This is a genomic window from Brevundimonas aurifodinae, assembly GCF_040195595.1.
GTDB lineage: Bacteria > Pseudomonadota > Alphaproteobacteria > Caulobacterales > Caulobacteraceae > Brevundimonas > Brevundimonas aurifodinae.
In genome coordinates, this window is the sequence record NZ_JBEGDD010000004.1 from 53,811 (window position 1) to 165,353 (window position 111,543).

Below are 111,543 nucleotides of genomic sequence, written 5' to 3' on the forward strand. Positions count from 1 at the left end.
GGGCAGGCTCGACCTATCGGCGCGGCGGCTACGGCGTGCGGATGGCCGCCGAGGACACCGACCAGCTGCGCCAGATCGTCTGGGACCAGTGGGGCAAGCCCGAACGAACACTGCTGCACGGCCAGTCCTGGGGCGGCAACGTCGCGGCCAAGGCGGCAGAGCTTCACGCCGTCGCGACCGACGGGACGCGCAGCTACGACGGCGTCCTGCTGACCAGCGGCGTGCTCGGAGGCGGTACCCGGGCCTATGGTTTTCGCGCCGACCTAAGGGCGGTCTATCAGGTCTATTGCGCCAATCACCCGCGGCCCGACGAGGTCCAGTATCCCCTGTGGCAGGGCCTGCCCGAAGGCGCTTCCATGTCCCGCGCCGAGCTGTCGGCTCGGCTGCAAGCCTGCACGGGCGTCGGGCTGCCCGACGCCGAGCGGACGCCTGAGCAACGCGCGCGCCTACGAAACATTCGCTCGGTGACCGGGCTGGAGGAAGAGCATCTGCTGGGCCACCTCGCCTGGGCGACCAACCTGTTCCAGGACCTGGTTTGGGAGCGCCTGAACGGGGGCAATCCCTTCGACAACACCGGTCGCACCTATCGGGGATCAGACGAGGACGCCGCGCTGAACCAGAGCATCCAGAGGTTCGCCGCCGATCCGGCAGCCGTGGCCACCCTGGCCTATGACGCCGACCTGACGGGACAGATCGTCGTACCGACCGTGACCCTGCACGCCCGCTATGACCCGACGGTCTTCGTTGAGCACTCGGGCAGCTATGCCCAGACGGTTGCGCAGGCGGGCCGCAGCCATCTGCTAGCGCAGTTCTACACCACCGAGACGGTGCACAGCCGGCTGAACGCGCCCCAGTATGTCGCCCTGCTGAGAGCGCTGGACCGGTGGCTGGACGACGGTGAGCGACCGACGCCGCAGGCCGTGGTGGCCCTGTGCGAGGACGCCCGGGCGCGGCACGGCGAAACGTGCCTGATCGACCCGGACTTCCGTCCAGAACCCCTGCCCTAGACCTTGCCCGCCAGCTGCTTCTCCAGCGCGCCGAGCACCCGGTAGCAGGGCAGGACCTGGGCGACGCTGGCGCGAGGCTCGCGGCCCTCGCGAATAGCCGAGACGAACTCGCGGTCCTGCAGCTCGATGCCGTTCGACGACACCGCCACGCCGGTCAGGTCGACGGCTTCCTCGCGCCCGGTGACCAGGTCGTCATAGCGGGCGATCCAGGTGCCGTTGTCGCAGATGTAGCGGAAGAAGGTGCCGAGCGGCCCGTCGTTGTTGAAGCTGAGCGACAGGGTGCAAATGGCGCCGCTCTCGGCCTTCAGCTGGATCGATATGTCCATGGCGATGCCCAGGTCCGGATGGATCGGGCCCTGCATGGCGTGGGCCTCGACGATCGGCCCGGCCTGCCAGGCGAACAGATCGACCGTGTGCGCCGCGTGGTGCCACAAGAGGTGATCGGTCCAGGAGCGCGGCTCGCCCTTGGCGTTGATGTTGGTCCGCCGGAAGAAATAGGTCTGGACGTCCATCTGCTGGACCGACAGCTCGCCGGCCTGGATGCGGTTGTGGATGTACTGGTGGCTGGGATTGAAGCGCCGGGTGTGGCCGACCATGGCCACCAGACCGGTCTCTGCGGCGCGGGCCGCGACCGCCTCGGCATCGGCCAGGCTGTCGGCCAGCGGGATCTCGACCTGGACATGCTTGCCCGCGTTCAGACAGGCGAGAGCCTGGGAGGCGTGCAGCTGGGTCGGGGTGGCCAGGATGACGGCGTCGAGGCCGGGCTGGGCCAGGGCCTCGTCCAGCTCGGTGGTGGCCAGGCCGATGCCGTATTTCTCGGCGACCTTCTGGGTGGACTCCAACGTGCGGCCGACCAGGCCGACGACCTCGACCCCGTCGATGCGAGCGAGCGCGTCCAGATGTTTTTCACCGAAGGCTCCGGCGCCGGCGAGCGCGACCTTCATGCGGCGGCCCCCACGTCGTTGGCGGCACCGGCCTCGTCCACCGGGCGCAGCACGATGTGGCCCACGGCGGTGTTGGAGGCCGGGACGTGATAGTGGCGGTGAAGCTGCTCGGTCGTCTTGCCCATGGCCCCGCGCATGATCAGCCACATGACCATCTCGATGCCCTCCGAGCCGGTCTCGCGCAGGTATTCGATGTGCGGGATGTGACGCAGGGCGTCGGTCGATCCCGACAGCTGATCCAGGAAGCGGTTGTCCCATTCCTTGTTGATCAGGCCGGCGCGTGGGCCCTGAAGCTGGTGGCTCATGCCGCCCGTGCCCCAGACCTGGACGTTCAGGTCCTCGGGATAGCTCTCGACGGCGCGGCGGATGGCCTCGCCGAGCGCCCAGCAGCGGTTGCCCGAGGGCGGCGGATAGGTGACGACATTCACGGCCACTGGAATGACCTTGCACGGCCATGTGTCGACCTTGCCGAACATCATCGACAGCGGGACGGTCAGGCCGTGATCGACCTCCATCTCGTTGATGATGGTCAGGTCGAACTCGTCCAGGATGCAGCTCTGGGCGATGTGCCAGGCCAGGTCCGGATGACCCTCCACGACCGGCACCTGGCGCGGACCCCAGCCCTCGTCGGCGGGGGTGAAGCTCTCGGCGCAACCGATGGCGAAGGTCGGGATGAACTTCATGTCGAAGGCCGTCGCGTGGTCGTTGAAGACCAGGATAACGACGTCGGGCTTCTCGGCCTTTTCCCAGTCGCGGGTCCAGTCGAAGCCGGCGAAGGCGGGCTTCCAGTAGGCCTCCTCGGTCTTGTCGAAATCGACCGCGACGCCCAGGGCCGGGATGTGGCTGCAGGCCACGCCTGCGGTGATGCGGGCCATCAGTATCTCTCCTTGATCGAGCGGACGCCCACGGGCGAGCGGCCCCCGGCGATCATCATGGCGGTGTAGTCCTCGAAGCTCATGTCGGTCATGGTCGAGACGGCCTGGGCGAAGCTCTTGCCGTCGGTCGAGAACAGCTTGGCCAGGAAATAGATGTTGCCGCCCAGCTCCAGGCAGCGGTTGAAGTCGCGGGCCAGCACCGCCTGCTTCTGATCTTCCGTCATGGGCCAGCGGTCCAGATAGGCCCGCTCGTCGGCCTTGAAGGCCTCGCGGTTGTCGGCCTTCATCAGGCTCATGGCGAACTGGTTCAGGTGGTAGCCCTGGCGGGCGCGCTGGGCGGTGAACACCCGGGTGCCGGGGATGTCGTCCATCTCGGCCAGATAGGCGTGGATGTCGCGGGGCGTGGTCATAGCCCTCTCTCCTTCAGCTTGGCGTCGAGGCGGGGGAAGACGCGCCGGGCGTTGCCCTCGAAGATGGCATGGCGCTGGGCGTCGGTGATGGGGGCGTTGTCGATGTAGCGTTTGGTGTCGTCGAAGTAGTGGCCGGTGCGGGGGTCGATGCCGCGCACGGCCCCGACCATCTCGGACCCGAACAGGATGTTCGGCGTCTCGATCACCGTCGTCAGAAGATCCACGCCCGGCTGGTGATAGACGCAGGTGTCGAAGAAGACGTTGTCCATCAGATGCTCTTCCAGCGGCGGCTGTTTCAGCATGTCGGCCAACCCGCGATAGCGACCCCAGTGATACGGCACTGCGCCTCCACCGTGCGGGATGATCAGCCTCAGCGTCGGGAAGTCCTTGAACAGATCGCCCTGGATCAGTTGCATGAAGGCGATGGTGTCGGCGGCGATGTAGAAGGCGCCCGTCGCGTGCAGGCCCGGATTGCACGACCCCGAGACGTGGATCATGGCCGGAACGTCCAGCTCCACCATCGCCTCATAGAACGGATACCAGAACCGGTCGGTCAGGGGCGGAGCCGTGAAGTGGCCGCCGCCTGGATCGGGGTTCAGATTGCAGCCGATGAAGCCCAGCTCGGTTACGCAGCGGCGCAGCTCGGCGATCGAGCCGGTCAGGTCCGCCTTGGGGCTCTGGGGCAGCATGCAGACCCCGGCGAAGGTCTCGGGATAGAGATCGCAGACCCGCGCGATCAGGTCGTTGGACACCCGCGACCAGGCCAGGGACACGGCCTCGTCGCCGACGTGATGGGCCATGGTCGAGGCGCGCGGGCTGAAGATCGTCATGTCCGCGCCGCGTTCCTTCAGAAGGCGCAGCTGGTTCTGTTCGATGGTCTCGCGGATATCGTCGTCGGTGATCTCGGGATAGGGCGGCGCGGCCTCGCCGGACTTGAAGGCGGCCTTCTGGGCGTCGCGCCAGGCGTCGTGCTGGGGCGGGGCGGTGGTGTAGTGGCCGTGGCAGTCGATGATCAGACTCATGCGGCGGCCTCGTCTGAGCGTGGGGTCAGGGCGTCGAGCTTGGCGGCCAGCCCTTCGGGCGGCGGGGACAGGCCGAGCGCGCCGATGCTCCGCTGAAGCTCGACTGTCGCGCGGGTCATGGCCGAGCCGACGCCCAGCGCCTCGAGCGTGGCGCGCGACTCCTCCATTTCGGCGGCGCGGCGCAGGCCGTGGACCATCATCCGGTCGAGGTTGTAGTCGAACCGCGCGGCCCAGTCGGCACCCGGATCGCTGGCGTTCAGAGACGCTACGACGGCATCGACGACGCCCGCCTGGTCCGCCGCGATGGCGCATTCGGCCGACAGGGCCTCGATGCCCTTGACGATGACGGAGCGGATCATCTTCACGGCCGCGGCCGCGCCGACGGCACCCCCGATCGGGGTGACATTGGAAAAGCCCAGATCAAGGAGTCGGACCGCACCCTCCTCCGCATGCGGGCCGCTGACCAGCAAGGGGACGGCGCGTTGTTTGGGATGCACGGGCGACAGGACGGCCACATCGACATACCGGCCGCCGACCGCTTCGATCACACGGGCGGCCGCGCGCTTCGTGTCCGGGGCCACGCTGTTCATGTCGAACCACATCGCTCCGGGCGACAGACTCAGGGCGGCCTCGCGCGCGGCGGCCATGGCCTGGTCGGCGGTGACGAGACAGAGAACGAGCTCGGCTTCGGCGACCGCGTCGGCCATCGTCGATCGTCCGTCGACGCCGAGGCGATGGAAATCCGCCTGCTTTGCCTCCCGGGTCGCCGGGACGCCCGTCTTGCGGTCAAAGGCGCGAACAGCGCGGCCGGACACCGTCCAGCCGTCGACGAAGGCCGAGGCGGCCTCTCCGAAGCCGACGAAGGTCACAGGCGTGCTCATGAGCCGCGACCTATCGCGACGACCCACTCACAGCGCAAATCATTATGGCTCGAACCCTATTCAATTTTCCGAAACGATGCGCTCCGTCACCTGATCGATCAGCGACAGGAAACGCATCTGCGACGGCGTCGGTCGCCAGTCCATCCGGGTGGTGAGGCCGATGGTCCGCATCGTCTGCGTCAGCGGCGGGCCGATCGGAGTCAGCACCCCGGCCTCGATCTCCAGCCCGACCTGATCGCGGGACAGCAGGGTCAAGAGGTCGCTCTGGCGCAGTATGCCCCGGATGGCGGTGACCGAGCCGCATTCGACGGGTGCCAGCGGGGTCGGCCCCCCGGCGAACAGGGACTGCCACAATAGCCGCAGCGGCGAGCCCGGCCGCCCGATCACCCAGGGATAGGCCGCCAGGGCGGCGACGCTGGGCGCGCGCTCCGACGACAGCGGGTGCCCCCTGCGTCCCACGACCATCAGACGGTCCTCCAGCAGGGGCCGCTGGACCAGGTCGGGCAGATCCTCGTCGCGCAGGGCGCCCACCATCACGTCCAGGACGCCGTCCCTCAGCGGATCGACCAGCTCGCGCCAGGCCCCGTCCACGATGTCGACGACGAAGCCCGGCTCGGCCGCCACCATGGCCGCGATGGCGCGCGGCAGCAGCACGGCGCGCGAAAGAGGCATGGCCCCGACCGTGATCCGGTTGGCGTCGCCGCCCGCGCCGGGGCCGATCTCGACCAGGCCCGCAGCGATCTCTGACCGCGCCAGACGCGCGCCGCGTGCGAGACGCCGCCCGGCGCGGGTCAGGACGACGCCCCGGCCCTGACGCTCGACGATGGGGACCGCGCAGATCTGTTCCAGGTCACGAACAGCGGCGTGCAGGCCCGGCTGGGACAGGCCCGTCGCGCGGGCCGCGGACACGAAACTGCCCGCGTCGGCAAGTGCGAGGAAGGCGCGTAGTTGGGTCGCCGTCACCATCCGCTCGGGTCGCGCGAAGCCGCTGCGACCGGCCTGGCGCGCCGCCTCGGCCAGATGAGCGAAGGCGCGATCCGCCCGCTCGGCCAGACCCTGGCCCGCCTCGGTCGCCAGCACGCCATCAGGCTGGCGCACCAGCAGCCGCGTGCCGATGGTGCGCTCCAGCTTGGCCAGGCCCTGCGTCAAAGCCGGCTGGGACAGGCCGACGGTCTCAGCCGCGCGGCTCATACTGCCCCGAGCGATCACGACGGAGAGCGCCCGCAGGTGGCGCAGATTCAGATCGAAGGGTGACAAGGCCATGAGCATCTATCGTAAAAACTTATGCCCGTGGGGCAAATGCGAATTGCTCATGGACGGTCCGGACGCCATCAGCCTCGCTCGCATCGAAGGAGGCAGGCATGGCCGGTCGAGTGGTAACGAACATCGCGCGCGCGGACGTCGCCGTGATCGACGGACTGGCGCGCCTCGGCGTCGCCACGGTGCATGAGGCGCAAGGACGGATCGGCCTTCTGGGATCGCGCCTGCGGCCCATCTATTCCGGCGCGCGGATCGCGGGCTCGGCGGTGACCATCGCGTCTCCCCCGGGCGACAACTGGATGCTGCACGTCGCCGTCGAGCAGCTGCAGCCCGGCGACATCCTGGTGCTGGCTCCCACCTCTCCGTGCGAGGACGGCTATTTCGGCGACCTGCTGGCCACCTCGGCCCAGGCGCGGGGATGTCGGGGGCTGGTGATCGACGCCGGCGTGCGCGACGTGCGCGATCTGACCGAGATGGGCTTTCCCGTCTGGTCACGAGCTGTCTTCGCGCAGGGCACCATCAAGGCGACGCTGGGCGATGTGAACGTGCCGATCGTCTGCGCCGGAGCGTCGATCGAGCCGGGCGACGTGATCGTGGCCGACGACGACGGTGTCTGCGTCGTGCGCCGCGCCGAAGCGGCCTCCGTTCTGGAGAAGGGCCTGGCGCGCGAGGCCAACGAGGGGTCCAAGCGCGACCGGCTGGCGGCGGGGGAACTGGGCCTCGACATCTACGACATGCGCGCGAAGCTGGAGGCCATGGGCCTGCGCTATGAGTGAGGGCGTCCGCTGCCTGTGGATGCGGGGCGGCACCTCCAAGGGGGCCTTCTTTCTCGCCGACGATCTTCCTGCGGACACGGCCGATCGCGACGCCTTTCTGCTGCGGGTCATGGGCTCGCCCGATCCGCGCCAGATCGACGGCATGGGCGGGGCCGATCCCCTGACGTCCAAGGTCGCCGTGGTGTCCTCGTCGGCTCGAGAGAGCGTCGATGTCGACTATCTGTTCCTGCAGGTGTTCGTCGATCAGGCCATCGTAACCGACGCCCAGAACTGCGGAAACATGCTGGCGGGCGTCGGGCCCTTCGCCATCGAGCGCGGGCTGGTCGAGGCCAGGGACGGCGAGACGCCGGTCTCCATCTTCATGGTCAACACCGGCCAGGCTGCCGTAGCCACGGTGGCGACGCCCGGCGGGATCGTGGCCTATGCGGGCGATGCGCGGATCGACGGCGTGCCAGGCACCGCCGCCCCGGTGCCGCTGGAGTTTCGAGACACGGCAGGGTCGTCGTGCGGCGCCCTTCTGCCGACCGGGAATGAGAGCGACGTCATCGAAGGCGTCGCCTGCACCCTGATCGACAACGGCATGCCCTGCGTCGTGATGCGCGCCGACGCCGTCGGAGCCACCGGCTATGAGGATCGCGAGACCCTGGACGCCGCGGGCGCGATCAAGGCGAGGATCGAGGCCATCCGCCTGAAGGCCGGACCGATGATGAACCTGGGCGATGTGGCCGACCTGTCGGTGCCCAAGATGATGCTGGTCGCCCCACCCCGGAACGGCGGCGCGGTGACGGTGCGCAGCTTCATCCCCAAACGCGCCCACGCCAGCGTCGGCGTGCTGGGGGCGGTCAGCGTGGCGACGGCCTGTCTGCTGAAGGGGTCGCCCGCCGCCGGGGTGGCCGAGCCACCCGGGGGACGGCGCAAGACCCTGTCGGTCGAGCACCCGACCGGCGAGATGACTTGCGTGCTGGAGACCGACAACCGCGGCGCGGTCATCTCGGCCGCCCTCCTGCGTACAGCCCGCAAACTCATGGACGGGGTGGTTTTCGCATGAGCACGGACGCCCAGGGCCGTATGCGCAGCTGGACGCTGGAGCCCTCCACCCCGACGTTCCACCCGCCACCGGGCGCGGTGGACGCCCACTGCCACGTCTTCGGACCCGCCGACCGTTTTCCTTTCAGCGCCAAGGCGAAATACATTCCGCAGGACGCGGGCCCGGACGCCCTGTTCGCCTTGCGCGACCGCCTGGGCTTTTCGCGCAACGTCGTCGTCCAGGCCAGCTGCCACGGCACGGACAACGCCGCGACCCTGAACGCCATCGCCGCGTCCGGCGGCATGGCGCGCGGCGTGGCCGTGGTCGATCCAGCCATCTCGGAGCGAGAGCTTCAGGCCCTGCACGACGGCGGCATCCGGGGCGTTCGCTTTAACTTCCTGAAGCGGCTGGTGGACGACGCGCCCAAGGACAGGTTCCTGGACCTTGCGGGGCGGCTGCCCGGCGGCTGGCATGTCGTGGTCTATTTCGAAGCGGACATTCTGGAGGAACTGCGGCCCTTCCTCGACGCCCTGCCCGTCCCGATCGTCGTCGACCACATGGGTCGGCCAGATGTGACCCAGGGGCCGGACGGCACCGATATAAGGGCCTTCCGCGCCCTGCTGGACAGCCGGGGCGACATCCATTTCAAGGCCAGTTGCCCTGACCGCCTGTCCGAGGCACCGCCCTGGGACGACTTCGCCCGCGCCGTGCGGCCTCTGGTAGAGACCTATCCCGATCGCTGTCTGTGGGGGACGGACTGGCCGCATCCGAACATGGAAAGCCGCATCCCCGACGACGGGGCCCTGGTCGACATGATCCCCCGCATCGCGCCGACGGCGGAGCTTCGGAGGAAGCTGCTGATCGACAACCCCCTGCGTCTTTACTGGAGCGAAGAATGGCCGTGAGCATCGCCACCACCCACGTCGGCAGCCTGCCGCGTGGACCCGAGCTGACGCCCCTGCTCTTGGCCCGCGACCACGGCGAGCCCTATGACGCCGAAGCGTTCGATGCCGCCGTGCAGACGGCCGTGGACGAGGCGGTCAGGAAGCAGGTCGAGGCGGGCGTCTCGATCATCAGCGACGGCGAGCTCGGGAAAGTCGGCTATTCGACCTACATCATCGAGCGGCTGTCGGGCTTCGGCGGCGACAGCCCCAGAAAGCCCGCGCTGGACCTGGCTCCCCTGCCCGAGTTTCGCGAGAAGCTGGCCGGGATCATGGGCGCCCAGGAGTTCACCCGCGCCTCATGCATCGGCGAGGTCAAGCTGGTGAACCTGGAGCCGCTGCGCGACGACATCCGCCGGTTCAGATCGTCCCTCGACCGTCATGGAGGGGGCACCAAGGCCTTCATGAACTCGGCCTCGCCGGGGCTGATCACCGCGTTTCAGTCCAACGCCTTCTATCCGACGCACGAGGCCTATCTCGGCGATCTCGCCGACGCCATGCGGCCGGAGTACGAAGCCATCGTGGCGGCCGGCTTCGACCTTCAGCTGGACTGCCCCGACCTCGCGATGTCGCGCCACACGGGCTATCAGGACATGGACGAGGCGGGGTTCCTGAAGACCATCGAAGCCAATGTCGAGGCGCTGAACGCCGCCACGGCAAACATCGCGCCGGAGCGGATGCGGATGCACATCTGCTGGGGCAACTACGAGGGGCCCCACGACCACGACATCCCGCTGGCGCGGATCATGTCGATCATCCTCAAGGCTCGGCCCGCGACCATCCTGTTCGAGGCGGCCAATCCCAGGCACGAGCATGAGTGGATCGTCTGGCGCGACGCCGACCTGCCCGACGACAAGATCCTGGCCCCCGGCCTGATCGACACCTGCTCCAACTATCTGGAGCACCCCGAACTGATCGCCCAGCGCATCGAGCGGTTCGCCGCGATCGTGGGCCCGGAACGCGTCATCGCCAGCACCGACTGCGGTTTCGGCACCTTCGCGGGCTACGGAAAGATCGACCCCGCTGTGACATGGATGAAACTGCGCGCGCTTCGTGAGGGCGCGGACCGGGCTGCGGCGCGGCTGTAACTTGCCAGCGGCCTCACGCTGGTATATTTCACGAACCTGAACTTTTCACATATAAGAAAAGGCAGACGACTGTGTCCGGGCGGAGGCTCCGGCAGGGTTCGGAGTAGCAGCCGTCCGCGGCTGGGCGACTACCAACAAAAACAAAGACTATCGGGAGGATACCATGAGAGTTGTGACCGGCGCCCTTGCGGCGCTGCTGGCTTCGACCAGCGCCTATGCCCAGACCGGGGCCCCTGCCCCCAGCCAGGAAGCGTCCAGCGTGGACGACATCATCGTCACCGCGTCGCGTCGCGAGCAGTCGCTGCAGGACGTCTCGATCGCCGTGACCGCGCTCGGAACCGAGCGGCTGGACAACGCCCAGGTCAACAACCTGGCGGACCTGCAGACCATCGTGCCGTCGGTGAACTTCGGCAACGACTTCAACCAGGCGAAGATCTTCATCCGCGGCGTCGGGGCCAACACCTCCACCACCGGATCGTCGACGGGCGTCGCCCTGCACGTCGACGGGGCCTATGTCGCCCGGGCCGAGGCCCAGCTGACCTCGCTGTTCGACGTCGAGCGCGTCGAGGTCCTGCGCGGTCCGCAAGGCACCCTGTATGGGCGGAACGCCGTCGGCGGATCGGTCAACGTCATCACCGCCAAACCCTCGGACGTGTTCGAAGGCTACGGCCGACTGACCGTGGGCAACTACAACGCCCTGATCACCGAGGTCGCCGTCGGCGGCCCGATCACGGACGGCATCCAGTTCCGCATCGCCGGCAAGACCGAGGGCCGCGACGGCTTCGGCGAGAACCCGTTCACGGGCGCCGACGTCGATGACCTGAACCGCCGCATGATCCGGGGCCAGCTCAACTTCGACTTCACCCCCGACGTCAGCCTGCTGCTGTCGGGCGAATACTTCCGTCAGGACGACAGCTCCGGCGCCATTCACTATCTGCGGGCCAGCTTCCCCGGCGTAGCGCGCCTGCCGGCCTTCGGCCAGGGCGGCTACGCGACCGACCCGCGCGACCTGGCCAGCGAGATCCAGCCTGGCACGAGCACAGAGTCCTACGCCTTCACCTCGACGTTCCGGGCCAACATCAACGAGAACCTGTCGATCACCAACATCACCAACTTCCGCAGCTTCGAGACCTCCCTGTTCCAGGACCTCGACCTGTCGGCGGTGCAGAGCGCCTTCACCCTGAACGGTTTCAACTCCACGGTTCAGGAGCGCCGGATCGACAGCGAGCAGTTCTCGACCGAACTGCAGGCCAACTACGACACCGACTTCCTGAACCTGGTCGTCGGCGGCTATTATTTCGAAGAGCAGCAGAACCCGATCGACAACGTCGGCTTCGGCCGCGCCACGGGCCTGCCAGGCACGCCTGCCATCCTGGCCCGCGACAATGTCCCGCTGGCGACCGCGTATGAGTTCTGCGGCTACGGCCCTGGCAACACCACCGGCGGCTCGGCGATCCAGACGCCCAAGCGGGTCTGCGTCAGCTCTGATCTGCAGACCGAGGCGACGGCCCTGTTCGGCCAGGCGACCTTCGACCTGGGCATGCTGTCCGAGCAACTGACCGGCTTCAGCGTCAAGCTGGGCGGTCGCTACAGCCGAGAGACGGTGACGACGGACAATGCGGGCTACATCATCCGCTATGCGCCGGTCGGTCCGCTGCAGTCACTCCCGACGCTCTACACGCCGCGTGGAGTGACCCTGACCGAGCGCACCTTCGAGGACTTCACCCCCGAGGTCGGAGTCCAGTGGGAAGTGAACCCTGACCTGCTGCTGTACTATACCTACTCGGAAGGCTTCAAAGCCGGGTCGGGCGAGAACGCCTATGCCTCGCGCACGATCGTCGATCCCGAGGAAATTTCGAACCACGAGATCGGGGTCAAGGCGACGCTGCTGGACAACCGCCTGACGCTGAACATGGCGGCGTACAGCTATGAGCTGGAGGGGCTGCAGCTCAACAAGACCATCACGGGCGGTCCGGCCGGCTTCACCACCATCTTCCAGAACGCGGCGCGGACCTCGGCCAACGGCTTCGAGGCCGACTTCTTCGCCCGGCCAACGGACACGATCCGCTTCTCCGGCGGCCTGTCCTGGACGGATGCTTCGTTCGACGACTACATCACCGTCGATCCACTGGACCCCCGGAACGTCGCCGGCGGAACGCCCTACAACGCCGTGACCAACCCCGATCCGACCGCCTTCGGCGCGCCGGGCGGTGGAAACCTGCAACTGGCCGGCAACCGCGTTCGCAACACGCCCGAGCTGGCCTGGAGCCTGCACGGCGAGGCCGACCTGCCGTTCGTCATGCCGATGGACGGAATGCTGACCCTGATGGGCGACGTCTCCTACAAGAGCCAGATCTTCTTCTCGGAGTTCGAGCGGGATATCGAAAGCTCGGAGGCCTACACCATGGTCGACGCCTCTCTGGTCTATGAGAGCGGCGACGGGGCCATCACGGCGCAGCTGTGGGCCAAGAACATCGGCGACGAAGACGTGCGGGCCTCGACCTTCGCGGTCTCGACCGGCCGTCTGATCGGCGTGACCTACCTGCCGCCGCGGACCTACGGGTTCACGCTCGGCTATCGCTTCTGAGACCGGCACGGCCCGGAACGGTTCGCCGTTCCGGGCCAAGCCACGGAGACCTTCGTGGACCAGGCGGAACGGCGCGACATCGAGCTGGACTGCGCCAGGCTGATCAACCTCTATGCGACCCTGAACGATCAGGCGCGCTGGGACGACGTCGTCACCCTCTATGCGCCGGACGGCCTGATGACTCGACCAACGGCCCCTGAACAGCCCATCGTCGGACACGAGGCGCTGCTGGCGGCTTTCCAATCGAGGCCACCGCGCACCACCCAGCACGTCTGCGCCAACATCGTCGTCACCGCCGAGACCTCGGACACGGCGTCGGCGACCAGCGCCATGCTATTGTTCACCGGCCCGGACACGCCGCCGCTGGTCGGCACCTACCGCGACCGCTTCGTGCGGCTGGACGGCGTCTGGCTGTTTTCGGAACGGAGAGGCGCGCTGAGTTTTCAGCCGTCGAGGTGAACGCGATGCCGGGCGCGCTCTTGCCAGTCGGCCACCGACGCAGCATGGAGCCGCAGCATCATGAGTGACACAGGCCCCACCTCCACCGTCAAATCGGCGATGCGGACGCTCGACATCCTCGAGCTGCTGGTCGCCCAGGGCCGCCCGCTGGCCGCCCACGAGATCGCGACCGCCCTGGTGATCCCGGTCAGCAGCCTGTCCTATCTGCTGACGACCCTGGCCGATCGCGGCTACATCGAGCGCCTCGGACGGAAGTACGGACCGGGCCAGGGGCTGGCGCGGCTCCAGCCCGGCCGGGTCGCGGACAGCCTCATCCAGCGGGCAGTGCCGGTGGTCCGCTCGCTCCGCGTCCGGTTGAACGAGACCGCCGGCTTCTTCGTGCCGCGCGGACACGAGGTCGAGGCCGCCGTGAGCGAGATCGGCACCCATGCCCTGCGCTACACCCTGGACGTCGGACAGCGCGCACCGATGCACGCCTTCGCGGCCGGCAAGGCGATCCTCGCGACCTATGACGAGGCCGGGTTGGCCGAGTATTTCGCGGGGTCGGAACGCCAGGCCTTCACCGCCCAGACACTGACCGAGGAAGCGGATCTGCGTGTCGAGCTGGACTCCGTCCGGCGCTCAGGCGTGGCCCGCACGCGCGAGGAGCACACGCCGGGTATTCAGGGCATGGCCCGGGTCGTCATGGCGGACGGGCGGGCGGCCGGGGCCATCAGCATCGCCATACCCCTGCCCCGCGTCACGCCCGAGCTAGAGGCGGAAACGATTGACCTGCTGAAACGCTCGGTCGATCTGCTGGAGCATCCCGAACAGGCCCAGGCGGAGCGAGAGCCAGCGGCCTGAACCGCCGGCTCCGTTCATCGCATCAGGCCGACTGGCGGGTCCGCCAGCTGTCGGCATAGGCGTCGCGCGCGACCTCTGAATACGGGGCCGGGCTGACCGTGGCGCGGATCTCGACCTGAACGTGGCGTTCGACCGTCGGCTTGGACGATCCGCCGTTCTCCTCGCCCCACAGCAGGGTGACCTGGGTGCCGGGCTTGGCGTGCTCCTCATCCAGCATGGCCAGGGTCAGGCCGCGACCTTCGTTGGCGCTGTAGCCGACCCAGGTCGACAGGCCGACGTCCTTGCCGCCCGCGCCCAGCACCCGATCGAACTGGTGCATGGTGTAGACCGCCGAGGGGAACTCGAAGAACTTGGCCCGGTCGCCCTTCTGGAAATAGGAGCTCATGATCCGCACCAGGTCCTCGCTGTCCAGCGCCAGGGTGACCTTCTTCTTGTGCGGCCCGGCCTGCTTCTTCTCCAGGGCTTCCTTGCCGATGAAGTCGTGGTCGAACTTGACGAAGGGGCCGTAGCCCAGATCCCACGGCGTCAGATAGTAGTCCTCGATGTTGTCCGAGTAGAAGCTGCCGCCCAGCGAGGCCTTTCCCTCGTAGCTGTTGGCCGGCAGCCACTCGCGATAGGGGCGCATGGCCTCGCCGGTATAGACCGCCGGCAGGGGCGACGGGATCCAGCCCGACTCCAGCGTGTTGGACGAATAGGTCCGCCCGCCGACCAGCTTCAGGCCGAAGTCGGCACCGGCGGCGACCAGGGCGGCGTGGACCTCGTCGCGCTCTTCCCACGGACCGAACAGCTCGAAGCCCGGCTGGCCCGCCATGCCGTGGCGCAGCGCCCGGACCTGACGACCGCCGATGGTCAGGGTCGTCATGTGGAAGAACTTCAGGTCCGGCGGGGTCTGGCCCAGCGCCTTCTCCATCAGCTTCATCGCGTTGGGGCCCTGGATCTGGTAGCGATAACCGCGACGGTTCTGGGGGTCCGGGCGGACGGCGGTGCGCTCGTCGCGCGTGACCTGCACGTCCCAACCGCCGGTGGCGGCGTGGAACTCCACCCATTCGATGGTCGGAGCGCGACCCACCAGGTTGAAGGTGTTCTCGGCCAGATAGAACAGGATCACGTCGCCGATGACGTGGCCGTCATGGCTGACCGGCACGAACTGTTTGGCGCGGTCGGGCACGAAGCCCTTGAAGCTGTTGATGCCCAGGCTGTTCAGCATGACGAAGGCATCGGGCCCTTCGACCCGCAGATCGACCATGTGGTAGCTCTGGTTGAACAGGACGCAGGTCTGCTGCCAGGCGATCTGCTCGTCGCGCCAGTTGCTGTATTCGCCGGGAACGCCCGGATAGGCGTTGGGACCCGCCTGCTGGTTGCGCAGGAAATGCGGGATGTTGTCGACGCCGTTCAAGACGTCTTGCAGGCTCTTGGCGGTCATGGGGTCTCCTCCTGGGTGTTTTCTTGTCATGCGACTTGTTGAACGTCTGACCGCGACGGGGCGTCCATCGCCAGCCAGTCGGCGATGGCGGCGACGAAGGCTTCGGGCGCTTCGGCGGGCAGCATGTGGCCGCTACCCTCGATGATCTTCAGGAACGCCTCGGGAATGGCGGCGGCGATGGCACGATGCTGCACCGGCGGGCTCCACTGGTCCTCGGAGCCGACGAGAACGAGCGTCGGACAGGGGATGCGAGGCAACAGGCTCTCGACCTCGGGCCGATGCAGAAGGGCCGCGATCTGGGTCGCATAGGTCTCTACGCCCGCCTGGACGCACATGGCCCGGAGCGGTGTCAAAAGGGCCTCGTCGGGCCGGCGCGACGGCGCGACCATGGGTGGGAGCCAGCGATCGACCAGGGCCTCCGGGCCCTCGGCGAGGCCGATGTCCAGCAGAGCATGACGACTGTTGGCCTCGCCCGGGCGGAGCATGTGGACGCCGGTGCTGACCAGGGCCAGCCGCTCGACCCGTTCAGGTGCCCGGCGGACGATTTCCAGCGCGACACGCGCGCCCATGGAGTGGCCGAGGAGAGAGAAACGGGCCGGCGCGGTCTCCAGGACCCGGTCAGCCATGTCGGACAAGGTGGAGGCGTCGCCATAGCCCATCGGCGCGACGATCGGGCGATCCAGCGAGAGCAGCGCGCGCGGCCAGACGCGGGCGTCACAGAGCAAACCCGGCAAGAGAAGCAGTGGCGCGGCACGCGATTCCGACATGTCCCCTCTCGACTTCACATATCCGAAGCCTTCATCTATACGAATAGAAACAGGCCCGCTAGAGGCTGTCGATCGATCGCCGACCGGGCGGTCGCTGGGAGACGGACATGCTGGACGTCACACGATCAGATTCACAGCCCGGCCGCGACGCGCGCATCGGCTCGCTGCTGCAGGGCCATTCGCTGGAAATGACGGCCAAGGACGTGGTGGCCCTGGAAGAGGCCGCCGGCGTCATTCCGCAGGGGACCCGGATCGCCATCGCCTTTCTGCCGGGCGAAACCTTCGAGGCCCGATTGCACGCCGCCGTCCGCGTCCGTTCCCTCGGCTTCGATCCCGCCCCGCATATCTCGGCGCGTCGCATCGCCTCGGAAAGCGAGCTGCGGGGCTTTCTGGAAAACCTCTCGACCCAGGCGTCGATCCAGCGACTGTTCGTCGTCGCCGGCGATCCGCCGGTGCCCGAGGGACCTTATGAAGATGCCCTGTCGCTGATCCGTTCGGGCATGCTCAATGATCTGGGCCTGGAAAGCGTCGGCGTCTCCGGCTACCCCGAGGGGCACCCCGACATCGGCGAGCCCGCCCTGTGGGGCGCGATGTTCGACAAGCGCGACGCCCTGGCCGAGCTGGGCATATCCATGACCATCCTGACGCAGTTCGGCTTCGACGCCGAACCGATCGTCCACTGGGTGGAGCGGGTCCGGAGCCACGGCATCGACGCCCTGATCCGCATCGGCGTTCCCGGACCCGCGGGCATCAAGACGCTGCTGCGGTTCGCGGCGCGCTGCGGCGTGGGGGCCTCGGCAAAGGTGATGAGCAAATACGGGCTATCCCTGACCCAGCTGATGGGCACGGCGGGTCCAGATCGCCTGATCGAGGACCTGGCGGACCGGATCGATCCTGCCCGTCACGGCCCCCTCAGCCTGCACTTCTATCCCTTCGGGGGCATCGCCAGGACCGCCGAATGGGTCAGCGACTTCGCCGCCAAGAAGGCCGCCTGAGCCCAGAGGAAAGCCAGACCGAATGTCCGAAATCTGCGTTCTGACCCTGTCGTGCGACGACCGGCCCGGCCTGGTGGCGGGTGTCGCCGGCTTCCTGTTCGAGCATGGGGCCAACATCCTGGAGGCGGGTCAGTTCAACGACCGCGATTCCGGCCTGTTCTTCATGCGCGTGCTGTTCGAGCTGGACGGCGGCCCGGCCGGCGTCGATACGCTGCGTGACGCCTTCATCCCCATGGCCAACGAGAGCAGCATGCGGTGGAGCCTGAGAAACACCGCCGAGCGTCGCCGCGTCCTCATGCTGGTGTCCAAGTTCGACCACTGCCTGGGCGACCTGCTCTATCGCAACCGCACCGGTGAGCTACCGATGGAGGTGGTCGGCATCGTCTCGAACCATCCGCGCGATGTGCTGAAGATCTCGCTGATCGGGGACGTGCCGTTCCACCATCTGCCCGTCACCAAGGAGACAAAGTCGGAGCAGGAGGCGGCCATCAAGCGAATCGTCGAGGAGACGGGCGCCGAACTGGTCGTCCTCGCCCGGTATATGCAGGTGCTGTCCGACGACCTGGCGAGTTATCTGTCCGGCCGCTGCATCAACATCCACCACAGCTTCCTGCCCGGGTTCAAGGGCGCGAAACCCTATCATCAGGCCCATGCGCGCGGCGTGAAGTCGATCGGGGCCACGGCCCACTACGTCACCGCCGACCTGGATGAGGGACCGATCATCGCCCAGGACGTGGAGGCCGTCACCCATGCCGACCGACCGGACGATCTGGTGAGGAAGGGCCGCGATATCGAGCGGCGCGTGCTGGCCAGGGCGGTGGCCTTTCACCTGCAGGACCGGGTGCTGCTGAACGGGTCCAAGACCGTGGTCTTCAGCGACTGATGGTCGGTGCCGCGCCCATCCTGGACGGGCGCGCTGTGGCGGCCGACCTGACCGCCCGGGTCGCGGCCGATGTCGCCGATCTGTCAGCCCACGGCGTCACTCCGGGACTGGCGGTGGTGCTGGTGGGCGAGGATCCGGCCAGCCAGGTCTATGTCCGTCGAAAGGTGACCGAGACCCGCCGCGTCGGCATGCGCTCGATCGAGCATCGCCTGCCACGGGAGACCACGCAGGAGGCCCTGCTGACCCTGGTCGCCGCGCTGAACGCGGATCCGCAGGTCCACGGCATTCTGGTTCAACTGCCCCTGCCCGCGCACATCGACGCGGCGGCCGTTCTGGATGCCATCGACCCGACCAAGGACGTCGACGGCTTTCATCCGGTCAATGTCGGACGACTGTCGATCGGCGGCGGCCTGATTCCCTGTACGCCGCTGGGATGCATGATGCTGCTTGACCAGGTCATCGACGACTTCCGGGGCCTGAACGCCGTGGTGATCGGCAAGTCCAACATCGTCGGCAAGCCGGTCGCCCTGCTGCTGCTGGACCGCGAATGCACCGTCACGGTGACCCATATCCTGACCAGGGGCCTGCCGGAGATCGCGGCGCGCGCCGACATTCTGGTGGTCGCGGCGGGCCGTCCGGGCTTGGTGCGCGGCAGCTGGATCAAGCCCGGTGCCGTGGTTATCGACGTCGGCATCAACCGCGTCACGGCGGCGGACGGACGGTCTCGCCTGGTCGGAGACGTCGCGGCCGAGGAGGCGGGCCACGCCGCCTGGCTGACCCCTGTGCCGGGCGGCGTCGGGCCCATGACCATCGCCTGCCTGCTGTCCAACACCGCCGCCGCCGCGCGTGCAGGTCTGCGAGGCGAGGCGGCATGACGCGGACATTCGTTCTGCTATGGATCAGTCAAGCGACCCGTCAGTGGTCGCCAAGGGAGTATTCTCGATGGTGACGGACCCCCGCGCCCTGGTCGACCAGGCGCGCATGTCGCGGTTCCAGTGGACCGTGGTTCTGCTGATGGTCGGGCTGAACGCCCTCGACGGCTTCGACGTGCTGTCGATCAGCTATGCCTCGCCCGGCATCGTTGCGGACTGGGGCATCGACCGCGCGGCGCTGGGCATCGTCCTGTCGATGGAACTGGTCGGCATGGCGTTCGGATCGCTGCTGCTGGGCAATGTCGCCGACGCCATCGGGCGCAGGAAGACCATCCTGGGGTGCCTGCTGGTCATGTCCGGAGGCATGTTCGCCGCCTCGACCGCCACCGACATCACCACCCTGTGCGTCTACCGGGTCATCACCGGCCTGGGGATCGGCGGCATGCTGGCCTCGATCAACGCCGCCGTCGCCGAGGCCGCCAACGCCAAGCGTCGTGCGCTGTGCGTCGTGCTGATGTCCGCCGGCCTCCCGATCGGATCGGTGATCGGCGGCCTGATCTCGGGCGAACTGCTCAAGATCTACGATTGGCCAGCCGTCTTCATCCTGGGCGGCGTGGCCACCGCGGCCTTCATTCCTTTGGTGCTGTGGCTGGCCCCCGAATCGATCGCCTTCGAGATGCACAAGCGCGGACCGGGGGCGCTGGAGCGGATCAACAAGACCCTGAAGCGGATGGGCCACGCCGCCATCGAGGCCCTGCCCGACGTGCCCGCGATCAAGCCCAAGGCCGGACTGCCGCTGCTGTTCTCGAAGCAGTTCGCCGCGCTCGCCGTGCTGCTGGCGCTGTCCTACTTCATGCACATCATCACCTTCTACTACATCATCAAATGGATCCCGAAGATCGTGGTGGACATGGGCTTCGCGCCCCCGCTCGCGGCCGGGGTGCTGGTGTGGGCCAGCATTGGCGGCGCGATCGGCGCCCTGACGCTGGGGCTCTTGACGCTGAAGGCGCGGGTCACCGCCCTGACCATCGTGGCCATGCTGGCCTCGACCGTCGCCGTCATCGGCTTTGGCCAGGGCTGGGAGACGCTGAACCAGATCTCGATCGCGGCGGCGGTGGCGGGCTTCTTCACCAACGCGCCGATCGTCGGCCTGTATGCCATCGTGGCCCAGTCCTTCCCGACCCAGCTGCGCGCCACGGCGACGGGCTTCATCATCGGCCTGGGGCGCGGCGGGGCGGCGCTGGCTCCGATGATCGCCGGCTTCCTGTTCCAGGCCGGTTGGACCCTGCCGACGGTTTCGGTGATCCTGGGCATGGGAGCGACGATCGCGGCCCTGACCCTGTTCCTGGCACGCGGACAGATCGCCCGGAACGCCCCGGCCTGACCGCTCGTAGGCGTCGAAACGGAGCCTTCAGACGGCCTTGTTCGGTGCCGGGTCGGCGGCGTGGGCGCGCAGGAACTCGTCCGCCGCCGCCTCGATGTGCGCCTTCAGTTGGGCGGGCGGGATGGGCGGCAGTCCGAACGATGCCCTCAGATGGGCCTCGCCCTTGACCCCGCCCAGGTAGCGCCAGGCCGCCCCGTCGGCGTCGCGGACGTGCAGTCGGCCTCTGGCGGTCTCGACCCGCAGCCACTCGGCGAAGCGGTTCTTCAGCGTCAGCACCGCGGTCTCGTAGAACAGCTCCGCCATGCGCGGCGCGCGCGCGGTCTCGGCCACCAGGACGCGGTTCATCTGCATGGCCTTCTCTCCGGTGACCAGGTCGAGGAAGCGCGTGGCCAATAGGATCAGGGTCTCGCGGACCGGCTGATCTTCTGCCGGAAAGAAGCTGTCGGGTGACACGGCCCGCTCGCACTCCTGACGCAACACGGCGGCAAACAGCGCATCCTTGTCGGCGTAGCGGGCATAGATCGTCGCCTTGGACACCCCCGCCTTTTGGGCCACGGCGTCCACGCTGACGGCCTCGTAGCCGTGCTCCATGAACAGGTCGCCCGCCGCCAGCAGGATGGCCTCGTCCTTGGCCGTGTCGCGCGGGCGGCCTCGGCGGATCGCGGGTTCGGCGAGCGTCATCGCACCGTCACTTGACATACTGAACCGATCAGTATTGTTATTCACACAGTATCCCAGCTTACCCCGACGCGCCAGTCCCGGCGCAACCCCCAACCACGGATCACAGGATTCCGAGGATGAGATCTGTCGCGCTGAAGATGCTGCTGGGTGACAGCGCCAAATATCTGGCGCTGGTGTTCGGCGTGGCCTTCGCCACCCTGCTGATGAGCCAGCAGGTCTCGATCTTCATCGGGTTGATGACCCGCACCGCCAATCAGGTGCTGGACATCCGCGAGGCCGACATCTGGGTCATGGACACCCGGGTCCGCTATGTCGACGAGGTCGAGCCGATGCCGGACGCCGCGCTGGGTCGGGTCCGCTCGGTCGAGGGCGTGGAATGGGCCGCGCCCCTCTACAAGGGCCTGGCGATCTTTCGGACCCAGGACGGGCTGATCAACCAGGTCAGCCTGGTGGGCATCGATGACGAGACCCTGGTCGGGGCGCCGCGCGAGTGGCTGGCGGGCGACCTGGAGGCCTTGCGCCGTCCCGGCGGCATCGTGTTTGACAAGGAAGGGGCCAGCCTGATCTGGCCCGACGCCGATCCCCTGACCAAGGTCGGGACCGAAGCCGAGATCAACGACCGGCGCGTGGTCGTGACCGGCATCGCCGATGCGTCGCCGCCCTTCATCACCTTCCCGATCGCCTATGTCCGCTACTCCGAGGCCATGGCGCTGACCCCGCCCCAGCGGAACAAGCTGTCCTTCGTCCTGGTGCGCGCCAAAGACGGCCAGGACGCCAAGGCGCTGGCTGAACGCATCTCGGCCCAGACCGGATTGCAGGCCCTGACCTGGGACAGCTTCGCCTGGCGCAGCGTCCAGTACTATTTGACCCGCACGGGCATCCCGGTGAACTTCGGCATCACGGTGATGCTGGGCTTCGTGGTCGGGGCGGCGGTGACGGCCCAGACCTTCTACCTGTTCGTGATCGAGAACCTGCGCCAGTTCGGGGCGCTGAAGGCCATCGGCGCGACCAATGGCCAGATCACCGGCATGGTGCTGCTGCAGGCCGCCGTGGTCGGACTGATGGGCTATGGGCTCGGCATGGGCGGGGCGGCCCTGTTCTTCACCCTGGTGCGCGGCGGGGCGGCGCTGGAGGACTTTTACCTGCCCTGGCAGGTGCTGGTCGGGACCGGCGTGGTGGTCTTCCTGATCATCCTGATCTCGGTGCTGGGCAGCCTGACCAAGGTGTTCCGCGTCGATCCCGCCATCGTCTTCAGGGGCTGATCGCCATGAGCGCCGTGATCGCCCGCGAGATCGACATGGCCTTCGGCTCGAACGGCCTGAAGACCCAGGTCCTGTTCGACGTGGACCTGGAGGTCGCGTCCGGAGAGCTGACCATGCTGGTCGGGCCCTCCGGCTGCGGCAAGACCACCCTACTGTCGATCCTGTCGGGCACGCTGAAGCCCACCGGCGGCGAGGTCGAGGTGATGGGCAATGTCATCACCCGCATGAAGGATTCCGAAAAGGTCATCCTGCGTCGCCGCCGGATCGGCTTCATCTTCCAGCAGTACAACCTGCTGCCCGCCCTGACGGCCGCCGAGAACGCGGCCATGGCTCTGGTCGCCGACGGCATGCCGCTGAAGGTCGCCGCCGAGAAGGCCCGTGTGGTGCTCGAGACACTGGGCATGGGACCGCACGCCGACAAGCTGCCGCGCCAGTTGTCGGGCGGCCAGCAGCAGCGCGTCGCCATCGCCCGCGCCATCGTCCACGAGCCGGACCTGGTCGTTTGCGACGAGCCCACGGCGGCGCTGGACGCCGAGACCGGCCGGCAGGTCATGGAACTGCTGAAGGACGCCGCCGGGGGACCCGGCCGGGCCGTCCTGGTCGTGACCCACGACAACCGCATCTACCGCTACGCCGACCGGATCGTCGCCATGGAAGACGGACGGATCGTCGGAGACAGCCGCCTAGGAACACTCCCGGAGGGACTTCATGCCCACTAGCCGCCGCCAGCAGATTCAGCGCCTGATCCTGCCCGCCGTCGCCGGCGGATGCCTGATCTTCGCCATCAGCGCCGTGATCCGGCCCGAGCGCACCCGCGCCGATCCGCCCGCCACGCCGCCGACCGCCGCCTATGCCTCGACCGTCGCGGGCATCGGGACGATCGAGCCCCAGTCCGAACTGATCGCCGTCGCCGCCGAGGTGCCGGGCGTGATCCGCAGCGTCCTGGTCCAGCCCGGCGACCGGGTCGCGCAGGGCCAGCCCCTGTTCCGCCTCGACTCCCGCGCCGCCCAGGCCGCCGTCGCCACGGCTCAGGCGGACGCCGCCTCCGCCCAGGCCGCCGCGCGTCAGGCCGAGGTGGCCCTGGCCGACGAGCGTCAGCGGCTCTCGCTGTTCGAGGCGGTCGATGATCCGAGGGCCCTGTCCGGCGACGAACTCGAGCGCCGCCGCTTCGCCGTCCGTCGTGCCGAGGCCGCCCTGGCTCAGGCCCGGGCCAGCGCTGCCGCCGCCCGCGCTCAGGCCCAGGCCCGACGCGTCGATCTGGACCGGTTGACGGTCGCCGCGCCCATTGCCGGGCGCATCTTCCGCGTCGATGTCCGGCCCGGCGAATACGCCCCGGCCGGTCCGGCCTCCCAGCCCCTGATCGCCATGGGCGAGGACGCCCGGCTGCATGTCCGGGCCGAGTTCGACGAGGCCGATGCGGGTCGCCTGACCCGCTCGGGCCGAGCCTACGGGACCCTGCGCGGTCAGGCCGAGCGGCGCATCCCGTTGACGCTGGTCCGCATCGAGCCACAGGTGGTCGAGAAGCGCGCCCTGTCCGGCGGGTCCGAGCGCGTGGACACGCGCGTCGTGGAAGTGATCTTTGCCTTCGACCCAGCCGCCGCCCCTGCCTATCTGGGCCAGCGCATGGATGTCTTCGTCGAGGCCGCGCCCTCGGCGACGCAGGCGGGGACCCGTCCGGCGGAGCCCGCGCGATGATCCGCCAGGCCCTGCTCATTACGACGGCGAGCGTCCTCCTGTCGGCCTGCGCGAGCGACGCCGTGCCGACCCCATCCTCCTTCGCTGCCCCGGCCGCGTGGGACGTCGCCGCCCTGCCCGCCGCCGTTCCCGCTACCGATCGCTGGTGGACCGCCATCGGTGACCCGGTGCTCGACGACATCGTGGAACAGGCCGGCGAGGCCTCCGACGTCCGCATCGCCGAGGGCCGTCTGTTCGAGGCGCGGGCGCGTCTTGGTTCCGCCCGCGCGGCGCTTCGGCCCGAGATCGGCGGACAGGGCACCGCCGAGCGCCAATCGACCGACGATCTGGACCAGGAGACGTTCCAGGCCCTGGTCGCCTTCAGCCTGAACCCCGACCTGAACGGCGCGATCCGCACCCGCGTCGAGGCCGAACGCCTGCGCGTCGAGGCCGCGGCCGCCCGCGCCGAGGCCGCCCGCCTGGTCGCCCGGTCGACCGCCGTCCAGCTCTACGCCGCCTATCGCGAGGCCGAGGCGACCGCCGTCGCCGGCGATGAGGCCGTCGCGGCCCTGGAAGGGTCGCTATCTCTCGCCGGTACGCGGGAACGGGCGGGCCTGACCTCGGGGCTGGACGCGGCGTCGGCTCGCGCCGCCCTCGCCTCAGCCCGTGCTCGGCCCATCGCGGCGCGCCAGGCGGCCGACGAGGCCCGGCTGGGTCTGGAGGCCCTGCTCGGCCTCAACCCTGGCAACCTGACTCCGGCCCTGACCCACTCCACCGCCATCGCGCTGGAGACCCCACCCGTGCGGGCCTTGTCCGCCCCCGCCGCCGTCCTGGCCCGCCGTCCGGACCTCCGAGCCGCCGAACTGGAGCTCTGGGCCGCCGGGGCCGACGCGAGGGCTGCCCGACGCGACTTCTGGCCGACGCTTTCGCTTGGCGCCGCTCTGGGCGGTCAGGAGATCGATCCGGAGACGCCCTTCACCGCCTCGGGTTTCCTCAGCCAGATCGCAGGTGGCCTGACCGCGCCGCTGTTCAGTTTCGGCCGCCTGGAGAGCGCTCGCGACGCCGCTGACGCCCGCCGGACCCAGGCCGAGCTCGCCTTTCGCCAGGCCGCTGTCGATGCCCTGTCTGAAGTCGAGACTGCGCTCGTCGCCCTCGCCGCCGCCGAAGCCCGCGCCGTGACTCTGGCCGAGGCTGTGGCCGCCGCCGAGGATCAGGCGCGGCTGGCGAACCAGCGCTACCGGGGCGGCGTCTCGCCCTTTCTCGACGTGCTGACCGCCCAACGCGCCGCCGCCGACGCCCGCGCCGAGGAGGCCGCCGCGCGCGGTCAGGCTCTGACCGCTTACGCCCGTCTTAACGCGGCGGTCGGACTGGGCGGCATGCCGGGCTGACAGCGGAACCGTTCATGGCTAGAAGCGCGCCTCATGAGCGCGCCCCAAAAGACCTCCGCCGAACTCGCCGTCGAATGGGGACTGGCCCCCAATGAGTATCAGGTGATCCTGGACCGGCTGGGACGCGAGCCAAATGCCGTCGAACTGGGTGTCTTCTCGGTGATGTGGTCCGAGCACTGCTCGTACAAGTCCTCGAAAATCCACCTCGGCAAGTTCCCGACCAAGGGCCCGCGCGTCATCTGCGGGCCGGGCGAGAACGCCGGCGTCATCGACATCGACGACGGCGACGCCTGCATCTTCAAGATGGAGTCGCACAACCATCCCTCCTTCATCGAGCCCTATCAGGGCGCGGCGACCGGCGTGGGCGGCATCATGCGCGATGTCTTCACCATGGGCGCGCGACCCGTGGCCCTGCTGAACGCCCTGCGGTTCGGCGACATCGGGCACGAGAAGACCAAGCGCCTGGTCAAGGGCGTGGTCAGCGGCATCGGCGGCTACGGCAACTGCGTCGGCGTGCCGACCGTGGCGGGCGAGACCAATTTCCACCGGGGCTACAATGGCAACATCCTGGTCAACGCCATGTGCGTGGGCCTGGCCCGGGCCGACAGCATCTTCTATTCGGCCGCGCCCGGCGCGGGCATGTCGGTGGTCTATTTCGGCTCCAAGACCGGACGCGACGGCATCCACGGCGCGACGATGTCCTCGGCCGAGTTCGACGACGAATCGGACGCCAAACGCCCCACCGTCCAGGTCGGCGACCCCTTCGCCGAGAAGCTGCTGATCGAGGCGACGCTGGAGTTGATGGCGTCCGGTGCCGTGGCCGCGATTCAGGACATGGGCGCGGCGGGGCTGACCAGTTCCTCCGTCGAGATGGCGGGGAAGGGCGGCGTGGGCATCGAGCTGAACATGGACGCCGTGCCCCAGCGCGAAGAGGGCATGACCGCCTATGAAATGATGCTGTCGGAAAGCCAGGAGCGGATGCTGGCGGTGCTGAAGCCCGGGCGCGAGGACGACGGCCACCGCATCTTCAAGAAGTGGGGCCTGGACGCCGCCGTCATCGGCATGACCACCGACACGGGCCGGCTGGTGCTGAACCATCATGGCGAGGTCGTATGCGATGTCCCGCTGGCCCCCCTGTTCGACGATGCGCCCCTCTATGACCGGCCCTGGCTCCAGCCCGACCTGCACGCGCGGATCGCGCCCGCCGACGTGCCAGCGCCCGAGGTCTGGGAGGACGCGGTGCTGAAGGTGCTGACCTGCCCCGACATGGCGTCCAAGCGCTGGATCTGGGAGCAGTACGACCGCCACGTCATGGCCGACACGTTGCAGGACTCGGCCACCGGAGCCGACGCGGGCGTGGTGCGCGTGCATGGAACCGACAAGGGTCTGGCCGTCACCTCGGACTGCACACCCCGCTATGTCCAGAACGACCCCTATGAAGGCGGCAAACAGGCGGTGGCCGAGGCCTGGCGCAACCTGACGGCCGTCGGCGCTCGCCCCATCGCCATCACCGACAACCTGAACTTCGGCAACCCCCAGCGGCCCGAGATCATGGGCCAGATCGTCCGCGCCATCGACGGCATGGCCGAGGCCTGTCGCGCGCTGGACTTCCCGGTCGTGAGCGGGAATGTATCGCTCTACAACGAGACCAACGGCGTCGCCATTCCGCCGACCCCGACCGTCGGCGGCGTCGGCCTGCTGCCCAATTACGACGTGGTCGCGGGCTTTTCGACCATGGCCGAGGGCGACACCCTGGTGCTGATCGGCGAGACGGTCGGAGAGCTCGGCGCCTCGATCTATCTGCGCGAGGTGCTGGGCCGCGAGGACGGCGCGCCGCCGCCGGTCGATTTGGCGCTGGAGCGCCGGACGGGCGATTTCGTGCGCGGCGAGATCGAGGCCGGTCGGCTGACCTGTGTCCACGACCTGTCCGACGGCGGTCTTGTCGGAGCGGCTGCCGACATGGCGCTGGCATCCGATACCGGCGTCGTGCTGGAGGCGACCAGCGCCGCCCACGCCCACATCCTGCTGTTCGGAGAGGATCAGGCCCGCTATCTGGTCGCCGTCTCCAACCCGCAAGAGGTCCTCGCCGGTGCCCGCGAGGCCGGCCTGCACGCCTCGGTCGTGGGTCACGCGCGGGGTGACGCCTTCGCCTCGACCGACCTGTTCAGCATTCCGCTGAAGCATCTGCGCGAGATGCACGAGGCCTGGATGCCCCGATGGATCGAGGCATGAGGACGACCGCAAGCGCGGCGCTGCTCCTGTCGGTCCTCGCGCTCGCAGGCTGCGAGGGCGGGGGCGATCCCGTCGACCAGGCCCGGCAAGAGGCCCTGACAGCCAACCGGGCGGCGGCCCATCCGATCGATCCGGCCATGCTCGCCGATGCCGAAGCGCCGCCGGCGGCATCGGCGCGGTCGGTGGGCGATCAGGCGTTCGTCGTCGCGATGATCGACCAGCATCGCGAAACGATCGTCGCCGCAGAGGCAGCGCTCTCTCAATCCTCGGACCCCGAGATCCAGCGCCTGGCGCGCTCCATCATCGACGCCCGGTCGCGCGAGATCACCGAGCTCCAGACATGGAAACCGGCCGCCCGCTGACGCGGACGGCCGGCGGTCCGAACCGACAAGACGATCAGTTCTGCTCGGTGATGTAGAGGGTCGAAGGACCCGCCTGGCCGACGGCGCCCACCCAGATGTCGTAGGAGCCGCTTTGCGGCGTTCCCCAACGCAGGACGGGATTGAGACCTTCGGAATCATCGACGCAGTACCAGCGCCCATCCGGAGCGTTGATCACCAGGCTGGTGTCGGTATCCGCATCGACCGCGAAGGTCAGCGGCCACGAACCGGCGCGATAGGTGAACTCATAGTCCGGTGCCTCGGCGATCATGCCGACGCAGGACCCGCCGATCGACCGGGAAGCGTCGACGCCACCGCCCGAGTAGATGCTGACGGTGATCGGGTCAGGCGAGAAGCCCGCGTTGTGGCGCGAGCCGCCCGAACTGGCGTTCAGACTCGGGTCCTGAGCCGCGGCGGTTGACGCCGCCGCGACCAGGGCCAAAGCGCAGACGAGTGATAGAGCGCGCATGCGGCGTCTCCTGTCTGTGGTGGTAGGACGCCCTAGAGCGGGCTCTCGGAGATCAGCAGGGTGCCGCCCGTGGGCTCGCCCACAGCGCCGACCCAGACGTCGTACTGGCCGCTGGGGGCCGAGCCCCAGGTCAGGACAGGGTTCAGGCCGTTGGAGTCATCGTTGCAGTAATACCGGCCATCGGGACCGTTGATGATCAGGCTGGTGTCGCCGCCCGAGACATGGCTGAACGACAGCGCGCCGCCCTGGCTGCGGAAGTTGACGACCACGTCCGGGCTGCCGGCGATGGAGCCGACGCACGAACCGCCCAGATCGGACGCGTCGTTCGGACCTCCCGAGTAGATGTCGACCTCGACGGGGTCCGGCAGGAAGCCCGCCGACAGGTTGATGGTCTGCTGGGCCGAGGCCGAGGACGCGCACAGGGCGAGGGCGACAGCCCCGGCCGTAAGAAACAGAGATTTCATGGTTTTTTCTCCAAAGCGCAGCCCCCGCTGCGTGATCGCACAATGCTCTCCGAAAGCTTTGCCTTACAACCCTCTTGTTTCTGACGACGCCAATCCGGGCAAAAAAGGGGGCGTCGCGCGACGCCCTGCATCCCAGACGTCGCGACCCGGCTCGGTCGCCGAAGACAAGGGGAACAGGAACTGTCACATGCACCCGCTAAGCGAAGGCGGAGCAGTCCCAGGAGCGTTCATGTCCCCGATTCTGTCGCGTCGTTCCCTGCTGGTGGGGGTCGGTCTCGGCTCGATGTTGAGCGGCGTCTCCAGCCGCGCCTCGCTGGCCCAGGCCGTGTTCGAGGACAATCCCTTCCAGCTGGGCGTGGCGGCGGGCGACCCCCTGCCCGACGGCTTCGTCATCTGGACGCGGCTGGCGCCTCGCCCGCTGGAGCCCGATCACGGCATGCCGTCGCAGCCGATGGCGGTGACCTGGGAGGTCGCGGCCGATCCGAGCTTCGGCACCGTGATCCAGACCGGAGAGGTCATCGCCCGCCCCGAGCTGGGCCATGCCGTCCACGTCGAGGTCGGCGGGCTGGAACCGGGACGGCCCTACTTCTACCGCTTTATAGCCGGGCGCGAGCGTTCGGGCGTCGGACGGGCCAAGACCATGCCGGTCACGGGTGCCGCGCTCGACCGGGTCCGTTTCGGCGTCCTGGGCTGCCAGGCCTATGAGAGCGGCTACTACACCGCCCACAGGAAGATCGCGGCCGAGGAGCTCGACTTCATCTACTGCTATGGCGACTATATCTACGAGGGGCGTGGCAACCGAATTTACGGCTCAACGACGCCGAATGAAAACCTGCGCGTCCATGTCGGCGGCGAGGTCTACACCGTCACTGACTACCGGCAACGCTATGCCCAGTACAAGATGGACACCGACCTGCAGGCGTCGCACGCCTCGGCGGCCTGGTTCACCACCTGGGACGACCACGAGATCGACAACAACTGGGTCTCGGACATCGATCAGGACGGCACCGATCCGGCCGTCTTCGCCCTGCGCCAGGCGGCGGCGATGCAGGCCTACTATGAGCACATGCCGCTGCGACGCTCTTCGTTCCCGCGTGGGGCCTCGATGCAGCTGTATCGCCGGGCGGTCTATGGCGACCTTTTGGACCTCAACCTGCTGGACACCCGCCAGTTTCGGACGGACCAGCCCTGCGGCGACCGGTTCAACGCGGGCTGCGACGGCATCAACGACCGCATGGCCCAGGTTCTGGGCGAGGCGCAGGAAGCCTGGCTGCTGACCAATCTGGATCGGTCCGAGGCGACCTGGAAGGCTCTGGCCCAGCAGATCATGGTCATGGATCTGGATCGAAACCTCGGCGAGGATTACGGCGTCAATCCCGACAGCTGGGCGGGTTACCGCGTTCCGCGCGAACGCCTGTTGCGCCACATCCGCGACCGCCGGATCGCGAACACCGTCGTCCTGACCGGCGACGAGCATCAGAACTATGCCGGCGAGCTCTACCTCGACGGCCGCAATCCCGAAGGGTCGCCGATCGCCACCGAGTTCGTGTCCACCTCGATCAGCTCGGGCGGCGACGGACAGGACCAGCGCGCGGATCAGGAAGCTTTCCTGGCCGCCAACCCCCAGCTGAAGTTCCGCAACAGCCAGCGCGGCTATGTGCTCTGCGACGTCACGCCCGAGCGGTGGCAGACCGAGTTCAAGGTGCTGGACCAGGTCCAGAACCGGAACGGCGTGCTGACGACACGCCAGACAATGGTGGTAGAAGCGGGGAGTGCGCGGCTGGTCGCCGCCTGAGGCCGAAATAGGCGCAAGCCGCGTATCGATGTATCCTCCGCGCCGAAGGAGTCCGGCATGCAGTTGGAAGTCGAACGCGAGGATGATGGTCGCTGGATCGCCGAGGCACCGACCCTGCCCGGCGTCATGGCCTATGGCCAGAGCCGGGAAGAAGCCGTCGCGAAGGTCGAAGCCCTGGTCTTGCGAGTGCTTGCCGATCGCCTCGACAACGGCGAACGCGCTCCGGAGGTCGATCGGCTCTTCGCCGCGTGAGCGTCTGGCCTTCGGTCAAGGCCCGAAGACTGCTCGCAGCCCTCGAACGCATCGGCTGGACTGAGAAGCGGCGAGCAGGATCGCACCGCGTGCTTGAGCGCGCGGGTTGGGACGATGTCGTGTTCGCCTTTCACGACGCCGATGAAGTCGGACCTCGGATGCTGGCACGCATATGCCAAACATACGGGGCTGACCCCAGACGACCTTTAGGCCGCGACCGGAATACTCTGACTCAGCCGCCCACCCACCCGGATCGGCTCGATGCGCGTCGCCAGCCCCGTCTTGTCGTCGGTCTCGACGTAAACGCCGCACACGGTCGCCGGGCCCGATGCGGGAGAATAGCGCCCGCCGCTGATCCGCGTCGTGAACCGCCTCAGCGGCTCCTCCTTTTCGTTGCCGATCACGCTGTCATAGTCGCAGCAGCCGCCCGCGTCGGTCTGATAGGCGGTGCCACCGGGCAGGATCTGGGCGTCGGCGGTCGGAACGTGGGTGTGGGTGCCGATCACCAGCGACGCGCGGGCGTCGCAGAAATGACCCATGGCCATCTTCTCCGAGGTCGCCTCGGCGTGCATGTCGACGATCACGGCGTCGGCCACCACACCCAGCGGCGCGGCGTTCAGCTCGCGGTCCACCGCGCTGAAGGGATCGTCGTTCGGGTCCATATGAATGCGGCCCAGGACGTTCATGACCAGCACGGTCTTGCCGGAAGGCGTCTCGAACAGGTTCGCTCCGGCACCCGGCGCATCCATCAGGCGCGGATAGTTCGCGGGGCGGATCAGTCGCGGTTCACGCACGATATAGGTCAGGGCCTCGCGCTGGTCCCAGGAGTGGTTGCCCAGCGTCAGACAGTCGGCCCCGGCCATGAACAGTTCCTTGGCCGTGTTCTCGGTGATGCCGAAGCCGCCGGCGGCGTTCTCGGCATTGACCACGACGAAATCCAGCTTCAGGTCGCGCTTCAGACCCGGCAGGTGGTCGGTCAAGCCGTCGCGGCCGGACTTGCCGATCACGTCGCCGAAGAATGCCAGTCTCATGCGGGGTCCGCCTTTCGGGCGGGGGTATAGCCGACCTCGGTCAGAACGCCATGCAGCGGAATGTCATGGGGCTCTGTCGTCAGGCGATCGACCCTCTGGTCGGAGAAGGCGAAGCCGATGCGGGTCGCCCGCGGCCGGGCGGCGAAGGTCCGGTCATAATAGCCGCCCCCCTGCCCCAGCCGCGCGCCGAAGTCGTCGAACGCCAGCAGCGGCGTGATGATCAGATCCGGATCGATGTCCTCGGCCAGCGGCAGGGGCGCGGGACAGCCCGCCGCGTCCATCTCCAGCGGATCGTCCGGCGACCAGAGACGGAAGATCATCGGCGCGTCCCGCTGCAGCACCACCGGCAGGCACAGGACGGCCCCCGACGCGGCCAGGGCCCGGGCGAGCGGTTCGGGATCGAGCTCGGAGCCCATGGCGCGATAAACGGCGACGACATCCCCGTGGGGGAGATCATCGGCATGGAGGGAAGCGCGCTCGCCGGCCTCGGGCTCGATCTCGGCAAGACGCCGGCGCAACGCGCGAGCTTCCGCACGCAGGGCAGCCTTGTTCGGGAAAACCATGCAGCCACCGCGCTCAAGCAGCGAGCCGCCGCGCGGCGAGCGGTAGCGCACCAGGAGGAAAGGGTGGCGGCGCCATGAGAGCCGTGAAGGACGGTTTAAATCCTCTCGAGCCTGGGTAGCCAGGTGGGCTCCGCATACCCGACCCCACGAGGCCGGACAGGGGCAGATCCCTTCGAGTGAATTAAGGCCGCGAGGATATGTTGCCTTCGACGTGAGCCACAGCAGGACCCGCCGTCGGACAAGATAGGCGTCGCCGGACCCGGCGGCAATGGCGAGCTACAGACCTTGCGCGATCTTCTCGATCCGGGCCGCGACGGCGTTCAGCGCCTCGGCCACCCCGGCATCCGACGGCGGAGCGGCCTGCCCCGGTGGCGTCACGCCGGCGGCCAGACGCGCCTCGTGCAGTTCGTCAGCAAGGACGAGAGCCCCCATCAGGAACAGCCGCAAATCACCGACATGACCCACGTCGGCCGCGACCTGGCGCACATTGGCGTCGAACTGCTTGGCCAGGATGCGAACGCGTTCCTCCTGACCGTCGGCGCAACCCACCGCATAGGGGCGACCGTTGATCTCGACCGTGACGGTGGCCATCACGCGGCCTCGTCGGCTTCGGCTTCGGACAGGACCTCGCGCACCGCCTCGGCGGCGCGGGCCAGGGCCTCGGAGGCGTCGCGACCGGCGGCTTCCAGCTCGGCGATGCGGCGCTCGTCCTCGATTCGCGCGGACGGCGGCGGGGGCAGGGCGAACAGGTCGTCGTCCGCCACCACAGGCGCCAGCTTCAGCTCGTGGATCTTGCGTTCGAGCGTGCTGAGCGCCCGGTCGAGCCGGTCGCGGGCGGCGGTTGTGGCGTCGGCCATCGGTCGCTTCCTCCAGATTTCGTATAGAACCCGCCACGGCCGCGCGGTAAAGCGGCGCCGCCCCCCTTTTTCCGCCTCCCGACGAAAGTTTCGCCCGTGGCCGACGCCAAGACCGCTCCCGACAAAGCCTCCCTCAAGCAGATGGCCGACGCCATCCGGGTCCTGTCGATGGACGGCGTGGAGAAGGCCAACAGCGGTCACCCCGGCATGCCGATGGGCATGGCGGACGTGGCGACGGTGCTGTTCTCCCGGTTCCTGAAGTTCGACGCGTCCCGCCCCGACTGGGCCGACCGCGACCGCTTCATCCTGTCGGCGGGCCACGGCTCGATGCTGGTCTACGCCCTGCTGCACCTGACCGGCTACAAGGCCGCGACGAAGGAGCAGCTGTCCAGCTTCCGCCAGTGGGGCTCCAAGACCGCAGGCCACCCCGAGTACGGCCACATGCCGGGGGTGGAGACGACCACCGGGCCCTTGGGCCAGGGCCTGGCCAATGCCGTGGGGTTCGCGATGGCCGAGCGGCATCTGGCGGCGCGGTTCGGCGAGGATCTGGTCGATCACCGCACCTGGGTCATCGCCGGCGACGGCTGCCTGATGGAGGGCGTCAGCCAGGAGGCCATCGCTCTGGCCGGTCGCTATCGGCTGAACAAGCTCACGGTGCTGTGGGATGACAATGCCATCACCATCGACGGGGCGGTCAGCCTGTCGGACGCCACGGATCAGAAGGCCCGCTTCAAGGCCGCCGGCTGGGCGGTCAAGGCTGTCGATGGCCACGATGTGAAGGCCGTCAAATCCGCGCTGCAGTGGGCGACCCGTCAGGACAGGCCGACCCTGATCGCCTGCAAGACCAGGATCGGTCGCGGCGCAGCAACCATGGAAGGCAGCCACAAGACCCACGGCGCAGCCTTGGGCGCCGCCGAGATCGCAGCCACCCGCCTGGGCCTGTCCTGGACCCACGAGCCGTTTGAACTGCCCGAGGCCGTCGAGAAGGCGTGGAAGAAGGTCGGCAAGCGCGGCGGCAAGGACCGCAAAGCCTGGGAGGCGCGGCTGGCGGCCTCGTCCCAGGCAACCGATTTCACCCGCGCCATGGCCGGCGACCTGCCCGAGCGTGCCTTCGACGGCCTGAACGCGGGCATCGCACAGCTGCTGGTCGACAAGCCCGCTCAGGCAACCCGCCAGGCCTCTGGCGCGGCGCTGGAGGCTGTGTTCGGTGCCGTGCCCGAGATGATCGGCGGCTCGGCCGATCTGACGGGATCGAACAACACCCTGGTCAAGGGCACGCCGATCTTCGACGCCCCGACCTACGAAGGACGCTACGTCAACTGGGGCATCCGCGAGCACGGCATGGCGGCGGCCATGAACGGCATGGCGCTGCACGGCGGGGTCATCCCCTACGGCGGCACCTTCATGGTGTTCTCGGACTACAGCCGCCCGTCGATCCGTCTGGCGGCCCTGATGGGCATCCGTGTCATCCACGTCCTGACGCATGACTCCATCGGCCTGGGCGAAGACGGCCCGACGCACCAGCCGGTCGAGCATCTGGCGGCGCTCCGCGCCATCCCGAACCTGATGGTCTTCCGCCCCGCCGACACGGTCGAGGCCTTCGAGTGCTGGCAGCTGGCGCTGGAAGCCAAGACCACGCCCTCGGCGCTCGCCCTGTCGCGCCAGAAGACGGCGGCGGTCCGTACCACCGCCTCGGATGAGAACCTGTCCGCGCGCGGTGCCTATGAGCTGAAGGCCGCGTCTGGCGAGGCCAAGGCCAGCCTGTTCGCCACCGGCACCGAAGTGCCGATCGCGCTCAAGGCCGCCGAGGCGCTGGAGGCCGAGGGCACGCCCACCCGCGTCGTCTCGGTCCCCTGCTTCGAGCTGTTCGAGACACAAGACGCTGCCTATCAGGCCTCGGTTCTGGGTCGCGGCACGGTTCGCGTCGCCGTCGAGGCCGCGATCCAGCAGGGCTGGGAGCGCTTCATCGGCGAGGACGGGGCCTTTGTCGGCATGACCGGCTTCGGCGCCTCGGCCCCCGCGGACGTCCTCTATCGCGAGTTCGGCATCACCGCCGAGGCCGTGGTCGCGGCGGTCAAGGCGCGGCTCTGAGGATGCGGTTCGCGGCCCTTCTGCTGTCCGTCGCCGCCCTGTTTGGGGCCGTCCCGGCCTTGGCTCAGACACCAACGCCGACGCCTATTGTCATCGGCCAGTCCTACGTCCTGCCGTCTGAGGTCATGGGCCAACCGCGCGAGATCAACGTGTGGCTACCGCCCGGCCACAGCGAGGACGGCCGCCGCTATCCGGTGCTCTATGTGCTGGACGGCGGTCAGGCCCAGGACTTCCACCACATCAGCGGCCTGGGCCAGCTGGGCACAGTCAACGGATCGACGCGCGACGTGATCGTGGTGGGTGTCGCCTCGGTGGATCGCCGGAACGAGCTGGCTCTGCGCTCATCCAATCCGGAGATCGTCGCCACCTATCCGACGCAGGGAGACTCGGCCCGCTTCCGCCGCTTCCTGGCCGACGAGGTCATCCCCTTCGTGGAGGCGACCTTTCCGACCGACGACACCACCGTGCTGATGGGTGAATCGCTGGCGGGCCTGTTCGTGGTCGAGACCGCGCTCAAGACCCCTGCCCTGTTCGACACCTATGTGGCGATCAGCCCCAGCCTGTGGTGGGATGACGGGGCGCTGGCCGGCGAGGCGTCGGCTCTGCTGGCGGCGCATCCGCCGGGCCCACGCACCCTGTTTCTGAGCATCGCCGACGAGGGCGGAGAGATGCAGACGGCCATGGACGCCTTGGTCGACGCGCTTCGGTCCTCCGCGCCGGCGGACCTGACCTGGGCCTACGACCCGCGCCCGACCGAGAGCCACGCGACCATCTATCACGGCGCGGCGCTGGATGCCTTCCGCCGGGTCTTCCCCGCGCCGACGCAACCCTGATCCGAGGGCCGTCGTCACGTCTCGTCTCTGGCGCCCTCTCGTTCCAAGAGGCATGGTCCAGACCTCATCGGGAGATCGAGATGACCAATTCACCTAGGCTTTTCGCGGGTGCGGCGGCCGCACTTCTGCTCGGTGCCTGTTCCCAGGCGGATGGTGGGACTGGAGCCGCCGAACCGGCCAGTGCCGTGTCCACTCGCGCCGTGATCCTCGAGGCACGGCCGGGTCTCGGCACCGACGTCGAGGCCCTGCCTCGCCTCGCGGGGGACACGCCGGAAATCGCGCGGATCAATGCCGAGTTGGACCGCCTGGACGCCGCGGCCGTCCAGAGCGCGGCCGACTGCGTCGAGATGGCTGGCGAGGGCCCCGGCGGCGGGTGGAGCCGCTCGATCACCCAGCCGATGACCGGCCCAGGCTTCGTCACGCTGCGCGAGCATCTGGATGTCTATTGCGGCGGGGCCTACCCCTCAACCTCGCAGACCGCCGTGACCTATGACCTGGCCAAGGGGCAGAGGATAGACTGGCCCGCCGCCCTGCCGGGCCTGAACCTGGTCCTGGGCATGTTCGAGGACATGCCGGCCGACTATGTGCCCCTTGTGCGTTCGGCCGCTCTGGGTGCTTGGTTCAGCCGCAGAATGCTGGCCAATCCCGACGCGGAATGGGTCGAGCAGTGCCGCTCCTTCTTCGATGCGGAAGCGATGGCCGAACAGGGGTTCAACATCTGGGCCGACGCCGAGAACGGCGGCGTCAGCGTCCAGCCGGAGCTGCCCCATGTGGCCCAGGCCTGCGCCGAGCGCGCGACGCTGACACCCGTCGAGTTGCAAAGCTTCAGCGCCGATGCGGGCCTGATCGCCGCGATTGAAGCCGCCAAGACGGCAGGCAACTGGGCACCCAAGGAAGACGCCGCTGAGCAGGGGCCCTCGGCATGAGGCTCGGCACGCCCCTGTCGCCAACCGCTATCCGTGTCATGCTTCTGGGCGGCGGGGAGCTGGGCAAGGAAGTCGTCATCGAGCTCCAGCGGCTCGGCGTCGAGACCATCGTCGTAGACCGCTACGCCGACGCCCCGGCCATGCAGGTCGCGCACCGCAGCCATGTCGTGACGATGACCGACGCCGCCGCGCTCCGCGCCGTCATCGCTGATGAACGCCCGCATCTGATTGTGCCTGAAATCGAGGCCATAGCCACCGAAGTGCTGGCCGAAGTCGAGGCCGCCGGCACGACCGTCATCCCTACGGCGCGGGCGACGCAGTTGACGATGAACCGCGAGGGCATCCGTCGCCTGGCGGCCGAGGACCTGGGCCTGACGACGAGCCCCTATGCCTTTGCGGGGTCCGCCGCCGAACTGATGGAAGCAGCGCACCGGATCGGCCTGCCGGTGTTCATCAAGCCGGTGATGTCGTCCTCGGGCAAGGGGCAGTCGATGATCGACGCGCTCGAGGACGCCGGGAACGCCTGGGCCTACGCCCAGTCCGCCGGCCGGGTCGAGACGGCGCGGGTCATCGTCGAGGGCCGCATCGACTTCGATTTCGAGATCACCCTGCTGACCGTCCGATCCCTGTGCGACGGTCAGGTCGTCACGGATTTCTGCGCCCCCATCGGCCACCGCCAGGTGAAGGGCGACTATGTCGAGAGCTGGCAGCCCCAGGCCATGAGCCCCGCCGCCCTGGCCTCGGCTCAGGATATCGGGCGCAAGGTCACGGACGCCTTGGGCGGCCTCGGCGTCTTCGGGGTGGAGCTGTTCGTGAAAGGCGACCAGGTCTGGTTCTCAGAGGTCTCGCCCCGGCCCCACGATACCGGCCTCGTCACCCTGACCACCCAGACGATGAGCGAGTTCGCGCTACATGCCCGCGCCATCCTGGGCCTGCCGATCGACGTGAGCCAGCGCGACGTGGGAGCCAGCGCGGTGATCTATGGCGGCATGGATGCGGTGGGCATCGGCTACGAGGGCGTGGCAGAGGCGCTCCTGGTTCCGACCGCCGACCTGCGCCTGTTCGGCAAGCCCGAGTCCTTCGAGCGTCGTCGCATGGGCGTGGCCCTGGCCCTCGGCGACACCGTCAACCAAGCCCGCGAGCGCGCGCGCGATGCCGCAGGGCGCGTCCGTCCCGTCTCGGCCTAGAGGCCCTCCGCCAAGGTAGACGTCGGCGTCGCCGACGCCGAGACCCGTTCCAGCTCCTGGCGGGCCAGGGCTTCGATCGCGGCGTCCAACATCGGATCTCGGCCGGAGCGGCGATCCTCGACGGTACGGGTGACGATGATGTCGGGCTGGACGCCCCGCTTCTCCAGCCGGACCCCGCCCGAAGTGATGTAGTCCGCGCGGCTGAGCGTCAGTCGCCCCCCATCGGGCAGCGCTGTGTCCTGAGAGATCAGCACCGATCCCGCGGTATGCTCGCCCACGACCAGAGCGCGCCCGGCCTCCTGGAGCGCGGCGGGCGTCAGTTCGGCGGCGCTGCGGCTGGACCCGTCGACCAGCAGGGCCACGTCGTGGGGAATAGGCCCTTCCAGTCCGCCACAGCCCGGCATGATCGTCAGGGTGACCGGGCGACCGCCGCGCGCGATCCGCGTCGCCCAGGGCTGGCTCGCCGGAAGGAAGCATGACAAGGCCGCGTCCGCTTCCAACAGCAACCCGCCGGGATTGCCGCGCAGATCAAGGATCACATCCGTTTCGGCGGGGATCTCCGCCAGGCGATCACCCAGCCAGCGGCCCAGCCCGGCCTCGAAGCTCTCGACCCGCAAGACGACCGCACCGGGCCGCGAGACGTCGGCGCTGAAGGCCGGAATGGGGTCCATGACGCGGGGGACCAAAGTGATCTCGCGGCGCTCGCCGGCCGGGTCGCGGAAGAGCAGCAGAGTGGGCTTGCCGTCCTCGACATCGAAGTCGACGCCCCAAGCCTGGCCATCGACGCTCTCCAGCACCCAGCCGATCTCGATCCCGACCTCCTCGGCCGGCGAGCCGGGACGAACATCCTCGATCCGCCAGGTATCGACGTTTTCGCGTCCCAGGGTGACGCCCATAACCGCCCGACGGCTGCGCGCCGCATCCTGCCGCCGGGCCTGGGCGGGGGACACCGCCCCAGCATGGTCGTCGTCCAGCAGGTCCAGCATCTGGCTAATGGCGCGATACAGCATCCGGTCGTCGATCGCCGCCAGGGCCTGCGGACGATAGATGTCGCGCGCCTCGCGCCAGTTCACGCCGTGAAGATCCGGGTCGTAATATCGCCGCCGCACGGTGTCCCAGACGGCGTCGAACACCCGGGCGTTCATCCGCGCCCGTTCGCGATCCGGCGTCGCCACCGCCTCCGACGTTCCTCGCGCCTGGACAGACGCCGGAACAAGAACGGGTGTTGTGCCGAAAGCGACCGCGATCGCCACCAGTCCGGGCGCGAGACGTCGAAGGATCGATCGGCGGACGGAGAAAATCATCGCCGACAGCCTAGAACGACGCGGGGCGGCCTCTCAAGTCATGAAACCGAGGCCCGCGTGTCGCACGGCGGCTTCACTCGGCGGATACCGGGGCAGTGGACGGCCGCTCGCCCTCTTCCAGGGCCCCGTCGCTGTCCGCGTCCATGCGCTGGAACGCCTCGCGCAGCGGCGCCAGGAACTCCTCCTCGGACACCCGGCCGTCGCCGTCCCGGTCCATGTCGCCGGGCCCATCGGGACCACCAAAGCGGCGGATCTCGACCCGACGCTCGCCCGGGCCGTGCCAGGACATCTCCTCGCCACCGTCGCCGCCCGGTCCGCGTCGGATCACCACGACCTCACGGTCGCCGCCCCTTTCCGGCCCACCGTGGAACACCATCAGATCGCCGGGAACACCGTGCCGTCGGTGCTGGCCCGGTCCACCAGGGCCACGAATGGTGAAGGTCATCGGGCCCCCTGGGCCGTCTTCCGCATGGCCCGCGTCGCGCTCATCGGGCGATAGCCGTCCGTCGTCGTTGGTATCGAGCCGATCGAAGGCGGCGCTCAGCGGAGCGGTGAACTCCTCACGGCTGACGAAGCCGTCCTCGTCGGCGTCCATCCGGGCGGGCCCATCGGGGCCACCGAGGGTCACGACCCGAACCTCGCTGCGGCGCTCGCCGAGAGCATCGGCAAGGCCGTCCCTGAGCGCCGTCCCGTCCTGAGGGAGTGGCGCGGTCAGCAGGGCGGCCAGGGTGGCGAGCGCGATCGTGGACATGAAGCCTCCTCGTGGAAATCCGAGCGGTTGTTCCACCATAAGGACCTTTCACCCGTGTTTCAGACCACAGCCCGATTGTTTCAGCTCTGAAATGACGCCGCCGGCTTGTCCGGGGCATAAGGCAACGATGAGTGAGACTCTCGCCCGCATCCTGGTCGTCGACGACGACCCCGGCATCCGCGAGGTGCTGTGCGACTACCTGGGTCAGCACGGCTATCTGACGACGGGCGCGGCCTCGGCGATCGAGATGGACACCGCTCTGGCGGGCCACCCGGTCGACCTGATCGTGCTGGACCTGATGATGCCGGGCGAAGACGGCCTGTCGGTCGTGCGCCGCCTGTCGGGCACGCCTCCGGTCGTCATGCTGTCGGCCATGGGCGAGGACACCGACCGGATCATCGGGCTGGAACTCGGGGCCGACGACTATCTGGCCAAGCCCTGCAATCCCAGGGAACTGCTGGCCCGGGTCCGCGCCATCCTGCGTCGCCCTCGCGAGGACGAGACCGCGGCGGGCGCGACCCTGTCGTTCGATGGATGGCGGCTGGATCTGGTGCGGCGCGAGCTGCTGCGGCCGGACGGCGAGGTGGTCATTCTGTCGGCGGGCGAGTTCGGCCTGCTGCGCGCCTTCGTCGAACGACCCGGCCGGGTTCTGACGCGCGACCAGCTTCTGGAGGCCGCGCGCGGTGCCGAGGCCGACGTCTTCGACCGCGCGATGGATGTCCAGATCAGCCGGCTGAGAAAGAAGCTCGACGACGGATCGGGCAAGGACCTGATCGTGACGATCCGGGGCGAAGGCTATCGCTTCGACGCCCGCGTGAAGAAGACGGTGGTCCGCTGATGCGCGCGCCCGGCTCGATGTCCGTCCTGGTCCAGGTGGCCCTGCTGGCAGCCTTCGCCGTGATCGCGTCGCAGGTGGTGGCCTTCGTGGTCGTCCTGACCGCCCCGCCGCCGCGCCCCACGGGCTTCAGCGTCGCCGCCGCCGCCGAGGCCCTGGCCGGACGCCCGGCCGAAACCGCCGATGGCCGCGCCCTGCGACGCACCCTGTCCATCGACCCGCCGACCGACGCGCCGACGACCGGGCCGGTCGAGCGGGTCATGGCCATGGGGCTGGCCCAGCGCCTGAACCTGCCGCCAGAGGCGGTCAGGGTACGCCTCGCCCCCGACGCTCCGTCCCGTGAACTGATGATGACACGACGCGGCCCCGCGCCCCTGATCGTACGCCCGCGATCCCCTCAGGACCCGACCGTTGAACGGACCGAGAGCTTCGTCTTCACCCAGCGCGCGGAAGACGGCTCCGTGCCGCGAGAGGCTCTGGTCGCCGGTCTGAACGAGGCCCTCGCCCGCCATTCCCCGCCGACCGGGCCGGGGGATTCGGTCCAGGTCATCACCACGGGCGACCGCCAGACGCGCTTCACCGTCACGGCCGACCGGCTGACCTTCGCGCCGTTTTCTGCTTCCGCCCGCCTACCGGACGGACGCTGGGCCACGGTCGAGCCGCCGCGCGGCTGGATCGATCCGTGGCAGGCCCGCCTGCTGATGGCGCTCGGCATCACCGCCCTGCTACTGGCCCCCGTCGTCTGGCTGATGGCCCGCCGCCTGACCCGTCCGATCCGCGTCTTCGCCGAGGCGGCCGAGCGTCTGGGGGCCGATCCCGACGCCGAGCCCCTGCGCCCCTCCGGCCCGTCCGAGGTGCGCACGGCCATCGCCGCCTTCAACGACATGCAGGACGCGATCCGCCAGCACATGCGCCAGCGCACCCAGACCATCGCCGCCATCGCCCACGATCTCAGGACACCGCTGACCCGCCTGCGCTTTCGCGCCGAACAGGCGCCGGACGCCCTGCGCGATCGCATGGCCGCCGATGTCGAGGAAATGGACGCCCTGATCGCCCAGGCCATGGCCTTCGTCCGGGGCGAGCAGCAGGTCGAGCGGCGCGAGCCGCTGGACCTCGCCGTCCTGGCCGCCGACTGCGCGGCGGGCTTCGCCGAGACGGGCGCGGATGTGACGTTCGAGGGCGCGGACCCCCTGTCGGTCCTGGGCGATCCGGCGGCCCTGCGCCGGGCCCTGGCCAATCTGATCGACAATGCGGTGACGTTCGCCGGTTCGGCGCGCGTTGCCGCGAAACGCGAAGGGGACACCGCCGTGATCCGCGTTTCCGATAACGGCCCCGGCCTGCCGCCTTCCGAGCTCGAGACCGCCTTCGAGCCCTTCTACCGAGGCGAACGCTCGCGCAGTCGCCAGACCGGCGGCGCAGGGCTCGGACTGGCCGTGGCCCGTCAGGCGGCGCGTGCGGCGGGCGGCGATGTGGTCCTGTCGAACCGTCCGGGCGGCGGGCTGGAAGCGCGGCTGACGGTGCCCATGGCCAGCGGAGCCGTTACACGGTCTTTCGCCTTGTGATCGCCCCCGGGGTTGATCGTCGCGCCCGCCGGTTCCATTGAAGCGCCCAACCCGGCCTCAAGCAGCGCGACCCGCGGTAGGCCAAGGGAAACGAGAACACCGCTTCAGGAGACACCGCCCTATGACCGTCCGCGTCGCCATCAACGGCTTTGGCCGTATCGGCCGCCTCGTGCTCCGCTCGATCGTCGAGCACGGCCGCCGCGACATCGAGGTTGTGGCCATCAACGACCTGGGGCCGGTGTCCACCAACGCCCACCTGCTGAAATACGACAGCGTCCACGGCCGCTTCCCGGGCACGATCGAGCATGGCGACGACTGGATCGACGTGGGCCTGGGCAAGATCAAGGTCACGGCCGAGCGTGATCCGGCCAACCTCCCGCACAAGGAGTTGAACGTCGACATCGCGTTTGAATGCACGGGCCTCTTCACCGCCCGCGACAAGGCCGAGGCGCACCTGAAGGCCGGGGCGAAGCGCGTCCTGATCTCGGCCCCCGGCGACAACGCCGACAAGACCATCGTCTACAAGGTCAACCACGACACCCTGACCGCCGACGACATCATCGTCTCGAACGGCAGCTGCACCACCAACGCCCTGGCCCCCGTCGCCAAGGTGCTGCACGACCTGTTCGGCATCGAGCGCGGCTATATGACCACGATCCATTCCTATACCGGCGACCAGCCGACGCTGGATACGATGCACAAGGATCTGTACCGGGGCCGCGCCGCCGCCCTGTCGATGATCCCGACCTCGACCGGTGCCGCCAAGGCCCTGGGCCTGGTCCTGCCCGCCTTGAAGGGCAAGCTGGACGGCTCGTCGATCCGCGTCCCGACGCCGAACGTCTCGGTCGTCGACCTGAAGGTCGTCGCTGGCCGCGAGGTCACGGTCGAGGAGATCAACGCCGCGCTGCAGGCCGCCGCAGACGGCCCGATGAAGGGCGTCCTGGCCACCACCGACGAGGCCCTGGTCTCCACCGACCTGAACCACATCGCCGCCTCGTCCACCGCCGCCCTGCCGCAAACCCAGGTGGTCGACGGCAAGCTGGCCCGCGTGCTCAGCTGGTACGACAACGAATGGGGCTTCGCCACGCGAATGGCGGACACGGCGCTGGTGATGGCGAAGTTGATGTAGGAGCTTGATCCCTCTCCCACAGGGAGAGGGCTTGAGCGCCCAAGAGCGAAGCGATCGGTTTGCGCGAAAGGGTGAGGGGTTTCCCTGTAACCGGCTCTCACCGCAACCCCTCACCCTTTCGGTTTGCGGATCGCTATCGCTCTCCGAACCTCAAGCCCTCTCCCTGTGGGAGAGGGAGCCGGAGATGCAGATGACCTTCCGCACCCTCGACGACGCCACCAGCCTCGGCGGCAAGACCGCCCTCGTCCGCGTGGACTTCAATGTCCCGATGGAGGACGGCCGGGTCACCGACGACACCCGCCTGCGCGTCGCCCTGCCGACCATCCAGCGCCTCCGCGACGCGGGGGCCAAGGTCGCCCTCCTCGCCCATTTCGACCGACCCAAGGGCAAGGTCGTGCCGTCCATGAGCCTTGAGCCCGTTGTCGACGACCTGGAACGCCTGCTCGGTGCCCCCGTTCGTTTCGCCTCGGACTGCGTGGGTGACGAGGCCAGGGCCGCCATCGCCGACCTCGACGCCGGCGGCGTGATCCTGCTGGAGAACGTCCGCTTCCACGCGGGCGAGGAAGCCAACGACCCCGCCTTCGCCCGGCAGCTCGCCGACCTCGGCGACCTCTACGTCAACGACGCCTTCTCGGCCGCCCACCGCGCCCATGCCTCGACGGAAGGGATCGCCCGCCTGCTCCCCGCCTATGCCGGCGAATCCATGCGACGCGAGCTCGACGCGCTCGACGCCGCCCTCGGCAACCCGAAGAAGCCCGTCATCGGCATCGTCGGCGGGGCCAAGGTCTCGACCAAGCTGGACCTGCTGAAGAACCTGGTCGGCAAGCTGGATCGCCTCGCCATCGGCGGCGGCATGGCCAACACCTTCCTGTTCGCCCAGGGCATCGACATCGGCGGGTCGCTGGCCGAACGCGACATGGCCGACACCGCCCGTGAGATCCTGATCGAAGCCGAGGCGCGCGGCTGCCAGATCCTGCTCCCCGTCGACTTCGTCGTCGCCACCGAGGTCAAGCCGGGCGCGGCGTCTCGCCCCGTGATCGCCGGGGCCGCCCTCTCCGCGGACGACAAGATTCTGGACGCCGGTCCCGCCACCGTGGCCCGCCTCCTCGACGCCCTGACCGCCTCCAAGACCCTGATCTGGAACGGCCCGCTCGGTGTGTTCGAGGTCCCGCCCTTCGACGCCGCCACGGTCACCGTGGCCCACCATGCGGCGGCGCTGTCCAAGGCCGGCGTCCTGATCGCCGTCGGCGGTGGCGGCGACACGGTCTCCGCCCTGAACCACGCCGGCGTCGTCGACGACATGACCTTCGTCTCCACCGCCGGGGGTGCTTTCCTCGAGTGGATGGAGGGCAAGCCGTTGCCGGGGGTCGAGGCGCTACGGCAGTGAGCGAGGCGTTCGATCCACGGCCAATCACCAAAGCCGCCAAGAACGAACGCCGAAAACTGCTGGCGACGACCATCAATACCGTCGGGCTCACCGTTTTCGCCGTGGGTTTTATCACGCCGATGTTGGCGGGCGGACTGACGCGATCTTCGGCCCTGACTTTAGGAGCATCATTCGCTATATTGGCGATGAGCCATCTGATTGCCCGGCGGCTCTTGCGCGGTTTGGAGGACTGATATGTCCATTGATCCAATCTGGATTTTCTTCGGTGGATCGATCGTCGCGGTCGCCTTCCTTTGGGGCACCCACGAGCTGGACGAACGCAAATGGGCTCGTGATGAGAAACGTCGTCAGGAGTGGGACAGGACCCACCCGGCCGAGTAGCGCGCTCATTCGCCTGTAACACGGCGTGACTTGAGGCCGCCCGGACGCTAAACCGGGACAAAACAAGACGACCTCAGGAGCCTACCCCATGGCGCGCATCACGCTGCGACAGCTTCTCGACCATGCGGCCGAGTACGACTACGGCCTGCCGGCCTACAACATCAACAATATGGAACAGGGCTTGGCCATCATGGAGGCGGCCGAAGCCGTCAATGCGCCGGTCATCATCCAGGCCTCCAGGGGCGCGCGCTCCTATGCCAACGACGTCATCCTGGCCAAGCTGATCGACGGCCTGGCCGAGCTCTATCCCCACATCCCGGTCTGCATGCACCAGGACCACGGCAACGGCCCCGCGACCTGCGCCACCGCCATCCAGTACGGCTTCACCTCGGTGATGATGGACGGTTCGCTGATGGAGGACGGCAAGACGCCCGCCGACTACGACTACAACGTCGACGTCACTCGCCGCGTAGTCGAGATGGCGCACAGCTGCGGCGTCTCGGTCGAAGGCGAACTCGGGGTTCTCGGATCGCTCGAGACCGGCATGGGCGAGGCCGAAGACGGCCACGGCTTCGAGGGCAAGCTGGATCACGCCCAGCTGCTGACCGATCCGGACCAGGCCGTCGACTTCGTCAGCCGCACCAAGGTGGACGCCCTGGCCATCGCCATGGGCACCAGCCACGGCGCCTACAAATTCACGCGCAAGCCCGACGGCGAGGTCCTGGCCATGCATGTGATCGAGGAGATCCACCGCCGCCTGCCCGACACCCATCTGGTCATGCACGGCAGCTCATCGGTTCCGCAGGATCTGCAGGACATCATCAACCAGTACGGCGGCGAGATGCCCCAGACCTGGGGCGTGCCGGTCGAGGAGATCCAGCGCGGCATCAAGCACGGCGTGCGCAAGATCAACATCGACACCGACAACCGCATGGCCATGACCGGCGCGATCCGGAAGGTGCTGGCCGAAAAGCCCGGCGAGTTCGATCCGCGCGCCTATCTGAAGCCCGCCAAGGAGGCGATGCGAAAGCTCTGCGCCGAGCGCTTCCAGCAGTTCGGCTGCGAGGGCCAGGCCTCCAGGATCCGCCCCATGTCGACCGCCCAGATGGCCAAGCGCTACGCCACCGGCGATCTCGACCCCGTCTACGGCCGTCGCGAGAGCGCCGCTGCCTGAGGTCGACCCGGCCTTCATTGATCCGGCCCCAGTCCTCGGCGACGAGGATGAGGGCGAGCCGATCGAGGTCGTGCTCGACGCGCCTTCGGGCCGGCTGGACAAGGCCCTGTCCGCCGCCCTGCCGGCCCTGTCGCGCGCGCGCCTCCAGGCCCTGATCGCGGGCGGGGCCGTCAGCCGGGACGGCGAAACCCTCACTGGCGGCTCGGCCAGAGCCCTGCCCGGCACCTATCTGATCCTGGTCCCGCCGGTGGCCCCCGCCGACCCGCAGCCCGAGGCGATCCCCCTGACCGTCCTCTATGAGGACGCCGACCTGATCGTCATCGACAAGCCCGCCGGCATGGCCGCCCATCCGGCACCGGGGTCCGAAAACGGCACGTTGGTCAACGCCCTCCTGCACCACTGCGGCGCGTCGCTGTCGGGCATCGGCGGCGTCGCCCGCCCCGGAATCGTCCACCGGCTCGACAAGGACACCTCCGGCGTCATGGTCGCCGCCAAGTCCGACCGCGCCCACGCGGGCCTGTCGGCCCTGTTCGCCGCCCACGACATCGAGCGCAGCTACATCGCCCTGACCCGCGGCGCGCCCTCGCCGGAGCGCGGCCGGATCGAGACCCGGATCGGCCGCTCATCCTCGGATCGAAAGAAGATGGCGGTGCTGAAGTCTGGCGGACGCGACGCCATCACCGATTACGTCGTCCAGACCCGTTTCGCCGTCCCGGCCAAGGCGGGAGCCGCCGCCCCCCTCGCCGCCCGCGTCGCCTGCACCCTCCAGACCGGCCGCACGCACCAGATCCGCGTCCACCTGGCCTCAAAGGGCGCGCCGATCCTGGGCGACACGGTCTATGGCTCCGGCAGCCCGGCCACCGCCGTCCGCGCCGCCATCGCCGAGGCCGGCCTGAACCGCCAGGCCCTCCACGCCGCCGTCCTCGGCTTTGTCCACCCTGTCTCGGGAGAAGCCCTGCGCTTCGAGACCCCACCGCCCCCAGACATGACCCGGCTAGAAGCCTTGCTCAACGCACTCTGACACACCAACTGTTGCTGAACGGAAGGGAGACCGTCATGACCATCGACGCCGCCATCACCGACAACGCCGAGGCGCACCGCTACGAACTGCCCATCGAAGGCCAGGTCGCGGTCGTAACCTACAACCTCTCGCCGCCGAACCTCATGATCACAGAGACCCTGGTGCCCCAGGCGCTGGAGGGACGCGGCATCGCCAGCCGACTGGCGCGCCACGTCATCGCCGACGCCCGCGCCCGTAGCCTTATGATCCTGCCCGTCTGCCCCTTCTTCGCCGCCTTCTTCCAGAAACATCCCGATCAGGCCGACGTCGTCCACCCGACCTATCGCATCAGTCTGGGCCTGCCGGACAGTGCGTCTTGATTAAGGACTGACTATCTGCTATCAACCGCGTCGTTCGGCGCAGTGGCGCCGGGGTCACGGTCACGCTTTGGTGTGACGATCGGCCTCTAAAAACCGGGGCAACCCGTCGCCACATGATCCGCTTGAGGGGTGAGGACCCGGTGCACATTCGGTGGCCGGCGCCGCAGAGCCCGCTCGTTATCGGTCGGAGGGACCACGTCTATGGCTACCAATGCTTCTCTCGCGGTGATGTCGCCTGAACAGGGGCTGTCGCGATACCTCACGGAAATCCGCAAGTTTCCGATGCTCACCAAGGACGAGGAGTTCATGCTCGCCAAGCGATGGACCGAGCATCAGGACGCCGAGAGCGCCCACCGTCTGGTGACCTCACATCTCCGCCTCGTGGCCAAGATCGCCATGGGCTATCGCGGCTACGGCCTTCCGATCGGCGAAGTGATCTCCGAGGGCAATGTCGGCCTGATGCAGGCCGTCAAGAAATTCGACCCCGACAAGGGCTTCCGCCTGGCGACCTACGCAATGTGGTGGATTCGCGCCTCGATCCAGGAATACATCCTGCGCAGCTGGTCGCTCGTGAAGATGGGCACCACCGCCGCTCAGAAGAAGCTGTTCTTCAACCTGCGCAAGGCCAAGAGCCAGATCTCGGCGTTCGAGGAAGGCGACCTGCGACCCGAACACCTCGCCGCCATCGCCACCAAGCTGGGCGTGTCCGAGGAAGAGGTCACCAATATGAACCGCCGTCTCGGCGGCGACGCCTCGCTGAACGCGCCCCTGCGCGTCGATGGCGAGAGCGAGTGGCAGGACTGGCTCAGTGACGACAACGCTGTCTCTCAGGAAACGGCGCTGGCCGATTCCGAGGAGAAATCGATCCGCATGAGCCTGCTGGAAGAGGCCATGGGCGAGTTGACCGAGCGCGAGAAGCACATCCTGACCGAACGCCGCCTCAAGGACGACCCCGTCACCCTTGAGGAACTCGCCGGCCAGTACGGCGTCAGCCGCGAGCGTGTTCGCCAGATCGAGGTCCGCGCGTTCGAGAAGCTTCAGAAAGCCATGCGCGCCGCCGCCGAAGAGCGGAATCTCGTCGACGCTTAGGTGGCCTCTCCCTCCCCCTCGGGGGCATGGGGTCGCTGGTATACGAGCGACCCCATACAGGCGCACAGCGCCGGGTGGGGCGGTAAGGCGATGTACGCTCGACACGAGTTCGGTTCACCAGGCCGCCCCCACCCGGTCTTCGCTTCGCTTCGACCGCCCTCCCCGATCGGGGAGGGAAAATTTCCGCCTAACCCGCCCGCATCAGCTCGGTCTCGGGCGGCGCCAGCGCCAGCAGCGCGTTGATCGGGGCGGCCAGCGTCGCCTTGGTCGGCGCGCCCTGGGCCAGGCACGCTTCCAGCCCGGCGGCGGCCACCGCCAGCCGGGTGTCGCCTGTCCTGACCGCCAGCGCCTTCAAGGTCTCGGCCTGCTGTTTGGACGCCCGCACGGCCTGCATCGGATCGCTGTCGAACTGAGCCAGAGACGCCGCAAGGATCCTTAGCGCCTGATCCTTGACCGCCACGGCGGCCTCGCCGGCGGTTTTCGGCTTGTCCGCCTTGCGCTTCTGCGGTCCCGCGTATTCGCCGGAGTTGAAGCGTCGCCGATCAGGGCCGACGTAGCCGACCGCCTCTATCCAGTCGCGCGGCTTCAGCGCCACGTTCTCGACCCGCTTGAACAGGTCACCGGCCGTGAAGGGCTTTCTCAGGAATTCGTGGATGCCGGAATCGCGCGCGCCCTTGATCGAGGACGCCGTGGCCTCGGACGTCACCATGATGATCGGGGCCCGTCGACAGGCGAGGGTCGATCGGCGGATCCGACGCGCCAGTTGCTCGCCGTCCAGACGCGTGCCGGTCCGTTCGGTGAAGATCAGCCCCGGCTCCATCTCGCGCGCATGGTCCAGAACCCGGTTCTCGTCCGCCTCGGTCACCACCTCGCGCGCGCCCAGGCTCTTCATGATGTCGACCAGCAAGCGCGCCGACGCCGCATTGGGATCGGCGATCAGCACCCGACGCACCACCGGCTCGATGCGGTTCAGGGTCTTGGCGTCGGCTGTGAACACGCAGGGCTCCGGAGACTGACGATCCGGCTTAGATCAACCCGGTTAAGACCACGTTGAGCGTGAACGCGCGCCTATCCCTGGAAAGGATCCCGCATCAGGATCGTGTCGTCCCGCTCCGGGCTGGTAGACAGCATCGCGACCGGTGCCTGGATCAACTCCTCGATCCGCCGCACATATTTGATCGCATTGGCTGGCAGGTCCTTCCAGGTCCGTGCGCCTTGGGTGCTCTCCGACCATCCCTCGATCGTCTCATAGATTGGCTCGGCCGCCGCCTGCGCCTTCAGGCCGGCGGGCAGATAGTCGAACACCTCGCCGTCAATCCGGTACCCGGTGCAGATCATCAGCTCATCGAACCCGTCCAGAACATCCAGCTTGGTCAGGGCGATGCCGTGGATGCCGCTAATGGCGATGGATTGCCGCACCAGCACCGCGTCGAACCAGCCGCATCGCCGCGGCCGCCCCGTCACCGTGCCGAACTCGCGACCGCGCTCGGCGATCCGTTGGCCATCGGCGTCGAACAGCTCGGTCGGGAAGGGTCCCTCGCCGACCCGGGTCGTATAGGCCTTGACGATGCCCAGCACGAAACCGACCGCGCTCGGCCCCAGCCCCGACCCGGCCGCCGCCTGTCCCGCCACCGTGTTCGAAGACGTCACATAGGGGTAGGTCCCGTGGTCCACGTCCAGCAGCGACCCCTGCGCCCCCTCGAACAGGATGCGCCGCCCCTCGGCGCGGAACCCGTCCAGCATCCGCCAGACCGGCTGGCTGGCGAAGGGCAGGACCCGCGGCGCGATCTCCATCAGCTGGCACTTCAGCCCCGAGACATCGACCTCGTCCAGGCCGAGCCCCTTCCTCAACGCGTTGTGGTGGGCCAAGAGCCTCGCGATCTTGGCATCCAGCGCCTCCGGATCCGCCAGGTCCCCCACCCGGATCGCGCGCCGCCCGGCCTTGTCCTCATAGGCCGGCCCGATGCCCCGCCCGGTCGTGCCGATCTTGGTCACCCCGGCGGCGGCTTCGCGCGCCTGGTCCAGGTCCCGGTGCAGCGGCAGGATCAGGCAGGCGTTGTCCGCCAGCGTCAGCAGTTCCGGCGTGATCGCCACGCCCTGCCCTTCGATCCGCGCGATCTCGTCCAACAGCGCCCAGGGATCGACCACGACCCCGTTGCCGATCACCGACGGCTTGCCCTGGACCACGCCCGACGGCAGCAGGCTCAGCTTGTAGGTGACGTCGCCGACGACCAGTGTGTGGCCGGCGTTGTGCCCGCCCTGGAACCGCACGACCACGTCGGCCCGGTTCGACAGCCAGTCGACGATCTTGCCCTTGCCCTCGTCGCCCCACTGGGCTCCGACCACCGCCACGTTCGCCACTGCACAAGTCTCCGCTGGATGCGCGGAGGGCTATAGCGGGGGAATCGAGGGATGTCGTCCCAACCGGGACGGTTTTCCGGTCAGAGCTCGGCGACGGCCGTCCGAAACGCCCACTCCAGCCACGGCGTCGCCGCGACCACATCCTCGGTCTCCACCGTGCAGCCGCACCATAGCCGCAACCCCGCCGGCGCGTTCCGGTGGCTCTCGACGTCGAACGCCGCGCCCTCGGCTTCCAGCAGGGTCTTCATCCGCTTGACGAAGGCCTGCCGCCCCGCCTCGTCCAGCGCCGTCACCCTCCGATCTACGATCTTCAGGCACACCGAGGTCGTCGACCGTGTCGCCGGATCGACCGCCAGGGGCTCGATCCAGTCCGTCCGCTCGACCCAGTCGAACAGGGCCTGTGCGTTCGCATCCGTGCGCCGGATGAGCTCCTTCAGCCCGCCGATCGCTTGCGCCCACTCAAGGGCGTCGATCCAGTCCTCCAACGTCCACAGGCTGAAGGTGTTGATCATCGTCCCCGTCGCCAGCGCCCGGTCGAAGCCCTTTCCGTCGCGCAGCCGCAGCACCTTGGGCACCGCCCGCGGCGGCTCGTACGCGTCCAGCCGCGCCACCGCGCGGGGCCCCAGCGCCGCGATCCCGATCCCCGCCTCGCCGCCCAGCGCCTTCTGGAAGCTGAAGGTCACCACGTCGACCCGCTCATAGTCGATCGCCATGGCGAAGGCGGCGCTGGTCGCGTCGCAGATCACGATCCCCTCGCGATCCCGGCTGATAAACTCGGCGTTGGGCACCCGAACGCCCGCCGTGGTCCCGTTCCAGGGAAACACCAGGTCCTTGGCCGGATCGACCCGCGAAAGGTCCGGCAGCTCCCCCCACGGCGCTTCCAGCAGCTCCAGGTCCGGCAATTTCAGGTGATCCTTCGCGTCGATCGCCCACTGCTTGCCGAAGTTCTCGAACGCCATGACCTGCGTCGGCCGCGCGCCCAGCATGTTCCACATGGCCGCCTCGACCGCCCCGGTGTCGGACCCCGGCAGATACGCCAGCACCCAGTCCTCGGGCACCTCCAGCACCGCCTTGGTCAGCCTCAGGCCGTGAGCGAACCGCTCCACGACCTCCGGCGCGCGGATGCCGCGTCCCAGCAGATCGTGCGGAAGGCCTTGAGACGACCACCCCGGCCGCTTCGCCGTCGGTCCGGCGGAAAACCACGGCCGCTTCGGTTTGACTACTGGCCGCTCCATCAGTTCCGCCCCGGCTTGTAGGGTCGGGTGTTCCTCCAGTCCTCGGCGATTCGCTCCAGGATCGGATCGACCTTGTCCGGCAGGGTCACCAGGATCTTCGCCTTCAGGTCGCCGCGCGCCCCGCCCGCGAACGCCCCCTTGCCCTTCAACCTCAACACCTGGCCCGAGTTCGATCCCTTGGGCACCGTCACCGAGACCGTCCCGTCGGGCGTCGGACACTCGACCTTGCCGCCCAGCACCGCGTCCGGCACCGACACCGGCAGGTCCATCACCACGTCCGACCCATCGACCTTGAAGATCGGATGCGGCGCGACGCGGAGTTCGATCAAGGCATCGCCCGGCTCGGTTCGCCCCGCCATGCCTTGGCCACGCAGCCGGATGGTCTGACCGTTGGCCGCGCCCCGAGGGATGTTCACATCCAGAGTCCGCCCGTCGGAAAACTGGATGCGTCGGCTGGCCCCGCCGATGGAGTCCTCCAGGCTGATCTCCAGCGTGGCGCGGACATCCTGCCCCTTGCCGAAGGCCCTTTGCGGGCCTCTCTGCCCGAAATTGCCGAAGATGGAATCGAGATCCAGGTCCTCGAACGCCGCGCGTCCCCCGGGACCACCGGTGTGGGAAAAGCCGAACCCGCCGGGCCCGGCCCCCGGTCCGCCCTGACCCGAGAAGCCGCGATACTGCTCCTGGCCGTCGGCATCGATCTGACCGGCGTCATAGCGGGCACGCGTCTTGGGATCGCTCAGGATGTCGAAGGCGGCCGACACCGTCTTGAACCGCTCCTCGGCCGCCGCATTGCCCCGGTTCTTGTCAGGGTGCAGTTCCTTGGCCAGCTTTCGGAACGCGGCCTTGATTTCGGCGTCGCTCGCCCCCCGGGCCACGCCCAGTTCCTTGTAGGGATCGCCCGCCACGCCTTCGCCGCTCCATCCGCACTGTTCGCCCGACGCGTGTCCGGCTCCACTCCTTCGTCAGTTAAGCCATGCGTTCGCAGGCGCAATGCGTTTTTCAGGCCGCGAGCGGGATCGACGTCTCCGAACCCCACCCCCAGTCGGCCCCATACTGGGCGACGGCCAGCCTCGCCCCCGGTCCGAAACCGTCCGGAAAGTCCTCCGCCATCTGCGCCGTGGCATAGATCGCCGACGCCCCCTCGACCTCGATCACCCGCCGCTCGACCCCGCCATCCAGAACGCGCAAGCGGAACCTCAGGGGGTCGCTCATCGCGGGTTCCAGGTCCCAGCGGTCTCCTCCGATTAGCGCGCGCGGCGACCAGGCGATCGCCAGGCCCTCGCCCACGACCTGGGCGTCCAGTCCGCTCGGCGACCAGGGTCGGCCGTGTACCGCGTCGATTCGCACCGCCTGTTCCGCGAAGCCGACCCCGCCCGGAACGGTGCCCTTCGGACCGACCCGCGCGATCCTCGGCAGCCCTCGCTCGCCCGCGCCCAGTTCGAACCGCGTGACCGTCTCGTCCAGCACGACCATGCGCGCCCCGATGCCGGCACCCGCCTCGTTGGCTTTCTCGGTGCCTTGCTGACCCCGCAACAGTCCCGACAGCCGCCAGTCGCCCGAGGGCATAAGCGTCGCCGTCCGGAACGACACGATCTCCCAGCCCGCCCCGGTCTCGATCGCCAGCCGGTTCGCGCCCGACAGCACGGCGTCCGCCGAGGCAGAGACCGGCGCGCCGCCTTCCAGCTCAAGCGTCACCCGGTTGACCTCGTCCCACCGCCCGACCGGCCCGGCGCCCAGCGGCGCGCTCAGCCGCCCCACCGTCGCCGGCGTCGCGATCACGCCCCTCTCGGTCAGAACCTCGGCCGTCTCGCCCAGATGGATCGCCATCGGCCGCCACGGCTCGACCGCCACCGCGACCAGCGGCCTGGAATCCTCCTCGGCTCCCGGCAGCGGCGGCAGATCCAGCACGACCACATAGGGCGCGCCCGTTACGCCGTCTCCCGCCGACGGCGCGCCCGGCGTCGGTTCTTCGCCCGCCCGGATCGGCTCCTCGCGTACCAGTGACGCCTGGGGCTCTTCGTCCAGCGCCACCCGCTCGACCCGCCAGATCCCCGGCTCGCCCTCGACCTCAACCCGGTCGCCGACCTCGATCCGCAGCGCCTCCAGCGGACCCGGAATGACGGTCAGCCGGTCCTGATCCGTGCCTCCCACCGTCCGCCCCGCCAACGCCGTCGCCAGCGCGGGACCGCACACCGCCGGCAGATCCAGGTCCGCCCCGCCCCCGTCCGTCTCGACCGCCGACCGCACCACGACCGACCCGGTCTGATAGTCCCGGCCGTCCTCGATGAAGCGCACGCGCGCCGCCTGCGGCCGGGCTTCCAGCGATCGCTCGCGCCGGACGCCGTCGCCGGTCTCGCCGAGCGCCAGGTCATCGCTCGCCAGGGCCCCCGTCACCGGCTCCGCCCCGACCAGGGCCACCCGACCACCCCGCTCGGCCGCCGTCATGTCGAAGGCGGCAAGCAACGGCTCGACCGCGTCGCGCGTCCTCATCGGCCGGTCGATCACATAGCCGGCGACGGTCCCGTCCGGCGTTCCGACCACGAACTCGCCCTCGGCCAGTCCGCCTCGCCGCAGGATCGCCTCCAGCAGGAACCGCGCCTCGCCGCCCAACCGCCCGTTCAGCCAGTGCCCGGCGCGCCACGCCCCCGCGTCGGCCCACACCTCCGCCAGCCCCGGAAACGCCGGATAGGGCCGCGCATCCCAGCACCAGGCGTCCGCCGCCTCCAGCATCGACCCTTCATAGACCGCCGACACCGGATTGTTCTCCGGTTCCCCGAACCACCCCAGCACCGCCTCCAGTGCCCGCCTCTGCATGCGATCATCCCGCGCGCCGGTCGAGAACGGCGGCAGGAAGCTCTCGCTCGACTTGGGGTCCTGAAACAGGTTCGGCGCATTGCCGCCCCGGTCCACCGCCGCGCAGCCGAACTCCGTCAGCCGCACCGGCTTCATCTCCGGAACCCAGGCCGTCGATGCCACGCTCCGCACGCCCCCAGGCCGGTCATGGTGGGCGTTCTCCCACCACCCTTTCAGATCCTTGCCGCGGAACACCCAGTCCTCGCCATGGGCCGTGTCGCCGATCGGCGTCCGCTCCTGCGCCACGCGGTCCGCGTCGCTCGCATAGAACCAGTCGAACCCCTCGCCCCCGGCCACCTGGCTCGCCAGATAGTCCGTATCGTCCGGCCCCTCGAAGGCCGCCGCGTCGATGCCACCGTCCCCCGCCCGCCAGTCGCCCAGCGGCGGGTACCAGTCGATTCCAACGTAATCGATGGCCTCATCGGCCCACAGCGGATCGAGGTGGAAGATCACATCCCCCGACCCGTCCTCCGGCCGATGCCCGGCATACTCCGACCAGTCCGCTGCATAGCTGATCGAGACATCGGGCCCCACGACCGCCCGGCATTCCGCCGCCAGCGTCCGGTACTGCTCGACCGCCGGATAGCCACCACCGGCATCTCGCGTCCACGTCAGTCCGCGCATCTCCGACCCGATCAGCAGGCCGTCGCACCCCGTCTCCGCCGCCATCGCCGCATAGTGCAGCGCCAGCCGCCGCAGACCCCACCCGTCCGGTGCCGCGAACACCGCCGCCACCTCGGCCGTCGCGCCCACTCCATCCTCGCCCTTCACCCGTCCCCGCCAAGGATAGGCCGCCTGTCGTTCGCCGCCATAAGGGTCGGGCAGCTCATTGTCCGCCGGCACGTCCATGAACACGAAGGGATACAGCGTCACCGCCCACCCCCGCGCCTTCAGCGCCGCCACCGCCTGGCGCACGCTCTCATCCGACGGCGTCCCGCCATAGGCCGGCTTGCCCTCCACCTCCGAGATCAGATGCGCCTGCTCGCGCTCCAGCCCCGCCACCGACCAGATCAGCGGCTCGGTCGGCTTGTCGCGCCGCTCGACCCCCGGCCGGACCTCGCAGTGGCCGGCCCTCAGGTCCGTCCCGAACCAGCCGACGATCAGGCTGACCCGCTTGAGGTTCGGCAGCTGCGCCTCCAGCTGATCCAGCGACGCGATCAGGTCTGTCCGCCCGTCGCCCAGATGCATGTTCTCCGTCGCTGTCCGGGTCAGCCCCTCGCGGCGCAACACCGCTTCTGTCGCCAGCACGAACTCGCCGGCCCCGGGGATCAGGCAAACTCCTTCCAGCCGCTCCTCCAACCCGTCTCCCGCCGGCCGCCGGAACACCTCGAAACTCAGCTGCGGCACCCGGTCGCCATAGGGCCCCAGCGGCAGATCCTCGAACACGACATAGGCCGTCCCGCGATAGGCTGACGTCGCGCCTTCCACCGCCTCGATCAGAGGGTCTGGGCTCTGATCCTCGGTCCCGCGATATACCCTCATGGTCGCGCCGCTCAGGTCCATCGGCCGCCCGTCCGCCCAGACCCGCCCGATCCCGTCGATCGGTCCCTCGCACAGGGCCACGGCGAAACTCAGCGAATAGGCATAGTCGATCGTCCTTGGCCCACCCTTGCCACCCCCGGACTGGTTCCGCTTCTCCAGGAAGCGCGCGGCCCAGATCATCTGTCCGGTCACGCGCGCCCGCCCGAAGACGCAGGCCATCGGCGCGCCCTCCGCCGTCGACTGCAGCTTCAGCGTCTCCAGCCGGGGCCCCACCTGCCGCGCCGGCGACAGCGCCCCCACCACCGCCCGGTCGACCACGCCCCCCAGCGCCGCTCCGATCGCCCGACCGACCCCACCGCCGACGATTCCGCCGACGCCTCCCAGGATCACCTGCGCCATGTCGCCTCCTTCACGCTTTGTCGGCGTCAGCCGGCCACCCGAACACCGCCACCAGACGCCTGCGCCACCACGGTCCCATCCAGCTCTCGACCACCGCCCGCCCCCAGTAGGCGTGGATCATCCGCGGCTCGGTTCGACCGACCTCGCTCAGGATCGCGCAGTGCTTGACCGCCGCCCCTTCCGACATCCGGAACAACAGCACATCGCCCGGCCGCATCGCGGCCACCGGCCTCTCGACCAGCCGCCGCCGCGCGGCCGCCAGCAGCGTCTCCTCCCCACCGATCTCGGCCCAGTCGGCGGCATAGGGCGGCGGTATCTCCGGCTCCTCGCCGACCACCTCGCGCCAGACTCCGCGCACCAGACCCAGGCAGTCCGCCCCGACGCCCTTTTCGCTCGCCTGATGCCGATAGGGCGTCCCCAGCCATCCGCGCGCCACCTCGATCGGGCTCACCGCCGGCTCCCGCCGTCGTGCCGCCCGCCCGTCGCCGGATAGGCCGTCAGGAAGTCGTCCCCCGGCACCTCCGGAAAACCGCGAAAGTTCACCCCGTTGCCGAACTCCCCGACACAGGTCTCCCACCGCTTGTCGCAAGTCCGACCACCGGGCTCGACCCCGCACCGTGCGTCGCCCAGCACCGCGTCGCACAGCCGCCCATAGGTCCGCCCCACGACCCGATCCAGCGCCGCCAGCGGCCCGTCCAGGTCGGCGGTGAACCCCTCGCCCTCGCGCCGCACCCGGCCGAGCCGCCCGCTCCCCAGCCGCACCCGCAAGTCCGGCCGCCGCCAGTCCACCCGCCACGTCTCGACCGACGCCCCGTCCCAGGCCCCGGCCACGAGAGCCGCCTCGTTCACGCCGCCTGCGTCCAACGCCCCGCCGATCGCCAGGCTTCCCGCCGTCAGTCCCGTCGCCGTCTCGGCCGCGCCCTGCGTCCAGCCGGTCTCGGCCCGACAGACGACGCCGTCGATCGTCAGGGCGCGATCATGGTCGCTGAACCCCATCCGCGCCCCGTCCGCCCGCGTGGCGATCCAGACATGACACAGCGTCGCCGCCCCGCTCTCGATGCGGGTGGCCAGTTCGATAGGAATGTCGCGCATTCGTTTTTCTCCCTCCCCTTCATGGGGAGGGGCGGCGAAGCGCAGCGGAGCCCGGGTGGGGCCGTCCGTGCGAACTCGCTATCCATCCCCACCCGCGCTCGCCAAGGCTCGCGGTCCCTCCCCATGAAGGGGAGGGAGAGGCCTGTCGTCAGATTCTCACCTCGATCAGCGGCACCGCCGCCATCCGCCCGGCATCGAAGCTTTCCAGCGTCACCTCCAGCCGGTCCGCGTCGAACCGCACCGGCGTGTCGAACAGGAACCCGGCCGTCACCTCGGCCCCTTCGGCCGGCGCGGTCTCCAGCGTGACTTGCCCCGTCGTGGCATCGACCGCGAACGCGTCGACGGGCAGTTCGACCCCATCGATCGCCACCCGCACCGAGCCCTCCACGGGCTTGCTGATCGGTCGCTCGACATCGCCGTATCGCTTGATCAGTCCAAAGACCGTCCGCGTCCCTTCGCCCTGCTCCAGCACCTGGTCGCCCGACCCTGGCGTCCCCCCCGGCGCGCACGAGACGAAATCGGCGAAATCCCGGAACCGGAACCCATACAGCCGCCCCCGCCGCGCCTCGAAGAAGGCGGTCAGCTCGGCCATGTCGGCCAGCGATCTCAGGTTCGCCCCGATCAGGTATCGCCTGCGCCCCATGGCCCAGGGGGACGACCGCCGCTCGAACCCGGATCCCAGCGTCACCACCTCGGTCCGACGTTCCACCCCACCGGTCGATCCGAACGCCAGCCGGGCAGGCAGCCTCACTTCGTGAAAGCTCATCCCTGTCTCCTGATTAACTTGTTTGGCCCGCGTCGGTCGTCCAGTCTGCGACCCGAAACGCGGCCCCTCGGCCGCCGGTCAGGGGAGCCCGGTTCAATGCGCGGTCAGATTCTCAGCTTCGACGACGCCTCGGGCACCGGCCTGATCAGCGGCGACGACGGCATCCGCTACAGCTTCGTGCGCGAGGCGGTCTCACCGCCCGCCCAGGTCACCTCGGGCCTGCGCGTCGATTTCGTCCCCGTGGCGGGCGAGGCGACCAACATCATGCTGCTCGCCGCCGCGCCCGCGCCGTCCGGCCCTTCGCCGACGCCTGGCGTGCCGATCGACAGCTTCAACTTTCAGCACGTCCTGCTGTCGTTCAACGGCCGCATCCGGCGTCAGCATTTCTGGATCGGCTGGCTGATCTGCCTGGGCGCGGGCGTCGTCCTGGGCTGGATTCCTCTGCTCGGCACGCTGCTGTCGATCGCCCTGATCTGGCCGAACCTGGCCATCTCGGTGAAGCGTCTGCACGACATGGGGCACAGCGGCTGGCTCGTCGTCATTCCATGGATCGCCGGTATCGGTGGCGTGGTCGCGGCCTTCATGAGCGTGGGCGCGGCGGCCCTGATGAGCGGCGGAAACTGGGAATCCGAAGACCCGGCCGTCGTCTTCGGCATTCTCGGTCCCGTCCTGGGCATTCTCGGCATCGTCGCCCTGATCCAGCTGGGTTTCCTGCTCTGGATCGGCATCGCCGAGGGCCAGCGCGGCGACAACCGCTTCGGCCCCAGTCCCAAGGGCGAATAGACCCGTCATCAACCCGCGCTCAGCCCGGTTGACCAGTTCAAAGCCGCCGCGCCCCCAGCGCGGCGGCCCTCGCCAGGGCCTGGGCGATCTGCGCCTCCGACCGCAACAGCGCCGGCGCGCCGCCGTCCACGGTGACGTTCACCGTCACCCCGCCCCCGCCGCGCGGTTCGATCACCCCCGCCCCATCCGGTCGGAACACCTCCGGTCCCCGCTCGCCGACCAGATAGGCCCCGCCGCCCAGCACCGGCCCGCCGTCGGCCCTGGCCCCGCCGAAGCCCGCCGCGCCTGCCACCGCCTGGGCGATCGCCGCCCCCAGCCCGCTCGACCCGCCGACGCCCGCGCCAACCGCCGCGATCACCGCCCGCGCCAGTTCCCCCAGCGACACCTCCCCGTCCGCCGCCGCCCGCGCCAGCGACCGCGTCAGACTGGCCCCGGCGCGTCCGAACGCGTCCTCGATCGACGCCGCCGCCCGCTCCGCCGGCTCCCTCAGCGCCTCCAGCGCCGCCGCCGCCTCGGCCGCCCGCGCGGGCACGCCGTCCAGATCGTCAGAGCGAAAGTCGTCGGTCATACGTCACCTTTCTCCCTCCCCGGCACGGGGAGGGTGGTCGAAGCGCAGCGGAGACCGGGTGGGAGCGGCCGGTGCAGCCATGCTCGGCATTACCTATGCGAGGCCCTGCGGCCCCCACCCCGCTTCGCTGCGCTCAGCGACCCTCCCCCGAGGGAGAGGGAGAACACTCAATCCGGCCACGCCCTCATCATCTGATCCAGCTCGCCCCGCCCCAGGGGCGCGACCCGCGCCGACCCCGCCGTCAGCATCCGCCATTCCTTCAGCGACAACCGCCAGAAGGCCTCCGGCGCCACCCCCAGCGCCACCGCCGTCCGCAGCATCGCCCCCCATTGCGTCTCAGCCATCCAGGCTGGCCGCGAACCCGGCCGCCACAGCCTCGGCCGCCTCGCGCGGCGTCACCGCCGCCCGGTCCAGTTCGCCCGCGAACACCCCCTCGCCCCCGCCCCGCAGCAGGGCCGCCAGCACCACCATCAGGTCATTCGCCGACAGCGCCCGCATCCGCTCCGCCAGCGCCTCGACCCCCGGCAGGCCCAGCGCCGTCTCGATCTCCGCCAGCGCCCCCAGCGTCAGGCACAGCCTCCGATCCTGGCCCGCCAGCCACGCCACGGCCTCCCCCCGCGCGCCATTCTCCCCCCCTTGGGGGGAGAGGGCCATCTGGCCCGAGGGGGGCAAGTCCTCGCGCACGCCGGTCATATCGCCGCGAACCCGATCTCGCCCGCGCTGGCCAGGCTGATGGCGAAGGTCGCCTCGCCCTCATGATCGCCGGCGTATTCCAGCGCCGAGACCAGGAACGGCCCCTCCAGCGTGCCGAAGTCCGGCACCACCAGCCGCCAGGTCTTCGCCGTCTGGTCGAAGAAGGCTTCCCGGATCAGGGCGTCCGACGCCGCGTCGCGAAAGATCCCCTGCCCCGACACCGCCGCCGACTTCACCCCCGCTCCGCCCAGCAGCTCGCGCCACCGCCCGGCGCTGTCGGCGTCGGTCGCATCCACCGTCCGGGCGTTCAGGCTGATCGTCCGCGCCCTCAGGCCCGCCACGCTCACGAACGTCCCCGCCCCCTGCTCGATCTTGAGCAGGATGTCCTTCCCGCGCTGTGCGGTCATCCTTGTCTCCTCCCCGTGAAGCGCAGCGGAACGGGGGAGGGGGACCGCGAAGCGGTGGAGGGGGCCAGCCCCAGACACCGGCATTCGCATCCGCCCCCTCCACCATGCTGCGCATGGTCCCCCTCCCCCGCTGCGCGGGTGAGGATCAAATCTCCTCGGTGATCGCCCGCAGCCGCACCACACCCCACGTCCGCCGATGGTCCACCGATCGGAACACATCGACGAAGGTCGCCCGGACGCTCACCGTCCGGACTCCGTCGGCCTCCAGCGGCGCCTCGTGCACCGCCGCCCGCACGGCCGCGCAGATGGCCTTGGCCTCCTCCACACCGCCGAACAGCGAGGCGCATCTCAGGCTCAGCTGGTGCTCGACCCCGCAATCCGCCGCCGCCACCGGCCGGCTCTCGGATCGCCCGACCGTCAGATGCGGATAGACCGCCCCCTTCGGCGCCTGGTCCCAGATCCGCGCCGGATCGCCCAGCAGCGCCTTCAGCGTCGGATCGCCCTTCAGATGCGCGACCAGCGCCACATGCAGCGCGCTCTCATGATCCCTCATCGCGTCCGCTCCAGCTGCAGGTCGCACCGCCCCGGCCTGTCCGCCTCGACGTCGGCCTGAACGATGCGCCAGTCGGCCCCGCCCACGCGGATCACCCGTCCCTCGATCAGTCGGGGATCGGTCCGCGTCTCGGCGGTCGCCACCTCGACCACGCCCAGCCCACCGGCCTCCGATCGCTCCCGCCGCCGTCGCCCGTCCAGCCTCAGCCAGACCGACCCCAGCGACGCGTACGACACCGCCTGCCCGCCGAACGGCGTCTCGGCCTCGACGGGCTCGAACAGCTCGCCCAGCACCCTCACAGCCGCACCACCCGATACGGCGCGATCCAGGCCTCGATGGGCCGGATCGGCATCTCGCGCTCGCCCCGCTCATAGGCGCGCAGGGCCAGCATCAGGATCGCCAGTCGCAACGGCGCCGGCGACGTCGAGGTCAGGCTCAGCCCGACCTCGCCTTCCACCCGGCTTCGCGCGGCGTCGATCAGCGTCTGGATCAGCCCGTCCTCGGCGCCGTGCTCGACGCGCAGGAACAGCTTCGCCTCCGTGAGGCTCACGGGTGCGGTCATGGGTTTTCTCCGAAATTCATGATGCCCCTCTCCCCTTGCGGGAGAGGGAGGCCGCGCACGGCGGCGCAGCCGTCGTCCTGGCGCGGGCGGGTGAGGGGTGACACTCGGTCTGTCCTTTCGGACGCAAGACCCCTCACCCTTTCGCGCAAGACCGATCGCTTCGCTCTCGGGCGCTCAAGCCCTCTCCCTCAAGGGGAGAGGGAGCACGATCACGTCAGCTCGCCGCGAACTTCATCACCTTGATCGCGTCGAAGTTCTGCACCCCGCCACCGACCCGCTTGGTCGTGTAGAACAGCACATAGGGCTTGGCCGAATAGGGGTCTCTCAGCACCCGCACCCCCGCCCGATCCACGATCAGATACCCCCGCTGGAAGTCGCCGAAGGCGATCGCGTGGCTGTTCGCCGCGATGTCCGGCATGGTCTCGATCTCGGTCACCGGATAGCCCAGCAGGCTCGCCGTCTCCCCCGCCCGCGTCGCCGGCGACCAGATGTAGTTGCCGTCCGCGTCCTTGAACTTGCGCACCGCCGACACCGTCTTGCGGTTCATCACGAACCGCCCGTTGGGTCGATACTGGGCCTTGGGCGCATAGATCAGGTCGATCAGCTTGTCGGCCGGGCTGGACGCCGCGAAGGCCCCCGCCGCGCCCGACGCCACATAGCCGATGTCACCCCAGGCGTGGCTCGCGTCCGCCACGATCGAATAGCCCAGGAAGCCCTTCGGCTTATTTGTTCCGTCGCCGGTGACGAAGGCCTGGGTCTCCTGCGCGGCGAAGGCGTCCTCGACCTCGCTGGCCAGCCACTCGTCCAGGTCGACCAGGGCATCGTCCAGCAGCGCCTGCGTCGCCGCCGGATTGGCATACAGATCCGCTGCCGGGAACTCCAGCAGGGCCAGGGTGGCCGGATCCGTCTCCGGCCGCGCCGCCGTCTCGGCGACCCAGCCACTGGCGATACCCGCCGTCGACACCGGCTTCCTGAACACGCCCGAGGCCACGGTCCGCACGGTTGCGATCTCGCGCATCGGACTGGTCGCCATCAGCCGGCGCTCGATCGCCCGCTCCGTTTCCGGTGGCACGACATAGCCGCCCGAGGTCGGCGCCGAGCTCAGTCCCGCCTTGATCTCCAGCCCCACCTCGCGCCCGGTCCGCACATAACCGTCGAACGCGCTCTTCTCCTCCCCATGAAATGGGGAGGTGGATCGGCCGAAGGCCGAGACGGAGGGGCTGCCAGCCGCGGATTCGGTCCCAATCCCCGGACGCCGGCTCTCGCTCATCGCCCGGTCCAGCCGCGCCTGGGCCTGACCCACCGCCTGGTCGATCCGCGCCACCTTCTCCTCCAGCAGCGCGTCGGCCGAGGCCTTCTTCTCGATCTCGCTCAGCCGGGCGTCGTTGGCCCCTTTGAACGCCTCGAACGCCGCCATCATCTCGTGCAGCGCCGCCCGCGCCTCGGGCGAAGCCGAAGCCGTCTTGGTCTCTTTCATGGTGTTCCCTTGTTCTCCCTCTCCCGGCCGGGAGAGGGCTTGAGCGCCCGAGAGCGCAGCGATCGGACTTGCGCGAAAGGGTGAGGGACCCGGTCTTTCCCGCTTCCCCTCAGCCCCTCTTCGCGCCAGTCTCCCCGGGTTCACCGGGGGATCTCCGAAATGCGTCCATCGACCCTTGCCGTTCTCGCGGGCCTCGCCCTGGCGACCACCGCGCCGGCCCTGGCCCAGACGGCGCCCGCGCCGCCAGCCGTCGCCGCCGCGCCGAACCCCGCCTTCGCCGCTGACGTCGCCTCGTTGGACGCCATCGTCGCCGCTCTCTACGACGTCATCTCCGGCGATGCGGGCGAGGCGCGCGACTGGGACCGGATGCGCTACCTGTTCCATCCAGCCGCCCAGCTGATGCCGACGTCGACCAATCCCCAGGGCCTCGGTGTCCTGACCGCCATCACGCCCCAGGGGTATGTCGACCGCGCCGGTCCGACCTTGGTCCGCGACGGCTTCCACGAGCGCGAGATCGCCCGCCGCGTCGACCGCTTCGGCCGCATCGCCCATGTCTTCTCGACCTACGACGCGCGCCGCGCCGCGACCGACGCCCAACCCTTCCTCCGCGGCATCAACTCGATCCAGCTGTTCGACGACGGCGCCCGCTGGTGGATCGTCAGCGTCTACTGGCAGGCGGAATCCCCGACCGTGCCGCTGCCGCCCGAGTATCTACCCACGCCCTGATCCAGCTCGTCAGCTTCCGTCCGATTGACGCCTTCCCGGGCGCATGCTCCGCTGCCTCGAAACGGCAAAGCTTCCGAAAGGAGCCCCCATGTCCCTGATCCGCGCCACCGCCCTCGCGGCCGCCCTCCTGGCCTGCGCCGGCGCCACCAAAGCGGCCCAGCAGTGCGGGGCGACCACCCATTCGACGTTCGGAGAGACCCGCGCCTATTTCCAGAACAGCCTGGGGGCCTGCCGCCCCGACGGCTACTGCTCGGTCGTCCTGGCCTTGACGCCTCCCAACGACCCGCACGACTATGCGCAGACGCTGCGCATCGCCCGCCCGACGCCCGGCGCGCCCCATGAGGTCAGCCTGGTCTCCGTCGTCCCGTCCGCGACCGAGGATGGCCAGCCGATGTCCGTCTCCTTCGGCCGCCGTCCCATCGACCTGGTCGGCATGACCGAATTCCGGGACAACACGGTCAACGAGTTCCATGTCACGGATCGCGCCGCGATCGACGCCATCGTCTCGGGTGCGCGCCGCTCCAACGGCATGCGCTGGAGCTACCAGTCCGAGGCCGGCCCCGCTGACGCCTGGTTCGCGCTCGGCGGCGTCACCCGCGCCCTGAACTGGATCGACTGCATGGGCCGCCGCTAGACCGGCCGGAACCGCGCCCCCGGCAGCATCGGAAACGTCACCAGCGACACCTCCCACAGATCCACGCCCGACAACACCCGCAAGCGACCGTCTCGCCGCGCCTTCGCTGTCCTGAACCCGATCGACAGCCCGTCCAGCGCCCCGGCCCGGCTCAGCGCCTGGGCATAGCGCGCCTCGGCCGACCAGTCGGCGATCCGTCCCCGGACGAACAGGCCCCGCTCGTCCTCGATCACCTCGTCCCAGACCCCGACCACCGCGCGGCTCTCGTGCTGATGCAGCATCCGCACCCCGCGCGCGCCCGTCCGCCTCAGGCTGTCGGCGAAGGCCCCCTTGGCCACCACGTCCCCGTTCAGATCCGCCACGCCCCACAGCGAGGCATAGCCCTGGATCAAGAGCGCACCCTCGCTCTCCCTCCCCCTCGGGGGAGGGTGGTCGGAGTGAAACGGAGACCGGGTGGGGGCGGCCAGGCGATCCGCACTCTCGCCTGCCTTGGTTTGCCTTGCCGTCCCCACCCGGTCGCTTCGCGACCTGCCCTCCCCCGAGGGGGAGGGAGAACACGCCTCTCTGCCCCTCACCTGGCTTCCTCCAGCCGCGTCTCGATCCGCACCAGCGCCGCCCGCGTCGCCTCACCTTGCGCCTCCAGCCGGGCCAGCCGCTCGGCCACCAGCCTCTGTTCGCCGACCCGCGCCTCCAGCGTCCCGATCCGCGCCGCCGCGCCGCCGGCCCAGACCAGCCCCGCGATCGTCTGCATCGCCAGCGCCACGCCCAGCGCCGTCGCCAGCTTCTTCAGATCCCCGCTCATCCGCCCACTCCCGCCATGCGCCGCCGCTCCTCGTCGGTCAGGAAGCTCGCCGCGCTCAACCGCGCCCACAGGGCGTCCCGCTCGGGCTGCAGCGCCGGCACCGCGTCCAGGTCCGGCGTGATCTCCACTCCCTCGAACCGCCCGCCCAGCCATCCGCTCAGCGCCCCGGCGGTCTTGCGCACCAGGGGCACCACCGTCCCCCGCCAGAAGGCGGCATTGGCCTCGCGATAGTTCGCGTAGGTCGCGTCGCCGGGGATTCCCAGCAGCTGCGGCGGCACCCCGAAGGCCAGGGCGATCTCGCGCGCCGCCGCGTGTTTCCCGGCGATGAAGTCCATGTCGGCCGGGCTCATCGACATCGGCTTCCAGTCCAGCCCGCCTTCCAGCACCAGTGGCCGCCCGGCATTGCCCGCCCCCGAATGCGCGTCGGCCAGCTCGGCCTTCAGCGCGGCAAATTGCGCCTCGGTCAGGTGCTCGCCGTCGCGGCTGTCGAACACCAGGGCCCCGCTGGGCCGCGCCGCATTGTCCAGCAGCGCCTTGTTCCAGGCCCCCGACGCGTTGTGCACATCGATGGCCGAGGCCGCCGCCTCGATCGGCGAAAAGCCGTAATGATCGTCCGTCGGATGCCACAGCCTCAGATGCATCACCGGCATCCATCCGTCCGCCGCCCGCGCGATCCGCACCGATCGTCCGCCGACGGAATACTCATAGGCTTCGGGCCACCCGGCCTTGCCCGGAACCACCGTCACCCGGTCGGGCCGCAGGGTCCACAACTCCTCAGGGCCACCGGATCCGCTTGCGGATCCGGCATCGGAAAGTGCGTCTCCGACCGCCTCCGCATAGGCGTTCCCCGCCGTCTGCAGCGCGCCGTACAACCCTTCCAGCCACTCCGCGCCCGACTGTTCCGGGTTCGGCTTGCGCATCAGCCGCGCGACGGGATGGGCGTCGTCGCGGACCCCGTCGACGAACACCACAAGGGGCGTGGCCGCGCAGGCCTCGGCGATCATCCGCACGCAGCGATAGGCCACGGCGTTGCGGGCGAACCCTTCGCCCGCCAGGCTGGCATAGTCTCGCGGCGTCCACCGGGGCCGCCCCGCCCCGGTCAGGGCGATCAGCGGCCCGCTTCGGCTCTGCTTGGCTTCGGGCGCGGCCCTGCCGGGCCGCCAGGGAAACAGGGGCATGGGGTCTCCTTGACCGGGTTCCGGTCGAAACATCGTCTGGGTGGGGGCCTGAAGCCCCTCAGCGCATGGTCAGCCGCTTGAGGAAGCCGTTCAGCCACGGCCGGCCGGCGACCAGGTCGAACGTCGCGCCGGGCGTCACCGACCCACCGACCACGATGTTCGCGTCGCCATGGACCGCTTCCCAGGTGGTGGCGTTCGTCGGAACGACGACGCTGGCCATGTCCGCGCCTCGCGTGACAGGGCTCGCGCCGGTCGGGATGGGCGAGCCCGGGGTGGCCGACTGAAAGAAGTTTCCGCCCCAGACCTGAAGCTTGCGCCCGTTCTGGTTCGCGCCTGCGTTGCCATAGTAGATCGCGATCGCATCGCCGGCCCCAATGCCCAGGGTCCGGATGAAGGCCACCTCGAACCAGCCACCGGCCATCGGCGTCACGGTCCAGCCGTTCACCGTGCCGGACGGGTTCGTCGAGAGGTCGATCGACCGTTCGTTCAGGTTCTGGGCCGTCGTGTTGTTCCGGACCAGGAAGTTCCAGGGCTGGCTCTCGGCGGATTTCACGAACACCTTGCCGGATATCCCGCCCGTCACGCCGACTCCCGTCAGGGCCCTCACCAGCACGGTGGCCATGTTGGGCATGGTGATTTCGACGGCCGTGTTCGTCCCGTCCGGCGCGGGAAAGCCGCCGGCCCGCGTCCCCACCCCGGCCCAGACCGCGTTCGCGAAATCGTTGGAATGGGTGAACAGGTTGGTCGCCTCGGGCTCCAGCAACAGCCCCCGGTCGGTGATCCGGGGCATGTTGGCCGCCGCCGTCGCCAGGGTCCCGTCGGCGCGCGGCGCCAGACCGACCCCAGCCCGGCCGAAGCTCGCGCCGGGCAGATCGGTGAAGCTGGCCGCCACCAGACCCTGTCTCTGATACCGTCCCTCGGCGAAATCGATCAGCAGGGGCAAGGGGACCGCGCCGCGCAACGCCACCGTCGGCGTGCTCAGGTCCAGACCGATCATCAGTCGAACAGGGCCACGATGTGGGCGGCCGTCGTCCCCGTGGCCATCACCCGGCGCGTCTGCACGGCGACATAGCCGATCGGATGGTTCTTCAGCGTCACCGCCTCGCCGTCGAGCGAGGCGACCGGCACGATCCTCAGGTCGCCCGCCGCCCCGATGAACAGGGCCTTGGCCAGCGACGGCAGGTCGGCCCCGTCAGCCGGGGTCACCGCCTGCAAGCGCCGCGCGGGCGCGGACGGCGAGGCCGCAAAGGCGGCATAGGTGTCTATGGACATGGGTCTCTCCTCGTCTGTCGATATTCGGGCTCACAGCACCCTCAGGCGCGGCCCCGCGCCGCGGGCCAGCAGCAGATGCGTCACCGCCCACACCAGGGCGTCGGCCCGGTCCGGACTGCGGCGCGTGTCCTCGCCCCCCAGGGCCATCAGTTCTTCTTCCAGCGCCGGCATGGCCGCGCAGTGGATCACCCGCGCCTGCTCGTACAGGGCCGCCACCGGCTCGGCCCGCGCCCGCTTTCCGCGCGAGGCGTGAACCAGGCGGATCGGTGTCGCGCAGCCGGCCTGGACCAGGACGGTGCGAACCATCTCGCCGCCCTGGTTGGCCTCCGCCACGATCTCGGTCGCTCCGAACTCCCGGGCCGTGTCGACCGCGCGTCTCGCCCAGCCCAGGGGGCTCAGCCCCCGCGCCGATCGATCGGCCAGCACGAAGGCCCTGCCGTCCCGACGCCCGGCCGCCACGATCCCGCAGGCGTCGCCATGGGCGCTCGCGGGCGGATCGACCGCCACCACGATCCGCTCCAGCCAGGCCGGTCGCGCGCCCTTCGCCCGCGCCAGGTCCTCGGCCCGGAACAGCGCCCCGTCCGCCTCGACCACCAGCCCTTCCAGCTCCTGCGCCTCCAGCCGCGTGCCGCCATACAGACGCCGTACATGGCTCAGGAACCCGGGCGACAAGTTTTTGGCGTTCAACGCCGTGGCCCCCCGACTCGTCGCCAGGTCCGGCTCGGCCATCAGTCGCTTCAGCGCCGGGGTCGGCCGGGGCGTCGTCGTCACCACCAGCCGCGGCGCCGGGCCCAGCCTCAGGCCGAACCTCAGGTTCGAGATCACCCGGTCGGGCTCGCGCCAGGCGCAGAATTCGTCGGCCCAAGCCGCGTGGAACTGGGGCCCTCTCAGGCTGTCCGGGTCCTCGGCCGAGAACGCATAGGCCACGCTGCCGCTCTTCCAGATCAGCCGCTTTCGGCCCCCTTCCCAGCGGGGCCGCTCCCCCTCGGCGGCCACGCCTTTCAGCCCGGACGGCCCCTCGACCATCACCTCGCGCACGTCGTGCAGCGCCGGTCCGACCAGAGCCAGTGTCAGGTTGTCCGTCTTGCGCGCCAGCTCATGCAGCCAGAAGGCCCCGGCGAAGGTCTTGCCCGCGCCCCGTCCCCCAAGCATCAGCCAGGTGCGCCAGTCCGTCGTCGGCGGCTCCTGATGGTCCCCAAGGTTGGGGTTCCAGGCCTTCTCCTTCTGAAGCCCCTCCTGATCCAACGCCATCAGCCCGGCTTCGAAGCTCTCTCTTGGCCTCGAGAAGATCGTATCGCTCGCGCAGCTCGGCGCGCAGGGCTGCCACAACGGCTGGATCGTCATCTTGGCGTCTGCCCATGTCTTCCTCATTTTCCTGGTCGGCGCGCGTAGGGCGCGGTGGCCGGATCGCCTCCACCGCCACCACCGCCTTCGCCAGATTGGTGATCGCGCGCACATGCCGGTCGGCCGCCACCGCGTCGTCGTCGGCGATCGTCTCGTTCAACAGGCGCGCTTCGGCCGCTTCGATCAGACGCCGCTGGTTCGCCTTGCGCTGCAGGGCCCAGTCGTCGTCGCCCGCCGGGGGCCGCCCCGGTCTGTCCTGATATCCCGTCATGCCCAAACTATAGCGGACCGGCGTATGCGGGCGCGTTCAGGCCGTCTCGATCTTTTCAGGACCTGTTTTCAATAAGGAATTCGGCGCGTCTTCGGATGACTGACGAAAACAGCGAAGCCGCCGCAATGGTCCCTAGTGCATCGTCATCGGCACGGGGCCGGCTATGGCCCAGCGGGCCCGCTCGACCAGGTCGCGGGGCGAGAACGGCTTGGCCAGATATCCCGAACACCCCAGGCTCAGCGCCTGCCGCACGGTGTCGCCCTGGGTGTTGGCGCTGACCATGACGACCGGCGGCGCGGTCTTCATGCGTCTCATGGCGCCCAGCAGCTCCAGCCCGTTCATCCTCGGCATATGCACGTCCAGCAATACCAGCTGGAACCGTTGCCGGTTCAACAGGTCCAGCGCCGACTGGCCATTCGACACGGCCGAGACCTGATACCCCGCCTGGCTCAGGGCGATGTCCATCATCTCGCGCACGTTCTCGTCGTCCTCGACGATCATGACATGGGCGCTCACGCGGCCTTCTCCCCATCCCGGTCGCGCCGCGTGTCGTTGATCGCCATGGCCATCGCCTCGATCAGCGCGACGACCTGGATCGGCTTGCCGACATGGGCGTCCATGCCGGCCGCCCGGCAGGCCCCGATCTGTTCCGGCTGGACATTGGCCGTCAGCGCCAGGATCGGCACGCGCCCGACCGACCCGGGCAGGGCCCGGATGGCGCGCGTCGCGTCCATCCCGTCCATCACCGGCATGTGCACGTCCATCAGGACCAGGTCGAACGCCCCACCGGCGGCGGCCTGGACCGCCTCGGCCCCGTTCTCGACCGTGGTCAGATCAACCTCCCATCCCTGCAGGATGATCCGGACCAGTTCGCGGTTGGCGGGCGCGTCGTCGGCCATCAGCACCCGCAGCCCGGCCGGCAGGTCCATGCCCGCGCTGGTCTCGACCGCGCTGGCGACTTCCGCCACCGGCAAGGGCACCTCGAACCAGAAGGTCGAGCCCTCGCCCGGTCGGCTCGTGGCCCCGATGTCGCCGCCCATCATCTCGATCAGCCGCCGGCTGATGGCCAGCCCCAGCCCCGTCCCGCCATAGACTCGCGTGGTCGAGGCGTCGGCCTGGGTGAACCGCTCGAACAGGGCGTCGATCTTGTCGGCGGCGATGCCGATGCCGCTGTCGCTGACGGCGATCCTCATCCGGTCCTCGCGCCAGCCGATCGCGACCCGGACTTCGCCCGACATCGTGAATTTCGCCGCGTTCGACAGGAAGTTCAGCAGAACCTGCCGGAGCCGCCCCGCGTCGCCCATCAGGGTCGACGGCAGGGTCGGGTCCACCTCGACCACCAGCCCCACGCCCTTGGCGGCGCACTGGGCTTCCACGATGCCCGTCGCGCCCCGCGCCATCTCGGCGGGATCGAACGGCCGGGGGTCCAGACCGACCGCTTCGGCCTCCAGTTTGGAATAGTCCAGGATGTCGTTGATGACCCCCAGCAGAGCCTCGCTCGCCGTCCCGATCCGGTCGGCGTATCGCCGCTCGGCCTCCGGCAGGGCCTCGCTGTCCTGCAACAGGCCCGAGAAGCCGATCACGCTGGTCAGCGGCGTTCGCAACTCGTGGGACATGTTGGCCAGGAACTCGGACTTGGCTTTTGCCGCCTTCTCGGCCGCCTCCTTGGCCCCGATCAGTTCGTCTTCCAGCGCCTTGGTCTCGGTGATGTCGCGAATCACGTCCTGGAACTCGACACCGCGTCCCTGATCGTCCCGGATCAGTCTGGGGTGGGCCTCTAGCCAGACCATCTGGCCGTCCTTGCGGATCGCCCGGTAGGGAATTCGTGGCGAGGCCGCGTCGACCGACGCCCGTGCATAGGCGAGAAACGCCTTTCTCACCGGTTCCACATCGTCCGGATGCATAAAGGCGCTGAATGGTCGCCCGACCAACTCTTCGGCCTTGAACCCCATTGGCCCCTCGATAGCTGGGGACAGATAGCGGAACACCCCGTCCAGCCCATAGACGGCGATCACATCGGTCGAGTTGTCGGCCAGCAGACGATAGCGAGCCTCACTCGTGCGGATGACATCCTCGGCCCGCACCCGCTCGGTGACGTCCTGGAACACACCGTACAGGGCGACCGTGCGCCCATCCCGGCGTTCGGGTCGGCACTGGGACACGACGATCCGCTCCTCGCCGTCGGCCCGGATGAGACGCAGCCGAAACTCTCCGCCCTCGCCCGTCTCGATCGCGTTCGCGCACCAGTCGCGGACCGCCTGCCGGTCGTCGGGATGATAGAATTCGACGGCGTCGTCCAGGCTCGGGTCGAACGACCGCGAGTCGACCCCGTGGATGCGATAGACTTGGTCCGACCACCGCACCTGGCCCGTGATCGCGTCCAGCTTCCACGAGCCCAGCCCGGCCAGATCCTCGGCCAGCCTCAGCGTGTCTAGCAATTCCTGCCGCGCCTGTTCTGAGGCCTTGCGGGCAGTGATGTCGCGAACGCAGTCGTGGAACTCCACCAGTCGTCCCCGCTCGTCGCGGATCGCCCGCGGCGTGGCTTCCAGCCAGAGCGCACTGCCATCGGCCTTCAGGGCGCGGTATTCGTATCTTGGCGGTGCCGCCTCCGGACCGGCAGCGACATAGGCCGTCAGCGTCTCGCGGATGATGGCCAGATCCTCTTCCGGAATGATCCCGGTGCAATCCTTGCCCAGCATCTGCTCTGGTTCGCGGCCCAGGACATGCCGCACCGACGGCGAGACGTAGAGGAACTTCCCGGTCGGATCGAAGCGAGTCACGATATCGGTCGCCGTCTCGGCCAGCATGCGATAGCGGGCCTCGCTGGTCTCCAACGCGCTCTGGGCCCGGACCATCTCGGTGATGTCTTGGAACACGCCGAAGATCGCCACCGGCCGACCGTCCTCGTCCAGCTCGGCGCGCGCGTTCACGCGGGTGACCCGCTCGTCCGCGCCCCTCCACGCCCGCAGACGGGTGTCGTAGCCCTGGCCCGTCTCCAGCGTCCGCGCCATCAGTGCCCGCACGGCGGTCAGGTCGTCGGCGTGATACAAGCCGGCCAGGTCGTCCATCTTCGGTTCGATCGACTGCGGCTCAAGGCCGTGGATACGATAGACCTCATCCGACCATGTGATTTTCTCGGTCACGACGTCATAGCGCCAGTGGCCGACCCCGGCCATCGCCTCCGACATCTCCAGCATGGCCGTATGCTCGGCCTGTCTGCGCATAAGGCGGGCGTTGTCGATCTCCTGGCCCGCCAGCTGCGCCAGCAGCTTCAGGCTCTCCATCTGGCCGGCGGTGGGCACCTCGCGGGAGACCGTGTCGATGACGCAGACCGCGCCGTCCTGATGCCCGTCAGACGTCGTGATGACGGCACCGGCGTAGAACCTCACCCCCTCCTCGGCCACCAGCCTGTTTGCGACGAAGCGCGGGTCCAGCGTGGCGTTCGGCACCGTCAGGGTCGATCCCGCCGGCTGGCCGATCATGTGGCGGCAGAAGGACTCTTGGCGCGTCGTCTGGTCGGCACCGTAGCCGCGATTGGACCGGAACCACTGACGTTCGTCGTCTACCGCCGTGATCAGGGCGATAGGAGCCTGGAACAGGGACGCCGCCAGTTCCGTCAGCCGGTCGAACGCTTCGTTTCTAGCCACGCGATTCTCCCGGCAAGGCGAACAGCGTTAATCGGGCATGCCGAACAAATCGTTAGCGGTCCACCGGTGTCACACGCCCCGTTCCTCGACCCAGTCCGACGCCTCGAAGTCCAGCGCGTCCTCCGGCTCGGCCAGGGTCTCCTCCGACACCGTCAGTCCCCGGATCGAAACTCCCGCCGTGTGGACGGTCTCGGGGTCGCCCGACACCAGCGGATGCCAGTCCGCCAGCCCCCGCCCCTCGTCCAGCCGGCGATAGGCGCACGACAGCGGCATCCACTTCAGCGTCTCGATGTTCCAGGGCGTCAGCTGGATGCAATCAGGAACATGTTCGATGCGGTTCTCATAGTCGGTGCAGCGGCACAGCCCGCCGTCGAACAGCTTGCAGTGGACCTTGGTCGGCACGACCTCGCCGGTGTCCTCGTCCTCGAACCGGATCAGGCAGCACAGCCCGCACCCGTCGCACAGGCTCTCCCACTCCTCGCGGGTCATCTCCTCCAGACGCTTGGTCTGCCAGAACGCCATCAATCCTCCACCGCGCAGCGGGGGAGGGGGACCGCGCGAAGCGTGGTGGAGGGGGCGGAAGCGTGCGAGGTTTCAATCATGAGAGCGCCGGTCCTTACCCAGAAACGCGCACGAAGTCTCCGCCGCGCGATGACGCCGCCCGAGGCGGCCTTGTGGGCCTACCTTCGCCAGCGTGTGTCTGGCCGCCCGAACTTCCGCCGCCAACACCCAGTCGGTCCCTACATCCTCGACTTCTTCTGCGCCCCAGCCAAGCTGGCGATCGAGATCGACGGCCGAGTGCATGAAACCGCCGACAATCCCGAAAAGGACGCACGCCGAACCGCCTGGCTGAACGTCCAAGGCATCGAGGTCGTCCGCATCCCCGCTACCGAGGTTCTGCATGATGCGGCCGAGGCCGCCGAAGGTGTCCTGCAGATCGCCAGACTTCGCGTTGGCCTTGCTGATCCTCCCTTGTGAGCGCAGCGAAACGGGGGAGGGGGACCGCGCGAAGCGTGGTGGAGGGGGCGGACACATCGACTCTGCGTCCTATGGCGCAGATGCTGCTCATCCCCTAGATCACAACTGTCTCCGCCCCCTCCACCCCGTCGGCCAAGCGGCCTCCGCGGTCCCCCTCCCCCGCTGCGCGGTGGAGGATTTAGGTTGTTCATGGCTCCCCGCTCTTCCGCCCGCCCCCCTCTCGTCGCCCTCAAGGACGTCCGTCTCCAGGACGGTCAGCGTCCTCTGTTCGAGGGCGTCGACCTGGCGATCGAGCCGCGCACCCGGTCCTGCCTGGTGGGCCGCAACGGCGCGGGCAAGTCGACGCTGATGAAGCTGGTCATGGGCCTGATCGAGGCCGACAGCGGCGACCGCTCGGTCCAGGCCGGCACCCGCTTCGCCTATGTCCCGCAAGAGCCGCTGATCGTCGGCGAGACCCTGCTCGACTACGCCACCTCGGGCGGTGCCGAGCCCTGGATGGCCGAGGCCTGGCTGACCACCTTCGGCATGTCCCCCGAGAAATCCGCCAGGGGCCTCAGCGGCGGCGAGATCCGCCGCGCCGCCCTGGCCAAGGCTTTCGCCGAGGAGCCCGACCTGCTGCTGCTCGACGAGCCGACCAACCACATGGACATCCTGGCCATCGAGCTCCTGGAAAAGGAGATCATCGCCGCCAAGTGCGCCGCCCTGATCGTCTCCCACGACCGCGCCTTCCTGAACCGCGTGACCCAGTCCTGCCACTGGCTGGAACACCGCCGCGTCCGCACCCTGAACAAGGGCTTCGACGCCTTCGACGACTGGGCCGCCAAGGTCCAGGAAGAGGAGGCCGAGAGCCTTCGCCGCCTCAACAAGCGCATCGAGGCCGAGACCTACACCTTCTACCGCTCCATCACCGCCCAGCGGACCCGCAACGAAGGCCGCGCCCGCGCTCTGGAGGCCATGCGTCAGGATCGGGCGCTCCGGGTCAAGGACATCCCCCGCGAGATCCATCTCGGCGTCGATTCCGGCGTCACCTCTGGCAAGCTGGTCGCCGACCTGAAGGGCGTGTCCAAGAGCTTCTTCTCTCCGCCCCCTGGGCGGAGACAGGCCGCAGGGCGGCCAGAGGCGGGCGAGTCCTCACCGCATGGGCCCGCCTCTGGCGGCTCCGCCGCCGGTCTCCGCCCAGCGGGCGGAGAGCTGGAGCAGGGAGAGCGCGTCATCCTGAAGAACTTCACCACCCGCGTCATCCGCGGCGACCGGCTGGCCATCGTCGGCCCAAACGGCGCGGGCAAGACGACGCTCGTCAAGCTGCTGCTGGGCGAACTGGCCCCCGATGAGGGCACGATCAAGCTCGGCGCCAACCTGGAACCCGTCTACCTCGACCAGTCCCGCGAGGGCCTGAAGTCCGACATGACCCTGTGGGACGCCCTGACGCCCGGCGGCGGCGACTCCATCCTGGTGCGCGGCCACTCCAAGCACGTCGCCGCCTACGCCAAGGACTTCCTGTTCCAGGAGGGCCAGCTGCGCCAGCCGATCTCGACCCTGTCGGGCGGGGAGCGCAATCGCCTGCTGATCGCCCGCGCCCTGGCCAAGCCCGCCAACATGCTGGTGCTGGACGAACCCACCAACGACCTGGACATGGAGACGCTCGACAAGCTGGAGGAGCTGCTGGACGGCTACGACGGCACCTTGATCCTGGTCAGCCACGACCGCGACTTCGTCGACCGCCTGGCCACCTCCACCATCGGCATGAACGGGCGCGGCGACATCGTCGAGACCCCCGGCGGCTGGACCGATTTCATCCGCCAGAACCCGGGGTTTCTGTCGAGGGACGAGGGACGAGGGTCGAGGGTCGAAGGCAAGGCGGCCCCGGTTGCTGCCACTCCGACGCCCTCTCTCGACCCTCGTCCCTCGACCCCCGGCCCTCAAAAAAAGCTCTCCTTCAAGGACCAGCACCGCCTCAAGGAGCTGGACGCCCTCATCGCCGCCCTGCCCGCCGACATCGCCGTCCACGAGGCGCGCCTGGCGGACGTGAATTTCTACAGCCGCGACCCCTCCGGCTTCGACGCGACCATGAAGGCGCTGGACGCGGCACGCGCCAAACTGGACGCCGCCGAGGAGGAGTGGCTGGAACTCGAGGCGAAACGCGAGGCCCTGGTCTCCGGCTGAGCGGATTCTGTGGACAAGCCAAATCCCTGATTCGCCGCCGCGAATCCGATCCGTCCACTGATCTTCACAGGGTTGTCCACCGAGCCCCGGGCCATGTTGCACAGCGGGGCGAGATCGAGCGCTTGCCGTCTACCGGGTTTGGCGCGAACGTCAACAGGCCGAGGGACACGGCGGCGCGGAAATCCGGTGAGAGCCGGGACTTCAAGCGGGTCGGTCCGGCTCTCTGACCAAGGGTTCCAAGCCACTTCGGTGGACGCGGAAATCCCGGGCAGGGCCCAGGCCTCAAGCCTTTAGCGTTTCGGCGCGGGGCAGACAGGAACCAGGCCGGGATCGACGAACGACGGCGCGGCGCAAGCCACACCGGACCGGCGTCGGACAGGAGCCGCCAGGATACAGCCGACCATCTCCGGGGTTCGCCTCGCGGATGCCGAAGCCAGGGTCCTGAACCTCAACGGCCAAGTCCCAACCCGGACTTGGCGAGGGGACGCGAGTACCGGTTCGACCGGGCTTTCGTCCCCTCGCTCAATTTTGGAGTGGGCTATCGCTCGCGGCGCGGCCGCTCGCTGCTTGAGCCCGACCGAAGCGGGGCTACCGCTCGCGGCGCGGCCGCTCGCTGCTTGAGCCCGACCGAAGCGGGGCTACCGCTCGCGGCGCGGCCGCTCGCTGCTTGAGCCCGACCGCTCCCCTGTCGTACAGCTTGATCGTCGCTCCTATTGTGTGTATTTATACGCATGTGAACAGTCGCGACGTCATCAAGGCCTTGCACGCCGACGGATGGATCGAGGTTGCGCAGAGGGGTTCGCACAAGCAGTTCCGCCACCCGACCAAGACGGGGCGGGTCACCGTTCCCCATCCCAAACGCGACTTTCCGATCGCGACCCTGCGTTCAATCGAGCGTCAGGCCCAGATCAGCTTGAGGTAACTCGAATGGCCCAGTTCATCGCCCTGATCCACAAGGACGCCGACAGCGACTATGGCGTTCATTTCCCCGACCTGCCCGGGCTGGCAACGGCCGGTGCGACGCTGGACGAGGCGCGCGCTTTCGCTGAGGAGGCTCTCGCCCTTCATCTGGAAGGTCTGGCGGAAGACGGCGAACCTGTCCCGGAACCCAGCAGCCTGGAAACGGTGATGACCGACCCGGACAATCGCGACGGTGTCGCCATCCTCGTCCGCGCCGAGGTCCGTTCGCGCGCTGTAAGGGTCAACATCACCCTGCCCGAGGATGCCCTGCGCGACATCGATAGTTACGCGGAGGCACATGGTTATACTCGATCCGGCTTCCTGGCTCAGGCGGCAAAGAAGCTGATGCAGTCGGCCTGAGATCGCTTTTCCCGCGGGCCAAAGCGTCGCCTTCCCTTCCCCCTTCCCGACCCCTATCGTCCGGGCCATGCCGCCTCCCGCGACTCACAGCCTCGTCAGCCGCCGCCTTCTGCTGGTGGGCGGCGTTGCCGTCACCGCCATGGGTCTGGCGTCATGCTCGGGCTCCGAGGCCCCCGTCGATGACCAGGGCCGGGTCCGCATCCGGTTCGCCACCGACTGGCGCGCCCAGGCCGAGCACGGCGGCTTCTACCAGGCGCTGGCGTCCGGGGCCTATGAGCGGCGCGGGCTGAACGTCCAGATCATCCAGGGCGGACCCGGCGTGAACGTGCCCCAGTTGCTGGCGGCCGGCGCGGTGGAGCTCGGCATGGGCTCCAACAGCTTCATCCCCCTGAACCTCGTGGCCGAAGGCGCGCCGGTGAAGGCCGTCGCCGCCTTCTTCCAGAAGGACCCCCAGGTCCTGATCGCCCACCCCGACCCGGCGCTGGAGACCATCGCCGACCTAACCGGGCGCCCGTTCCTGCTGGCCGACGCCTCCATCACCGCCTTCTGGGTCTGGCTGAAGGCCAAATACGGCTTCACCGACGACCAGGTCCGCAAATACAACTTCAACCCCGCCCCCTTCATCGCCGACGAACGCGCGGTCCAGCAGGGCTATCTGACCTCAGAGCCCTATACGATCCAGAAGGAGGCCGGCTTCGAGCCCCGCGTCTTCCTGCTGGCCGACGAGGGCTATCCCTCCTACGCCACCATGGTCCTGGCGCCGGACGGCTTCGCCCGGGACAACGCCACGGCCCTGCGCTCCTTCATCGCCGCCTCGGCCGAGGGCTGGCGCGACTATATGCGGGGCGACCCGGCCGCCGCCGACGCCCTGATCCGCCAGGCCAACCCCGAGATGACGCAGGACGTGCTCGACCAGGCCCGCGCCAAGCTCAGCGAATACGGCATCGTCGACGGTGGAGACGCCGCCCTGTATGGTCTCGGGACCATGACCCTCGACCGCTGGCGCGCCTTCTTCGAGGTGACCAGCCAGTCCGGCGTCTATCCGCTGGACCTGCGCTGGCGCGACGCCTTCACCGACGCCTTCCTGCCCGGCCGTGGCTAGATTTTCCACTACCGGCTCTCCGCCCCCTGGGCGGAGACAGGCGGCGAAGCCGCCAGAGGCGGGCCCGTTCTCGCACCCCCATCCCTCATGAACCCCGACCCGGAAGCCCTCCACCGTGCCCGCACTCTGCGAAAGTCCATGTCGACGCCCGAGGCCGCGCTGTGGAACTGGCTCCGCGACAAACGCCTGAACGGGCTGAAGTTCCGCCGCCAGCACCCGCTCGGCCCCTACATCCTCGACTTCTATTGCGACGCCGCCCGCCTGGCCGTCGAGGTCGACGGCGGGACGCATCATGAAGAGGCGCAGGCGGCTCACGATGCTAGGCGCGATCGATGGCTGGCGGAGCAGGGTGTCCGAACGCTACGGGTTTCGGCCGGGTGGGTTCGTCGGGACTTGGCGGGGTTGCTGCAGCATATCGCGCAGGCCGCCGAGGCAGGACGGTGAGGCGATGACGGGCCCGCCTCTGGCCGCTGCGCGGCCTGTCTCCGCCCAAGGGGCGGAGAGCTGTATCTCGCGGCTGGATCAGGCCGTGGTCCGCTACGCCGACCGGCCCGCGCTCGGCCCCCTGACCCTTGCCGTCGCCCCCGGCGAGATCGTCGCCCTGGTCGGGGCGTCAGGCGCGGGCAAGTCCACGGCCCTGCGGCTGCTCGCGGGACTGGAGGCTCCCGCAGAGGGATCGGTCCAGCGCCCCGCCCAGCCGAACGCCACCGGCTTCGTGTTCCAGAGCCCGACCCTGATGCCCTGGGCCGACGCCCGGACCAACGTCGCCCTGCCGCTGGAGCTGTCCGGCGTCCCGGCCGCCGAGGCCCGCCACCGCGCCGATCTGGCCCTCGCCGCCGTGGGCCTGGGCGACCGGACCACCGCCCGCCCGCGCCAGCTGTCCGGCGGCATGGCCATGCGCGTGTCCCTCGCCCGGGCCCTGTCGATCCGTCCCGAGCTCCTGCTGCTGGACGAGCCGTTCGCGGCGCTGGACTCGATCACCCGACGCGGCCTGATCGAGGACCTGCACCGGCTGTGGGCCGAGCGTCCCCTGGCCATGGTCTTCGTGACCCACGACGTCGAGGAGGCCGCCTATCTGGCCGGCCGCGTGGTCGTGCTGTCCGCCGCCGACGGCCGCGCCGTCGCCGACGTGCCCATGCCCGGCCCTCTGCCCAGGCCCGAGGGCTGGCGGCGCGACCCCGCCTTCCGCGACGCCGTCGAGGCGGTGGCCAGTGGCCTGTCTCACGCCATGCCGGTCGCCGCATGAAGCGCCTGATCGACGCCCTGCCCGCCTTGCTGCTGACCGCCCTTCTCCTGGGCGGCTGGGAGGCCGCCTGCCGCCTGCTGGAGGTCCCCGTCTACTTCCTGCCCCCGCCCAGCGCCGTGGCCGTCGCCCTGGTCGAGAACGCGCCCGTGCTTGCGGGTTCGGCGCTCCAGACCTTCTGGATGGCCTTCCAGGCGCTGATGGTGGCGACCGTCCTGGGCGGCGGCCTGGCCATAGCCGTCTCGCTCAGCCGGCCGGCGGAACAGGCCGTGGCTCCTCTGGCTGTCGCGTTGCAGGTCACGCCGATCGTCGCTATCGCGCCCCTGGTGCTGATCTGGGCGGGGCTGGATCACGCCGACCGGGCGGTGATCGCGCTGGCCGCCGCCGTGGCCTTCTTCCCCGTCTTCTCCGGCGTCCTGACCGGGCTGAAATCGGCCGATCCGGATCTGGAACGGCTGTTCGACCTGCACAGCGCGACCCCGCTTCAGCGTCTGACCCGGCTGCGGCTGCCCTCGGCCCTGCCCTTCGCCCTGGAGGGGGTTCGCGTGGCCGCCGGACTGTCGGTGGTGGGGGCGGTGGTGGCCGAGTTCGTGTCCGGCTCGGGCGCCACCCAGGGCCTGGCCTGGCGCCTGCTGGAGGCCGGCAATCGCCTGCGCACAGCCGAGCTTCTGGCGGCCCTCGTCTGCCTCGCCATCCTGGGTCTGATGCTCAACGCCGCGACCACCGCGATCCAGCGGCGCGTGCTGGCGTCACGGGCCTGAGGCCTTAACCCGCGTTAGCCCCGGGTTAAGCCGCGCTCCGCTACGCTGAAAGCCAGTCCCTCACGGACCGGAGCTCCGCCTTGGCCGTCACGCCGACAGACCCCGCCCAGCGTCGACCGAGCCGGCGGACGCGGCTCGCGCTCGCGGCCGCCGCCGTGGGCCTGACGGTGGCGGGCACGGCTCAGGCCCAGCACGCCGCGCCGACCGGGCCGCGCTACCTGTCCTGGGCCAATCGCACGACCTCGACGACGCCCGCCGACATCGCCGCCGCCCGCGTGCGCCGGGACATCATTCCGCGCCGCGTCGCCCCGTCCCGGAGCCTGGCCCGCCCGGCGATGCAGCCGTTCAATCCGCCGATGCCGGTCACGGACGGCGGCCTGACCCCCGCCAGCGCCTGGATCGGACCGCGCGTCGCCCCAGCCTTCGCGCCCGGCGTGCCCGACCCCCTGTCCTACGCCACCACCGAAATGGCGGCCGCCCCGGTCCGCGCCCCACCGCCCGCACCCGTCACCCCGGTTCGCGCAGAGCCCGCGCCGCCCCCGCCGCCTGCATCTTCGATGGTCCAGCCGACCTACGCGTCGGCCCCGCCGCCCTCCTCGGCGGACGGCGACCCGATCGCTCCGCGTCGCGACGCGCCCATCTTCCGGCTCCAGTCCCAGCGCGCCGCCGCCGACGGCGCAGCGGTCCAGCCCCCGCGCGAGACCACCGAGGCCGCTCCAGTCCAGCTGAGCCCGGCCCCGACCATGGCCCCCGCCTCCGGCCAGCCCCAGGCCCGGTACTATTCGGTGCACCGCGCCGCCGGCCGCCAGCCCGATCCGACGGTGATCCCAGAGCCCGTCTTCTTCGACAGCGTGGCGCTGGATCTTGCCGCGCCTCCGGACATCCAGCAACCCACGCGCGATGCCCAGGGCCGACGCGCACCGGTCCCCAACGCCGATCCGAGCCTGCCATGAGCGACGTCGAGACGATGGAGCCGGTCGAGACCGGGTCGCGCCTGCCGGACCTGATCCTGCTGGCCCAGGAGCAGTCCTCCGAAAAGCGCCGCGCCCTTCTGCGCGAACTGACCGAACACTTCTTCGGCGCGGCCCACAGAAGCGCCGCCGAGGACGCGCTTTACGATTCCGTCCTGACCGACCTGACCGCCGAGATGGAGACCGCCGTCCGTGCCGAGCTGTCGGCGCGCTTCGCCCTGTCGCCCGACGCGCCGCGTGGCTTGATTCGCCGCCTGGCCAATGACGAGGTGGCCGTGGCCGAGGCGGTGCTGCGCGCCTCCACCGTCCTGACCGACGACGACCTGCTGGGCGTCGTCCGCTCCAAGGGCCAGGCTCATCTGAAGGCCGTGTCCGAACGAGCGACCGTGTCCGAGGCGGTGTCCGAGATCATCGTCCAGCGCGGCGACGACGACACCTTGGGCAGTCTGTTGCGAAACGACGGCGCCCGCCTCTCGCGCGCCGCCACCGAGACTGCCGTCGAACGCGCCAAGGCCAATCCGGCCTTGCACGCCGCGACGGTGGAACGCACGGCCCTGCCGCCCGACCTGCTGAACGAGATGTATTTCGTGGTCGAGGCCCGGTTGCGTCAGCGCATCCTGGAACAGAACGCCGCCATGGACCCGGTCCTGCTGGAAAGCGCCCTGGCCGCCGGGCGCGCCCGGGTCGCCACCGATGACGGCGCCCTGCCGGCCGACTACGCCGAGTGCCTGGCCTATGTCGAGGAACTGAAGGCCGCCAACCAGCTGAGCCCGACCATGCTGGCCCGCTTCCTGCGCTCGGGCAGCCGCACGTCCTTCCTGATCGCCCTGGCCCAGCTGGCCGACGTGGACTTCCACACCGCCAGCTCGATCGTCGAGAAGAAGGAGCTGGATGCGCTCGCCGTGGTCTGCAAGGCCGCCGACCTGGACCGCGCCCTGTTCCTGACCTTCGCCGTGGTCATCCTGAACGCCGAGGACAACGCCATGGGCAAGGCCCACAGCTACGCCAAGCTGTATGCTGAACTGCAGCGCGACGCGGCCATGCGCACGCTCAGGTTCTGGCGCCTGCGGCGAGGCGCGGAGGCGGCGTAAAGCTTCATCCTCCCCCGAGTAGCGAAGCGAAACGGGGGAGGGGGACCGCGAAGCGGTGGAGGGGGCGGCTCCAGACACGGTGTGCGCGCTCGCGCCCTCCACCATCCTTCGGATGGTCCCCCTCCCCCGCGATGCGTGGGAGGATGTCTCGCTAGTCTACTTCTTCGCGCGGACGGTCCGGGCCGGCTTACGGCCGCCCTGTCCCAGTCCCATCTGCTTGGCCAGTTCCGACCGGGCCTTGGCGTAGTTCGGGGCGACCATGGGGTAGTCCTTGGGCAGGCCCCACTTGGCGCGGTATTCTTCGGGGCTCATGTCGTATTTGGTGCGCAGGTGACGCTTCAGCGACTTGAACTTGCGGCCGTCTTCCAGACAGATCAGGAAATCCGGGCTGATCGACTTGCGGATCGGCACCGCGGGCTCTTTCGGCTCGGGCGTGGCTTCGACCGCGCCGGTCGAGACCTGGGACAGCGCCGCGTGGATATTGGCGATCAGGCCCGGCAGTTCGCCCGCCGCGACGCTGTTGTTGCCGACATAGGCCGAGATGATGTCGGCGGTCATTTCCAGCAGTTCGGAGCGATCTTCGATTCTTGCGGCGTCCACGGGTTTTTCCTTGCCTAGACTTGTCGCGCTGTGGCGATTGAGCTTTCGGCTGATAATGACGTTCGTTGCCGAACGCAATGCTTCGTCTTCAACAGTCTGCGGTGAATAGGCGCGCGCCTTTGCCTGACTATAGTCAAGGCGCGGGATCGCCAGATCAGCGGCCGAAGTTTTCCGCCAGGGCCATCATGGCCGCGCGTTCGGGTGCCGAGTATTGATCCAGCGCGTCTTCGTCACCGTCGCGGATCGCCTTCATCAGGGCCGGAGACATGGCCGACGACAGCGACCAGTTCCAGTAACGCAGAACCGTCTGGGCCCGATCGACCGCCAGCATCTCATAGGTGACCTGAACCCGGGCCCAGTCCGGATCCGGCCGACCATCAGGCGTGGTCTCGGGCCGGCGCACCGAGCGCCACAGATGCTCCAGGTCCAGCCTGGACATGCCCGTGGCCTTGCACAGGATGGCCAGGGGCTCCCCGCCCTTGTCGCCCATGATCTTTGCGCCGGTCAGCGGCTTGATGCCGGCCAGATAGGCGATCTCGGCGGCCAGTTCGGGGTTCAGGCCCGCCTTGGCGGCCTCCGCCACCGCATGTTCCAGACTGTCGTAGGGGCTCTTCTCGATGGCCGCGCGGTTCCTCTGGCGGCGCTCGATGAACTGCAGCGCCTTCCTGGCCACCGGGTCCTGCCAGTTCTCCTCGGCGGCCATGGCGAAGACGTCCTCGGACACCTCCTGCAGCACCTCACGGCTGACCGCGAACCTCTGCAGGATCGTCCGGCGCTCCTCGTCACCGCACCACCAGAACATCACATAGGCCCCGGAAGGCCGCAGCTCCGGCCGCTTCAGCAGATGCGGACACAGGTCCGGACTGGTCCGGCTGAGGCTGACGATCGCCTCGATGCCCGGCTGGGACAGCCGCGCCGTGGGGTTTCTCAGAACCGCCTCGATCACCGGCGACTCGTCGAAGGCGATCAGGCTCTCGGTGACCACCTCCGACAGGCCACGACGGCTGGCCATCAGAAAGCGGTGCTCGGTCCCCGTGTCGGCGGCACAGGCGCACAGGTCGGCGTCGGTCAGGGCCACGCATCCCTCGATCAGGATGCCCGCGATCGCCGGCTCGTCCCTCAGCAACATGCGCGCCAGGCTGTTGGGCAGTTCGGCCAGGGGCGTCAGACGCGTGGCGACACGCTTTCTCTCCTGGGGCGAGGCCAACCGTAGCATCTCGACCAGCAGGTCGCCCGTCACCGCGCGCTCGAAGGCGTTCACCCGGCTGGCCGGCAGCGACACGACATCGGCCAGCCGCTTCAGCAGCGCCTGGCGCGAGCGGAACACCGCGGTCGGGGCCTCTTGCGCCAAGGCCTCAGAGGATTGGACGGGGGCCGGATCGGACATGTCGATGGTCAGGCTAAGCCCGGCGGGTTAACCGGCGGTGACGGTCAAGGGACCGGTGGTGGCACCGGTGGGAGGCGTTCGTCAGAGCCCCTCGAACAGGGCCGTCGACAGATAGCGTTCGGCGAAGCTGGGGATGATGACCACCACCGTCTTGCCCGCGTTCTCGTCCAGCGCCGCCTGACGGAAGGCGGCGACCAGGGCGGCACCCGAGCTGATGCCCACCGGAATACCCTCGACCCGGGCGACCTTCCGGGCCATGTCGAAGCTGTCCTCGTTGGACACCTGTTCGACGCCGTCGATGACCGAGCGATCGACCACGGCGGGAATGAAGCCGGCGCCGATGCCCTGGATCTTGTGCGGGCCGGGCTCGCCGCCGGACAGGACGGGAGAGGCGGTCGGCTCGACCGCGATCATCTTCAGGCCCGGCTTCCTGGCCTTGAGCACCTGGCCGACGCCGGTGATGGTGCCCCCCGTGCCGACGCCGGAGACGACGATGTCGACGGCCCCGCCCGTGTCGTTCCAGATTTCCTCGGCGGTGGTGGCGCGGTGGATGGCGGGGTTGGCGGGGTTCTCGAACTGGCTGGGGCTGACCGCACCGGGCGTGCGCTCCAGCAGGTCGGCGGCCATGGCGATGGCCCCCTTCATGCCCTTCTCGGCCGGGGTCAGGACCAGTTCGGCGCCCAGCAGGGCCAGCATCTTCCTGCGCTCGATCGACATGCTCTCGGGCATGACCAGGATCAGGCGATAGCCCTTGGCCGCCGCGACGAAGGCCAGGGCGATGCCGGTGTTGCCGCTGGTGGGCTCGATCAGGACGCCGCCCGGCTGGATCCGGCCCTCGGCCTCCAGCGCCTCGATCATCGCGACGCCGATCCGGTCCTTGACCGAGGCGATCGGGTTGAAGAACTCCAGCTTGGCCAGGACCCGGGCCCTGGGCTGATACTCGGCCGACAGACGGGGCAGGCCGACCAGGGGCGTGTCGCCGATCGTGTCCAGGATCGAGCCATAGATCTTGCCCCGGCCGGAGGTGGAGCGAGAGGATCGGGCGTGAGCGTCGGACATCGGGGGCTCCGGCAGGGCGAGGGAATTCGCGTGCGAACAGTCTGAAAGGTCTGAAATCGTCGCCCGAGAACCCTTCCGGCCGGGGCGCAAAAAGGACATAGGGCGATAGCTGCGAGGTGCAACAGCGGCCGTGAACCAATAAAGCGTGGCCGCGTTTGGCACACGCGGCGACGGGCGCATAGCGCCGCAAGGGGGTCGTCACTGCTGGACCAGACTGCACACCGCGACCAACGAACGGACTTCCTCGGCGACACCGGCGAGATGGCCGAGCGGATTCGCACGCATGACTGGTCCGACACGCCTCTGGGTCCGATCGAGGGCTGGCCGCAGAGCCTGAAGACCGTCGTCGGCATGATGGTCGCGGCCCCGAATCCGATGGTCCTGCTGTGGGGTCAGGCCGGCACGCTGATCTACAACGACGGCTATGCCCGTTTCGCCGGCCGCCGGCACCCCGAGCTTCTCGGCATGGGGGCCCGCGAAGGCTGGCCCGAGATCGCCGACTTCAACGACACCAACATTCGTCGCGCCCTGGCGGGCGAGGCCTGGTCGCTGAAGGATCAGGAACTGACCCTGGACCGCCGCGGTTCGCCCGAGCCGACATGGCTGGACCTCGACTATGTCCCGGTCGGCGACGAAAGCGGACGGCCTGCGGGCCTGATCGTCTTCGTGACCGAAACCACCGATCGAGTTCAGGCAGAGCGCCGTGTCAGGGAAGAGGCCGAGCGCCAGCGCCAGATGCTGTAGCAGATGCCGGGCTTCGCCGCCATTCTGAGCGGGCCGAAACACCGCTTCGACTACGTCAACAATGCCTATCGCACCCTCGCCGGCGACCGGCCGTTGGTCGGGCTGACGGTGCGCGAGGCCCTGCCTGACGTCGAGGGACAAGGCTATTTCGAACTGCTGGACGAGGTTTATCGGACGGGCGAGCGTTTCGTCTCCCGCAGCCAGTCCGTCAGCCTGAACCGGGAGGACGGCGAACGGGTCGTCGATCTGCTCTACGAACCGATCCGCGACGCCTCGGGCCAGGTGACCGGCATCTTCGTCGGTGGCTATGACGTCACCGAGGCGCACGCCGCTCAGTCCGCCCTCTTCACGAGCGAGGCCCGGTATCGTCGGTTGTTCGACATCATCGACGAAGGCTTCTGCGTCATCGAATTCATCGATGGCCCGGACGGCCCGCTCAGCGACTATGTGCATGTCGAAGCCAACCCGGCCTTCAGGACAAACGCCGGAATCCCCGACATCGTCGGCAAGCGCCTGAGGGAGATCGTCGGCGACGAGGCGGACAGTTGGCTGGAACTCTACAGGGGTGTTCTGGAAAGCGGCCGCCCCACGCGCTTCCAGAAGGAGCTGAAACAGACCGGCCGCTGGCTGGAGCTCGCGGCCTTTCCGATCAACGAACCGGGTCGGCACCAGGTCGCGGTCCTGTTCAAGGACCTGACCGACAAGATGCGCAACGAGCGGGAGCTTCAGACCCTCAACGCCACCCTCGAGGAGCGGGTCGCCGAACGCACGGCCGACTTGATGCATGCCGAGGAGGCCCTGCGCCAGTCCCAGAAGATGGAGGCGATCGGACAGCTTACAGGGGGGATCGCCCACGATTTCAACAACCTGCTGGCGGGCATCTCGGGCAGTCTGGAGCTGATCGAAAAGCGCATGGCCGAGGGGCGGCTCGCGGGGATGGACCGCTACATCCAGGCCGCCCAGGGTGCCTCGCGCCGCGCCGCGACCCTGACGCAGCGCCTGCTGGCCTTCTCGCGGCGCCAGACGCTGGATCCCAAGCCGACCGACGTGAACCGCCTGGTGGCCGGGATGGAAGACCTGATCCGGCGCAGCGTGGGTCCGGACGTCCGGGTCGAGGTCGAGGCGGCCGCGGGTCTGTGGGCAACCCATATCGATCCGTCGCAGCTGGAGAACGCCCTGCTGAACCTGTGCATCAACAGTCGCGACGCCATGGCCCCGAACGGGGGGCGGCTGACCATCCGCACTTACAATGTGGCGCTCGACAGCAGCGAGGCGCGCTTGCGCGATCTGCCGCCCGGCGACTACGTCAAGCTGTCGGTCACCGACACCGGCGGCGGCATGACGCCCGAGATCGCGTCCAAGGCCTTCGACCCCTTCTTCACGACCAAGCCTATCGGCCAGGGCACTGGCCTTGGGCTGTCGATGATCCACGGCTTCATGCGGCAGTCCGGCGGTCAGGTGCGGATCGAGACGGAGCCGGGACAGGGCACGACCATCACCCTGGCCCTGCCCCGCTGGACCGGATCGGACGCCACCGAAGACGCCCCCGTCGCCGAGACCGTCGTCGAGGAACAGGGCCAGGGCGAGACCGTCCTGGTCATCGACGACGAGGAGACGGTGCGCATGCTGGTCGTCGAGGTGCTGGAGGACGCCGGCTATGTCGCGCTTCAGGCGGCCGACGGTCCGGCGGGGCTGGCCATCGTGAACTCCGACACGCGCATCGACCTGCTGATCTCGGACGTCGGCCTGCCCGGCGGCATGAACGGGCGACAGGTCGCCGACGCGGCACGGACGGCGCGGCCGGGGCTGAAGGTGCTGTTCATCACCGGCTATGCGGAAAACGCCGTGGTCGCGGGCGACACCCTGGAGCCCTGGATGGCGGTCATGACCAAGCCGTTCCAGGTCGCCGCCCTGGGAACGCGCATTCGCGAGATGATCGAGGGCTGACGGCGCGTCGGAACCTCTGCGGTGACTGGCGTGTTTCCCAGCCGACCGTTTCAAGCTTTGCCGAGAGACCTGCTCATGACCCGCCGCCTCGCCGTCCTCGCCGCCGCCCTGGTGGCCACCTCGGGCCTCGCGGCCTGCGCCTACAACGACACCCTGGGGCGCAACCAGCTGATCCTGGCCGATCCGGGGGCGCTGAACCAGCAGTCCGAGGCCGCCTGGCAGGAGTTGCTGCGCACCCAGAACCCGGCGCGGACGGGGGCCCAGGTCGATCGCATCCGCCGCGTCGGCGACCGCCTGGTCCAGGCGGCCGGGCTGTCGAACCGGGCCTGGGACTATGCGGTGTTCAACAGCCAGAGCCCCAACGCCTTCGTCCTGCCGTCGGGCAAGATCGGCGTGACGACCAGCCTTCTGGCGCTCGTCCAGAACGACGATCAGCTGGCCACGGTGATCGGTCACGAGATGGGTCACGTCGTCGCCCAGCACGCGGCCGAGCGCGCCTCGTCCACCGCCCTGACCAACCTGGGCCTGTCGGTGGCGCAGGGGGTGGCGGGGTCGCGGGGCCAGACGGTCGGATCGTTCGGCGGCATCGCCGCGCAGTATGGCCTGCTCCTGCCCCACTCGCGGCGCGACGAGCTGGAGGCCGACCGCCTGGGCGTGGACTATATGAACGCCGCCGGTTTCCGCCCCTCCCAGGCCGTCGCCCTGTGGCGGCTGATGGCCCAGCAGCGCCAGTCCGGCCAGCCCGAGTTCGCCTCGACCCATCCGTCGGACGCGACCCGGATCGCGCAGCTGGAGGCCTATATCGCCCAGCAGGGATGGTCGTGACCGCGGCGGACTTCACGCCTCGTTAACCACGGCGGCCCAAAGGTTAACGCCTCCCGATCCCCGAGGCCGTCGCCCCTTGCGCAACCTGATCGCCGCCGTCGAAGCCGTCGACCCGCTGGTCGTCACGGGCAAGGTCGCGGGCGTGTCGGGCCTGCTGATCGAGGCGCGGGGGGGCTTGAGCCGGCTGGCCGTCGGGGCCCGGGCCGAGATCGGGCGGCGCGGCACCTCGCCCCTGCCCGCAGAGGTCGTGGGGTTCCGCGATTCCAAGGCGCTCTTGATGCCCTTCGGCCCGGTCGAGGGCGTGGCCCCGGGGGCCGATATCCATATCGTGGGCGAGCAGGCCAGCGTGCGGCCGACGACCGCCTGGCTGGGGCGGATCGTCAACGCCTTCGGCGAGCCGATCGACGGCAAGGGGCCTCTGCCGGTCGGCCCCGCGCCCTACCCCCTGCGCGCCGCGCCGCCCGCCGCCCATTCGCGCGGCCGGGTGGGCGAGCGGCTGGACCTGGGCGTCCGGTCGATGGACGTCTTCACCACCACCTGCCGGGGCCAGCGGCTGGGCATCTTCGCCGGATCGGGCGTCGGCAAGTCGGTGCTGCTGTCGATGCTGGCGAGGCAGGCCACCTGCGACGCCGTCGTGGTCGGCCTGATCGGCGAGCGGGGCCGCGAGGTCCGCGAGTTCATCGAGGAGACCCTGGGCGAAGAAGGCCTGCGTCGCGCCATCGTCGTGGTCGCCACCAGCGACGAGCCGGCGCTGAAGCGGCGTCAGGCGGCCTATATGACCATGGCCATCGCCGAATTCCTGCGCGACCAGGACCTGGAGGTGCTGTGCCTGATGGACTCGGTCACCCGCTTCGCCATGGCCCAGCGCGAGATCGGCCTCGCCGCCGGCGAACCGCCGACGACCAAGGGCTATACCCCCACCGTCTTCTCCGAACTGCCCAAGCTGTTGGAGCGCGCCGGGCCGGGACCGATCCGGCCGGACGGGACGACGGCGGGCCCCATCACCGCCCTGTTCACCGTGCTGGTCGACGGCGGGGATCATGACGAACCGATCGCCGACGCCGTGCGCGGGATCCTGGACGGCCATATCGTGATGGACCGCAAGATCGCCGAGCGCGGGCGCTTTCCCGCCATCGACGTGCTGAAGTCGGTCAGCCGCACCCTGCCGGGCTGCCAGACCCCGCCCGAGCGCGAGCTGAACCGCCGCGCCCGTCAGTGCCTGTCGGCCTATGCCAGTATGGAAGAGCTGATCAAGATCGGGGCCTATCGATCCGGCGCCGACCCCATCACCGACCGCGCCATCGCCCTGAATCCGGCGCTGGAAGCCTTCCTCGGTCAGGACAAGGACGACGTCACCCGCATGGCCGACGCCTTCAACAGGTTGGAAAGCATTCTGAACCAAGGTCAGCTGCAGTGACCGGAGATTTCGCATGACCGCCTGGGCTCATTCCCTGATCCGCATCTCCAACTACGAGGTCGAGACGCTGCAGAAGCGCCTGGCCGAGATCACCGCTCGCAAGGCCTCTGCCGAGATGCGACTGGCGGTGCTGGACGCCGAGGTCGAGGTCGAGAACGAACGCGCCCGCGCCGACGCGGAAGCCGGCCTTCTGCTGCAGGCCTACCTCGCGGGCTGGAAGGCCAAGAAGGGCGCGGCCGAGGCCGATCTGGTCACGCTGGACGCCGAGGAAGAAGGGGCCCGCGACGCCCTGACCGACGCCTATTCGGAGCTGAAGAAGTTCGAGCACGTCGCCGAAACCACCCGCCTGAACGCCCTCATCGCCGCCGGCCGACGCGAAACGGCGGCGTTCGACGAGATGGGGCTGAGGCGCAGAGCCGGCTGAACCTCTCCCTCCCCTTCATGGGGAGGGACGGCGAAGCGCAGCGAAGCCAGGGTGGGGTCCGAATGGAACATCGCACTCCGCAGTCAGCGACCACCAAACAAGCACGTGCCATGCGTAGGGCGCTCACGCCGCCCGAAGCTCGTATGTGGTCCTTCCTCAAGACGCTACGAGCCGAGGGCTTTCATTTCCGACGCCAGGCACCTTTCCGGGGCTACTTCCTCGACTTTGTCTGCCACTCACACCGGCTGGTCATCGAGGTGGACGGCATGAGCCACGAGCACACGTTCGAGCACGACCGCATCCGGGACGCCGTGCTCGCGAGGGAGGGGTATCGGACGATGCGGTTCTACAATGCCGACATCCGCGATGGCTTTGACGGCGTCGCGCAAACGATCAGGAACGCGCTCGCGGTGACGGACCCCACCCGGTCGCTGCGCGACCACCCTCCCCATGAAGGGGAGGGAGAATAATGCATAGACGCCTCTTCCTGGCCTCCACCCTTGCCGTCGCCGCGTGCGGACAGACGGCTGCCTCTCCCGCGATCCAGGCCACGCCCCTCAAATCGCTCGTCCCCTTCCCCATCGGCACCTCGGCCATGACGGGTCAGTTCGACGATCCGGCCTGGGTCGATCTGTGCCTGACCCACACCTCCCAGCTCACGCCCGAGTGGGAGATGAAGATGGAATACATCCTGTCGGAGACCGGCGACTATCGCTGGGACGCGCCCGACCGGATCGCCGACTTCTGCACCACCCACGGGCTGCGCCTGTTTGGCACGACCCTGATCTGGTATTCACAGGACAGCGCCTGGTTCCGCTCGCTGGACCCCGCCCGGTTCCGCACCGAATACGACCGCTATATCGCCGAGGTCGCCGGGCGATACCGGGGCCGCGCCACCGGCTGGGACGTCGTCAATGAAGCGGTGGCCGAGGACGGCAACGGCCTGCGCGACTGCCTGTGGTCCGAGGCCCTGGGTCAGGACGGCTATATCGCCCACGCCTTCGAACAGGCGAAGATGGCCGAGCCGGACGCGGTGCTGTTCCTCAACGACTACAACCTCGAGAACAATCCGGTGAAGGGCGCGACCTTCCTGCGGCTGGTCGAGCGGATGCTGGCACGCGGCGTGCCCATCGGCGGTATCGGCACCCAGAGCCATCTCGACATCGAGATCCCCGAGGGCCAGACGACCGCCTTCATCCGCGAGGCCGCCCAGTTCGGCCTGCCCATTCATGTGTCGGAGCTGGACGCCTCCCTGCGCCGTGAGGGGCGGATCGACACCCGTTCGCACGGCCAGAAGCTGGCGCAACAGACCGCCCGCGTCACCGAGCTGGCGGAGGCCTTCATGGACCTGCCGGCCGCCCAGCGGTTCGCCTTCACCCTGTGGGGCGTGCGCGACACCGACAGCTGGCTGCGGCGCGACGCCCGCGACGACGGCAAGGACAGCCCGCTGCTGTTCAACGCCGCCGGTCGACCCAATCCGATGTTCCAGGCGGTCGTCGACGGGTTCACCTGACACCGGCGAGCATGGCTGGAGTTGATGCTCGCGCGGTCACGATCGTTGCCCGACCCAGCGATTCACAAGACGAGCAAGGCTCGAAGGTCGTTGACATTGGTCCTGGTCGGCCCGGTCATGAGCAACTGCCCCACCGACGCGACCAGGGGCAAGGTATCATGGGACGCCAGGGCCTGGCCTGGATCCCATCGCCCCTGCCTCAAGCGTCCAGGGCTGTCTGGCCGCAAAAGGCCACCCGCGGCTGGACCAGAGCCGTCCAGGCCGTCGGTGTCGGCCGCCAGGGCCCAGAAGTCCATCTCCGGACCGACGCACTCCAGAAGCGCGGCCAGGTATTCGGTGTTGCGCCCCCCTTGGCCCCACGACGCCCCGTGGGCCATCGTCACGGTCGCCTCCCCCCCGGACAGCAGCAGGCAGGGACGGCCCTCGCGTCGCAGGGCGCCAAGCCGTCGGGCATGATCCCGGGCGAGTTCGCGGGCTTCCCCTTCGACGCCGGGTCCGAGATCATGCACTCGGACGCCCCGGTCCGATGCGAATCGCGCGGCAGCGGCGAGCGCCGTCGCCGCGGTTCCGACGACATGCACCTCGCCCGCGGCCAGCGAAACCGGGGGCTGGTGTGGGAAGTCGGCGAGGATATCAAGCGTGCTCGCGGTCAGCGCGATCGGCGATGGAGACAGGGTGGGGCCACTGCCGACCCGCTCTGGCATGTCGTCCGGAACGTCCGAGAGCACGAAGGTGATCACTCGCGCAGGGCTGGCCGCCCGCGCCAGGCCGCCGCCCTTGATGCGAGACAAGCGCGAACGCGCCGCGTTCATCTGCGAGATCGGAAGGCCGGACCGGAGCAGTCGCCGGTTCAGATCGATCTCGTCGTGCAGGGTCGCGCCACGGACGGGCGCGGCCAGCAGGGCCGACGCGCCGCCGGACATGAGCGCGACGAGAACATCCTGATCCCCCAGTTCGCTCGCCAGCGCGAGCATGCGCTCGCCGGCCGCCAGAGACCCTGCGTCCGGGACGGGGTGGCCAGCCGTCATGACCTCGAAGCGGGAGAGGGGCAGGTCGTGCCCCTCGGGGGTGACGACCAGCCCATCCATCTGGTCAGGGAGAAGCCAGCCGGGCGGGGCGGCCTCGATCGCAGCGGCCATGGCCGCCGCCGCCTTCCCGGCCGCCAGCACGCGAACCCGGCCCGCGGTCGGGGGGATCAGGCCGGGTATGGAGGAAAAATCGGAGGCGGCGGCCACGGCCACCGCGAACAGTGACCGCAGGAAACCTTCAGGATCGTCCAACCGCCGCCTCCCAGTCGCTCCGGCTCAGGAGAGGATGGGCGGCGGGGTGACGCCGCCCATGCCGGATGGTCAGAAGGTCGCGCGAACGCCGACCTGATAGCTCGAGCCGAAATCCTGAACCCGTTCGAACAGGTTCTGGCGGCCGCCGACATAGTAGCGGATGTCCTTCTCGCCCGTCAGATTGATGCCGTCGACATAGAGCTGGACCTGTTCGGTGACGTTCCAGCGCAGGTTGACGTCGACCTGGGTGAAGGGCGCGCGGTAGCGGTCCTCGATCCCGTCGCCGGACAGGCCCGACAGGACCTCGCCCCGGTGGTTCCCGGCGACCCGCATGGAGAAGATGTCGTTCTCCCAGCCGATAGACAGGTTGCTCGAGACGTCGGCCTGGCCCGGGAAGGGGAAGCTCTCGCCCGGGCGTTCGCTGGTCTCGGCCTCGCTTTCCGCCAGGGTCAGGTTGGCCTCGACGAACAGGCCCGACAGCAGGCCCGGCAGTTGGGCGAAGGTCTGGGACCAGGACAGCTCCATCCCCGTCACACTGGCCTCGCCGCCGTTTATGACCGTCTCGATGCTGTCGAAATTGGTCGAAACGCCTGGGGGCAGGACGATGGGAGTCTGGGCCAGGTTGGTGGTCTCGAAATCCAGGAAGAAGTCGGTGATCTCCTTGTGGAAGACCGCGATCTGGAAGACGGACTGGCTGGACGGATACCAGGCCACCGAGGCGTCGAACTGGTCGGCGATCAGGGGATTCAGGAACGGGTTCCCGGCCTCCAGTTCGCGGGTGTTCGCAGGATCGCCCGGATCGAACCGGACCGCCTGGCTGTTTCGGGCGTCGTCGAAGTCCGGCCGGGCCAGGCCGCGTCCATAGGAAGCGCGCACAACCAGGGTGTCGGACGGCTCCCACCGGATCAGGGCCGAGGGCAGCCACTCGGTATAGTCCGTTTCATAGGTGCCCAGGTTGACCGCCGAAAGCGGCTGACCCGCCGCGTTCAGGCCGTTGTCGTCGCTCTCGAAGAAGAAGCCCTGGCTGGAGAACTCGGTCTGTTCGACGCGGACACCGCCGATCAGGGTCAGGTTCGGTCCCAGGCTCCAGTTGCCCATGACGTATGCGGCTGTGACGTCCTCGCCGAGGCGATAGTCGGAGGCGACCGTGTTGTCCTGACGCTGGAAGCGCGGGTCGGCCAGCAGGGCGTCGCGGCTGCGGATCGCCAGGTCGCGCAGGGCGTCGAGCTGGACGAAGGGCCCGAAGCTGTTTCTGAACCCGGCATCGGGCAGGAAGGTCGTCTGGGTCGCATAGGTGTCGGTGAAGCCGCGCGTGCGGGGGTCGCCGTTGAACTCGGCCTTGTCGGCCTCCTTGTCCCGCGTGCGGAACTTGGCACCGAACTGGAGATAGCCGTCCTCTCCAAAGGCCGCGAAGGGCGCGCGGATGTTGAAGCGCGCCGAGGAGATGTCGTCGGTCCGCTCCTCCTCGATGAAGAGCAGGTTCACATAGCGATAGTTGCCCGCGACCGATGGATCCGGCCGTGAGCCCGACTCGCGCTGGATGTCGACGGTCAGGCTGTCCTGGCCATAGGTCGCGATGGCGCGGATGTCGTCGATCTCGAATCGCGGCCGCAGTCCGTCCTCCTGGGACCAGCGCGAGCGCGAGGTGTCGATCTGGTAGTCGATTTCCCAGTCGTTGGCGAAGCGGTACTCCCCGCCGGCCGAGAGCGAGAACAGTCGGTCCTCGGTGGGCTGGAAGAAGACCTGGTAGCGATTGCGGACGTCGTTGAAGGTGCCGGAGGTGTCGGTGATCGCAACGACCTCGTTGCCGGTCGATCGTTCGGTCTGCCACAGCTGCTGAACGCGGGTGTCGTCGTCGTTCAGCTGGGTGAACTGGCCGCGCAGGAACAGTTCCATGCCGTCGCGAGGACGGTATTCGAGGTTGAAGGTGCCGCCGAACCGCTCTCGCTCGCCGATCTCGAAACGCTGGTTGAGCTCGTTGGGATAAAGGAAGGTGGTGCCGCCGCGGGTGATCGAACGAAGCCCGTCCTCGTTTCTCAGATCGTCTCCGTTGATGTAGCGCTGGGAATAGTTGGCCGAGATCGCCAGGCCGAGATCCCCGCCCATGAGGCGACGCGCCACGCTGCCCCCGACCTCGGGGCCCCACTGGTCGGCGTACTCCTGCAGATTGCCCTCGGCGCGGAAGCTGTAGCGGTCGCCCGGTTGATCGAAGGCGGACTGGCTCTGAAGCTCGACCGCGCCGCCGATGGTGTCGCCGTCCATGTCGGGGGTGTAGGTCTTGGAGACCACGATCCGGCCGAGAAGGTCCGAGGGAATAACGTCCAGGGCCACGGTGCTGGACCCCGCTTCGGAGGTGCCGACACGCACGCCGTTGACCGTCACCTGGGTGAAGGAGGACGGCAGGCCGCGGACCGAGACCGTGCGCCCCTCGCCCTCGTTGCGTTCGATATTGATGCCGGGCAGGCGTTGCAGCGCCTCGGCGGTGTTCTGATCCCCGAACTGTCCGACCGAATCGGCCGAGACCACATTGGTCAGATTGTCGTTGGCCCGTTCGGCGGCGCGCGCCGACGCGATGGCCCCGCGCTGTCCGGTGACGATGATGTCCTCGACCTGGGACGCCTGCGGTGAGGCATCCTGTGCCCAGGCGCCGCCGGCGACGCCGGACACGGCGGTGATGATGGCGAGTGTTGAGACCCCTCGGCGCATGGCCGTCCTCCCTATGACGTTGACGCCGCTTCTGGATCGGCTTGACAACAGCGTTACATGCGCCCTGTCCGAATGTCAAAATCGTCCTGACCAATTATGCTGGACGACCTGACCGGGATGCGCGACTTGCTAAGATTGGTCAGGCCGGTTTAGGGTCCGTCAGGGAGAATTCGTATGATCGCAGACCGTCGATCCGCCTTGCTCGTGGGCGCGCTGGGAGTCTTCGCCGCAGCGGGCGGGGTCCAGGCGCGAAGCGTCCACCCGCCCCGACCCGACGCTCAGGGCCTGTTGCGCTTTCCGACCGACCCCCGGCCCCCGCTCGACCTGAGCGACGTCGCGCCCGAGCCGATCGTGCTGCGCGCGCTGGAGCTGTGGCGGACGCCGCAGGAGGGGACGATCCTGGTGCGGGCGGTTTCCGCCGACGGCGTCGAGGGGGTGGTCCGGGCCTCGACCAAGGCGGAGGAGACGCTGGATTTCTTTCGCCTGTTCGTCATGCCCAAGTTCATCGGCGAGGACATGCGCGGCCTGTATCGCATCCTGGAGCGGGGCTATCGCGACGACTACGAATACGCATCGGTGCCATGGTGGAGCGCCATGGGCCAGGCCGAGGTCGCGGTGTGGGACCTGATCGGCAAGACGGTCGCCAAGCCCTGCCACGCCCTGCTGGGGCCCAAGCTGAGGGACGAGATCCCGGTCTATCTGTCCTCCAACCAGCGCGGCACCCGGCCCGAGGAAGAGGTCGATCACTTGCGCCGGCGCGTCGAGGAGACCGGCTGCCAGGCCATCAAGATCAAGATCGGCCGCCGCATGGGCCGCAACACCGACATGTACGAGGGCCGGTCGGAGGCCATGGTCAAGGCCGTCCGCGAAGCCTTCGGCGACGACATGACGATCTATGCCGACGCCAACGGCGCCTATGACGCGCCGACGGCGATCGAGGTGTGCCGCATGCTGCAGTCCTACGGCGTGACCATGCTGGAGGAGCCCTGCCCGTTCGAGGCCTTCGAGATGGTCAAGCAGGTCACCGAGCGGACCGACCTGCTGATCGCGGGCGGCGAGAACGACTGCGCCTTCGAGAAATGGGCCTGGTACTGCGACAACCGCGCCTACGACGTGCTGCAGCCTGATCCGATGTACAACGGCGGCATGATGCGCTGCTTGGCCGTGCAGCAGATGAGCGAGGCGGCGGGCCTGCTCTACAATCCGCATTTCCCCAGGAACAACGCCGACACCGCCCCCCTGCTGCACCTCTGCGCCGTCGCGCCGAACCTGTATGGCTTTCAGGAGTATCGGTCGCGGCCCGACGCGCTGGACTTCGCCCATTCGCCGCAGATGGCCCCGCGCGGCGGCATGCTGCCGGTGTCGGACGCGCCGGGCTTCGGCATCGAGTACGATCCGTCGATCTGGTCCACCGCGACCCGGATCGTGCCGTAATGAGGATGGACCGGCGCGCGATGATGGCCGGTCTCGGCGCCGCCTCCCTCGCCGGGGCGGTCGATGCCCAGGTCGCGGTGCGGCGACCGGATGGCCTGCTGGCCTTCCCCGAGGCGCCCGCCGATCAGGTCGACTTCCGCCGTTGGCTGGACCGGCCGGTCGTCCTGCGCTCCGCCGAAATGCTGAGGGTCGGCGGCCGCCACGAGTTCGTGCGCGTCGTCTCCGAGGACGGCGTCGCGGGCGTGGTCAAGGCCAACAGCCGCATGGCCGAGGTCTCCAGCCTGTTCCACCTGGTGGTCAAGCCGCGCCTGCTGGGCCAGGACATGCGCGACATCGAGCGGCTGATCCGCGAGCTCTACACCCGCGAATACAAGTTCGCCTCCCTGCCGTTCTGGACCGCCGTCGGCCATCTGGAGCTGGCGATCTGGGACATGATGGGAAAGTCGGCGGGCGTGCGCTGCGTCGACTTCATGGGGCCGGTCCAGAGGACGGATATTCCGATCTATATCTCCTCGCTCAGGCGCAATACGACGCCCGAAGAAGAGGTCGCCTGGCTGGCCGAGGAGGTCGAGACGACCGGCGCGCGCGGTGTCAAGATCAAGGTCGGCGGTCGGATGAGCCGCAACGCCGACGCCAGCCCCGGCCGCTCCGAGGCCGTGGTGCGCGCGGTGCGCCAGCATTTTGGCGACGACTTCACGATCTACGCCGACGCCAACGGCAGCTATGACGCGCCGGGCGCCATCGACCTGTGTCTGATGCTGACGGCCTGGTGCGTGGCCATGCTGGAGGAGCCCTGCCCGTACGAAGACGTGGAGATGACCCGCCAGGTGGTGGAGCGCACCGCCATCCCCATCGCGGGCGGCGAGCAGGACAACTCGATGGAACGCTGGCGCTGGCTGATCGAGAACCGGGCGCTGGACGTGCTGCAGCCCGACTTCATGTACAACGGGGGCATGGCGAGGACGCTGGAGGTCCAGCGCATGGCCGCCGCCGCCGGCATCGGCGTCGCCCCCCACTATCCCCGCAGCGGGTCGGAGACGGTCGAGCTGATCCACTTCGCCGCCTATGCGCCGAACCTGCATGGCCTGCAGGAGTATCGCGGCCAGGGGCGGGACCTGGACTTCGCGCATGAACCCCGGATCGCGCCCCGGAACGGCGTGGTGACCCTGCCCGAGGGGCCCGGCTTCGGCGTGAGTTTCGATCCGTCGATCTGGACCGGGGCGGAGACGATCTGATGCGGCACCTCCACCTTCCCCGGCGCGGCGTCCTGCTGGGCGGGGCGAGCCTCGCGCTCGGAGCCTACGCCACCCTGCCGTCCGGCGGGTCGGCCGCCGACCGCGTCGCGGCGGGTGTTCAGCGCCCGCGCGTTCCGCCCCGGGTTCGTCTTGTGACCGATCACGGCGCGAAACCCGGCGATGTCGACGCCCTGCCCGGCTTCCTCGCCGCCGTCGCCGCGGCCGCCGACGCCGGCGGCGGACGGGTCATCGTTCCGGCTGGAGACTGGCGGCTGGACGGGCCGATCCATCTGAGAAGCCGGGTGGACCTGCATCTGGAGGAAGGCGCGACGCTGCGTTTCACGCCGGACGCCCGGTTCTATCCGACCGTCTTCACCCGCTGGGAGGGGACCGAGGTCTACAACCACTCGCCCCTGATCTATGCGCGCGGCCAGACCGACGTGGCCCTGACCGGCAAGGGGCGGATCGAGGGCGGCGGGCGCGACTACTGGTTCACCTGGCGGCCGGAACAGCGCCCGGATCAGACCCGCCTGCGCCAGATGGGGGCCGACGGCGTGCCGGTCGATCAGCGCGTCTTCGGCCTGGGTCACAAGCTTCGCCCGGCCTTCGTGCAGTTCATCGATTGCCGCCGCGTCCTGATCGAGGGCCCGCATTTCGAAGACAGCCCCTTCTGGGTGCTGCACCCCGTCTATTGCGACCACGTCACCGTGCGCGACGTGTCGATCCGGTCCAAGCACCTGAACAGCGACGGCTGCGACCCCGACAGCTGCACCAATGTCCTGATCGAGAGCTGCCGGTTCGACGTCTCGGACGACTGCGTGGCGGTGAAGTCGGGTCGGGATCAGGACGGCTGGCGCGTCGCCAGGCCCAGCTCGCGCATCGTGGTGCGGGACTGCGAGATGAACACCGACATCGCCGCCGCCTTCGCCATCGGCTCGGAGATGTCGGGCGGGGCGCACGATATCTGGGTCGAGCGGCTGAGGGTCCCGAGCGCCGAGCACGCCATCTATGTCAAGGCCAATCTGGACCGGGGCGGGCTGATCGAGCGTATCCGCATCCGCGACATCGACGTGGTCCAGACCGAGACCCTGATCCACTTCACCACCGCCTATCACAGCTGGCGGGGCGGCAACTTCCCGCCGACCTACCGCGATTTCCTGGTCGAGAACGTCCGCTGCGAGCGGGCAGAACAAGCCCTGCACATCGTCGGGGTCGAGACCGCGCCGGTCCAGGACGTTCGGCTGTCCGACATCGTGGTCGGGACCGTCAGCGCGCCCGACGCCATCGCCCATGTGAGGAACCTGCAGCTGGACCGTGTCTCGGTCGCCGGGCGGACAGTGACCTTCGATTCGGGCGGTGTCGCATGATGACGTCCCTCGCCGCCCTCCTCCTCGGCTTGATTGCCCAGGGCGATGCGCCCGCGCCACCACTCTGCCAGGTGACGGACTATGGCGCGGTCGCCGACGACGCCCGACTTGATGACGCCGGGCTTGAAGCGGCCATGATCGACTGCGCCCGGAGCGGAGGCACTGTCGTGATCCCGCGCGGCGTCTTCGTGACCGGCGGCGTGAACCTGCGCAGCGGCGTGACCCTGCATCTCGCCGGCGGCGCTGTGCTCAGGGGATCGTCACGATTGTCGGACTATCGCACCGTCCGGGAGGGCGAGCGTCAGGCCCAGGGCGTGGTGACGGCGGTGAACGTCGAGGATGCCGCCATCACCGGGTCCGGCACCATCGACGGCTCCGGGGGCGATTTCTGGACCGAGGGCGACGCCCGCCCCGAGGGCGCGGTGGTCGTCCACGGCTGTCGCAATCTGGCGATCCGGGGCGTCACCGTTCGCGATCCGGCCCGTTACAACGGGCGCATGACGGACTGCGACGGCGTGGTGGTCGATGGCATCACCATCCGTGCGCCCGCCTTGGCACCGAACAGCGACGGACTGCAGATTCGCGATTCGGCGGACGTCCGCATCTCCAACTGCGACATCATCACGGGCGACGACGCCATCGTGCTGAAGGCCAGCCACCGACCCGTCGAACGCATCCTGATCACCAACTGCCGCCTGACCTCGGACGACGCCGCGATCAAGTTCGGCACCGGGTCGCGCACCGTGACCCGCCACGTCACGGTCACCAACACCGTCATCACCGACAGCCGCTATGGCATCGCCCTCTTCATGCAGGACGGCGGGGTCTATGAGGACAGCCGGTTCACCGACCTGATCATCCAGACCGGTAGCCGACACGTCCGCGACTATCCGATCTTCGTCGACGTCGACAGCCGCGAGGGCGGCGGCCCGCACGGTACGATCCGCAACATCACCTTCGATGGTCTGGACATCCGCACGGGCGGCAACATCCTGATCGGCGGCCAGGCGGATGCGCCGGTGACGGGTCTGACCCTGTCCGATATCCGCATGACGATCGAGGACGCCATCGACCCCACCGCCACGACCGGCAAGCCGCGCGGCAACCGGCTGCAGGCCCAGCGGACCGGTGCCGCCGACTTCTCGGGCGAGGTGGGTCATATCGTCCTCGGCCATGCTCAGGATACGATCGTCCGCAACGTCCGCATCACTGAAACGGAATCCGCCGATCGACGCCCGGCGCTGGTTGAGCGGGAGACCGGCAACACCTTGGTCGATCTCGCCCCCGGGAGTGGGCGGTAGGTCAGGTCTGTTCGAAGCCCGGCTCCACGCCTTGTTCGGTGGCGCGGCTGACGCGGGCGTGCTCGGCCTGGTCCAGTCGGTAGCCCCACATGATCATCGCCGACAGGACGACGCCGATCAGGGGCACCACCGTCATGATGACCTTGATGCCGTCGGCGGTGGCGGGGGTCACATCGACGCCGTCGACATAGCCGATGGCGAACAGCAGCCAGCCGAACAGGAATCCGTTGACGCCGAGCGCCAGCTGCTTGGCGAAGCTGGCCAGGCCGAACACCTTGGCGTCGTGGCGCTGGCCGGTGACGTGGGCGTTGTATTCGACCGTGTCGGGCAGCATGGCCCAGAACAGCACCTGATAGCCGACGTTGGCGGCCGAAACGGCGGTCAGCAGGAGAGCCGCGATGACCGGGTCCCGCGACGGGATGAGCCAGAAGGCGGCATAGGCGACCGCGCTCCAGACATTGGCCAGCAGCCAGGCGTCACGCTTGGACCGTTTCCTCGCCACCCAGGCCCAGAAGGGGCTGAACATCAGATTGGCGATCAGCGCCAGAGGCACCAGGGTGTCCCTGAGATCCGGGCGCTCCAGGGTGTGGTTGACGTAGTAGGTCAGGGCCTTGTTGGTCATGGTGAAGGCGAGCGACGAGACGATGATGCAGGCGAAAACCCGCATCAGCGGTCCGTTCAGACGCAGCATCCGGCCCACCGTGCGCGCATCGTCGCCGACCGCCTTCAGCGAGAAGCCCACCGGGTTGAGCTCCACCTCGCGCGGCGGCTCGCGCGTCTCAAGAAAGCACAGCCAGAAGATCGGCAAGGACAGCAGACCGACAGCGCCGGCGGCGATGACATAGGCGAAGGGGTTGCCCTCTCCGCCCGCCCGCTCGACCAGGGTCGGCATCAGATAGGTCACCGCCGCCCCGCCCGAAAAGGCGAACACCATCCGCCACCCCGCCAGCGAGGCCCGCTCGTTCGCGTCGCCCGAGATGCGGGCCGACAACGACGAATAGGGGATCGACACCACCGAATAGGCGGTCCGCATCAGGATCTGGCTGAGCAGGGCGTAGAGGAACAGACCCGACTGTTCAGCGAAGGCCCCGCCTGACGGGCTCAGGAAACACAGGGCGAAACAGACCGCCACGGCCGGGCTGGCGAACACCAGATAGGGCCGATAGCTGCCCCACCTGGTCCGGGTCCGGTCGGCGATGGCACCGATCACGGAATCGGCGAACCCATCCCACAGGCTGGCGACCAGGAAGACCGTTCCGGCGAGCCGGGGATCCAGCCCCAGGACGTCGGTGTAGAAGGGCATCAGCAGCAGATTCAGCGTCTGCCAATACAGGTTGAAGCCGAAGTCGCCCACGGCCCAGCCGAGCTTGCGGCGCAGCGGAAGCGGCGCGGCGGTCACCGCGTGTCCTTCCAGAGGTCGCGCAGGACGAAGGCCGCGCGCTTGGGCTGGCGGTCGCGGGTGAAGACACCCTTCAGGTTCAGCACCACGCGGCGCGAATGCTGGGCCGTGCGGAAGTCGGCGAAGTTCCAGACGTGTCCGCCGATGCAGGCGGGGTGGGCCTGGATCTCGGCCCAGAAGGCGGCGATCAGATCGGCCTGGTATTCCTCGGTGAACAGCTGGGGCGAGGTGGAATGCTGGCCGGCCAGGGCGTCGGCCCCGAACTCGGCCACGAACACCGGCTTGCCGTGGGCCGCCACGGCGTCGAGGTCGGCGCGCAGCAGCGCGACCGCCCGCTCGATCTGGGCCGGGGCCTGATACCAGCCGAAATAGCGGTTGATCGACACGATGTCGGCCTGTTCGAACGCCGGATCGTCCAGCCCGGCATAGCCGACGTTGGCGTGGGTCAGGGGACGGGTCGGGTCGAGGTCGCGAGCGTGGCCGAACAGATCCTTCCAGTAGGGACCGGACCGCCAGCGATACTCCGGCTCGGCCAGGTAGCCCGGCTCGTTGGCGAGGGACCAGGCGATGACGCTGGGGCGGTGGCCGTCGCGCGCGATCAGGGCTTCGACCGCCGCCCGGTGCTGCGCCAGGGTCGCCTCGGTCACCTGGCGGAAGTCGAGATTGACCGAGAAGACCTCGTCGATCACCAGGATGCCCCGCTCGTCGGCGAAATCGAGGAAGTCTTCGCTGTAGGGGTAATGGGAGGTCCGAACCGAGTTGGCGTGGGTCCAGTCCAGCAGGCCGAAGTCCTTCACCAGTTGCGGAAGATCGAGGCCGCGCCCCCGGATCGGTCCGTCCTCGTGCTTGCCGAAGCCCTTGAGCGTGACAGGTTCGCCGTTCAGCAGCAGCGCGTGGCCGCGCGCCTCGACGTCGCGGAAGCCGGTGCGGAGGTCGATCCGGTCGGCGACGATGCCCAGCGCATCCAGCCGCTCGACGACGACGTCGTAGAGCGCGGGGTCGGCGGGCGACCAGGGGCGGACGTCGGGCACGCGCAGGCTGATCGGCTCCCCCGCGAGGCCCTCGGCCTCGACGTCCGCGAGGGCGACGCGGATGCGCGAGCCCGGCGGAGCCTCGGCCGTGAGGGTGAGCGTGCCGTCCGCCGAGGCGCGCAGCCGCACCGCTTCGATCCCGCCCATCGGCGTCGCCGTCAGCCAGACGGGGCGGTTCAGTCCGCCGTACGGGAAGAAGTCGAAGCGAACCGCCGGGCGGTATTCGTCGCGTACGCGACCCTCGGCGACATACTGTTCCATGCCGACGCCGGACGTGGGTCCGTCCAGAGACAGCCGGTTATCGACGCGGGCGACGATCCGGACCGTCCGGCCCGCGACCAGCCGGTCGCTGTCGATCTCGAACGGCAGGAAGGCGGGGCCGCTCTCGCCCGCAAAGACGCCGTCCACGAACACGCGCGCCGAAAAATCCGCGCTGTCGAACCTCAGCCGGATGCCCCGCCCCTCGAACGACGTCGGCACGGAGACGTCGGTCTGGAGCCAGGCGGCACCCTGGTAATCCATGAACCCGGCCTCGGCGAGTTGCTCGTTCCACGAGCCCGGCACGGCGACGGGATGGGTGCCAGCGGGGTCCGATCCAGCGCCCCAGTCCCCCGCCTCGCCCTCGTCGTTCAGATCGAAGCGGATGCGCCAGATGCCGCTCAAATCAATGACGTCGCGAAAGGCGTTCCGCTGGGGGCGGATCACCCTACCAGTTCCACAGGGTGCCGTCGGTCAGGCGCGCGATGGGCAGCTGGCGCGGATCGTAGGGGTATCGAGCGGCCAAAGCCTCGTCGATATCGACCCCATGGCCTGGCCGGTCGCCGGGGATCAGGAAGCCGGCCCCGAAGCGGTAGTCGTGGGGGAAGACGGCGTCGGTCGCCTCGGTGTGGCGCATGTATTCCTGGATGCCGAAGTTGGGGACCCAGGCGTCGAAGTGAACGGCCGCGCCCAGGGTCACCGGCGACAGGTCGGTGGCACCGTGGCAGCCCGTCCGCACCCCCCATACGGCCGCGAAATCGGCGATCCGGCGCAGATGGGTCAGGCCGCCCGCCCCGACGATGGTCGTGCGGATATAGTCGATCAGCTGTTCCTGGATCAGGTCCTTGCAGTCCCAGATCGTATTGAACACCTCGCCGACCGCCAGAGGCGTCGTCGTGTGCTGGCGGACCAGACGGAAGGCCTCCTGGTTCTCGGCCGGGGTGGCGTCCTCCAGCCAGAACAGGTCGTAGGGCTCCAACGACTTGCCCAGACGCGCGGCCTCCTGCGGCGTCATGCGGTGATGGCCGTCGTGCAGCAGACGCGGCTCGGGCCCATAGGTGTCGCGCAGCCGCTGGAACAGCTTGGGCACATGGGTCAGGTAGCGGCGCGTGTCCCACACGGTCTCGGTCGGCAGGGAGGCGTCGGCGGGCTCGTAGTGCATCTCGCCACGGCCCACCCCATAGGCGTTGGTCAGGCCGGGCACGCCGGTCTGGGCGCGGATGGCCTGATAGCCCAGGTCGATGTAGCGACCGACGGCGTCGACCGTCTCTTCGATGTCGGCGCCGTTGGCATGGCCGTAGACCATCACCCGGTCGCGCGACCGGCCGCCCAGAAGCTCGTGCAGGGGCGCGCCCAGCGCCTTGCCCTTGATGTCCCACAGGGCGACGTCGACCGCCGCGATGGCCCGCATGGTCACCGGGCCGCGCCGCCAGTAGGAGCCGCGATAGAGCAGCTGCCAGGTGTCCTCGATGCGCCTGGCGTCGCGCCCGATCAGCAGCGGACAGACGTGGTCGTTCAGATAGGCGACAACCGCCATCTCGCGCCCGTTCAGGGTCGCGTCGCCGATGCCATAGACGCCCTGATCGGTCTCGATCTTGAGGGTGACGAAGTTGCGCCCGGGGCAGGTTACGATGACCCGCGCGGCGGTGATGAGCAGAGGCGAGGCGACCCCGACCAGACCAGACCCGTCGGCCCTCACGGTGCGGGCGTCTCCATCGGCGGCGGGCATGCGACAATCCTGTGCTAGAACACATGACACCCTAGGCGGCCGATTTTGGATTGTCCAGATTGGTCAGGCCAGATAGAAGAGTGGTCATGTCCGCCAAGTCCGAAACCAAGAGGCTTTACGAGCAGGTCGCCGAGGCGCTGGCCGCGCGGATCGCGGCCGGCGAGCCCAGGGTGGGCGAGCGCCTGCCGTCCGAACGCGATCTGGCCCAGACCTTCGGTGTCTCACGCCCGACCGTGCGCGAGGCCGTGATCGCGCTGGAGCTGGACGGCCTGGTCGAGGTCAAGATGGGCTCCGGCGTCTATGTCCGGGCCAAACGGCCGACGGGCGGCAAGGCCGGCGAGACCGACATCGGGCCGTTCGAACTGCTGGAAGCGCGTCGCGCGGTCGAGGGCGAGGCCTGCGCCATGGCGGCCCTGCGCATGACGCCCGACACCATCGCCCAGCTCCGCGCCCTGGTCGACGAGATGGAGGACGAGAACGCCCGCGACGTGGTCATGAGCGAGGACGCCGACCGGCGCTTTCACATGGTGATCGTCGAGGCGACCCAGAACAGCGCGATGATCCAGGCCGTTCGCGGCCTGTGGGACGCGCGCAGCCGTTCGCCCCAGCACCAGTTCCTGTCCCAGAAGGTCCGGGCTGCGGGGGTCAAGCCGCGCATCAACGAGCACGCCGCCATCGTCGAGGCCCTGAACATGCGCGACCCCGCCGCCGCCCGTGCGGCCATGCGCGATCACCTGACCCGGGTGATCGAGTCCCTGCTGGAAGCCACCGAGACCGAGGCGATGGAGGAGGCCCGCGCCCGGATCGCCCAACAGCGCGAACGCTACGCCGCGACGACCCACTGATGACCCATCCTCTGCGCCTGCACCCCGACCGCCTGTTCCCGGCCGACCCCGACACCCGCGCCGTCGCCCGGCGGTTGCACGCCGAGATCAAGGACCTGCCGATCGTCAGTCCGCACGGCCACACCGATCCGTCCTGGTTCGCCCTGAACCAGAACTGGAAGAACCCGGCGGAGTTGCTGATCACGCCGGACCACTACGTCTTTCGCATGCTCTACAGCCAGGGCGTGGCCCTGGAGGACCTCGGCGTCCCGAGAGCCGATGGCGGGCCGGTCGAGACGGACCCCCGCGCGATCTGGCGACGCTTCGCCGAGCGGTATCACCTGTTCCGGGGAACGCCGTCGCGGATGTGGCACGACTGGGTCTATGCCGAGGTGTTCGGCCTGGACGTGCGTCTGTCGGCCGAGACGGCGGACCACTACTACGACGTCATCGACGCGGCCCTGAAGACCGAGGCGTTTCGCCCGCGTGCCCTGTTCGAACGCTATGGCATCGAGGTCATCGCCACGACCGAGGGGCCACTCGACGACCTGGCGCACCACCGGACGATCCGCGACAGCGGCTGGTCGGGCAAGGTCGTCACCGCCTATCGGCCCGACCCGGTGATGGACCCGGACTTCGAGGGCTTTCACGACAACCTCGTCCGTTTCGGCGCCCTGACCGGCGAGGATGTCGGCAGTTGGCAAGGCTATCTGGCGGCGCACCGCACACGCCGGGCGGTCTTCGCCGCGCACGGCGCGACGTCGACCGACCACGGCCATCCGACCGCCTTCACCGCCGACCTGCCGCAGGACCAGGCCGCCGCCTTGTACGAGCGCGTCGCGACCGGCCCCGTCTCCGCCACCGACGCCGAGCTGTTCCGGGGGCAGATGCTGACCGAGATGGCGCGCATGAGCCTGGACGACGGGCTGGTGATGCAGATCCATCCCGGCAGCTTCCGGAACCACAACGGCACGGTGTTCACGCGGTTCGGACGGGACAAGGGCGCCGACATCCCGACCCGCACCGACTACGTTTCGGCGTTGAAGCCGTTGCTGGACGCCGTGGGGTCAGAGCCCGGGCTGACGATCATCCTCTTCACCCTGGACGAGACGGCCTATTCACGAGAGCTCGCCCCACTGGCGGGCCACTATCCGGCGCTGCGGCTCGGTCCGCCCTGGTGGTTCCACGACAGCCCCGAGGGCATGCGCCGTTTTCGCGAACAGGTGACCGAGACGGCCGGCTTCTACAACACCGTCGGCTTCAACGACGACACGCGGGCCTTCCTGTCGATCCCGGCCCGGCACGACGTGGCCCGGCGCATTGACACCGGTTTCCTAGCCCGGCTAGTCGTGGAGCACCGCATCGAGGAAGACGAGGCTCACGAGTTGGCGCGCGCACTCACATACGACCTGGTCAAGGCGGCCTACAGGCTGTGACGCAGACCCGACGCGCCCTGATCGCCGCCGCCCTCGCCGCCCCCGCCGCCGCCTGCGTGCAGGAGATCGGCGAGCGGCCGCTGAGGGGCGCAGACACCCATCCGTCGGGATATCCCACCGTCGCGGCGGTCGATCATTTCGGACAGCTGATCTCCGAACGGACGAACGGGCGGCTGAGGCTTCGCAACTACGCCGGCGGCCAGCTGGGCGAAGAAAAGGACACGCTGGAGATCACCGTCTTCGGCGGGCTGGACATCAACCGGGTCAATCTGGCGCCGCTGAATCCGATCGAGCCGCTGACGCTGGTGCCGTCGCTGCCGTTCCTGTTCCAGTCCACCGATCATATGCGCCGATCGCTGGACGGCGCGCCGGGGCGGACGGTGCTGAACGCCCTGGAACGGCACGGCCTGATCGGTCTGGCCTTCTACGACTCGGGCGAGCGCAGCTTCTACAACACGCGCGGACCGATCCGGACGCCGGCCGACATGCGGGGACTGAAGCTGAGGGTCCAGACCTCGGACCTCTATGTCGCCCTGGTTCAGGCGCTGGGAGCCAGCCCCATCCCCATGTCCTATGGCGAGGTTTTCCAGGGTCTGGTGCAGGGGGTCGTGGACGGGGCCGAGAACAACTGGCCCTCGTATCAGGACAGCCGTCATTTCGAGGTCGCCCGCTACTACAGCCTGACGCGGCATGTCATGGCCCCCGAGGTTCTGGTCGCATCGGGACGGACCTGGGCCAAGCTGACCCCCGCCGACCGCGAGATCATCCGCGCCGCCGCGACCGAAAGCGTGCCCTTCATGCGCGGCCTGTGGGAGGCGCGCGAGCAGACGGCGCGACAGGCCACCCTCGCGGCGGGTGTCGAGGTGGTGGAGGATCTGGACCGGGCGGCCTTCGAGGCGGCGATGCGACCGGTCTGGGACCGCTTCATCACCTCCGACGCCCAGCGGACGCTGGTCGAGCAGATCCGGGGCATGGCGTGATGCTGGCCGGTCTCGCCTTCGTCTCGCGCTGGATCAGCCGGGGGACCCTCGCCTTCGCGGCGTTCGGTCTGATCGTCATGACCGGGATTATCGGCTGGTCGGTCTTCGCCCGCTATGTGCTGGGTGACGCCCCGGCCTGGGCCGAGCAGGCGGCGCTGCTGCTGATGGTGTGGTTCGTGCTGCTGGCGGCCGCCGTGGGGGTGCGCGAGCAGTTCCACCTGGGCATGACGGCCGCGACCGACGCCATGCCGGAGGGCCTGCGTCGGCTCAGCCGGATCGTGGCGCTGCTGTGCGTCGCGGGCTTCGGCGCGGCCATGGGCGTCTGGGGCGGCGAGCTGGTGGCGCGAACCTGGGCCTTCGACATCCCGACGCTGGGCGTGCCGAGGGGCGCC

General features: G+C 69.0%; 113 protein-coding genes and 2 pseudogenes (2 of these 115 running past the window's edge). 64 read left to right on the plus strand and 51 right to left on the minus strand.

What is annotated here, in order from left to right:
* A protein-coding gene (locus ABN401_RS05935) for an alpha/beta hydrolase family protein (RefSeq protein ID WP_349683910.1) crosses the window boundary here: on the plus strand, positions 1–1,007 show its 3' portion. Its footprint begins 316 nt before the window's first position; the window shows 1,007 of its 1,323 coding nt (coding positions 317–1,323); its start codon lies off the left edge, out of view; it ends in the stop codon at positions 1,005–1,007.
* Here the strand turns inward: ABN401_RS05935 and ABN401_RS05940 are convergent.
* The 6 genes from ABN401_RS05940 to ABN401_RS05965 are packed head-to-tail and all read right to left on the minus strand — an operon-like array spanning position 1,004 to position 6,402.
* A complete protein-coding gene (locus ABN401_RS05940; protein WP_349683911.1) occupies positions 1,004–1,951 on the minus strand; it encodes a Gfo/Idh/MocA family oxidoreductase in 948 nt (315 codons plus the stop codon). The two genes, ABN401_RS05935 and ABN401_RS05940, sit on opposite strands and share 4 nt — an antisense overlap.
* Positions 1,948–2,826, minus strand: a complete 879-nt coding sequence (locus ABN401_RS05945) for a class III extradiol dioxygenase subunit beta (protein ID WP_349683912.1) — start codon at positions 2,824–2,826, stop codon at positions 1,948–1,950. Before ABN401_RS05945 ends, ABN401_RS05940 begins: the two co-directional genes overlap by 4 nt.
* Entirely contained in the window at positions 2,826–3,236 is a 411-nt protein-coding gene (ligA, locus tag ABN401_RS05950) for a protocatechuate 4,5-dioxygenase subunit alpha (protein WP_349683913.1), read from the minus strand. The genes ABN401_RS05945 and ligA overlap by 1 nt, the downstream gene beginning before the upstream one ends.
* Complete coding sequence (locus ABN401_RS05955; protein WP_349683914.1) at positions 3,233–4,258, minus strand: amidohydrolase family protein; 1,026 nt, start codon at positions 4,256–4,258, stop codon at positions 3,233–3,235. The genes ligA and ABN401_RS05955 overlap by 4 nt, the downstream gene beginning before the upstream one ends.
* Positions 4,255–5,139: an NAD(P)-dependent oxidoreductase gene (locus ABN401_RS05960; protein WP_349683915.1), complete on the minus strand. Its 885-nt coding sequence runs from the start codon at positions 5,137–5,139 to the stop codon at positions 4,255–4,257. Before ABN401_RS05960 ends, ABN401_RS05955 begins: the two co-directional genes overlap by 4 nt.
* Before the next feature lie 60 nt (positions 5,140–5,199).
* On the minus strand, positions 5,200–6,402 hold the full coding sequence (locus ABN401_RS05965; protein ID WP_349683916.1) for a LysR family transcriptional regulator: 1,203 nt from the start codon (positions 6,400–6,402) through the stop codon (positions 5,200–5,202).
* A 98-nt stretch (positions 6,403–6,500) separates the two neighbouring features.
* Here ABN401_RS05965 and ABN401_RS05970 point away from each other — a divergent pair, with 98 nt between their 5' ends.
* The 7 genes from ABN401_RS05970 (at position 6,501) to ABN401_RS06000 (ending at position 14,120) form a co-directional block, all read left to right on the plus strand.
* A complete protein-coding gene (locus tag ABN401_RS05970; protein ID WP_349683917.1) occupies positions 6,501–7,175 on the plus strand; it encodes a 4-carboxy-4-hydroxy-2-oxoadipate aldolase/oxaloacetate decarboxylase in 675 nt (224 codons plus the stop codon).
* Complete coding sequence (locus ABN401_RS05975) at positions 7,168–8,223, plus strand: 4-oxalomesaconate tautomerase (protein ID WP_349683918.1); 1,056 nt, start codon at positions 7,168–7,170, stop codon at positions 8,221–8,223. The genes ABN401_RS05970 and ABN401_RS05975 overlap by 8 nt, the downstream gene beginning before the upstream one ends.
* A complete protein-coding gene (locus ABN401_RS05980; RefSeq protein WP_349683919.1) occupies positions 8,220–9,107 on the plus strand; it encodes an amidohydrolase family protein in 888 nt (295 codons plus the stop codon). Before ABN401_RS05975 ends, ABN401_RS05980 begins: the two co-directional genes overlap by 4 nt.
* Positions 9,098–10,231, plus strand: coding sequence for a cobalamin-independent methionine synthase II family protein (locus tag ABN401_RS05985; RefSeq protein WP_349683920.1), 1,134 nt, complete (start codon positions 9,098–9,100; stop codon positions 10,229–10,231). The genes ABN401_RS05980 and ABN401_RS05985 overlap by 10 nt, the downstream gene beginning before the upstream one ends.
* A gap of 163 nt (positions 10,232–10,394) precedes the next feature.
* A complete protein-coding gene (locus ABN401_RS05990; protein WP_349683921.1) occupies positions 10,395–12,818 on the plus strand; it encodes a TonB-dependent receptor in 2,424 nt (807 codons plus the stop codon).
* A gap of 54 nt (positions 12,819–12,872) precedes the next feature.
* Positions 12,873–13,277, plus strand: coding sequence for a nuclear transport factor 2 family protein (locus ABN401_RS05995; protein WP_349683922.1), 405 nt, complete (start codon positions 12,873–12,875; stop codon positions 13,275–13,277).
* A gap of 60 nt (positions 13,278–13,337) precedes the next feature.
* Positions 13,338–14,120 carry an IclR family transcriptional regulator gene (locus tag ABN401_RS06000; protein WP_349683923.1) on the plus strand — a complete coding sequence of 261 codons (783 nt, stop codon included), beginning with the start codon at positions 13,338–13,340 and terminating at the stop codon, positions 14,118–14,120.
* A gap of 22 nt (positions 14,121–14,142) precedes the next feature.
* On the opposite strand, the gene desA is transcribed toward ABN401_RS06000, so the two are convergent.
* Positions 14,143–15,543 carry a syringate O-demethylase gene (gene desA, locus ABN401_RS06005; protein ID WP_349683924.1) on the minus strand — a complete coding sequence of 467 codons (1,401 nt, stop codon included), beginning with the start codon at positions 15,541–15,543 and terminating at the stop codon, positions 14,143–14,145.
* A 26-nt stretch (positions 15,544–15,569) separates the two neighbouring features.
* Positions 15,570–16,310, minus strand: a complete 741-nt coding sequence (locus ABN401_RS06010; RefSeq protein WP_349683925.1) for an alpha/beta fold hydrolase — start codon at positions 16,308–16,310, stop codon at positions 15,570–15,572.
* Positions 16,311–16,417: 107 nt separating this feature from the next.
* On the opposite strand from ABN401_RS06010, the gene ABN401_RS06015 reads away from it, so the two are divergent.
* From ABN401_RS06015 to ABN401_RS06030, 4 genes are all read left to right on the plus strand, one after another.
* Positions 16,418–17,305 carry a methylenetetrahydrofolate reductase gene (locus ABN401_RS06015; RefSeq protein ID WP_349683926.1) on the plus strand — a complete coding sequence of 296 codons (888 nt, stop codon included), beginning with the start codon at positions 16,418–16,420 and terminating at the stop codon, positions 17,303–17,305.
* A gap of 22 nt (positions 17,306–17,327) precedes the next feature.
* The gene (purU, locus tag ABN401_RS06020; protein WP_349683927.1) at positions 17,328–18,188 is read left to right on the plus strand and encodes a formyltetrahydrofolate deformylase; all 861 of its coding nucleotides are present in this window, start codon (positions 17,328–17,330) and stop codon (positions 18,186–18,188) included.
* The gene (locus tag ABN401_RS06025) at positions 18,188–19,063 is read left to right on the plus strand and encodes a bifunctional 5,10-methylenetetrahydrofolate dehydrogenase/5,10-methenyltetrahydrofolate cyclohydrolase (protein WP_349683928.1); all 876 of its coding nucleotides are present in this window, start codon (positions 18,188–18,190) and stop codon (positions 19,061–19,063) included. The genes purU and ABN401_RS06025 overlap by 1 nt, the downstream gene beginning before the upstream one ends.
* A gap of 67 nt (positions 19,064–19,130) precedes the next feature.
* The gene (locus tag ABN401_RS06030; RefSeq protein ID WP_349683929.1) at positions 19,131–20,444 is read left to right on the plus strand and encodes an MFS transporter; all 1,314 of its coding nucleotides are present in this window, start codon (positions 19,131–19,133) and stop codon (positions 20,442–20,444) included.
* A gap of 27 nt (positions 20,445–20,471) precedes the next feature.
* Here the strand turns inward: ABN401_RS06030 and ABN401_RS06035 are convergent, their stop codons facing one another.
* Positions 20,472–21,125 carry a TetR/AcrR family transcriptional regulator gene (locus ABN401_RS06035; RefSeq protein WP_349683930.1) on the minus strand — a complete coding sequence of 218 codons (654 nt, stop codon included), beginning with the start codon at positions 21,123–21,125 and terminating at the stop codon, positions 20,472–20,474.
* 116 nt (positions 21,126–21,241) lie between these two features.
* On the opposite strand from ABN401_RS06035, the gene ABN401_RS06040 reads away from it, so the two are divergent.
* From ABN401_RS06040 to ABN401_RS06065, 6 genes are read left to right on the plus strand one after another with little or no spacing between them, the layout of a single operon-like run.
* The gene (locus tag ABN401_RS06040) at positions 21,242–22,387 is read left to right on the plus strand and encodes an ABC transporter permease (RefSeq protein ID WP_349683931.1); all 1,146 of its coding nucleotides are present in this window, start codon (positions 21,242–21,244) and stop codon (positions 22,385–22,387) included.
* 5 nt (positions 22,388–22,392) lie between these two features.
* Complete coding sequence (locus ABN401_RS06045) at positions 22,393–23,106, plus strand: ABC transporter ATP-binding protein (RefSeq protein WP_349683932.1); 714 nt, start codon at positions 22,393–22,395, stop codon at positions 23,104–23,106.
* Entirely contained in the window at positions 23,096–24,082 is a 987-nt protein-coding gene (locus ABN401_RS06050) for an efflux RND transporter periplasmic adaptor subunit (protein WP_349683933.1), read from the plus strand. The genes ABN401_RS06045 and ABN401_RS06050 overlap by 11 nt, the downstream gene beginning before the upstream one ends.
* Positions 24,079–25,449 carry an efflux transporter outer membrane subunit gene (locus tag ABN401_RS06055; RefSeq protein WP_349683934.1) on the plus strand — a complete coding sequence of 457 codons (1,371 nt, stop codon included), beginning with the start codon at positions 24,079–24,081 and terminating at the stop codon, positions 25,447–25,449. Before ABN401_RS06050 ends, ABN401_RS06055 begins: the two co-directional genes overlap by 4 nt.
* A gap of 33 nt (positions 25,450–25,482) precedes the next feature.
* Entirely contained in the window at positions 25,483–27,681 is a 2,199-nt protein-coding gene (gene purL / locus ABN401_RS06060) for a phosphoribosylformylglycinamidine synthase subunit PurL (RefSeq protein WP_349683935.1), read from the plus strand.
* On the plus strand, positions 27,678–28,043 hold the full coding sequence (locus ABN401_RS06065; protein WP_349683936.1) for a DUF305 domain-containing protein: 366 nt from the start codon (positions 27,678–27,680) through the stop codon (positions 28,041–28,043). The genes purL and ABN401_RS06065 overlap by 4 nt, the downstream gene beginning before the upstream one ends.
* A gap of 34 nt (positions 28,044–28,077) precedes the next feature.
* Here the strand turns inward: ABN401_RS06065 and ABN401_RS06070 are convergent, their stop codons facing one another.
* Positions 28,078–28,530, minus strand: coding sequence for a peptidase S1 (locus tag ABN401_RS06070; RefSeq protein ID WP_349683937.1), 453 nt, complete (start codon positions 28,528–28,530; stop codon positions 28,078–28,080).
* Between the two features lie 32 nt (positions 28,531–28,562).
* Positions 28,563–28,994, minus strand: coding sequence for a peptidase S1 (locus ABN401_RS06075; RefSeq protein ID WP_349683938.1), 432 nt, complete (start codon positions 28,992–28,994; stop codon positions 28,563–28,565).
* Between the two features lie 229 nt (positions 28,995–29,223).
* On the opposite strand from ABN401_RS06075, the gene ABN401_RS06080 reads away from it, so the two are divergent.
* From ABN401_RS06080 to ABN401_RS16345, 3 genes and pseudogenes are all read left to right on the plus strand, one after another.
* The gene (locus ABN401_RS06080; protein ID WP_349683939.1) at positions 29,224–30,789 is read left to right on the plus strand and encodes an alkaline phosphatase D family protein; all 1,566 of its coding nucleotides are present in this window, start codon (positions 29,224–29,226) and stop codon (positions 30,787–30,789) included.
* A 57-nt stretch (positions 30,790–30,846) separates the two neighbouring features.
* The gene (locus ABN401_RS06085) at positions 30,847–31,041 is read left to right on the plus strand and encodes a type II toxin-antitoxin system HicB family antitoxin (RefSeq protein ID WP_349683940.1); all 195 of its coding nucleotides are present in this window, start codon (positions 30,847–30,849) and stop codon (positions 31,039–31,041) included.
* Positions 31,038–31,211, plus strand: a pseudogene (locus ABN401_RS16345) (type II toxin-antitoxin system HicA family toxin); the annotation flags it as partial. The gene ABN401_RS06085 and the pseudogene ABN401_RS16345, both read left to right, overlap by 4 nt.
* A 36-nt stretch (positions 31,212–31,247) precedes the next feature.
* On the opposite strand, the gene ABN401_RS06090 reads toward ABN401_RS16345, so the two are convergent.
* Together ABN401_RS06090 and ABN401_RS06095 are read right to left on the minus strand one after the other, a co-directional pair.
* Positions 31,248–32,072, minus strand: a complete 825-nt coding sequence (locus ABN401_RS06090; protein WP_349683941.1) for a TIGR00282 family metallophosphoesterase — start codon at positions 32,070–32,072, stop codon at positions 31,248–31,250.
* Positions 32,069–32,590 (minus strand): 5-formyltetrahydrofolate cyclo-ligase, encoded by a 522-nt coding sequence (locus tag ABN401_RS06095; protein ID WP_349683942.1) that lies wholly within the window; start codon positions 32,588–32,590, stop codon positions 32,069–32,071. Before ABN401_RS06095 ends, ABN401_RS06090 begins: the two co-directional genes overlap by 4 nt.
* On the opposite strand from ABN401_RS06095, the gene ABN401_RS06100 reads away from it, so the two are divergent.
* The gene (locus tag ABN401_RS06100; RefSeq protein WP_349684115.1) at positions 32,516–32,713 is read left to right on the plus strand and encodes a hypothetical protein; all 198 of its coding nucleotides are present in this window, start codon (positions 32,516–32,518) and stop codon (positions 32,711–32,713) included. The genes ABN401_RS06095 and ABN401_RS06100 overlap by 75 nt on opposite strands.
* A gap of 198 nt (positions 32,714–32,911) precedes the next feature.
* Here the strand turns inward: ABN401_RS06100 and ABN401_RS06105 are convergent, their stop codons facing one another.
* Positions 32,912–33,226, minus strand: a complete 315-nt coding sequence (locus tag ABN401_RS06105) for a cell division protein ZapA (RefSeq protein WP_349683943.1) — start codon at positions 33,224–33,226, stop codon at positions 32,912–32,914.
* Complete coding sequence (locus ABN401_RS06110) at positions 33,226–33,492, minus strand: hypothetical protein (RefSeq protein ID WP_349683944.1); 267 nt, start codon at positions 33,490–33,492, stop codon at positions 33,226–33,228. The genes ABN401_RS06105 and ABN401_RS06110 overlap by 1 nt, the downstream gene beginning before the upstream one ends.
* 96 nt (positions 33,493–33,588) lie before the next feature.
* Here ABN401_RS06110 and tkt point away from each other — a divergent pair, with 96 nt between their 5' ends.
* From tkt to purT, 4 genes are all read left to right on the plus strand, one after another.
* Positions 33,589–35,583, plus strand: coding sequence for a transketolase (gene tkt, locus ABN401_RS06115; RefSeq protein ID WP_349683945.1), 1,995 nt, complete (start codon positions 33,589–33,591; stop codon positions 35,581–35,583).
* Between the two features lie 2 nt (positions 35,584–35,585).
* Positions 35,586–36,416 (plus strand): alpha/beta hydrolase, encoded by an 831-nt coding sequence (locus ABN401_RS06120; RefSeq protein WP_349683946.1) that lies wholly within the window; start codon positions 35,586–35,588, stop codon positions 36,414–36,416.
* A gap of 185 nt (positions 36,417–36,601) precedes the next feature.
* The gene (locus ABN401_RS06125; RefSeq protein WP_349683947.1) at positions 36,602–37,342 is read left to right on the plus strand and encodes a hypothetical protein; all 741 of its coding nucleotides are present in this window, start codon (positions 36,602–36,604) and stop codon (positions 37,340–37,342) included.
* Positions 37,339–38,529, plus strand: coding sequence for a formate-dependent phosphoribosylglycinamide formyltransferase (gene purT, locus ABN401_RS06130; protein WP_349683948.1), 1,191 nt, complete (start codon positions 37,339–37,341; stop codon positions 38,527–38,529). The genes ABN401_RS06125 and purT overlap by 4 nt, the downstream gene beginning before the upstream one ends.
* Here purT and ABN401_RS06135 read toward each other — a convergent pair.
* Together ABN401_RS06135 and ABN401_RS06140 are read right to left on the minus strand one after the other, a co-directional pair.
* The gene (locus ABN401_RS06135; RefSeq protein ID WP_349683949.1) at positions 38,526–39,704 is read right to left on the minus strand and encodes a S41 family peptidase; all 1,179 of its coding nucleotides are present in this window, start codon (positions 39,702–39,704) and stop codon (positions 38,526–38,528) included. The genes purT and ABN401_RS06135 overlap by 4 nt on opposite strands.
* A gap of 202 nt (positions 39,705–39,906) precedes the next feature.
* Positions 39,907–40,584, minus strand: coding sequence for an EF-hand domain-containing protein (locus ABN401_RS06140; protein WP_349683950.1), 678 nt, complete (start codon positions 40,582–40,584; stop codon positions 39,907–39,909).
* A 127-nt stretch (positions 40,585–40,711) separates the two neighbouring features.
* Here ABN401_RS06140 and ABN401_RS06145 point away from each other — a divergent pair, with 127 nt between their 5' ends.
* The 10 genes from ABN401_RS06145 to rpoH all read left to right on the plus strand — a co-directional run bounded on the left by ABN401_RS06145 (position 40,712) and on the right by rpoH (position 49,521).
* Complete coding sequence (locus ABN401_RS06145) at positions 40,712–41,422, plus strand: response regulator (RefSeq protein WP_349683951.1); 711 nt, start codon at positions 40,712–40,714, stop codon at positions 41,420–41,422.
* Positions 41,422–42,981, plus strand: a complete 1,560-nt coding sequence (locus tag ABN401_RS06150) for an ATP-binding protein (protein WP_349683952.1) — start codon at positions 41,422–41,424, stop codon at positions 42,979–42,981. Before ABN401_RS06145 ends, ABN401_RS06150 begins: the two co-directional genes overlap by 1 nt.
* Before the next feature lie 121 nt (positions 42,982–43,102).
* Positions 43,103–44,110, plus strand: coding sequence for a type I glyceraldehyde-3-phosphate dehydrogenase (gap, locus tag ABN401_RS06155; RefSeq protein WP_349683953.1), 1,008 nt, complete (start codon positions 43,103–43,105; stop codon positions 44,108–44,110).
* A 190-nt stretch (positions 44,111–44,300) separates the two neighbouring features.
* Complete coding sequence (locus tag ABN401_RS06160; RefSeq protein ID WP_349683954.1) at positions 44,301–45,497, plus strand: phosphoglycerate kinase; 1,197 nt, start codon at positions 44,301–44,303, stop codon at positions 45,495–45,497.
* A complete protein-coding gene (locus tag ABN401_RS06165; protein ID WP_349683955.1) occupies positions 45,494–45,730 on the plus strand; it encodes a hypothetical protein in 237 nt (78 codons plus the stop codon). Before ABN401_RS06160 ends, ABN401_RS06165 begins: the two co-directional genes overlap by 4 nt.
* Position 45,731: 1 nt before the next feature.
* A complete protein-coding gene (locus ABN401_RS06170) occupies positions 45,732–45,878 on the plus strand; it encodes a hypothetical protein (RefSeq protein WP_349683956.1) in 147 nt (48 codons plus the stop codon).
* 88 nt (positions 45,879–45,966) lie between these two features.
* On the plus strand, positions 45,967–47,052 hold the full coding sequence (gene fba, locus ABN401_RS06175; protein WP_349683957.1) for a class II fructose-bisphosphate aldolase: 1,086 nt from the start codon (positions 45,967–45,969) through the stop codon (positions 47,050–47,052).
* Between the two features lie 61 nt (positions 47,053–47,113).
* Positions 47,114–48,073 (plus strand): RluA family pseudouridine synthase, encoded by a 960-nt coding sequence (locus ABN401_RS06180; protein WP_349684110.1) that lies wholly within the window; start codon positions 47,114–47,116, stop codon positions 48,071–48,073.
* Between the two features lie 35 nt (positions 48,074–48,108).
* Positions 48,109–48,432 (plus strand): GNAT family N-acetyltransferase, encoded by a 324-nt coding sequence (locus ABN401_RS06185; protein WP_349683958.1) that lies wholly within the window; start codon positions 48,109–48,111, stop codon positions 48,430–48,432.
* A 201-nt stretch (positions 48,433–48,633) separates the two neighbouring features.
* Positions 48,634–49,521, plus strand: a complete 888-nt coding sequence (gene rpoH / locus ABN401_RS06190; RefSeq protein ID WP_349683959.1) for an RNA polymerase sigma factor RpoH — start codon at positions 48,634–48,636, stop codon at positions 49,519–49,521.
* A gap of 187 nt (positions 49,522–49,708) precedes the next feature.
* Here the strand turns inward: rpoH and ABN401_RS06195 are convergent, their stop codons facing one another.
* The 8 genes from ABN401_RS06195 to ABN401_RS06230 all read right to left on the minus strand — a co-directional run bounded on the left by ABN401_RS06195 (position 49,709) and on the right by ABN401_RS06230 (position 59,709).
* Complete coding sequence (locus ABN401_RS06195; RefSeq protein ID WP_349683960.1) at positions 49,709–50,518, minus strand: response regulator; 810 nt, start codon at positions 50,516–50,518, stop codon at positions 49,709–49,711.
* 71 nt (positions 50,519–50,589) lie between these two features.
* Positions 50,590–51,882 (minus strand): adenylosuccinate synthase, encoded by a 1,293-nt coding sequence (locus tag ABN401_RS06200; protein WP_349683961.1) that lies wholly within the window; start codon positions 51,880–51,882, stop codon positions 50,590–50,592.
* A gap of 80 nt (positions 51,883–51,962) precedes the next feature.
* A complete protein-coding gene (locus ABN401_RS06205; RefSeq protein ID WP_349683962.1) occupies positions 51,963–53,117 on the minus strand; it encodes a phosphoserine transaminase in 1,155 nt (384 codons plus the stop codon).
* A complete protein-coding gene (locus ABN401_RS06210; protein WP_349683963.1) occupies positions 53,117–54,022 on the minus strand; it encodes a DnaJ C-terminal domain-containing protein in 906 nt (301 codons plus the stop codon). The genes ABN401_RS06205 and ABN401_RS06210 overlap by 1 nt, the downstream gene beginning before the upstream one ends.
* Before the next feature lie 94 nt (positions 54,023–54,116).
* Positions 54,117–57,851, minus strand: coding sequence for a baseplate multidomain protein megatron (locus ABN401_RS06215; RefSeq protein WP_349683964.1), 3,735 nt, complete (start codon positions 57,849–57,851; stop codon positions 54,117–54,119).
* A gap of 10 nt (positions 57,852–57,861) precedes the next feature.
* Entirely contained in the window at positions 57,862–58,302 is a 441-nt protein-coding gene (locus ABN401_RS06220; RefSeq protein ID WP_349683965.1) for an NlpC/P60 family protein, read from the minus strand.
* On the minus strand, positions 58,299–58,943 hold the full coding sequence (locus ABN401_RS06225) for a baseplate hub domain-containing protein (protein ID WP_349683966.1): 645 nt from the start codon (positions 58,941–58,943) through the stop codon (positions 58,299–58,301). The genes ABN401_RS06220 and ABN401_RS06225 overlap by 4 nt, the downstream gene beginning before the upstream one ends.
* 148 nt (positions 58,944–59,091) lie before the next feature.
* The gene (locus ABN401_RS06230) at positions 59,092–59,709 is read right to left on the minus strand and encodes a DUF2460 domain-containing protein (protein WP_349683967.1); all 618 of its coding nucleotides are present in this window, start codon (positions 59,707–59,709) and stop codon (positions 59,092–59,094) included.
* Between the two features lie 96 nt (positions 59,710–59,805).
* Here ABN401_RS06230 and ABN401_RS06235 point away from each other — a divergent pair, with 96 nt between their 5' ends.
* Complete coding sequence (locus ABN401_RS06235; protein ID WP_349683968.1) at positions 59,806–60,492, plus strand: DUF805 domain-containing protein; 687 nt, start codon at positions 59,806–59,808, stop codon at positions 60,490–60,492.
* Positions 60,493–60,529: 37 nt separating this feature from the next.
* On the opposite strand, the gene ABN401_RS06240 is transcribed toward ABN401_RS06235, so the two are convergent.
* The 8 genes from ABN401_RS06240 to ABN401_RS06275 form a co-directional block, all read right to left on the minus strand.
* Entirely contained in the window at positions 60,530–61,060 is a 531-nt protein-coding gene (locus ABN401_RS06240; RefSeq protein WP_349683969.1) for a phage tail tape measure protein, read from the minus strand.
* Between the two features lie 167 nt (positions 61,061–61,227).
* Positions 61,228–61,404, minus strand: coding sequence for a phage tail assembly chaperone (locus tag ABN401_RS06245; protein WP_349683970.1), 177 nt, complete (start codon positions 61,402–61,404; stop codon positions 61,228–61,230).
* A complete protein-coding gene (locus ABN401_RS06250) occupies positions 61,397–61,714 on the minus strand; it encodes a GTA-gp10 family protein (RefSeq protein WP_349684111.1) in 318 nt (105 codons plus the stop codon). The genes ABN401_RS06245 and ABN401_RS06250 overlap by 8 nt, the downstream gene beginning before the upstream one ends.
* 35 nt (positions 61,715–61,749) lie before the next feature.
* The gene (locus ABN401_RS06255) at positions 61,750–62,160 is read right to left on the minus strand and encodes a phage major tail protein, TP901-1 family (protein WP_349683971.1); all 411 of its coding nucleotides are present in this window, start codon (positions 62,158–62,160) and stop codon (positions 61,750–61,752) included.
* Between the two features lie 145 nt (positions 62,161–62,305).
* A complete protein-coding gene (locus tag ABN401_RS06260; protein WP_349683972.1) occupies positions 62,306–62,713 on the minus strand; it encodes a DUF3168 domain-containing protein in 408 nt (135 codons plus the stop codon).
* Positions 62,710–63,012, minus strand: coding sequence for a phage head completion protein (locus tag ABN401_RS06265; protein WP_349683973.1), 303 nt, complete (start codon positions 63,010–63,012; stop codon positions 62,710–62,712). Before ABN401_RS06265 ends, ABN401_RS06260 begins: the two co-directional genes overlap by 4 nt.
* Positions 63,009–63,275: a head-tail connector protein gene (locus ABN401_RS06270; RefSeq protein ID WP_349683974.1), complete on the minus strand. Its 267-nt coding sequence runs from the start codon at positions 63,273–63,275 to the stop codon at positions 63,009–63,011. Before ABN401_RS06270 ends, ABN401_RS06265 begins: the two co-directional genes overlap by 4 nt.
* Before the next feature lie 214 nt (positions 63,276–63,489).
* The gene (locus ABN401_RS06275; RefSeq protein ID WP_349683975.1) at positions 63,490–64,752 is read right to left on the minus strand and encodes a phage major capsid protein; all 1,263 of its coding nucleotides are present in this window, start codon (positions 64,750–64,752) and stop codon (positions 63,490–63,492) included.
* Between the two features lie 159 nt (positions 64,753–64,911).
* Here ABN401_RS06275 and ABN401_RS06280 point away from each other — a divergent pair, with 159 nt between their 5' ends.
* Positions 64,912–65,478, plus strand: coding sequence for a hypothetical protein (locus ABN401_RS06280; protein WP_349683976.1), 567 nt, complete (start codon positions 64,912–64,914; stop codon positions 65,476–65,478).
* A gap of 88 nt (positions 65,479–65,566) precedes the next feature.
* Positions 65,567–66,112 carry a hypothetical protein gene (locus ABN401_RS06285; protein ID WP_349683977.1) on the plus strand — a complete coding sequence of 182 codons (546 nt, stop codon included), beginning with the start codon at positions 65,567–65,569 and terminating at the stop codon, positions 66,110–66,112.
* On the opposite strand, the gene ABN401_RS06290 is transcribed toward ABN401_RS06285, so the two are convergent.
* From ABN401_RS06290 to ABN401_RS06335, 10 genes are all read right to left on the minus strand, one after another.
* Positions 66,109–66,579, minus strand: coding sequence for an HK97 family phage prohead protease (locus ABN401_RS06290; RefSeq protein WP_432763527.1), 471 nt, complete (start codon positions 66,577–66,579; stop codon positions 66,109–66,111). The two genes, ABN401_RS06285 and ABN401_RS06290, sit on opposite strands and share 4 nt — an antisense overlap.
* A gap of 104 nt (positions 66,580–66,683) precedes the next feature.
* The gene (locus ABN401_RS06295; RefSeq protein ID WP_349683979.1) at positions 66,684–66,914 is read right to left on the minus strand and encodes a hypothetical protein; all 231 of its coding nucleotides are present in this window, start codon (positions 66,912–66,914) and stop codon (positions 66,684–66,686) included.
* Entirely contained in the window at positions 66,911–68,092 is a 1,182-nt protein-coding gene (locus ABN401_RS06300) for a phage portal protein (RefSeq protein ID WP_349683980.1), read from the minus strand. The genes ABN401_RS06295 and ABN401_RS06300 overlap by 4 nt, the downstream gene beginning before the upstream one ends.
* A 58-nt stretch (positions 68,093–68,150) precedes the next feature.
* A complete protein-coding gene (locus ABN401_RS06305; RefSeq protein ID WP_349683981.1) occupies positions 68,151–69,089 on the minus strand; it encodes a phage head spike fiber domain-containing protein in 939 nt (312 codons plus the stop codon).
* On the minus strand, positions 69,089–69,364 hold the full coding sequence (locus ABN401_RS06310) for a spike base protein, RCAP_Rcc01079 family (RefSeq protein ID WP_349683982.1): 276 nt from the start codon (positions 69,362–69,364) through the stop codon (positions 69,089–69,091). Before ABN401_RS06310 ends, ABN401_RS06305 begins: the two co-directional genes overlap by 1 nt.
* Positions 69,365–69,394: 30 nt before the next feature.
* The gene (locus ABN401_RS06315; protein ID WP_349684112.1) at positions 69,395–70,516 is read right to left on the minus strand and encodes a DNA-packaging protein; all 1,122 of its coding nucleotides are present in this window, start codon (positions 70,514–70,516) and stop codon (positions 69,395–69,397) included.
* A complete protein-coding gene (locus tag ABN401_RS06320) occupies positions 70,461–70,979 on the minus strand; it encodes a hypothetical protein (RefSeq protein ID WP_349683983.1) in 519 nt (172 codons plus the stop codon). The genes ABN401_RS06315 and ABN401_RS06320 overlap by 56 nt, the downstream gene beginning before the upstream one ends.
* 132 nt (positions 70,980–71,111) lie before the next feature.
* Entirely contained in the window at positions 71,112–71,495 is a 384-nt protein-coding gene (locus tag ABN401_RS06325; RefSeq protein ID WP_349683984.1) for a response regulator transcription factor, read from the minus strand.
* The gene (locus ABN401_RS06330) at positions 71,492–74,626 is read right to left on the minus strand and encodes a PAS domain S-box protein (RefSeq protein ID WP_349683985.1); all 3,135 of its coding nucleotides are present in this window, start codon (positions 74,624–74,626) and stop codon (positions 71,492–71,494) included. The genes ABN401_RS06325 and ABN401_RS06330 overlap by 4 nt, the downstream gene beginning before the upstream one ends.
* A 69-nt stretch (positions 74,627–74,695) precedes the next feature.
* Positions 74,696–75,148 carry a YcgN family cysteine cluster protein gene (locus ABN401_RS06335; RefSeq protein ID WP_349683986.1) on the minus strand — a complete coding sequence of 151 codons (453 nt, stop codon included), beginning with the start codon at positions 75,146–75,148 and terminating at the stop codon, positions 74,696–74,698.
* Between the two features lie 78 nt (positions 75,149–75,226).
* Here ABN401_RS06335 and ABN401_RS06340 point away from each other — a divergent pair, with 78 nt between their 5' ends.
* From ABN401_RS06340 to ABN401_RS06385, 10 genes and pseudogenes are all read left to right on the plus strand, one after another.
* Positions 75,227–75,604 carry an endonuclease domain-containing protein gene (locus tag ABN401_RS06340; RefSeq protein ID WP_349683987.1) on the plus strand — a complete coding sequence of 126 codons (378 nt, stop codon included), beginning with the start codon at positions 75,227–75,229 and terminating at the stop codon, positions 75,602–75,604.
* 204 nt (positions 75,605–75,808) lie between these two features.
* Positions 75,809–77,767 (plus strand): annotated as a pseudogene (locus ABN401_RS06345) (ABC-F family ATP-binding cassette domain-containing protein); the annotation flags it as partial.
* Between the two features lie 733 nt (positions 77,768–78,500).
* Positions 78,501–78,689, plus strand: coding sequence for a type II toxin-antitoxin system HicA family toxin (locus ABN401_RS06350; RefSeq protein WP_349683988.1), 189 nt, complete (start codon positions 78,501–78,503; stop codon positions 78,687–78,689).
* Between the two features lie 5 nt (positions 78,690–78,694).
* The gene (locus ABN401_RS06355) at positions 78,695–79,087 is read left to right on the plus strand and encodes a type II toxin-antitoxin system HicB family antitoxin (protein WP_349683989.1); all 393 of its coding nucleotides are present in this window, start codon (positions 78,695–78,697) and stop codon (positions 79,085–79,087) included.
* Positions 79,088–79,154: 67 nt separating this feature from the next.
* Positions 79,155–80,189: an ABC transporter substrate-binding protein gene (locus tag ABN401_RS06360; RefSeq protein ID WP_349683990.1), complete on the plus strand. Its 1,035-nt coding sequence runs from the start codon at positions 79,155–79,157 to the stop codon at positions 80,187–80,189.
* A gap of 87 nt (positions 80,190–80,276) precedes the next feature.
* Entirely contained in the window at positions 80,277–80,633 is a 357-nt protein-coding gene (locus tag ABN401_RS06365; RefSeq protein ID WP_349683991.1) for an endonuclease domain-containing protein, read from the plus strand.
* A gap of 4 nt (positions 80,634–80,637) precedes the next feature.
* Positions 80,638–81,435, plus strand: coding sequence for an ABC transporter ATP-binding protein (locus ABN401_RS06370; protein WP_349683992.1), 798 nt, complete (start codon positions 80,638–80,640; stop codon positions 81,433–81,435).
* A complete protein-coding gene (locus tag ABN401_RS06375) occupies positions 81,432–82,193 on the plus strand; it encodes an ABC transporter permease (protein ID WP_349683993.1) in 762 nt (253 codons plus the stop codon). The genes ABN401_RS06370 and ABN401_RS06375 overlap by 4 nt, the downstream gene beginning before the upstream one ends.
* Before the next feature lie 80 nt (positions 82,194–82,273).
* On the plus strand, positions 82,274–83,146 hold the full coding sequence (locus ABN401_RS06380; protein ID WP_349683994.1) for a hypothetical protein: 873 nt from the start codon (positions 82,274–82,276) through the stop codon (positions 83,144–83,146).
* Positions 83,143–84,255 (plus strand): DUF2336 domain-containing protein, encoded by a 1,113-nt coding sequence (locus ABN401_RS06385; RefSeq protein WP_349683995.1) that lies wholly within the window; start codon positions 83,143–83,145, stop codon positions 84,253–84,255. Before ABN401_RS06380 ends, ABN401_RS06385 begins: the two co-directional genes overlap by 4 nt.
* A 156-nt stretch (positions 84,256–84,411) precedes the next feature.
* Here the strand turns inward: ABN401_RS06385 and ABN401_RS06390 are convergent, their stop codons facing one another.
* The 3 genes from ABN401_RS06390 to cysK form a co-directional block, all read right to left on the minus strand.
* Positions 84,412–84,840, minus strand: coding sequence for a Ros/MucR family transcriptional regulator (locus ABN401_RS06390; RefSeq protein WP_349684113.1), 429 nt, complete (start codon positions 84,838–84,840; stop codon positions 84,412–84,414).
* A 169-nt stretch (positions 84,841–85,009) separates the two neighbouring features.
* Positions 85,010–86,242 (minus strand): DUF2336 domain-containing protein, encoded by a 1,233-nt coding sequence (locus ABN401_RS06395; protein ID WP_349683996.1) that lies wholly within the window; start codon positions 86,240–86,242, stop codon positions 85,010–85,012.
* An 81-nt stretch (positions 86,243–86,323) separates the two neighbouring features.
* On the minus strand, positions 86,324–87,301 hold the full coding sequence (cysK, locus tag ABN401_RS06400) for a cysteine synthase A (protein ID WP_349683997.1): 978 nt from the start codon (positions 87,299–87,301) through the stop codon (positions 86,324–86,326).
* Positions 87,302–87,562: 261 nt separating this feature from the next.
* Here cysK and ABN401_RS06405 point away from each other — a divergent pair, with 261 nt between their 5' ends.
* From ABN401_RS06405 to ABN401_RS06435, 7 genes are all read left to right on the plus strand, one after another.
* A complete protein-coding gene (locus ABN401_RS06405) occupies positions 87,563–88,045 on the plus strand; it encodes a PAS domain-containing protein (RefSeq protein ID WP_349683998.1) in 483 nt (160 codons plus the stop codon).
* 3 nt (positions 88,046–88,048) lie between these two features.
* Positions 88,049–89,992, plus strand: a complete 1,944-nt coding sequence (locus tag ABN401_RS06410) for an ATP-binding protein (RefSeq protein ID WP_349683999.1) — start codon at positions 88,049–88,051, stop codon at positions 89,990–89,992.
* A gap of 75 nt (positions 89,993–90,067) precedes the next feature.
* Complete coding sequence (locus tag ABN401_RS06415; protein WP_349684000.1) at positions 90,068–90,817, plus strand: M48 family metallopeptidase; 750 nt, start codon at positions 90,068–90,070, stop codon at positions 90,815–90,817.
* Between the two features lie 76 nt (positions 90,818–90,893).
* On the plus strand, positions 90,894–92,234 hold the full coding sequence (fliI, locus tag ABN401_RS06420) for a flagellar protein export ATPase FliI (protein WP_349684001.1): 1,341 nt from the start codon (positions 90,894–90,896) through the stop codon (positions 92,232–92,234).
* Positions 92,235–92,247: 13 nt separating this feature from the next.
* On the plus strand, positions 92,248–92,658 hold the full coding sequence (locus tag ABN401_RS06425; RefSeq protein WP_349684002.1) for a flagellar export protein FliJ: 411 nt from the start codon (positions 92,248–92,250) through the stop codon (positions 92,656–92,658).
* Between the two features lie 62 nt (positions 92,659–92,720).
* Positions 92,721–93,128 carry an endonuclease domain-containing protein gene (locus ABN401_RS06430; RefSeq protein ID WP_349684003.1) on the plus strand — a complete coding sequence of 136 codons (408 nt, stop codon included), beginning with the start codon at positions 92,721–92,723 and terminating at the stop codon, positions 93,126–93,128.
* Positions 93,128–94,171: an endo-1,4-beta-xylanase gene (locus ABN401_RS06435; RefSeq protein ID WP_349684004.1), complete on the plus strand. Its 1,044-nt coding sequence runs from the start codon at positions 93,128–93,130 to the stop codon at positions 94,169–94,171. The genes ABN401_RS06430 and ABN401_RS06435 overlap by 1 nt, the downstream gene beginning before the upstream one ends.
* Positions 94,172–94,233: 62 nt before the next feature.
* On the opposite strand, the gene ABN401_RS06440 is transcribed toward ABN401_RS06435, so the two are convergent.
* Positions 94,234–95,451 (minus strand): glycerate kinase type-2 family protein, encoded by a 1,218-nt coding sequence (locus ABN401_RS06440; RefSeq protein ID WP_349684005.1) that lies wholly within the window; start codon positions 95,449–95,451, stop codon positions 94,234–94,236.
* 69 nt (positions 95,452–95,520) lie between these two features.
* On the minus strand, positions 95,521–98,157 hold the full coding sequence (locus ABN401_RS06445; protein ID WP_349684006.1) for a TonB-dependent receptor: 2,637 nt from the start codon (positions 98,155–98,157) through the stop codon (positions 95,521–95,523).
* 174 nt (positions 98,158–98,331) lie between these two features.
* Between ABN401_RS06445 and ABN401_RS06450 the strand changes: the two genes are divergently transcribed.
* Genes ABN401_RS06450 through ABN401_RS06465 form a run of 4 tightly spaced genes read left to right on the plus strand, consistent with a single transcriptional unit; the run spans position 98,332 to position 103,494 of the window.
* Positions 98,332–99,591: a mandelate racemase/muconate lactonizing enzyme family protein gene (locus ABN401_RS06450; RefSeq protein WP_349684007.1), complete on the plus strand. Its 1,260-nt coding sequence runs from the start codon at positions 98,332–98,334 to the stop codon at positions 99,589–99,591.
* Positions 99,591–100,826, plus strand: coding sequence for a mandelate racemase/muconate lactonizing enzyme family protein (locus ABN401_RS06455; protein ID WP_349684008.1), 1,236 nt, complete (start codon positions 99,591–99,593; stop codon positions 100,824–100,826). Before ABN401_RS06450 ends, ABN401_RS06455 begins: the two co-directional genes overlap by 1 nt.
* On the plus strand, positions 100,826–102,193 hold the full coding sequence (locus ABN401_RS06460; protein ID WP_349684009.1) for a glycoside hydrolase family 28 protein: 1,368 nt from the start codon (positions 100,826–100,828) through the stop codon (positions 102,191–102,193). Before ABN401_RS06455 ends, ABN401_RS06460 begins: the two co-directional genes overlap by 1 nt.
* The gene (locus tag ABN401_RS06465) at positions 102,190–103,494 is read left to right on the plus strand and encodes a glycoside hydrolase family 28 protein (RefSeq protein ID WP_349684010.1); all 1,305 of its coding nucleotides are present in this window, start codon (positions 102,190–102,192) and stop codon (positions 103,492–103,494) included. Before ABN401_RS06460 ends, ABN401_RS06465 begins: the two co-directional genes overlap by 4 nt.
* A gap of 1 nt (position 103,495) precedes the next feature.
* On the opposite strand, the gene ABN401_RS06470 is transcribed toward ABN401_RS06465, so the two are convergent.
* The 3 genes from ABN401_RS06470 to manD are packed head-to-tail and all read right to left on the minus strand — an operon-like array spanning position 103,496 to position 107,911.
* Positions 103,496–104,893: an MFS transporter gene (locus ABN401_RS06470; protein WP_349684011.1), complete on the minus strand. Its 1,398-nt coding sequence runs from the start codon at positions 104,891–104,893 to the stop codon at positions 103,496–103,498.
* Positions 104,890–106,629 carry a glycoside hydrolase family 2 TIM barrel-domain containing protein gene (locus tag ABN401_RS06475; protein ID WP_349684012.1) on the minus strand — a complete coding sequence of 580 codons (1,740 nt, stop codon included), beginning with the start codon at positions 106,627–106,629 and terminating at the stop codon, positions 104,890–104,892. Before ABN401_RS06475 ends, ABN401_RS06470 begins: the two co-directional genes overlap by 4 nt.
* Before the next feature lies 1 nt (position 106,630).
* Positions 106,631–107,911, minus strand: coding sequence for a D-mannonate dehydratase ManD (gene manD / locus ABN401_RS06480; protein ID WP_349684013.1), 1,281 nt, complete (start codon positions 107,909–107,911; stop codon positions 106,631–106,633).
* 86 nt (positions 107,912–107,997) lie between these two features.
* Here manD and ABN401_RS06485 point away from each other — a divergent pair, with 86 nt between their 5' ends.
* The 4 genes in view from ABN401_RS06485 to ABN401_RS06500 are tightly spaced (each overlapping or abutting the next) and all read left to right on the plus strand, a layout consistent with a single transcriptional unit that may run on beyond the window.
* On the plus strand, positions 107,998–108,756 hold the full coding sequence (locus ABN401_RS06485; RefSeq protein WP_349684014.1) for a FadR/GntR family transcriptional regulator: 759 nt from the start codon (positions 107,998–108,000) through the stop codon (positions 108,754–108,756).
* On the plus strand, positions 108,756–110,171 hold the full coding sequence (gene uxaC / locus ABN401_RS06490) for a glucuronate isomerase (protein ID WP_349684015.1): 1,416 nt from the start codon (positions 108,756–108,758) through the stop codon (positions 110,169–110,171). Before ABN401_RS06485 ends, uxaC begins: the two co-directional genes overlap by 1 nt.
* Positions 110,168–111,151, plus strand: coding sequence for a TRAP transporter substrate-binding protein (locus ABN401_RS06495; protein ID WP_349684016.1), 984 nt, complete (start codon positions 110,168–110,170; stop codon positions 111,149–111,151). The genes uxaC and ABN401_RS06495 overlap by 4 nt, the downstream gene beginning before the upstream one ends.
* Positions 111,148–111,543 carry the 5' portion of a TRAP transporter small permease gene (locus ABN401_RS06500; protein WP_349684017.1) on the plus strand. It continues 105 nt past the right edge of the window, so the window shows 396 of its 501 coding nt (coding positions 1–396); the start codon lies at positions 111,148–111,150; its stop codon lies beyond the right edge, outside the window. Before ABN401_RS06495 ends, ABN401_RS06500 begins: the two co-directional genes overlap by 4 nt.

Excerpts from the sequence above, each read along its gene's own strand:
- ABN401_RS05940 (WP_349683911.1), bottom strand. The coding sequence starts at position 1,951 with ATGAAGGTCGCGCTCGCCGGCGCCGGAGCCTTCGGTGAAAAACATCTG.
- ABN401_RS05945 (WP_349683912.1), bottom strand. The coding sequence starts at position 2,826 with ATGGCCCGCATCACCGCAGGCGTGGCCTGCAGCCACATCCCGGCCCTG.
- ligA (WP_349683913.1), bottom strand. The coding sequence starts at position 3,236 with ATGACCACGCCCCGCGACATCCACGCCTATCTGGCCGAGATGGACGAC.
- ABN401_RS05955 (WP_349683914.1), bottom strand. The coding sequence starts at position 4,258 with ATGAGTCTGATCATCGACTGCCACGGCCACTACACCACCGCCCCGCCC.
- ABN401_RS05960 (WP_349683915.1), bottom strand. The coding sequence starts at position 5,139 with ATGAGCACGCCTGTGACCTTCGTCGGCTTCGGAGAGGCCGCCTCGGCC.
- ABN401_RS05965 (WP_349683916.1), bottom strand. The coding sequence starts at position 6,402 with ATGGCCTTGTCACCCTTCGATCTGAATCTGCGCCACCTGCGGGCGCTC.
- ABN401_RS05970 (WP_349683917.1), top strand. The coding sequence starts at position 6,501 with ATGGCCGGTCGAGTGGTAACGAACATCGCGCGCGCGGACGTCGCCGTG.
- ABN401_RS05975 (WP_349683918.1), top strand. The coding sequence starts at position 7,168 with ATGAGTGAGGGCGTCCGCTGCCTGTGGATGCGGGGCGGCACCTCCAAG.
- ABN401_RS05980 (WP_349683919.1), top strand. The coding sequence starts at position 8,220 with ATGAGCACGGACGCCCAGGGCCGTATGCGCAGCTGGACGCTGGAGCCC.
- ABN401_RS05985 (WP_349683920.1), top strand. The coding sequence starts at position 9,098 with ATGGCCGTGAGCATCGCCACCACCCACGTCGGCAGCCTGCCGCGTGGA.
- ABN401_RS05990 (WP_349683921.1), top strand. The coding sequence starts at position 10,395 with ATGAGAGTTGTGACCGGCGCCCTTGCGGCGCTGCTGGCTTCGACCAGC.
- ABN401_RS06000 (WP_349683923.1), top strand. The coding sequence starts at position 13,338 with ATGAGTGACACAGGCCCCACCTCCACCGTCAAATCGGCGATGCGGACG.
- desA (WP_349683924.1), bottom strand. The coding sequence starts at position 15,543 with ATGACCGCCAAGAGCCTGCAAGACGTCTTGAACGGCGTCGACAACATC.
- ABN401_RS06010 (WP_349683925.1), bottom strand. The coding sequence starts at position 16,310 with ATGTCGGAATCGCGTGCCGCGCCACTGCTTCTCTTGCCGGGTTTGCTC.
- ABN401_RS06015 (WP_349683926.1), top strand. The coding sequence starts at position 16,418 with ATGCTGGACGTCACACGATCAGATTCACAGCCCGGCCGCGACGCGCGC.
- purU (WP_349683927.1), top strand. The coding sequence starts at position 17,328 with ATGTCCGAAATCTGCGTTCTGACCCTGTCGTGCGACGACCGGCCCGGC.
- ABN401_RS06025 (WP_349683928.1), top strand. The coding sequence starts at position 18,188 with ATGGTCGGTGCCGCGCCCATCCTGGACGGGCGCGCTGTGGCGGCCGAC.
- ABN401_RS06030 (WP_349683929.1), top strand. The coding sequence starts at position 19,131 with ATGGTGACGGACCCCCGCGCCCTGGTCGACCAGGCGCGCATGTCGCGG.
- ABN401_RS06035 (WP_349683930.1), bottom strand. The coding sequence starts at position 21,125 with ATGACGCTCGCCGAACCCGCGATCCGCCGAGGCCGCCCGCGCGACACG.
- ABN401_RS06040 (WP_349683931.1), top strand. The coding sequence starts at position 21,242 with ATGAGATCTGTCGCGCTGAAGATGCTGCTGGGTGACAGCGCCAAATAT.
- ABN401_RS06045 (WP_349683932.1), top strand. The coding sequence starts at position 22,393 with ATGAGCGCCGTGATCGCCCGCGAGATCGACATGGCCTTCGGCTCGAAC.
- ABN401_RS06050 (WP_349683933.1), top strand. The coding sequence starts at position 23,096 with ATGCCCACTAGCCGCCGCCAGCAGATTCAGCGCCTGATCCTGCCCGCC.
- ABN401_RS06055 (WP_349683934.1), top strand. The coding sequence starts at position 24,079 with ATGATCCGCCAGGCCCTGCTCATTACGACGGCGAGCGTCCTCCTGTCG.
- purL (WP_349683935.1), top strand. The coding sequence starts at position 25,483 with ATGAGCGCGCCCCAAAAGACCTCCGCCGAACTCGCCGTCGAATGGGGA.
- ABN401_RS06065 (WP_349683936.1), top strand. The coding sequence starts at position 27,678 with ATGAGGACGACCGCAAGCGCGGCGCTGCTCCTGTCGGTCCTCGCGCTC.
- ABN401_RS06070 (WP_349683937.1), bottom strand. The coding sequence starts at position 28,530 with ATGCGCGCTCTATCACTCGTCTGCGCTTTGGCCCTGGTCGCGGCGGCG.
- ABN401_RS06075 (WP_349683938.1), bottom strand. The coding sequence starts at position 28,994 with ATGAAATCTCTGTTTCTTACGGCCGGGGCTGTCGCCCTCGCCCTGTGC.
- ABN401_RS06080 (WP_349683939.1), top strand. The coding sequence starts at position 29,224 with ATGTCCCCGATTCTGTCGCGTCGTTCCCTGCTGGTGGGGGTCGGTCTC.
- ABN401_RS06085 (WP_349683940.1), top strand. The coding sequence starts at position 30,847 with ATGCAGTTGGAAGTCGAACGCGAGGATGATGGTCGCTGGATCGCCGAG.
- ABN401_RS06090 (WP_349683941.1), bottom strand. The coding sequence starts at position 32,072 with ATGAGACTGGCATTCTTCGGCGACGTGATCGGCAAGTCCGGCCGCGAC.
- ABN401_RS06105 (WP_349683943.1), bottom strand. The coding sequence starts at position 33,226 with ATGGCCACCGTCACGGTCGAGATCAACGGTCGCCCCTATGCGGTGGGT.
- ABN401_RS06110 (WP_349683944.1), bottom strand. The coding sequence starts at position 33,492 with ATGGCCGACGCCACAACCGCCGCCCGCGACCGGCTCGACCGGGCGCTC.
- ABN401_RS06120 (WP_349683946.1), top strand. The coding sequence starts at position 35,586 with ATGCGGTTCGCGGCCCTTCTGCTGTCCGTCGCCGCCCTGTTTGGGGCC.
- purT (WP_349683948.1), top strand. The coding sequence starts at position 37,339 with ATGAGGCTCGGCACGCCCCTGTCGCCAACCGCTATCCGTGTCATGCTT.
- ABN401_RS06140 (WP_349683950.1), bottom strand. The coding sequence starts at position 40,584 with ATGTCCACGATCGCGCTCGCCACCCTGGCCGCCCTGCTGACCGCGCCA.
- ABN401_RS06145 (WP_349683951.1), top strand. The coding sequence starts at position 40,712 with ATGAGTGAGACTCTCGCCCGCATCCTGGTCGTCGACGACGACCCCGGC.
- ABN401_RS06150 (WP_349683952.1), top strand. The coding sequence starts at position 41,422 with ATGCGCGCGCCCGGCTCGATGTCCGTCCTGGTCCAGGTGGCCCTGCTG.
- gap (WP_349683953.1), top strand. The coding sequence starts at position 43,103 with ATGACCGTCCGCGTCGCCATCAACGGCTTTGGCCGTATCGGCCGCCTC.
- ABN401_RS06160 (WP_349683954.1), top strand. The coding sequence starts at position 44,301 with ATGACCTTCCGCACCCTCGACGACGCCACCAGCCTCGGCGGCAAGACC.
- ABN401_RS06170 (WP_349683956.1), top strand. The coding sequence starts at position 45,732 with ATGTCCATTGATCCAATCTGGATTTTCTTCGGTGGATCGATCGTCGCG.
- fba (WP_349683957.1), top strand. The coding sequence starts at position 45,967 with ATGGCGCGCATCACGCTGCGACAGCTTCTCGACCATGCGGCCGAGTAC.
- ABN401_RS06185 (WP_349683958.1), top strand. The coding sequence starts at position 48,109 with ATGACCATCGACGCCGCCATCACCGACAACGCCGAGGCGCACCGCTAC.
- rpoH (WP_349683959.1), top strand. The coding sequence starts at position 48,634 with ATGGCTACCAATGCTTCTCTCGCGGTGATGTCGCCTGAACAGGGGCTG.
- ABN401_RS06205 (WP_349683962.1), bottom strand. The coding sequence starts at position 53,117 with ATGGAGCGGCCAGTAGTCAAACCGAAGCGGCCGTGGTTTTCCGCCGGA.
- ABN401_RS06215 (WP_349683964.1), bottom strand. The coding sequence starts at position 57,851 with ATGGCGCAGGTGATCCTGGGAGGCGTCGGCGGAATCGTCGGCGGTGGG.
- ABN401_RS06225 (WP_349683966.1), bottom strand. The coding sequence starts at position 58,943 with ATGCGCGACATTCCTATCGAACTGGCCACCCGCATCGAGAGCGGGGCG.
- ABN401_RS06230 (WP_349683967.1), bottom strand. The coding sequence starts at position 59,709 with ATGAGCTTTCACGAAGTGAGGCTGCCTGCCCGGCTGGCGTTCGGATCG.
- ABN401_RS06235 (WP_349683968.1), top strand. The coding sequence starts at position 59,806 with ATGCGCGGTCAGATTCTCAGCTTCGACGACGCCTCGGGCACCGGCCTG.
- ABN401_RS06240 (WP_349683969.1), bottom strand. The coding sequence starts at position 61,060 with ATGACCGACGACTTTCGCTCTGACGATCTGGACGGCGTGCCCGCGCGG.
- ABN401_RS06245 (WP_349683970.1), bottom strand. The coding sequence starts at position 61,404 with ATGGCTGAGACGCAATGGGGGGCGATGCTGCGGACGGCGGTGGCGCTG.
- ABN401_RS06250 (WP_349684111.1), bottom strand. The coding sequence starts at position 61,714 with ATGGCCCTCTCCCCCCAAGGGGGGGAGAATGGCGCGCGGGGGGAGGCC.
- ABN401_RS06255 (WP_349683971.1), bottom strand. The coding sequence starts at position 62,160 with ATGACCGCACAGCGCGGGAAGGACATCCTGCTCAAGATCGAGCAGGGG.
- ABN401_RS06260 (WP_349683972.1), bottom strand. The coding sequence starts at position 62,713 with ATGAGGGATCATGAGAGCGCGCTGCATGTGGCGCTGGTCGCGCATCTG.
- ABN401_RS06270 (WP_349683974.1), bottom strand. The coding sequence starts at position 63,275 with ATGACCGCACCCGTGAGCCTCACGGAGGCGAAGCTGTTCCTGCGCGTC.
- ABN401_RS06275 (WP_349683975.1), bottom strand. The coding sequence starts at position 64,752 with ATGAAAGAGACCAAGACGGCTTCGGCTTCGCCCGAGGCGCGGGCGGCG.
- ABN401_RS06280 (WP_349683976.1), top strand. The coding sequence starts at position 64,912 with ATGCGTCCATCGACCCTTGCCGTTCTCGCGGGCCTCGCCCTGGCGACC.
- ABN401_RS06285 (WP_349683977.1), top strand. The coding sequence starts at position 65,567 with ATGTCCCTGATCCGCGCCACCGCCCTCGCGGCCGCCCTCCTGGCCTGC.
- ABN401_RS06295 (WP_349683979.1), bottom strand. The coding sequence starts at position 66,914 with ATGAGCGGGGATCTGAAGAAGCTGGCGACGGCGCTGGGCGTGGCGCTG.
- ABN401_RS06300 (WP_349683980.1), bottom strand. The coding sequence starts at position 68,092 with ATGCCCCTGTTTCCCTGGCGGCCCGGCAGGGCCGCGCCCGAAGCCAAG.
- ABN401_RS06305 (WP_349683981.1), bottom strand. The coding sequence starts at position 69,089 with ATGATCGGTCTGGACCTGAGCACGCCGACGGTGGCGTTGCGCGGCGCG.
- ABN401_RS06310 (WP_349683982.1), bottom strand. The coding sequence starts at position 69,364 with ATGTCCATAGACACCTATGCCGCCTTTGCGGCCTCGCCGTCCGCGCCC.
- ABN401_RS06315 (WP_349684112.1), bottom strand. The coding sequence starts at position 70,516 with ATGCTTGGGGGACGGGGCGCGGGCAAGACCTTCGCCGGGGCCTTCTGG.
- ABN401_RS06320 (WP_349683983.1), bottom strand. The coding sequence starts at position 70,979 with ATGACGGGATATCAGGACAGACCGGGGCGGCCCCCGGCGGGCGACGAC.
- ABN401_RS06335 (WP_349683986.1), bottom strand. The coding sequence starts at position 75,148 with ATGGCGTTCTGGCAGACCAAGCGTCTGGAGGAGATGACCCGCGAGGAG.
- ABN401_RS06340 (WP_349683987.1), top strand. The coding sequence starts at position 75,227 with ATGAGAGCGCCGGTCCTTACCCAGAAACGCGCACGAAGTCTCCGCCGC.
- ABN401_RS06355 (WP_349683989.1), top strand. The coding sequence starts at position 78,695 with ATGGCCCAGTTCATCGCCCTGATCCACAAGGACGCCGACAGCGACTAT.
- ABN401_RS06360 (WP_349683990.1), top strand. The coding sequence starts at position 79,155 with ATGCCGCCTCCCGCGACTCACAGCCTCGTCAGCCGCCGCCTTCTGCTG.
- ABN401_RS06365 (WP_349683991.1), top strand. The coding sequence starts at position 80,277 with ATGAACCCCGACCCGGAAGCCCTCCACCGTGCCCGCACTCTGCGAAAG.
- ABN401_RS06370 (WP_349683992.1), top strand. The coding sequence starts at position 80,638 with ATGACGGGCCCGCCTCTGGCCGCTGCGCGGCCTGTCTCCGCCCAAGGG.
- ABN401_RS06375 (WP_349683993.1), top strand. The coding sequence starts at position 81,432 with ATGAAGCGCCTGATCGACGCCCTGCCCGCCTTGCTGCTGACCGCCCTT.
- ABN401_RS06385 (WP_349683995.1), top strand. The coding sequence starts at position 83,143 with ATGAGCGACGTCGAGACGATGGAGCCGGTCGAGACCGGGTCGCGCCTG.
- ABN401_RS06395 (WP_349683996.1), bottom strand. The coding sequence starts at position 86,242 with ATGTCCGATCCGGCCCCCGTCCAATCCTCTGAGGCCTTGGCGCAAGAG.
- cysK (WP_349683997.1), bottom strand. The coding sequence starts at position 87,301 with ATGTCCGACGCTCACGCCCGATCCTCTCGCTCCACCTCCGGCCGGGGC.
- ABN401_RS06405 (WP_349683998.1), top strand. The coding sequence starts at position 87,563 with ATGGCCGAGCGGATTCGCACGCATGACTGGTCCGACACGCCTCTGGGT.
- ABN401_RS06410 (WP_349683999.1), top strand. The coding sequence starts at position 88,049 with ATGCCGGGCTTCGCCGCCATTCTGAGCGGGCCGAAACACCGCTTCGAC.
- ABN401_RS06415 (WP_349684000.1), top strand. The coding sequence starts at position 90,068 with ATGACCCGCCGCCTCGCCGTCCTCGCCGCCGCCCTGGTGGCCACCTCG.
- ABN401_RS06425 (WP_349684002.1), top strand. The coding sequence starts at position 92,248 with ATGACCGCCTGGGCTCATTCCCTGATCCGCATCTCCAACTACGAGGTC.
- ABN401_RS06430 (WP_349684003.1), top strand. The coding sequence starts at position 92,721 with ATGGAACATCGCACTCCGCAGTCAGCGACCACCAAACAAGCACGTGCC.
- ABN401_RS06435 (WP_349684004.1), top strand. The coding sequence starts at position 93,128 with ATGCATAGACGCCTCTTCCTGGCCTCCACCCTTGCCGTCGCCGCGTGC.
- ABN401_RS06445 (WP_349684006.1), bottom strand. The coding sequence starts at position 98,157 with ATGCGCCGAGGGGTCTCAACACTCGCCATCATCACCGCCGTGTCCGGC.
- ABN401_RS06450 (WP_349684007.1), top strand. The coding sequence starts at position 98,332 with ATGATCGCAGACCGTCGATCCGCCTTGCTCGTGGGCGCGCTGGGAGTC.
- ABN401_RS06455 (WP_349684008.1), top strand. The coding sequence starts at position 99,591 with ATGAGGATGGACCGGCGCGCGATGATGGCCGGTCTCGGCGCCGCCTCC.
- ABN401_RS06460 (WP_349684009.1), top strand. The coding sequence starts at position 100,826 with ATGCGGCACCTCCACCTTCCCCGGCGCGGCGTCCTGCTGGGCGGGGCG.
- ABN401_RS06465 (WP_349684010.1), top strand. The coding sequence starts at position 102,190 with ATGATGACGTCCCTCGCCGCCCTCCTCCTCGGCTTGATTGCCCAGGGC.
- manD (WP_349684013.1), bottom strand. The coding sequence starts at position 107,911 with ATGCCCGCCGCCGATGGAGACGCCCGCACCGTGAGGGCCGACGGGTCT.
- ABN401_RS06485 (WP_349684014.1), top strand. The coding sequence starts at position 107,998 with ATGTCCGCCAAGTCCGAAACCAAGAGGCTTTACGAGCAGGTCGCCGAG.
- uxaC (WP_349684015.1), top strand. The coding sequence starts at position 108,756 with ATGACCCATCCTCTGCGCCTGCACCCCGACCGCCTGTTCCCGGCCGAC.